This window comes from Rhizobium sp. NFR03 (assembly GCF_900111275.1).
GTDB lineage: Bacteria > Pseudomonadota > Alphaproteobacteria > Rhizobiales > Rhizobiaceae > Ferranicluibacter.
The window spans coordinates 288,358-398,411 of the sequence record NZ_FOGR01000005.1 but is presented as its reverse complement, the minus strand read 5'-3'; the positions used below and the strand labels follow the sequence as shown (position 1 = coordinate 398,411).

Sequence of the window (110,054 nt, the reverse complement as noted above, 5' to 3'; positions counted from 1 at the left end):
CGCCATCGAGCGCGAGCAACGGGTCGAAAAGCCGAACCTCCGGGTCCAGCGCGTCGATGATCTCTGACCGGATGTAAGGGGGGTTCGAGACGATGATATGGTAACGCCCGTCGATCTTTTCAAACCAGTCGCTCTGGACCGCGCGAAACCGGTCGGACAGACCATGCGCCTGCGCATTGGCGCTTGCGGTCGAAAGCGCATCCTTGGAAAGATCCACGCCGACGCCTTTGGCCTCCGCAACCGCACTGAGCAGGGCAAGACAGATCGCTCCGGTGCCTGTTCCCAGGTCGAGAATCCGGCACTGCCCGACCCGCGCAACCGTCGCCCGCACATGCGGCAACATCGCCTCGACAAGCGTCTCCGTGTCCGGGCGCGGCTCCAGCGTTTCAGGGGAAAGCGACAATGTCAGCCCATAGAAATCCCGTGCGCCGAGAATGCGGTGCAGCGGCTCGCGGGCCAGCCGCCGCGCGATCCCGGCGCGGATCAGGGCGACCTTGTCCGCAGCAACAACGTCCCCGCCCCGGCTCATCAGCTTCGTCGGCGTCAGACCGAGCAAACCTCCCACGAGAATACGCGCTTCCTGAGCCGGATCTTCGAAATCCGCCTGGCGAAGGGCCGTCCGCATCTCGGCGAGCAGGCTGTCGATCGTGTCGGCCACCGGTCAGCCCTGCTGTTCGCCGAGGCGGGCAAGCTGGTCGGCCTGATAGTCGGCAAGCAGCGCATCCACCACCTCGTCGATCTCGCCCATCATCATCCGGTCGATCTTATAGAGCGTCAGGTTGATACGGTGATCGGTGACGCGACCTTGCGGAAAATTATAGGTCCGAATGCGTTCGGACCGGTCGCCGGAACCGACCTGGCTCTTGCGGGATGCCGAGCGCTCGCTGTCGGCCTTCTGCCGCTCCATGTCGTAGAGACGCGAACGAAGAACCTGCATGGCTTTCGCCCGGTTCTGGTGTTGCGATTTCTCCGAACTCGTGACCACGATACCAGACGGCATATGCGTGATACGCACGGCGCTATCCGTCGTGTTGACGTGCTGGCCGCCTGCACCCGACGAGCGCATCGTGTCGATGCGGATGTCCTCGGCGCGGATGTCGATGTCGATATCCTCGGCCTCCGGCAGCACGGCGACGGTGGCGGCGGAGGTGTGAATGCGTCCCTGCGTTTCCGTATCCGGCACGCGCTGGACGCGATGGACACCGGATTCGAACTTCAGCTTGGAGAAAACCCCGCGGCCGGTCACCGTCGCAATGATTTCCTTGAACCCGCCGGCGTCACCGTCGCTGGCGCTGAGCACCTCGACCTTCCAGCCCTTGTCGGCAGCATAGCGCTCGTACATGCGGAAGAGATCGCCGGCGAAAAGCGCAGCCTCCGAGCCACCCGTTCCCGCACGGATTTCGAGGATCGCGCTCTTTTCGTCGGCGGCATCCTTCGGCAGAAGCAGGATCTGCATCTCGCTTGCGAGCTTTTCCAGCCGCTCTTCGATCTCCGGCTTTTCCATCTCGGCAAGGTCGCGCATATCGCGGTCGGTCGCCTTGTCGGAAAGCAACGTCTCGATATCGGAAAGCTCGGCCCGCGCCTTCTCGTACTGGCGGATCTTGGCGACGACGGGCTGCAACTCGGAATATTCCGATGCCAGCTTCACATAGACATCGGCCGCCGGCCCCGCCGACATGCGCGCCTCGATCTCCCCGAACCGCCGCTCCAGCTCTCGCATTTTCTCGACAGGTAATGTGGCCAATGCTTACTCCAGGCCGCTCTGCGGCGAATTATCGAATGTTAGATGCCGGAAACAGAAAATCCCTCTCTGCCCGGCAGGGCAAAGAGGGTCTTCTTCAACCGAGCCCCAGCCCTACAGCGGAATGTCATTCTCCGCCGCAAACGCCTTCAGCAGCTCCCGCGGCGTGCGGGTACCCTTGGTGTCGTCCAGCAGCGCGTTCAACTCCGGCGAAAGCGTTGACAGATCGGTCGCCATCAGCATCGCCTTGACCGGCCCGACGGCCGTCGGGGACATCGACAGGGAGCGGAAGCCGATCGCAAGCAGCGCCAGAGCCGAGAGCGGTTTCGAGGCCATCTCGCCGCAAAGCGTGACCGAGGTGGTGTTCCGCTCACCCGCACGCACGATGTCGCGCAGCATGCGCAGGAAAGGACGGCTCAACACGTCGAAGCGATCCGAAACACGCGAATTGCCACGATCCACCGCCATGGTGAACTGAAACAGATCGTTGGAGCCGACGGAAACGAAATCAACCTCGCTCATCAGCTCGTCCAGCTGGTAGAGCAGCGCGGGAACTTCGAGCATCGCGCCGAACTGCAGCTTGCGCGGCAGTTGCTCGCCCACCTTCGACTGGCGCTGAATTTCCTTCTGCAGCAGCTCGCGCACCGCCTTCAGCTCGAAAACCTCCGTCACCATCGGCAGCATGATGCGCAGTTCCTGGCCGGCAGACGCCCGCAGCATAGCGCGTAGCTGCGTGCGCAAGAGGCCTGGCCGGTCGAGCGACAGGCGGATCGCCCGCCAGCCGAGCGCCGGGTTTTCCTCTTCCGCAGCCCGGAAATAGGGCACGACCTTGTCGCCGCCGATGTCGAGCGTGCGGAAAGTCACCGGCTTGCCGGCTGCCTGTTTCAGAACGTTGCGGTAGAAGGCCTCCTGCTCCTCCATGCGCGGCATGGTCGAAGCGATCATGAACTGAAGTTCCGTACGGAAGAGCCCGATGCCCTCCGCACCCGATTCGTCCAGCTGCGGCAGGTCCACCATCAGGCCGGCATTCATCTGCAACTTGATCCGGCTGCCATCCCGGGTGATCGGCTCGACACCGCGAAGAGCACGGAACTGCTCCTGCCGCCGTGCGCGCAGACGGACTTTCTCCTCATAGGCCCGCTGCAGATCGGCCATCGGGCGCAGATGCACCTTGGCATCGTCGCCGTCGATGATCATCGCATCGCCGTTTTCGGCCAGCGCCACCGCCCCTGCGGCTTGACCGACGACCGGAATGCCCATGGCGCGGGCGACGATGACGACATGGCTCGTCACCGCGCCGTCTTCGAGCACCAGGCCGCGAATATTCTCGCGGGGATAGTCAAGCAGTTCAGCCGCGCCCATCGCACGGGCGACGACAACGGCATCGACCGGGAAATCCTTGTCGGAAACGCGCGCGCCATAGCCCGTCAGCTGTCGCAGCAGCCGGTTCGCCAGATCGTCGAAATCATGCATCCGCTCGCGCAGGTAGGGGTCCGTCAGGCGCATCATCCGCGCCTTGGTCTCGCTCTGCACACGCTCGACGGCCGCTTCCGCCGTCAGGCCGTTGCGAATGGCCTCCTCGAGCTTGCGCACCCACCCACGGTCATGCGCAAACATCCGGTAGGCTTCGAGCACCGCCCGGTGCTCGCCTTCCATGGAGACGTCGCGACGCGAGAGCATGTCGTCGATGGAGATCCGCAGCGAGCCCAGGGCTTCGCCCAGCCGCGAAAGCTCCTTGTCCGTATCGTCGTTCAGCAGATTGGTGACGACGATGCGCGGCTCGTGCAGCACGACATAGCCAAGGCCCACGCCCTCGTTGAAGCCGGAGCCCTCGATGGTCACCGGGCGGGACAGGTCGAGTTCGAGGCCCGGCCGGGTGATCTTCTTGAGTTCGCCCGTGGCGACCATTTCGGCCAGCACCATGGCGGTGGTCTCAAGCGCCTCCACCTCGTCGTCGCGATAGGTGCGGCTTGCCTTGTTCTGCACGACGAGAACGCCGAGCGACCGTCCCGTGCGCAGGATCGGCACACCGAGGAAGGAGTGATAGACCTCCTCCCCCGTTTCCGGGAGGTAGGTGAAGGCGGGATGGGACTGTGCGTCGGACAGATTGAGCGGACGCGCGCTGGCGGCAATCGTACCGACGAGGCCCTGCCCCATCTGAAGCTGGGCGAGATGGACGGCGTCCTTGTTCAGACCCTCCGTCGCGTAGAGTTCCAGCACACCGTCGGAGCGCAGCACATAGACCGAGCAGACTTCCGCGACCATGTTCTGCGCGATCTGGCGCACGATCCGGTCAAGCCGCTCCTGCGGCTCGAGCGGCTCCGCCATGAGTTCGCGCAGCCGCTTGAGAAGAACGCGTGGACCGGACAGGTCTCTCATCGCGCAACGTCTCCCCGATCAAAGAGTGGAGGTGCAGGCACCTCGGGCCGGCAGCACTTCGGCCGCTTCGCTTAATTCTTATCCAGCCCGTAGACGGAATGCAAAGTCCGAACCGCCAATTCAGCGTACGCACCGTCGATCAGGATGGAAATCTTGATTTCCGAGGTGGTGATCGCCTTGATGTTGATGCCCTTTTCGGCCAGCGCGCGGAAAGCGGACGCAGCAACGCCCGCATGGCTGCGCATGCCGATGCCGATGACCGATACCTTGGCGAGACCCGATTCGTTCTGGATCGCGTCGAAGCCGACCTTGTCCTTCTCCGCGTCGAGCACGCGCAGCGCCTTGTCCACGTCGCCGGAGGGCACGGTAAAGGTCATGTCGGTCTTCGATCCGTCCTCGGAAATGTTCTGGACGATCATGTCGACATTGATGTGCGCTTCGGCGAGAGGGCCGAAAATCGCGGCGGAGACACCCGGGCGATCGGCCAGACGCCGCAGCGAAATTTGCGCCTCATCCTTGGCATAGGCGATGCCGGTCACGACTTCCTGTTCCACGATCTCTTCCTCATCACAAATCAGCGTTCCCGGCGGGTTCAGAAAATCGCCCATGCCGGGCGCGTCCGGGTCTTCGAAACTGGAGCGCACGAAGGTGCGAACCTTGTGCACCATGGCAAGCTCGACGGAGCGTACCTGAAGCACCTTGGCGCCGAGCGATGCCATTTCGAGCATTTCCTCGAATGCGATCTTCTTCAGCCGGCGCGCCTTCGGCACGATGCGCGGGTCGGTCGTGTAGACGCCGTCCACGTCGGTATAGATGTCGCAGCGATCGGCCTTCACCGCAGCTGCGATGGCGACCGCGCTCGTGTCCGAGCCGCCACGGCCGAGCGTCGCGATCCGGTTGTCGGGCCCAAGGCCCTGGAAACCGGCGATGACGGCGACCTGCCCCTCGCCGAAGCGGCGGACGAGGTCGGAACCGTCGATATCCATGATTCGCGCCGCGCCATGGGCGTTATCGGTGCGGATCGGGATCTGCCAGCCCTGCCAGGAGCGGGCGTTGATGCCGATGTGCTGCAGTGCGATCGCGAGCAGCCCTGACGTTACCTGCTCACCCGAGGCGACGACGGCGTCATATTCGCGAGCATCGTGCATGGGCGAAGCGTCGCGCGTCCAGCCGACGAGCTCGTTGGTCTTGCCTGACATGGCGGAAACGACGACGGCCACCTCGTGTCCGGCATCCACCTCGCGTTTCACATGGCGGGCAACGACCCGGATGCGATCCATGTCCGCGACGGAGGTTCCGCCGAATTTCATCACGATGCGTGCCATCTGCCTCTACCGGTACCAGAGATTGCGCGCGTTGCGCGCCTGCCGAAGTTGGCGGCTTCCTTAGCGAAGTTGCCGGAAACGTGCAATGGCCAGCGCGGCATGTGGCCGGGCAATGCCTGAGCGACCGAGGGCGACCAGGAGCGAGGAAGTGTCGCAGCCCTTGACAAGAGCCGGGTGCCGGACGACTTCACGGATGACGCTTGAGTTTTCCGGAGACGACATCATGACAGACGCGGCCCGCACGACCATCGACCAGTCCGAAGTCGATCGCTTCTCGGCGCTGGCCGCGGAGTGGTGGAACCCGCATGGCAAGTTCAAGCCGCTGCACAAGTTCAACCCGGTTCGCCTCGGCTATATCCGGGATCGCGCTGCCGAAACCTTCGGCCGCGATCCGAAGGCGCCGCGTCCGCTGGAAGGTCTTCGCCTCCTCGATATCGGCTGCGGTGGCGGCCTCCTCTCCGAGCCGATGGCGCGCATGGGCGCGGATGTGGTCGGTGCCGATGCATCCGAGAAGAACATCCGCATTGCCGAGACGCACGCGGCCGGCAGCGGCATCTCCGTCGATTACCGCGCGGTCACAGCCGAAGCGCTGGCTGACGCCGGCGAAACGTTCGACATCGTGCTCAACATGGAAGTCGTCGAGCATGTCTCCGACGTCGATTTCTTCCTCTCCACATGCGCCTCGATGGTCCGCCCCGGTGGCATGATGGTGGTTGCCACGATCAACCGTACGATGAAGGCCGCAGCGCTCGCCATCTTCGCCGCCGAAAACGTTCTGCGCTGGCTGCCGCGCGGCACGCATCAATATGAAAAGCTGGTCCGTCCGGAAGAGATCGAAAAGCCGCTCTCGGCATCCGGGCTTGCGATTACGGAGCGCACCGGCGTCTTCTTCAGCCCTTTCACGAACCAGTGGAACCTGTCACGCGACATGGACGTCAATTACATGATGATTGCCAAACGCCCGCGCGACTGACGACGCGGAAAAGACGAGTCGTCAGTTGACCTCGTCGGGAAGGATCGGCAGTGGCGCGACGTCGATGCCTTCCTCGATCAGCGCCCGCGCCTCTTCCACCGTAGCGCGCCCGATCAATCCGCGAGCGTCGGCTTCGCCATAATGGATCTTGCGCGCTTCCTCAGGAAACTTTTCGCCGACATCCTCGGCATTGGCGCGAATGGTGGACACCATCTCGCGGATCTTGGAGATGGCCGCCTGCTGCGCCTGGTCCATCATCAGGCCACGCTGCTTGTCCTTGCGTCGCCCGGTCGAAAGCGCCGGCGCCATCAGCGCGCGACTGACCGCAGCGGTGCCGCAGACAGGACAGGTCACCAGACCGCTTTCGGACTGTGCATCGAAGTCCGAACTCGACCCGAACCAGCCCTCGAAGCCGTGGCCCTTGTCGCAGGTCAGCGCATAACGGATCACGCGGCGACGCCCCCGCTCGCAGGAGCGCCTTCTCCGGCTGGGACCACCGTGAAGTCGCGCGCATTCTTCAGGTTCGGGATCTTGCCGCGCGCGGCGGCAACCGCGGATACATCGATATCAGCCGTGATCACGGCTTCGCCGCTCGGGCCGGCTTCGGCAAGGACGCGACCCCAGGGATCGACGATCATCGAATGGCCGAACGTCTCGCGGCCATCCTCATGCACGCCGCCCTGTGCGGCCGCGATGAGGAAGAAGCCGTTTTCGATGGCGCGCGCCCGCAAAAGAATTTCCCAGTGCGCTTCGCCGGTCTGGCGTGTGAAGGCAGCGGGAACGGTCATGATCTGCGCGCCTGCCACCGCCTGCCGGCGGAAAAGCTCAGGGAACCGCACATCGTAGCAGATCGCAAAGCCCAGCTGACCGAACGCAAGATCGGCGACCTGCGCCGTCTCGCCCGGCGTGTAAGCAGAGCTTTCGCGCCAGCTTTCGCCATTATCGAGGTCGACATCGAACATATGGATCTTGTCGTAGTGGCAAATTTTCGAGCCATCCGGACCGAACAGAAATCCGCGATTGGCGATCTTCCCGTCGTCAAGGCCGATGGCCGTCGAGCCGATATGCAGGTGAATGCCGAGTTCGGCGGCGAGGTCGCGCGCCGTGCGCACGATCACGTCGTCGTCTTCGCCCCGCAGAGACGCCCGCAGCGCCGCACGGTCGCGCTGCAGCGCCCCGGTCATTTCCGGCGTCTGCACATAGGTGGCGCCTTTTGCCGCGGCATCACGGACGAGGTTCGCCATAGCGACGGCGTTTTTCTCGGGCGCTGTGCCGGAGCACATCTGTACGGCGGCGACGCGAAGGGTCATGGCGCTGATATCCTCAGGCCGCCAACATGGGGTCGAGCTTGCCGGCCTTGTCGAGCGCATGCAGCTCGTCACAGCCGCCGACATGGGTGCCGTTGATAAAGATCTGGGGGAACGTCGAGCCGCCATTCGATTTCGCGATCATTTCCTGGCGGAGATCGGGCGAATATGTCGCGTCATGTTCCTCGAAGGAGACGCCCTTGCTGGACAGAAGCTTCTTGGCCGCAGCGCAATAGCCGCAGGCCTGACGGGTATAGATTACGACGGAAGCCATGTGCGACACCTGTTTTCAGAGGCTGTTTCCGCATCGGCACGGCGCCGGTGCGCTCCTATGTCCGACATATCGGGCTGAGAACCAGACTGGCCCGCCGCAATGTCGTCCTCCGGTCATATAAGCACGGTCACGGCTCTTGCAAAGGTCAAAACCGTGACCTCGCTTGCCCCGGCTCGCTTCAGCGCCCGTGTGGCCGCAGCGACGGTCGCGCCCGTGGTATAGACATCGTCGACAAGCACGATGTGCCGGCCGAAAACGAGCGACTGGCCAGCCTCGGTCACCAGAAAGGCGCCGCGCACATTGTCCTGCCGCTGCGTCGCGCCCAGCCCCACCTGCCGCATCGTGCGTCTGCGCCGCACCAGCGCTGTCGCCAGCATCGGCCTGCCGGAGAGGTGCGCAAGCGCCCGTGCCAGCTCCGCCGACTGGTTGAACCGCCGCGACCAGAGGCGGTACTTATGGAGCGGCACCGGAACGATCGCGTCCGCCGCCTGGACAACCCCCTCCCCGGCCCTGAGCATCCACGCCGCCATCATCGGCGCAAGGTCTGTCCGGTCGGTATATTTCAGGGCATGGACCAGATCTCGTGCGATGCCCGTATGGATCGCCACGGAACGCAGGCGCGTGAACGGCGGTGGGTTGGCAATCGCATCGGCCGAAAGGATGCCACGTCCGAGATCGTGCGAGAAGGGTACGCCCAGCACCTCGCAGAAGGGTCGCTCGATCAGCCGAAGGCTCGCCCAACACGCCGGGCACACAGCGGCATGCCGCTGCACGAACCGGCCGCAGCCGCGACAGACAGGTGGATAGAGAAGATCGGCCGTGCCCCGGCCTGCGGCAAGGAGGCGAGCGACCAGCATCTGGCGAAACCGCTTGCCCCGGCCCGGCTGGGTATCGGCTGCATCGAGATCGGTGCCAACAGACGCCTTCCGGCTGTCGACCGTCTGGTTCGCCGTTTCGGCGGGTTGCCACGCGCCATCCATATGCCGATGCGTCCTTCCGCCCTCTCGACCGTTAGAAAGGGGTGCTCGCTCTTGCGCAGCCGCGCGCCGGCGATGATATAGGCCGAGATATAGGAGACTATCGTGGATATCGTATTTGACCAGCCTCTTGTGGAAGCCCGGCGCCTGCGGGCGCTGAAGGCCGGCGATGAAAAGGCGCAATTCCTGCTCGACATCGTGGCCGAGGATCTGGCCGAAAGGCTGGCAGTCGTGGAGCGCCGGTTCGAAACGGCCGTCGAGCTTCATGGCTATACCGGCGTGACGGCGCGCGCCCTGTTGGCCACCGGCAAGATCGGCACGCTCACGCGCGTCGAGACGGACACCGCCTTTGGCGGATCGGGCGAACTGACCGTTGCGCCGCTGGAAACTGTGCCGGTTCCCCCTGCCAGCGCCAACCTCGTGGTATCCCCGCTCTCCCTGCACCTGACGAACGACACGCCCGGCGTGTTCATACAGGTGCGGCGGGCACTGGCACCGGACGGCCTGTTTCTCGCTGCCATCCCCGGCAACGGCACGTTGCAGGAACTGCGGGAGGTGTTGCTGGCCGCCGAAAGCGAAATCACCGGCGGTGCCAGCCCACGCGTCATTCCCTTCGCGGACGTCCGCGACATCGGCGCCCTGCTGCAGCGCGCAGGCTTTGCGCTCCCTGTCACGGATACGGAATCCTACACGGTTCGCTATGCCTCGCTGTTTGCGCTGATGAAGGATCTGCGTGCGATGGGGATGACCAACACGCTGGTTGCCCGCAGCCGCAAGCCCGTGTCCCGTGCGGTCTTCTTGCGCGCCGCGGAGCTTTATGCCGAGCGTTTCGCGGACCCGGATGGCCGCATCCGCGCGACGTTCTCGGTCATCTACCTCTCCGGCTGGGCGCCGCACGAGAGCCAGCAGAAGCCGCTTGCGCCGGGTTCGGCGAAGATGCGTCTGGCAGATGCCTTGAAAGTGGAAGAGAAATCCGGTGTCGACAGGACAGAAGCCGACAGCTGAGCGGGCAGTACGCGCGGTGCCGCCTCACGGCGTCGTGAGCGCGTCCCTGGCCACGTTGAAGACATTCGTGAGCTGCTGCGTCAGCACACCGAAACCGGCGACAATGGCAATGGTGATGATGCCGGCGATCAGGCCGTATTCGATGGCAGTTGCGCCGCCGCGGTCGGAGAGAAATCGCTGAAACAGGGGGATCACGGGCGTCCTCTCCAGACCGGCTTTCATCAGCATCCGCTCTTGCCGCCATCGCCATTGACGATGCAGACGGCGCCCGGCATTTCCTGCAGGACGCTGCGACGCACGGTATAACGCTTCGTACCCTTGTCGTCGGGAATGGAGCCGGTCGAGATGTTGTCGTAGTCGATCGGCGCGTTTGCGAGAACCTTGGTCGTGTTCTTGCTGGCCATCATCGGGGTGAGGATCAGCGTCAGCGCGATGACGGCCGTCCCGAACAGCAGCGCAAGATTGAGCACACCGGTACGCCGGTACTCGCCCTTCGTCAGGTCCTTATCCTGAACCGTTCTCCAGAAATCATCGTCCACCATGGCCTGCCTCTTGCCTTTCCGACGCGGCGGAATGCTCCGTTTTCCATCCTCGATCGCCGCGCGCCGGTCCCGTCCTCCGCAAGGTCGGCGCGACTCGGCATCACGTGCTGTCCATTGTGCCGGTTGGAGATAAACGTTCCATTAACGCACAGTCAGAACTGCCCCGAAAATGCCTTTCCTTTTCCGCATTTAGGCAGACCTTGGAAAGGTTTTATGGATAGGGCGAACGGCGTCGCGAACGGCAGTCGGCTACAAAAGATCCATGAGATAGGGAATGAGCGGCTCGTCGGCCGGCGGCATCGGATAGTCGCGCAGGGCCTTCGCCCGCACCCATTTCAGCGCCTGCCCCTCGCGCCCCTGCGGCACGCCCTCGTAGCGGCGGCAGATGTAAAGCGGCATCAGCAGGTGAAAGTCGTCATAGGCATGGCTGGCGAAGGTCAGAGGCGCAAGGCAGGCCACCTTGGTGCGAATGCCGAGTTCCTCCTCCAGTTCGCGGATGAGTGTCTCTTCGGGTGTTTCCCCCGTCTCGACCTTGCCGCCCGGAAACTCCCACAGACCGGCCATGGATTTACCCTCCGGCCGTTGCGCAAGCAGAATGCGGCCATCACCGTCGATGAGCGCGCAGGCGGCAACGAGGAGCAGCCGGCGAGGCTGGGCGGTATCCATGATCATTCTTCCCCAGGCGTTCGATAGAGGTAACGATAGGCCTCGGTGAAGCCGAGCCCGCGATAGAGCGCCAGCGCCGGCACATTCTCGGCCTCGACGGCCAGCCACGCCTTGCGTGCACCCTTCAGTCGCGCCCAGCGCAGGCTGGCGCCGACGATATCGCGGCCGATACCTTCTCCGCGCCGGTCGGGCCGCACAGCGACCAGCAACAGCCCTACGAGATCGTAATCCTGCACCGCCAGGGAAACTGCCGTCGGGCCCTGCCCCACATCCTCGAACAGGAAGAGCCCGCATTCGGCCCGGATGGCCTCGATCACGGAGGTGAGCGCCGCCTTGCTCTCTGGCGGGTCACCGGCAATCGCCATCCGCGCCTCCACAAATCTGGAGAGGTCGCGCAGCGGCACATGGCCAAGCTCGTCGCTTGTCGCATGCTGCGGAATATCCGCCGTCATGACGATCGTTTCGGAAAATCGCGTCCAGCCTTCCCCATCGAGATGAGCAACGAGGCCGGGCGGCGTCAGCGGCGTCTGCCGCACCGTCGGCACGAGGTCGGCATCGCGAAACTGCCGGGCAGCCCGTTCGAGCCGGCCCGCCATGTCGCTGCCATCATGCGGGTCGAGCGGATTGATCGAGTTCAGCCGGCGCGAACCATGCCCGGGCGTCATGCGCACCAGCCAGCTGCCATCATACTGCGCGGTTGCGGCGGGCCAGGCCCGAAAACCGATCGCCTCAAGCCGCCGCACCAGCGGCAGCCTCAATCGTGTCGTCTCATCCAGCATAGGCATATCCGGTTGGCAATGTCGGGAACCCGATCTCGCAATCAGCTCCGGTAGTCGCCATTGATCTCGATATATTCCTTGGTCAGGTCGCAGGTGTAAACCGTCGCGGTTCCCGAACCGAGCCCGATTTCGACCTTGATGGCAATGTCCTGCTCCTTCATGACGGCGGACGCCGCTGCTTCGGAATAAGCCGGGTCGCGCTCGCCGTTGACGGCGACGCGGATGTCGCCGAACCAGATGGCGAGCAGGTCCCGGTCGGCCTTCTCGCCGGCCTTGCCGACGGCCATGACGACACGGCCCCAGTTCGCGTCCTCACCGGCCACAGCTGTCTTGACGAGCGGCGAGTTGGCGATCGACAGGCCGATGCGCTTGGCAGCCGCGTCGCTTTCAGCGCCTTCCACGGTGATGGCAACCATCTTGCGCGCGCCCTCGCCGTCCCGCACGACCTGCAGCGCGAGGTCGAACAGCACGGCATTCAGCGCCGAACGGAAATCGCCGAGCGCGGCATCGGAGGCATCCTCGATCCGAGCCTGCCCTTCGGCAGCGGCGGCACCCGTCGCAAACAGCATCAGCGTGTCCGACGTCGAGGTATCGCTGTCGACGGTGACGGAATTGAACGACGGCCCCACGCCCTCCGACAGGAGCGCCTGAAGCGCCTGCGGCGCGATATCGGCATCGGTGACAACGAAGGACAGCATCGTCGCCATGTCTGGCGCGATCATTCCGGCGCCCTTGGCGATCCCGTTGATGGTCACCTTGACGCCGCCAATGGTCGCCGAGCGGGTCGCGACCTTCGGATAGGTGTCCGTGGTCATGATCGCCTTGGCGGCCTCGAACCAGAAATCTTCGGTGCCCCGGCCGTTCATGTCGCCGAGAACGCCGGCAAATTTCGTCGCGTCCAGCGGCTCGCCGATGACGCCGGTCGAGGCGAGGAACACCTCACCCGTCGAGCAGCCGACCGCCTCGGCCGCAGACTGCGCGGTGAGCTCCGTGGCGGCACGGCCCTTGACGCCGGTAAACGCGTTGGCATTGCCGGAATTGACGACGACGGCGCGGGCGACGCCGCCGGAAAGGTTCTGCCGGCAGAAATCGACGGCAGCAGACGGGCAGAGCGAGCGGGTGAACACGCCGGCAACAGAGGCCGGGGCATCGAACACCATCATCAGCACGTCGGTCCGGTTCTTGTACTTGATGCCGGCTTCGGCCGTCGCCATGCGAACGCCGCGCACAGGCGGCATTTCGGCGAAAGTCTTGGGGGCGAGCGGGGAAACGGAACCGGACATGGAGGAACCTTCGCTGAAAGGGCTGGCGGGAACAAGGCGGCAGTGACGGCGCAGGGGCTGGGCCGGCAAACGAAAATCCCGAAGGGTGACCTTCGGGATTTTCACTCATGATGGACGGTTGTCACAGCAGCGTGACAGACCGGCGAACAGGAAGGGCGAGAGCAAAAAGCAGCTCCTGATTCTCAACGGGAGGACCGGAACGCTCCAAGCCTTTACCCCAGCTTAATTGGCGCCTTCGACGGCGTCGCCTTCGGTGGCGCCGGCTTCGTCGGCCTTGTTGGCCTCGTCATAGGCCTTCTTCAGCGCGGGATCGCTGATCTCGACGCCGGCATCCTTCTTGGCATCGGCCAGAAGCGCCAGGTACTTGTCGCGCATGACGAGCTGCTTGACCTGCGGCTCGACCTGATCGAGCGGCGGCGGCGGCTGAAGGCGCTTGTCCTCGAGCAGAATGACGTGGAAGCCGAACTGCGACTTGACCGGCGTCTTCGTGTAAGCGCCCTTCTCCAGCGCGAAGGCGGCTTCGGAGAATTCCGGCACCATGCGCTCCTTGGTGAAGTAGCCGAGATCGCCACCGTCGTCCTTGTTTGGATCGGTGGACTTTTCCTTGGCGAGCGTTGCGAAGTCCTTGCCCGCGTCGAGTTCCTTGATCACGGCCTTGGCTTCGTCCTCGGTCTTCACGAGGATATGGCGAGCCTTCACCTCTTCCTGCGGCTTGATCGCGCCGACTTCCTTCTCGTAGCGCGCCTTGACCTCGTCGGCCGTGACGGCATCGACGACGTGCTTCTTGAAGTAGGCGTTGTGCAGCTCGCGATCGGTCAGGTAGGCGAGACGCTTCTTGAAGTCTTCGCTGTTCTGCACGCCTTCGGCTTCGGCATCCTTGGCCAGAAGCTTTACGTCCACGAGGCCCGAAAGGGCAGCGGCGCGCTTCTGTTCGTCGGGAAGCTGGGCGAGCTGCGGATCGAGGGACGCGAGCGCCAGGTCAAGCTCCGACTGGTGAATCTCTGCGGTCCCGACCTTGGCGACGACCGGATCGGCGGCATCCTGGGCAAACACCGGCCCATGGATCGCGATCACGGCGCCAAGCGCCACGGCAGCGAGCAATCTGGATTTCAACATTCCGTAAACCTTTCCCGATGGGGTACCGGATCCGCCCTTCGCGGCCGGCTTGCCGACCTCACAAACACCAGAATGTGGCCGTTGTGTAGCCTTGCAAAACCGGCATTTTCAGCGAAAGGTCGGTCAGCAACTCCCGTTGACATCATTCGACCCCCCTCTTATCTGTCACGCAACCTCGCGTCCAGAACAAGATCCGGGCGTTTTGGCGCAGTTGACGGGTATTCAGACCCACGCGCGAAACGCCGACGTCACATGAAAGGACCATTTTCCATGGTCAGTCTCGGCGGCCTCGCCCGCAAACTCTTCGGGTCCTCCAACGATCGCCGCGTCAAGGGCTACAACACCCGCGTTGCCGCAATCACGGCGCTCGAGCCCGAAATGAAGGCGCTGAGCGACGAAGCCCTTGCGGCCAAGACCGTCGAGTTCCGCCAGCAGCTGGCCGCGGGCAAGACGCTGGACGACCTTCTGGTGCCGGCCTTTGCCGTCGCCCGGGAGGCTGCGCGCCGCGTGCTGGGCCTGCGTCCCTTCGACGTACAGCTGATCGGCGGCATGATTCTTCACGAGAAGTCCATTGCCGAAATGAAGACCGGCGAAGGCAAGACGCTCGTTGCGACGCTCCCCGTTTACCTGAACGCGCTCGCCGGCAAGGGCGTGCATGTCGTGACCGTCAACGACTACCTCGCCAGCCGCGACTCGGCCACCATGGCGCGCATCTACGGCTTCCTCGGTCTCTCCACCGGCGTCATCGTGCATGGCCTGACCGACGAGCAGCGCAAGGCTGCCTATGCCTGCGACATCACCTACGCGACCAACAACGAGCTCGGCTTCGATTATCTGCGCGACAACATGAAGTACGAGCGGGCCCAGATGGTCCAGCGCGGTCACTTCTTTGCCATCGTCGACGAAGTGGACTCGATCCTCGTCGATGAAGCCCGCACGCCGCTGATCATTTCCGGACCGCTGGACGATCGCTCCGAACTCTACACGACCATCGACGCCTTCATCCCGATGCTGGACGAGGCCGACTACGAAATCGACGAGAAGCAGCGATCGGCCAATTTCTCGGAAGACGGCACCGAGAAGCTCGAAAACCTGCTGCGCGAGGCTGGCTTGCTCAAGGGCGAGACGCTCTATGACGTCGAAAACGTCGCGATCGTCCACCACGTCAACAACGCGCTGAAGGCACACAAGCTCTTCCAGCGCGACAAGGACTACATCGTCCGCGGCGACGAAATCGTCATCATCGATGAGTTCACCGGCCGCATGATGCCCGGTCGCCGCTATTCCGAAGGCCAGCACCAGGCGCTGGAAGCCAAGGAAAAGGTGACGATCCAGCCCGAGAACCAGACGCTCGCCTCGATCACGTTCCAGAACTATTTCCGCATGTATGAGAAGCTGGGCGGCATGACCGGCACGGCCTCGACGGAGGCGGAGGAATTCGGCAACATCTACGGTCTCGAAGTCGTGGAAGTCCCGACCAACCTGCCGATCCAGCGTATCGACGACCATGACGAGGTCTACCGGACGACGGAGGAGAAGTTCAAGGCCATCGTCGAGGAGATCCGGCAGGCGCGCGAACGCAATCAGCCCGTCCTCGTCGGCACGACCTCGATCGAGAAGTCCGAACTTCTCGCCGCTCTCCTGAAGCGCGAAGGCTTTGCCAATTTCCAGGTGCTGAACGCCCGTTACCACGAGCAGGAAGCCTATATCGTCTCGCAGGCCGGCGTTCCCGGTGCCGTGACGATCGCCACCAACATGGCCGGCCGCGGTACCGACATCCAGCTCGGCGGCAACCTCGACATGCGCATCGAAGCCGAGCTGCACGACGTGGAGCCGGGCCCGGAGCGCGACCAGCGCGAAGCTGCCATCAAGGCCGAGGTGCAGGAACTGAAGCAGAAGGCGCTTGCCGCCGGCGGCCTCTATGTTCTCGCGACCGAACGCCACGAAAGCCGCCGCATCGACAACCAGCTTCGCGGCCGCTCCGGCCGTCAGGGCGACCCGGGCCGCTCCAAGTTCTACCTGTCGCTGCAGGACGACCTGATGCGCATCTTCGGCTCGGAGCGCATGGATTCCATGCTGCAGAAGCTTGGTCTGAAGGAAGGCGAGGCCATCGTCCATCCCTGGATCAACAAGGCGCTGGAACGCGCACAGAAGAAGGTCGAAGCCCGCAACTTCGACACGCGCAAGAACCTGCTGAAATATGACGACGTGCTGAACGACCAGCGCAAGGTCATCTTCGAGCAGCGCATCGAAATGATGGACAGCGAGGATGTTTCGGAGACCGTGGCTGACATGCGTCACGAGGTCATCGAGGACATCGTCGCCAAGCGCATTCCTGAAAAAGCCTATGCCGAACAATGGGATGTCGAGGGTCTGAACACCGACGTCCGCGAAACGCTGAACCTCGACCTGCCGATCTCCGCATGGGCGGCCGAAGAAGGCATCGACGAGAACGACATCCGCGAGCGCATTCTGGCGGCGGCCGATCAGGCCAATGCCGAGCGGGCGGAACGCTTCGGACCCGAGATCATGCGCTATGTCGAGCGCTCCGTCGTGCTGCAGACGCTTGATCATCTCTGGCGCGAGCATATCGTCAATCTCGACCACCTGCGCTCCGTCATCGGCTTCCGCGGCTATGCCCAGCGTGATCCGTTGCAGGAGTACAAGGGCGAGGCTTTCGAGCTGTTCCAGGCGCTCCTCACCAACCTGCGCCAGGGCGTGACCGCACAGCTGATGCGTGTTGAGCTCGTGCGCGACGCGGCGCAGGCGCCGCAGCCCGAGCCGCCGGAAATGTTCGGCCACCATATCGATGCACAGACGGGCGAGGACGAGTTCGCGGACGACCGCAATCTCGCTGTCGTCGCCCCGGAAAATCGCGATCCGACCAACCCCGCCACATGGGGCCGCGTTTCCCGCAACGAGGCCTGCCCCTGCGGTTCCGGCAAGAAGTACAAGCACTGCCACGGCGCTTTCGAAGCCACCGAGGCCTGACACCGGAAAACAGGCCACCGACGTCGCAGGGGTTCGCCGCATGAAGAACGAAGCCTTGCAAATCGGCCGCTACGACATTTTCGTCTTCAACGACGGTCTGTTCGAAGCGAAGGTAGAGTATCTCCACCATCTTGACGGCGCCGACGCCTGTGCGTCGGCCGTCGAGCGATGGGGCAAGACATCGGTAATGCTCGACGTCAACTGCTTCGCGATACGCGGCCCGGATGGCGACATGCTTGTCGATACGGGCGCCGGAACGGCCTGGGGGCCGTCCTTCGGCCACGCCCGCCCCGCGATGGAAGCCTGCGGATTTACGCCCGAGACCATCACCGGCGTCCTGCTGACACATCTTCATGGAGACCATGCCTACGGTCTCCTGAACGATGACGGCACCGCCTTCTTTCCAAACGCCGATATCCTTGTGCCGCACGCCGATCTCGCCTTTTTCGGCAATGCGGCCCTTCGCGAAACGGTGCCGGAAGCGCGCCGGGGCGGCTTTATCGTCGCTGACAAGATGCAACAGGCCTATGGATCACGAATCCACAGCCTCTCCGCCGGTCCGATCCTCGAGGGTATCGAGGCCGTCCCCCTCCCCGGCCACACGCCGGGCCAGATGGGCTACCGCCTGCACGGCGAAGAACACGACATGCTGATCCTGGCGGATGCGCTTCACATCGCCGCGTTGCAGCTTGCCGATCCGAAGCTCGGCCTGGTCTTCGATCTCGACCCGGTTCAGAGCGCAGCCACCCGCCTTGCAACGCTGGAGCAGGCCGCACAACACCGATGGATCGTCGGCGGCGGCCATCTTCACGGCTTCGGCCGGATCGAACGCGCGCAGACCGGCTTTCGGATGACGGGTCTCTAGACCGAACACGCGCGGTTCCGTTCAGCCCATCGACGGGACCACCTTGATGCATGTCTCCACCTGGGTCATGATCGTGCTTTTCAAGGGGGCGCATCATGACATCGCTGGATCTCTTCCTTCCTTTTCTCGTCACCGCAGGGCTGTTTGCCTTCCTGCCGGGCCCTGCCATGCTCTACGTCGCCGCCCGTACCGTCGCGGCCAATCGTCGCGCTGGCCTCATGGCGACGCTGGGCATTCATCTCGGCTGCTATGTCCACGTGATCGCCGCAGCGGCCGGCCTGTCCATGCTCTTTCAGGCCGTGCCCACCGCCTATCTGGCCGTGAAGCTCGCCGGCGCCGCCTATCTCGTCTATCTCGGCATCGCCATGTTCCGCACCCCGGCCCGCAGCGAAGGCGACATGAGCGCCGCGCCCGGCCATGCGCCGAAATCGGCCCGCCGGGCGTTCGTCGAGAGCATGATGGTTGAAGTCCTGAATCCGAAGACGGCCATCTTCTTCCTCGCCTTCCTGCCGCAGTTCGTCGATCCCTCGGCCTCGATCCCTGTCTGGGTGCAGTTCGCCGTGCTCGGCACCATCGTCAACATGATGTTTTCGCTGGCGGATATCGTCTGCGTCCTCCTCGCCGAAGCCGTTCTCGCGCGGCTGCGCACCTCCGGCCGGGCAGAACGTCTGATGCAGAAGATCGGCGGCACGATCCTCGTCGGGCTCGGCCTCAACGTGGCGTTGAGCCGCGCGTAACGGCTGCCATTCAGACGTCTGCCCCAACGGAATATTAACGCAGATACGGCATAATCCGGCCTCGTCGTACTGCAGACAGGTCGGGTAGCGTTTCGTGTTCATGGCAGCGTGTCAAACGGCAGAACGAATTCTGCCGCCGGGTCTGAAAGACCGGCTCCTGCCGCTGATGCGCCGGCTGGAGCCGCTGCTCACCAGCGACGACCCGAAATACCTCGCCCAGCGCATGGCCCTCGTCGCCTTTGCCATCCGCGTCGTCAGCGCCGGCATCGCCTTCGTCTCGCAGATCATCATGGCCCGCATGATGGGCGAGTTTGAATATGGCATCTTCGTTTTCGTCTGGGTGCTGGTCGTGCTCTTCGGAAACCTCTCCTGCCTCGGCTTCCACACCGCCATCATCCGCTTCGTGCCGCAATATCATGCCGTCAACGCGCTGGAAGAAATCCGCGGGATGACGGCGACGGTACGGATCTTCGCTCTCCTGTCGGCCACCGCGCTTGCCATCGTCGGCATCGGTGGCTTGGTCGCCTTCGGAGATCTGGTCAACGGCTACTATCTCGTGCCTCTCTATCTCGGCATCTTCGCCCTGCCCATGATCGCGCTCGGCGACGTCATGGACGGCACATCACGGGCGCACAGCTGGGCGGTCTCGGCGCTCAGCCCCACCTACATCGTCCGGCCGGTTCTCATCCTCGCCTTCATGGTTGGCGCCGTTTGGGCAGGTGCGCCGTCCACCGCGCAGACGGCGATGATCGCCGCCATGGTGGCCACCTATGTCGCGAGTGTCGGACAGTTCTTCATTCTGACTTGGCGCCTGCGCAAGCGATATCTCAAAGGCCCGATTCGCATTGAATTCCGCACTTGGCTGCGCGTCGCCCTGCCGATCTTCCTCATCGAGGGTTTCGGCTTCATGCTGACGAATTCGGATGTCGTGCTGGTCGGGATCGCGCTCGATCCGGAAAGCGTTGCCATCTACTTCGCAGCCGCCAAGACGATGGCGCTCGTCCATTTCGTGATGTTCGCCGTCAAGGCTGCCGCCGCGCCGCGTTTTTCCGCTGCCATAGGTCAAGAGGGCATGGGTCAGCCGGGCACGGGTCAGTCCAATCGGCAGAAACTGTCCGTCATCGCCATCGAAAGCGCCAGATGGTGCTTCTGGCCGTCGCTCGCCGTCGGCGGCTGCGTTCTCGCGTCGGGCAGCTTCCTCCTTTCGCTCTTCGGACCCGCCTTCGTCTCCGGCTACCCGCTGATGGCGATCCTCTTTGCGGGTATCATGGCCAAGGCCTTCATCGGCCCGGCAGAGGCGCTGCTCACCATGGGCGGCCAGCAGGCGCTCTGCGTCAAACTCTACGCCGCGGCTCTCGCCGCCAACCTTGCGCTGAACGTCACCCTCATTCCCGTCTTCGGACTGACGGGTGCCGCCATGGCAACGGCCGGCGCCATGATGGTCGAGGCGACATTGCTGCATCTTGCCGTGCGCCACACTTTCGGCATCAGGCTCTTCGCCTTTGCCGCCCCCCAGTCCGGACCCGTCGATACTGCCTATCAAGATGGGGACCAGATACAGACAAGACCGATGGATGCAGAGGCCAGCCGATCATGAGCGTCACGCCCCAGTTCCCCACAGACGCCAACAGCCGCCCCTCGCAACTGCCCCGCCGCGGGCAACTGGGCAATGACCAGATCCCCGTGGATACGCTGGTGCAGACCGGGCGGCAGGGACGTGAGTTCTGCGTCTATCCTGCCCGCGCCGGCTATGACCTGCAGGAAGAGCTCGATTTTCTGTCGAACCGCGCCATCGAGCCGAATGTCTTTTTTTCCGGCCGCTTCCTGGCCCCTGCAATGCCCCGGCTCGAGGATCGTGTGGTGCGGCTTGCCGTCATACGCGACCGCAGCGAGACACGCAGCCGCCTGCGCTTCCTGATGCCGTTCTCTGTGGAGAGGCCGGGCTTTGCCATCGGCTCGCCGATCATTCGCGCCTGGTCCAATCCCTTCGGTCCGCTCGGCACACCCCTGCTGGATACGGAAGAAGCCGCGGAAACGCTCGATAACCTGTTCGATGCGCTCGCCAATCCCGACGCAGGCCTGCCGCCGATCCTGGTCCTTCCCGATGTGCGCCTGAAGGGGCCGCTTGCCCGTCTCGCCCGCGCGGTCGCCATCAGCCGAAACCTGCCGCTCACCGTCACCGACACATTCAGCCGGCCCGTCCTCGACAGCCTGCTCGACGGCGACACCTATCTGCGCGGCGCCATCAGCCCCGCACATCTGCGCGAGTTGCGCCGCCAGTGGACCCTCCTGTCGCGCCTCGGCACCGTCACACACTCCGTCGCGCGCCAGCCGGAAGACGTCCGTTTGCGCATGGAAGAGTTCCTGGCTCTCGAAGCTTCCGGCTGGAAGGGCCGCCAGCGCACGGCGATCGTCATGGATCGCTACCGTGCGGCTTTTGCCCGGGAAGCGATCACCAATCTGGCCGAAGCCGACGCCGTGCGTATCCACACGATCGACCTTGATGGCGTCGCCATCGCGTCGATGGTCGTCTTCATGATGGGCGGCGAAGCCTACACCTGGAAAACCGGTTACGACGAGACCTACGCCCGTTACTCCCCCGGCAAGCTGCTGCTGAGGGAACTGACGGAATGGCACCTCGACGATCCCAACATCCTCAAGTCGGACAGCTGCGCCGTGCCCGATCACCCGATCATGAGCCGGTTCTGGGAAGAACGCGAAGACATGGGAACGCTTGTCATCGGCCTGCGCGCCAACCGCGACCGGGACGTGCGCCAGGTTGCCACCCAGCTCCACCTCTATCGCAACACCCGCAACATGGCCCGCCTCCTGCGCGAGAAGATGCGCGCTCTCGCACCAAAGAGCTTCCGGTAGCAGAACTGCGAACAAGCGCCGTGCTTAAGTGCCCGGCGCGCTCCGAGCCGCGCCTTCCTCACCGGTAGATGCCGCGAGAATCTCGGCGTCCCGCAGCAGCCGTCGAATGATCTTGCCCGAGGTCGTGAGCGGCAGCGCATCCACGAACGCGACTTCGCGGGGATATTCATGCATCGAAAGACGTGTCTTCACCCATTCGGAAAGCGTGGTGGCCAGCGCCTGCGAGGCTGCGTACCCATCTGAAAGCACCACATAGGCCTTCACGATTTCGGTGCGGACCGGATCCGGCTTGCCGATAACGGCGGCCATGCTGACGGCGGGATGGCCGACAAGGCAATCCTCGACCTCGCTCGGACCGATCCGAAACCCTGACGACGTGATGACATCGTCGTCGCGTCCGAAGAAGGTGATATAGCCCTCTTCGTCCATCACGGCCTGATCTCCGGTCGTCATCCACTCGCCTGTGAACTTCGCCTCCGTGGCCGCCGCATTTCCCCAGTAGCCGAGGAACATCACCGGATCGGGCCTTTGCACCGCCACCTGCCCCACCTGTCCCCGCGGGAGAATGCGTCCTTCATCGTCAATGATCTCCACCACATGGCCCGGCGCCGCTTTCCCCATCGATCCCGCCTTCCGCACGCCATAGGCGGCGCTGGAGGAGATCACGATGTTGCACTCCGTCTGCCCATAGAACTCGGCGATCTCGACGGCGAGCGCCTTAGACGCCTGCTCGAATGTCTCGCGCCCCAGCGCCTCGCCCGCCGCGCCCACCGTCCGCAGGTCGAAGGCATACTGGGCCTTGGGGTTCTCGACGGCCTTCATCAACCGCAAGGCCGTCGGCGGAATGAAAGCGTTGCGCACCTTCATCTCCGACAGAATGCGGAACGCCATATGCGGATCGAACTTCTGGGCTGGCGAGGACACGACGGGAACGCCGAGCATCAGCGACGGCAGAAGCGCATTGAGAAGCCCGCCCGCCCAGGCCCAGTCGGCAGGCGTCCACATGCGATCGCCTGCCTGCGGCAGGCCGGCATGATGAAACTGGAAGCCGGGGAGATGGCCGAGCAGGACCCGATGCCCATGCAGCGCTCCCTTGGGCGGTCCGGTCGTACCGGACGTGTAGATCATCAAAGCCGGATCGTCCGGCCCTGTATCTGCCGGGACGAATTTGCCTGCAGCACTTGCCAGCAAGGTTTCGAACGGCACCGTATCGTCCACCCCTGCGCCCCCGTCCGTGCAGACCACCAGCCGCAGATCCGGCAATTGGGCCTTGATGGCCTGAAGCCGCCTGGCACCAGAGCGATCGCTGATCACGACACGAGCGCCAGCATCCCTCAGCCGATATTCCAGCGCCTCCACCCCGAAAAGAAGCGCCAGAGGAAGGGCGATACCGCCAAGCTTGTAGATCGCCGCATGCGCGACAGCCGCCTCGAAGCCCTGCGGCAGCAGGATCGCAATGCGGTCACCCGGGCGCATCCCACGCGCAAGAAGCCCGGCTGCGAGCGACGAAGACCGCGCCGCGAAGGCCCCATAGGTCAGCGTCTGGTGATCGCCATCCGGGCTGAAATGCTGCAGGCAGATCCGGTCCGGCTCTCTTGCAGCCCAGGCATCGCTGATGGCCACGCCAATGTTGAACCTGTGTGGAATGTCCCAGGTAAAATCCCGGATCAGCGCTTCATAGGTTGGAGAGGTCGGGCGCATGAACTGCCTTGGGAACATGAGGCCGGCAGGGTGCCGCCTGCAACCCTACCACCGCCCTTGCCAGCAGATCAATCGACCGCCGCACCACCGGAAGCCTTCGGAAAGCACGCCTGCCATCGGCTACGCCTCAGCCGTAATGCGCCATCTCCGTGCCGCTGAGGCCATGCAGCGCATGAAAGAGCGCATCCGGCGTGCGGTAACCACGTTCGAAAAGCTCGATGGCGGTGCTGGCGGCACTGACGCCCGCCTGTGTCCGCAGACCGATCCGCCTCTCGGCGCACCAGGCGAAGACCGCACTCGTCAAGATATCCACGTCTTCCCCTCGATCCGGGCCTCTTCCGGTACCCCTTTCAGAGGAAACTGTAACAGATGCCTGCGCCAAGGAAGCGTCTCCCGATGTGTAAGTACTAGGTTCAGAATGACACGCCCTGTCCCCTTCCGCCAAACGACATGCATCAAGCCGGTTAAGGAGCTTCTATAAATGTCTCGACATGGGACGGTATGGCCGCCGCCATGAGCACAGAACCCGGTCGTTCCGTCGCCTTGGCAAAATATTATCGGCAAATCAGAGACATGAAAGAATCTCGATCCGAAATCGCAACTGGTTCGGCAATCTTTACCAAGCCTTCAGAATTGGCGTGCGATAGTCCGGGCATGCGCGGTTTGTAGAGCGTCCGCGCACCTCCTCCCCCAAGACGTCGATCCATCCGGCGATGCATGAGACAGCTGTTATCAGCGTGCGCAAAGCCATCGCGACGGATCGTGGCTGACGCTTTCTCAAGAAAACGAGCTGTCATCTGCCGTGAACGACGACCAGAGGATCGTCTTCGCTTACCGCGCGCCGTCCACCGCGAGGCTCTTTCCACCTCGCATCAAGGAACGTCCGACGCTTATTCCTCGGCCTCGAGATCCAGAAATTCGGGCGCCTTTACCTGGCGAACGACGACCTCGTAGTCGCCCATATCGACACCATCGATCACGACGTCCTCGACCGTGATCGTCATGATGCTGAACTCTCCGGTTTCCATGTGAACGCCGGCTACGTGTTCCGCAAGCCTGTTGGCGCTCTCCTCGATAGGATCCGGCAACAATTGGCGAGGTATGAAATCCGGCGTCTGCATCTTCCACTCCAGAGCCACGTGCTCATGTCTTCGCTCAAACGTACCGTATCCCGACGCACCGCGATATCCGACAGTTGCGGAACAGGCCACCTTCTCCAAAACGTGATCTCGAATCCACAGGTAAACTCAGCCGACGCCGAAGCGATGACGCTTCGCCTGTACATGCTCTAGACCAGCGAACTCCGCCGCTTTGATCGGTCGTCCCGATTGAGAACATCGGCAATATCCCGCGCATCCTCCCGATCAAGCCCCGTCAGATCGCGACCATCCGAAGCCGCCGGCAAGCCGGTCACATCGTCGATGACCGTCCAAAGCCCGTTTCGTTCCTGGCGCACCTCGTACCGCTTCTCGACCATCCGTCCCTCTCCGGTCCTGCTGGATGAAAATGAGGCTATGGGGCAGGAAGTTCAAGGGCACGGGAAGAGTGTAAGGACACCCGCTTGAGGACAGGGTCCGGATGGCAGCTGATATGCGTATTCTGGTGATATGGTGCCCCATGCCGGAGTCGAACCAGCACTCCTTTCGGAACTCGATTTTGAGTCGAGCGCGTCTACCAATTCCGCCAATGGGGCACGGAGAGGCAGGATCGGGATTTATACGGGTGGGATGGGCTTGGTCAACTGAGATTCCGCAGGATGAATGGCAATTGCGCAAAGAGTGGCGGTGAAACGATCCCTTACCGGGTGCGGGTTCCGGAAGCGATGGTGCGAAGCAGCATCGACGTGCCGTGGGTGATTTACAGAGGCTTCATTCCTGCATAGAAGCTCATGGACACCTCTTCCGGGCGTTGCCCGGGCTTCCCGTTGAACCCATTCTGCCACTTGAACCCCGTCCCGCTCATCGAACGAGGAATAGCCGATGCTCCGCAGCCTTTACGACTGGACCATGTCGCTTGCCGCGCGCAAGTCGGCCGAGGTCTGGCTTGCCGTCATCGCCTTCGTAGAGAGCTCCGTCTTTCTCGTGCCGGCCGACGTCCTGTTCCTGCCGATGGCGCTGGCACGGCCGGAGCGCGCCTGGCGCTACGCGGCGGTCGCCACTGTCGCGTCCGTGCTGGGCGGTATCGCCGGCTGGTATCTTGGACACTACGCTTTTGAGGCGCTGGCGCGGCCGGTACTCGAATTCTACGGCAAGCTCGAAGCGTTCGAAACGATGCGCGCGTCCTTCAGCAACGAAATGCTCGTGCTGCTGCTGATCACGTCCGGTCTTGCACATCTGCCGCCCATCAAGGTCGTGACGATCCTGTCCGGCGTCGCCGGCATTCATCTTGGCCTGTTCATCGTCTGCGCCATCATCGCGCGCGGGGCGCGGTTCTTCCTGCTCGCCTGGCTGCTGCGCCGATATGGCGAGGAGATCCGTCATTTCATCGAGAAGCGCCTCGGTCTGATCTCAGCTGTCGCTGCAGCCGCGCTGATCGTCCTTTTCGTCGCCTACCGCTTCTTCCTGCACAATCCCGAGATTGTCACGCCTTGACGCTTGCAAGGCAAAGCCGCCGCTGCGAAACAGATTTCGATCCTCGAAAATATACTGTAAGGGCTTCGTGATCAGCATAGCGAACCCGCCTTCCGGAGCCCCTAGACCGTGACAGCCATCCAACGCTCCCCTGCTTTGTCCGCCGCCGTCCTCGTCACCCTCGGCATGATTGTCACGGTGGGAACCGCGCTCGGTTTCGAGCATCTTGGCGGCTACATCCCCTGCGCGCTGTGCCTGATGCAGCGCGAGCCCTACTATTACGGCATTCCCGTCGGCGTGCTGGCCATCATCAGCGCCGCCTTCCCCATGCCGTCCTGGCTGCCGCGTCTTCTTCTGGCGGTCGTGGCGATCATGATGCTGGTCGGCGCGGGTATCGGCATCTATCATGCAGGCGTCGAGTGGCACTTCTGGGCAGGCCCCGCAAACTGCTCGACGACGGCGCAGGGCGTCTCGCCGAACGTCGGCGACCTCTTGGGAGACCTCGACAGCAAGCACGGCCCTTCCTGCACGGATGCGGCGCTCCGCGTGCTCGGGCTGTCCTTTGCCGGCTGGAACGTGCTGGCGAGCATCGTGCTTGCCGCGATTGCCGTTCGCGGCGCCGTAAAGGCGCGGTAACGCAAGACGGGCGCCACGTTCGGGCGCCCTCGAAGCCGCCCTGCGGCCCACCACAAGCAAGCGTTATGGCTGCAATTCGACATCCCAGTAGAGATAGTCCATCCAGCTTTCATGCAGGAAGTTGGGCGGAAAAAGCCGACCGTTATTATGCAGGTCCTGCACCGTCGGATGGTAGGGCTTCTGGTGCGGGAACATGCCGGCATTTCGCGGCATCTTGCCGCCCTTGCGCAGATTGCAGGGCGAGCATGCGGCGACCACGTTCTCCCATGTTGTCTGGCCACCATGGCATCGCGGAATCACGTGATCGAAGGTCAGGTCGTCGGGCGAGCCGCAATACTGGCATTCGAAACGGTCCCGCAGGAAGACGTTGAAGCGGGTGAACGCCGGATGGCGGGATGGCTGAACATAGCTCTTCAGGCACACGACGCTTGGAAGCTTCATCGAGAAGCTGGGCGAGGAAACCTGATGTTCGTATTCCGCGAGAATAACGACACGGTCAAGGAAGACCGCCTTGATCGCGTCCTGCCAGGACCAGAGCGACAAGGGGTAATAACTAAGAGGCCGGTAGTCCGCGTTCAACACGAGCGCAGGCAAGGCCTGAGGTGAGACTGCAATCGTCAAGTCCAGTGACTCCTGATCGATTCGGCATCTGCACTTCTATATTAGGCTCGTTACGTCAGGATTGTGAAGCCGAAAGAAAATCGGAACAAAAGATTCATTTCAGATGGTTACGCGCCGCGCGAACCGACGCGCATCAGGTCATGACAGGCGTCGCATCGCGACGCATGCAGCTTGCATAGTAAGCCCAGAACAACCGTGCCGCGACGCTGCGCCATGGGCTCCACGCAACACTGATCGCCTCCAATGTCCGCGCGGATGGACGCGCCGGCAAGTGAAGCGCATGCGCAACGGCGCTCTGCAGTGCGATGTCCCCGACCGGAAACACATCTCTGTGACCCGCGCAGAAGACGAGATAGACCTCCGCCGTCCAGCGACCGATGCCCGGCAGCGCACTTAAAGCTGAAATCGCAGCTCCCGGTTCCATATCGCAGATTGCCTCAAGGTCCAGCACGCCGGTCTCGGCCGCCACGGCCGAACCCCGCAGCGCCTTGATCTTCGCACCCGAAAGCCCGATGGCGCGACAATCCTCATCGCCAAGTGCCAGGAAGGCTTGCGCCTCGACCTTGCCGAGCCGCAGGAGCATCCGGTTCCAGATCGCAGCCGCGCTCGCCTTGGAGATCATCTGCGACACGATGATCGCGGCCAGCCCGGAAAAGCCAGGCTCGGACCGCCGCAGCGGCACCGGCCCCGCAATGGCGATAATGGACGCGAGCCGGGAATCGAGGGCGCCCAGCGCCGTCAGGCCGAAAGTGACATCGTCGTCGCTTGAAATCCGCATTGCGAGGGTCCTCCCATCGTCTTGGCTCGCCGGCGCATTGATGGCAGAACAGGAGCATGCCGAACAGCCCGTCAAAGCCCCCGGTGTATCGCTTCGCGCCCAGCCCGAACGGCGCGCTTCATCTCGGCCATGCCCTTTCGGCTCTGCTCAACGCGGATTTTGCGAGCGCGACAGGTGGCCGGCTTCTGCTGAGGCTGGAGGACATCGACCGCGCACGCTGCAGGCTGGAATTCGAACAGGCAATCTTCGAGGATCTCGACTGGCTCGGCATCTCGTTCGAGGCGCCTGTGCGGCGCCAGTCCGAACACTTTGCTGACTACGAGACCGCGCTCGACCGCCTCCGGTCCCGCGGCCTCGTCTACCCCGCTTTCCTGACCCGTGGCGAGATCCGCGCTCATGTCGCAGACATCGAGGCCGGCGGCAGCACCTGGCCGCGCGATCCCGACGGTGCGCCGCTCTATCCCGGCCCCGAGCGAACATGGGATATCCGGCAGAGAGAGGATGCGGTTGCCGCGGCAGCGGCGACCGGACGACCTTACGCCTGGCGTCTGGACATGCAGAAAGCCTGCAACACCATCGACAGGCTGCTCACATGGCGCGAGACCGGCACCCGTCCGCAGGGAGGAACAGACAATCCGGAAAGCACGGCAGGCACGGTCGAAGCGCGGCCCGAGGCGTGGGGGGACGTCATTCTGTCGCGGCCGGATGCGCCCTCCAGCTATCACCTTTCGGTGACGGTGGACGACGCGTTGCAGGGCGTGACACATGTCGTGCGCGGGCAGGATCTCTACCACGCGACAGCGGTGCACCGGCTGCTCCAGACCCTTCTCGACCTGCCGGAGCCCGTCTACCACCATCACCGCCTCATCCTCGGGCCGGATGGACGCAAGCTGTCGAAGAGCCATCGGGATACGGGCCTTGCCGCCCTGCGGGAACGCGGCCTTTCAGCGGCGGATGTCCGCGCGCTTGTCCTCTGAAGCCGACGCGGCCTCCTCGGGAAGGGAAATGTCACGCGTGCCCGTCGCTTCGACCGCCGGCATGCCGCGGAAGTGGCGGATGACCATGCGCTTGACCTTGTACTTCATGATCGCGGCATTGATCTCGGCGCCGATGATGAAGATCGCGCCGAGCATATACAGGAAGACGAGCACGATCATGATCGAGGCAAGGCCCGCATAGGTCGAGACGTAGTTCGCAAAATTCGAGAGGTATGACGCGAAACCGAAGGCGCCGATCGTCCAGGCGATGAGCGTGATGAGGATGCCGGGCAGAACATCCATGATCTTTCGCCGGCCATCGGGCAGCCAGAGATGCGAGACAATCAGCCCGCAGGTGAGGATCAGAAGCGCGAGCGCAAGCCCCCAATTGTCGACCATGGACAGTAGCTCGTCCAGCCAGGGCAGCCAGCGGTCGGCATAGCGAAGCGCCAGGGGAACGGCCACGAGCAGCAGGCTGACGAAGGCGAGGATGGCGACGCCTGCCAGCACGAAGCCGAGACTGGCGAGGCGCGTCACGTACCACGGCCGGCTCTCGGCGACCCGATAGGCGCGGTTCAGCGAGATGCGCAGTGCCTCGACGCCATTGGAGGCGAAATAGGCCGCAGCCAGCACCGAGACGGTGAGCAGCCCTCCGCGCGGCGTCGTCAGCACCTGCACGATCTCGTCGGCGATCGGCTTTGCGATCGATGGCGGCCATGTGTCGAAAATCAGGTGGACAGCCGTGGTCGCGAACTGGTCGGCGCCAAGGAAGCTTCCGAGCGCGGTGCCGAAGATCAGAAACGGGAAGATCGCCAGCAGCGACGACAAAGCGACATGGCTGGCCATCGCCCAGCCGTCGTCGTCGCTGAAGTGCCACAGCGCATCGAATGTGACCTTCCAGGCCATACGCAGGAACAACGGCATCCGGTCTCCGTTCTCAAGGGCGCAACGTCCCCTCCTCCGGGATACGAAACACGCCGCGGTTTGGTTTCATGCACGTTCACGCACCCGGGCGTTCACCCAGCCATTCTCGCAGGTGCCGCCACATTGTCACCTGCCTGCGAATATGGGAAACCAGCGCTCCAAGTCCACATGTCACGTGCACATGCCCGCGAGCAACGTTCAGATCGACAAGAGCCCCATGACAGACAGCCCTCGCCCGGATCGGCCGACCATCATCGTCACGGGATGCTCTTCCGGCATCGGCGCCTACGCGGCCAGAGCTCTTACCCGGGAAGGCTGGCGCGTCTTCGCCACCGTCCGCCGGGAGGAAGACCGGGAAAGCCTTGAAGCCGAAGGCATCGAGACGTTCCTTATGGACTACACCCGCACGGAGACGATCGCGTCGCTGGTCGAGGCAGTGCTCGCCCTCACCGGCGGGCGGCTGGATGCGCTGTTCAACAACGGCGCATACGGGCAGGCCGGTGCGGTGGAGGATCTTCCGACGGAAGCGCTTCGCCAGCAGCTCGAAACCAATGTCATCGGCTGGCACGACCTCACCCGCCGCGTCATTCCCGTCATGCGGGCGCAGGGCCGCGGTCGCATCGTGCAGTGCTCTTCTATCCTCGGCATCGTGCCCTACAGGTGGCGCGGCGCCTATAATGCCTCGAAGTTCGCCATCGAGGGCCTTTCTCTGACCCTGCGCATGGAGCTTGCCGGCACCGGCATCGAGGTCAGCCTCATCGAGCCCGGCCCCATCGAGTCGCGCTTTACCGCCACTGCGGTAACGCATATCCGCCGTCACATCGATCTCGAAGGCTCGGTTCATCGCGAGGAATATGCCCGGCAGATGCGCCGGCTGACCGGCGAAAGCGGTCCGTCCCGTGGCAAGCTCGGCCCGGAAGCGGTCTATGCCGTTCTTGTGAAGGCTTTGACGGCAAAACGCCCGCGACCGCACTATATTGTGACTCAACCGGCCAAACAGGGCGCGCGGTTGAAAAAACTGCTTCCGGCGGACCTGTTCTATCGCATTATCGGACGCCTCGGCTGAGCGGCCGGCTCCTCTCTGGTGGGACGGCAAGCGGCCGTCAGAAAGACTGCGCATGAGTTCCTTCCTTACCGGCCTGACCCTGCTCGTGATGGGCCTTGTCGTCATCGTGCTGATCCGTGGCCTGATCACCATGGCCAAGGGCGGCAGCGGCAATGCCTCCAACAAGCTGATGCAGGCCCGCGTCCTGCTGCAGGCCGTCGCCATCGGCCTGATCATGCTGACACTCTGGATCACCGGCGGAGGACGCTGACATGGTCAAGCTCAACAAGATCTACACCCGCACCGGCGACGACGGCACGACAGGCCTTGCCGCCGGCCCACGACGCCTCAAGAACGACCTGAGGATCGAGTGCTACGGCACGATCGACGAGGCGAATGCGGCTATCGGCATGGCGCGCCTGACGACGTCGAGCGAACCTGAGGTAGACGAGATGCTGAAGCGCATCCAGAACGATCTTTTCGATCTCGGCGCGGATCTCTCGACGCCGGATACGGGCGAGACCCTGCCCTACGAGCCGCTGCGCATCGTTGCCGGGCAGGTCGCGCGTCTGGAAAGCGAGATCGACCGTCTGAATGCCGATCTGGAGCCGTTGCGCTCCTTCGTGCTGAACGGCGGCACCCCGGCCGCAGCTCACCTGCACCTCGCCCGCACCATCGCGCGCCGAGCAGAGCGCTCCATGGTCGCCCTCTCCCACACCGATGGCGAAACGGTCAGCCCGGCGGCGCTCGAATATGTCAATCGGCTCTCAGACTTCCTCTTCGTTGCGGCCCGCTGGCTTAACGACCGGGGTCGCGGCGACGTGCTTTGGGTGCCCGGGCTCACACGGTGAGACCCGGCCTTACAAGGTAAGGCCCGGGCTCACACGGTAAGGCCCGGTATCAGCTTGAGGCCGTCGGTGCGGCAGGAGACACCATGTTCATACCGCTTCACGATCGCAACAAGCTGAAGCATATCCGCCTGCAGGTCGTGACGATCGGGCTGATCGTGGCGAACGTGCTGGTCTTCTTCCTCACAGGCCCGCTCTTCGTGGAAGCCTCGACTGTCAATGCCGATCTCCTGTCCTTCGGCTATATCCCGGCGCTGATCTTCGGGGATGCGACGCTTGCGCCCGGCATCTCGGTCGTGCCTGAAGCCGCGACCCATATAACCTATGCTTTCCTGCATGCCGACATCTACCACCTCGGCACCAACATGCTGTTCCTCTGGGTGTTTGGCGACAATGTCGAGGACGCACTGGGCCACGTGCGATTTCTGATCTTCTATCTTGCCTGCGCGGCAGCCGGTGCTCTGGTGCACGGCCTCGTGGTACCTTTTTCGCAGGCTCCGCTGATCGGCGCATCCGGCGCCGTTTCCGGCGTGGTCGCTGCCTATTTCCTGCTGCACCCGAAAGTCCGCGTCTGGGTGCTCGTCCTCTTCCGTATTCCCCTGCCATTGCCGGCCTTCATTCCGCTGGCACTGTGGATTGCCCAGCAGTTCTACATGCTGGCGGTCGATCCCTCGGCCGACGTCTCCTGGGGCGCGCATGTCGGCGGCATCATCGCCGGCCTTCTCCTGGTCCTTGTCATGCGCCGAAAGGGCGTTCCCCTGTTCGACCGGGTCGTCGTCGTGCCGAAGGCCGTGCGCCTCGTGGAGGACGCCCCAGGCGCGATCCCGCCGGTGCAAGATGGAACAGGTCCATGGGGCAAACGACCATGAGAGAAGGCAGGCAACATCTCTCCGAGAATCGTCGCGAGAACTATTGACGTGCACGTAAAGGTCAGTAATTTACGCATCGGGAGCGGGAGCACGTTCAGGCAAGATTGTAATTGTGGGAAAAACGCGTATCGATGTCGCCAATCGACTGACGGGGCGGCGCGGGAATATGCGATCCCATGATTCAGATGCCTGAAAAGCTTGCGGCTTCAGGATCGGTGTCGAGAGGCGCCACCCGGAAACCATACGTGCTGGTGCTGATCCACGTCGCCCGGTATCAGCGCGTCAGATTCTCGCCGGGACGTTTGGCCCGGCTTCACTGCTGAGATGAACTGCCGAGATTCGATGAAGGAAGGCTCCATGAAAATTCTTGTCACCGTGAAGCGCGTCGTTGACTACAACGTCAAGATCCGCGTCAAGCCGGACGGTTCCGGCGTCGAGCTTGCCAACGTGAAGATGTCGATGAACCCCTTCGACGAAATCTCCGTGGAAGAAGCGCTCCGGCTGAAGGAAGCGGGCAAGGCGAGCGAGGTGGTCGTGGTCTCGATCGGCCCGGCCAAGGCCGAGGAAACCTTGCGCACCGCCCTTGCCATGGGCGCGGACCGCGCCATCCTCGTCGAGACGGACGCTGCCGTCGAGCCGCTGGCCGTCGCCAAAATCCTCAAGGGCGTCGTCGAAGCCGAGCAGCCCTCGCTCGTCATCGTCGGCAAGCAGGCCATCGACGATGATTCGAACCAGACGGGCCAGATGCTGTCGGCATTGCTCGGCTGGAGCCAGGGCACCTTCGCATCCAAGGTCGAACTCGGCGCCGACAAGGCAACCGTGACCCGCGAAGTGGATGGCGGCCTGCAGACGATCGACATCAAGCTTCCCGCCGTCGTCACGACGGACCTGCGCCTCAACGAGCCGCGCTACGCCTCGCTGCCCAACATCATGAAGGCGAAGAAGAAGCCGCTCGACAAGAAGACGCCTGCCGATTTCGGCGTAGACACCGCTCCGCGCCTGACCGTGCTGAAGACCGAGGAGCCCGCCGGTCGCAAGGCCGGCATCAAGGTCGGCTCGGTCGCCGAGCTTGTCGACAAGCTGAAGAACGAAGCCGGCGTGCTCTAGGCGCCTCGGACGAAGCTCCACCGCCGGCCTCGGGGCCGCGCGGCCGCTCCACCCAGACGCCCTTGCACGTGACGTGCTGCCGGATGCCCGTCGAGACAGACAGGCAAGAGACCGCAGCCAAGACAGATTGAGACTTTGAGGAGAACATACGACATGGCCATTCTTCTTCTGGCGGATCATGACGGTCAGACCGTTTCCGATGCGACCGCCCGCACCATCAGTGCCGCAACCAGCATCGGCGGTGACATCCATATTCTGGTCGCCGGTGCCGGCGCAGATGCCGCCGCAGCAAGCGCTGCAGCTCTCGGCGGCGTATCCAAGGTCCTGCTCGCCAATGACGCGGGCCTTGCCAACAACCTTGCCGAACCGCTGGCCGCCCTGCTCGTGTCGCTTGCCGGCAGCTACGACGTGCTGATCTCGCCGGCCACTTCCGTCGGCAAGAACGTCATGCCCCGCGTCGCTGCATTGCTCGATGTCGCCCAGATCTCGGAAATCACCGAAGTCATCTCGGCCGACACGTTCAAACGGCCGATCTATGCCGGAAACGCCATCCAGACGGTGCAGTCGAGCGATGCCAAGAAGGTCATCACCGTGCGCACCTCAACGTTTGCGCCGGCCGCCGCCGGCGGTTCGGCACCGGTCGAGCCCGTATCCGCGGCAGCCGATCCGGGCCTGTCAACCTTCGTCAACGACGCTCTTTCCTCGTCTGACCGTCCGGAACTGACGTCGGCGAAGATCATCGTTTCCGGCGGCCGCGCGCTCGGCTCCTCGGAAAAGTTTCAGGAAGTCATTCTGCCGCTCGCCGACAAGCTGGGTGCCGCCGTCGGCGCATCGCGCGCCGCCGTCGATGCCGGATACGCGCCGAACGACTGGCAGGTCGGCCAGACCGGCAAGGTCGTCGCCCCGCAACTCTACATCGCCTGCGGTATTTCCGGCGCCATCCAGCACCTTGCCGGCATGAAGGACTCGAAGGTCATCGTCGCCATCAACAAGGACGAGGACGCCCCGATCTTCCAGGTTGCCGATTACGGCCTCGTCGGAGACATCTTCACGATATTGCCGGAACTCGAAAAGGCGCTGTGAGCCGCACACACTGAGAATTGAACGGCCGCATTCCCCGATGCGGCCGTTTTACATTCGAAGACATGCGGAGAACGACGGAAAGCACTGGCAAAAACCCCTGTCAGCCGGTATCACTTTCAGACAGGCCTCTACTGCATCATTCATCGATTTCAGGATGAAACGATGCAGCAGGTATAAAGCGCTGTAGCGGCCCTGAACGTCGGCTGCGATGGGGGAACAACGGCTTGATGATCAAGAATGTCGGAATTGTCGGTGCGGGACAGATGGGCTGCGGCATTGCGCAGGTCGCTGCGATGGCGGGCTACAAGGTGCACCTCTACGACATCGCGCCCGACCGCATCGAGGCTGGCCTTGCCACGATCAACGGCAACATGGCTCGCCAGGTTTCCTCCGGAAAGTTGACCGAGGATGAGCGCAAGAAGGCGCTGACGCTGATCAAGGGCTCCTCGGACCTGACCGATCTCTCGCCGGCCGATCTCGTGATCGAGGCTGCCACCGAAGACGAAAGCGTCAAGCGCAAGATCTACGTCGCCGTCTGTCCTGTCCTCAAGCCGGACGCCATTCTGGCCACGAACACATCGTCCCTCTCCATCACGCGTCTTGCCTCCGCAACCGACCGGCCGGAGCGCTTCATGGGAATCCACTTCATGAACCCGGTTCCGGTCATGAAGCTCGTGGAACTGGTGCGCGGCATTGCGACCGAGGAAGGCACGTTCGCCTCGGCCCGCCAGTTTGTCACCGCCCTCGACAAGACCATCACGGTTGCAGAGGATTTCCCCGCCTTCATCGTCAACCGCATCCTTCTTCCGATGATCAACGAGGCGATCTATACGCTGTACGAAGGCGTCGGCACTGTTGATGCCATCGACACCGCCATGAAGCTCGGCGCGAACCACCCCATGGGGCCGCTGCAACTCGCCGACTTCATCGGCCTCGACACTTGCCTGTCGATCATGCAGGTCCTGCATGACGGCCTTGCCGACAGCAAATACCGCCCCTGCCCGCTTCTGGTGAAATATGTCGAAGCCGGCTGGCTCGGCCGCAAGTCGGGCCGTGGGTTCTACGACTATCGCGGAGAAACCCCGGTTCCCACACGTTAGAAGGCTCCTCGCCGGTTTCTTGGCCAGCTGCCTCGGGCCGCTGCCTTAGGCCGGCTGTCTCAGGAGCCGGCGTTCCCCGTCGATGCGGCGCGCACCAGCGCGCGGCCTTCTTCGCCGTCCCAGGCCGCAGGCCCGTTCATGGCGGAGAGCAGGCAACCCTTGTCATCCAGCAGCACCGTCACCGGCAGACCGAAAGCCAGGCCTTCCTTCTTCAGGGCACTGAAGACGCTCATCGAGGCATCGCGATAGGGTTTCAGCGCTTTCACACCCGTTTCTGACAAAAATGCTCTCGGTTTCTCGTCGCTGCCGGTGTCGATATTGACGGCGACGACCTCGAAGCGGTCGTTCCCCTCGGCCGTCTCCAGCCTGTCGAGCGCCGGCATCTCCTCGCGGCAGGGCACGCACCACGTGGCCCAGAGGTTGAGCAGCACCGTGCGGCCCTTGAAATCGGCAAGCGTCAGATCCTTGCCCGCCCCGTCCTTGAAGGTCAGTCCCTCCAGAAGCCGCGGCCGGTCGGCGGGCGCCATGGCGGCGACCTGCCCCTTCATCAGCGGCGTCAGCCCCGCAATCTTGTCGGACGCCGCAGCACATTGCCCCGCATCCCCCAGCGAAGCCCGTTGCAGAGCATTGCCAGACCCGCTTTGCCTGACGTATACCGCAGCCGCACCGGCGATGAGGCCCAGAAGGGCCGCAAGCGCCACGAGCCGCAGGGCGGAGCGGGGTTTTCCCGGGTCTGTCATGTCGGTTTTCAAGACTTGTACCTTTTTAAGGAACGGATATCTGCGATGGCTGACGGCGCTTCCGAGACGAAAACCTCCAACCAGATGTGGGGCGGTCGTTTCGCGTCCGGGCCCGATGCCATCATGGAGGAGATAAACGCCTCCATCGGCTTCGACAAGAAGCTCTATGCACAGGATATTCGCGGCTCGAAGGTTCACGCCGAGATGCTGGCCCATCAGGGCATCATTTCCGTTGCCGATAAAGACGCCATTCTCGGTGGTCTCGATACGATCCTGTCGGAGATCGAAGCCGGCACTTTCGAATTTTCCCGCCGCCTCGAAGACATCCATATGAATGTCGAATCACGGCTGGCAACGCTGATCGGCTCTGCTGCCGGCCGGTTGCACACTGCACGCTCGCGCAACGATCAGGTTGCGCTCGACTTCCGCCTCTGGGTCAAGGAAGAGCTGCAAAAGGTCGAGACCGCGCTGTCACGCCTGATCGCCGCCTTCCTCGATCGCGCCGAAGAACATGCCGATACGGTCATGCCGGGCTTCACCCATCTGCAAACCGCCCAGCCGGTCACTTTCGGCCATCACTGCATGGCCTATGTCGAGATGTTCGGCCGCGACCGTGCCCGCGTGCGGCACGCCATCGAGCACATGGACGAAAGCCCGATCGGTGCGGCCGCACTCGCCGGCACCGGTTTTCCGATCGACCGGCACATGACGGCGAAGGCGCTCGGGTTCTCCGGCCCGACACGCAATTCCATCGACACCGTGTCCGACCGCGATTTCGCGCTGGAGTTCCTGTCGATCGCGGCGATTTCCGCAACGCACCTGTCGCGCCTTGCCGAAGAGATCGTGATCTGGTCGACGCCGCAATTCGGCTTTGTCCGCCTGTCGGATGCCTTTTCCACCGGCTCGTCCATCATGCCGCAGAAGAAGAACCCGGATGCCGCCGAGCTGGTGCGCGCCAAGACCGGCCGCATCAACGGCTCGCTGATCGCGCTTCTCACCATCATGAAGGGCCTGCCGCTCGCCTATTCCAAGGACATGCAGGAAGACAAGGAACAGGTCTTCGACAGCGCGGAGAGCCTCGAACTCGGCCTTGCCGCGATGACCGGCATGGTCCGCGACATGACCATCAACACCGACCGGATGAAAAAGGCAGCAGGCTCCGGCTTCTCCACCGCGACCGACCTTGCCGACTGGCTGGTCCGCGAAGCCGGCCTGCCCTTCCGCGATGCGCACCACGTCACCGGCCGTGCCGTGGCGCTGGCCGAAAGCAAGGGCTGCGACCTTGGCGAACTGAGCCTCGAAGACCTCAAGGCCATCCACGAGGCGATCACCGACAAGGTCTTTGACGTCCTCACCGTTGAGGCCTCCGTCGCCAGCCGCACCTCGTTTGGCGGCACGGCTCCTGCCGAAGTCCGCCGGCAGATCGCCTGGTGGCGCGCGCGCAACTGAGGCAACCCGTCTCAAGACGACATCGATCTCCGGGTAAACCCATCATTTTCCCCGGGCGATCCATCAGAATTTCGAACGTGCGCGGTCCTGGAAAAACAGTTAAGAGAAACCGCCCGCCTTCGCAAAGGACCCGCGACGATGACATTCCGGACTGCCGCCCTGACGGCGCTGCTTCTGACGGCAACGGTGCTGACGGCCTCCGGCTGCGGCCGCAAGGGAGACCTCGAGCGTCCGAGCGTCGCCCGCGCACAGGCTGCCAAAGAAGCAGGGAACACGACCCGCGCGCCATCCGCCGTCCAGTCCGGGCTCGTACGCCCGGCGAGCGGCGCAGCCCCGGCCAGTTCCGCCGTAACCGGCAATGCGTCTGCCCAGACAACGGCCGTCACGCAGATGAACGTCGTTCCCGGATCGGACAACGCGGCTGCCCGCAGTGGCCGCACCGGTAACGAGACCGACGTTCCCGAGCGCCCCTTCCTCCTCGATCCGCTGCTCTGACAGCTCCTCCAAGGCCCATCCCGTGAATCATTTCGAATATCGCGACGGCGTTCTGCATGCGGAAGACGTGCCGGTCACCGACATCGCCCGCGCTGTCGGCACGCCTTTCTATTGCTATTCCACTGCGACGCTGGAGCGGCACTACGCCGTCTTCGCGAAAGCATTCGAAGGTGTCGACGCACTCGTCTGCTATGCGATGAAGGCCAATTCCAACCAGGCCGTCCTGAAGACGCTCGGCCGCCTCGGCGCCGGTATCGACGTCGTCTCCGGCGGCGAACTCACCCGCGCGCTGGCGGCGGGCATTCCGGCCGAGCGCATCATGTTCTCCGGCGTCGGCAAGACCGCCGGCGAAATAGATCTGGCGCTCGCGGCCGGCATCTACTGCTTCAACGTCGAGTCCGAGCCGGAGCTTGAAGTTCTCAACGCCCGCGCCGTGCGTCTGAACCGTCAGGCGCACGTCTCCTTCCGCATCAATCCGGATGTGGATGCCAAGACCCACGCGAAGATCTCGACCGGCAAGAAGGAAAATAAGTTCGGCATCGGCTTCGAGCGCGCACGTGCCGTCTACGCCCATGCAGCGACGCTTCCCGGCATCAAGGTCACCGGCATCGACATGCATATCGGTAGCCAGATTACCGACCTTCAGCCGTTCGAGGACGCCTTCAAGGTGCTGCGCGATCTGGTGGAAACGCTGCGGGCCGATGGCCACGTCATCGACCATGTCGATGTCGGCGGCGGCCTCGGCGTGCCCTACAAGGAAGACAACAATCCTCCGCCCCTGCCGGATGCCTATGCGGCGATCGTCAAGGACCAGCTCGCCGGCCTCGGCTGCCGCATCGTCATGGAGCCCGGCCGCCTGATCGTCGGCAATGCCGGCATTCTGGTCACCGAAACGATCTATGTGAAGGATGGCGGGTCGAAGACCTTCGTCATCGTCGATGCCGCGATGAACGACCTTATTCGCCCGACGCTCTATGAGGCCTATCACGAGATCCGTCCGGTGCGCATCTCCGCCGCCAACGCCCCGCGCATCACAGCGGATGTGGTCGGCCCGGTCTGCGAAACCGGCGACTATCTGGCGCTCGACCGGGAGATGGCGATGCCGCGTCCGGGCGATCTTTTCGCCGTCAGCACGGCCGGCGCCTATGGCGCCGTGCAGGCGGGCACCTACAATTCACGGCTGCTGGTGCCGGAGGTTCTCGTCAAGGGCAACCGCTTCCACGTGGTGCGCCCCCGCACCACCATCGAAGACCTGATCGGCCTCGACAGCCTTCCCGATTGGCTTTCGGAAGACTGAGCGACACCCGCAAGCAAGGGGTGCACGTTCACGATTGCGTTCTCGCCCTCGTCTTCGCCACAAACAATGGTATCCTTGACCTGCAAACGGGCCCTCGCCGCGCGGGAATCGCGTGACGAGAGGCTCTGACCCATAAGCAGGACGGTACGGATGGCAGAATTCCGGCGGCAGACGAATTCGGGTGGCGAAGATCCCGTGTCGGGGATGGCGCGCGCACTGGCCCGCAAGCGCGGCTTTGCGCGGTTCGTCATTATCGCCGAGCGCTTGGCGCCTCGTGCCTTGCCGCCGCTGGCCGTTGCCTTCGTGTTCCTGTCTGCAGCCTGGTTCGGTCTCTTCCGCGCCGTACCGCCGCTGGTGCATGCCGCCCTGCTTCTGACCTTCGTGCTCGCCTTCATCGCGGCTCTGGTGCCGGTCTTCCGCGTCCGCCTGCCGGATACGCACGAGGCGGACCGGCTGCTCGAAGAACGCAACGACCTGCCGCATCAGGCCATCGGCGTTCAGGACGACAAGCCGGCAACCGGCGGCGCCTTCGGGCAGGCGCTCTGGCTCGAACACCAGAGCCGCATGGCCCGCATGATCGGCGCGCTCGAAACCGGCCTGCCCCGGCCCGATATCGCACGCCATGACGGACTGGGCCTGCGCGCTCTGCCTGTCCTCCTCGTCGCCGTCGCCTTCGCCTATTCCTATTCCAACCGCGCCGGGCTCGTTTCCGATGCCTTCCGCATTCCCGAAAACATCGTGGCGCCACCGGATGTGCGCATTGACGCCTGGGTCACGCCGCCAGCCTATACCGGCCGCGCGCCGGTCTTCCTCACCGGCCGGCAGGATCAGCCCGCGACAGGTGCAGAGCCTGAGAGCGCCGAGGCCAGCGTGTTCCGCATTCCGCAGTTCAGTGATGTCACCGTGCGCGTTACCAGCGCGGGAACGGCCACCGATACGGCCGTAACCTTCCTCGACAAGGGCGCAACCGCGGCAACGTCGATCCCGGCGCAACAGCCGGAGAAGGCGCCGGCAACGGGGCAGGAAACGGCGGACGGCAATGCGGAACCGGCCCCGCAAGAAGCCGCCAAAGCGCCGATCGACAACAGCACCCATCTCTACAAGATCACCCGCGACGGCACGCTGACGGTCGGCAGGGAGACCTGGCAGTTCGCCGTGATCCCCGATGCCGTGCCGGACATCGCCTTCGATGGCACACCACGGGCCACGGTCAACGCCGCGCTTGAGATCCCCTTCATCGCAAAGGACGACTACGGCCTCAGCGAAGCTTTTGCAGAAATCGTGCCGGCCGAAGCACAGCCGGCAGAAGCGACGCCGCTCTATCCTGCGCCAGAGTACCGGCTCGACCTTCCCCGCCGGAACGCCAAGGATGCCAAGGCCACGGCGAGCCGAAATCTGTCGGAGCATCCGCTGGCCGGCAAGCGCGTGCGCATCACGCTGGTGGCACGCGATGCCGCCGGACAGGAGGGCCGTAGCGCGTCGCAGGACATGATCCTGCCCGCCCGCCGCTTCACCCAGCCGCTCGCTGGCGCTGTGGCGGAAGAGCGCCAGGTGATGGCGCTGAACAGCAAGGACCTCCCCCGCGCGATCGAGCTTAACGACGCACTGAACATCCGCCCGGAAGACAACATTCCCAACCTCACCCACTTCCTCCTGCTCCAGTCCGCCAAGGGCCGCATGGAGCTTGCGCGGGACGAGGAGACGATGCGCGGCACTGCCGACTATCTGTGGGAAGTCGCGCTCGGCATCGAGGACGGCAATCTGTCGCTTGCCGAACGCAATCTGCGCGAAGCACAGCAGAAGCTGTCGGACGCGCTTGAGCGCAACGCCTCCGACGAGGAGATCGCCAAGGCGATGCAGGAACTGCGCGAGGCGATGAAGGAATTCATGCAGGCGCTTGCCGAGCAGGCGATGAAGAACCCGCAAATGGCGGCGCGCCCGAACATGGAGAACATGCTGAGCAGCAAGGATCTGGACAAGATGATGGACCAGATCGAGAACCTCGCCAAATCGGGCTCCAAGGACCAGGCTCGCCAGATGCTGTCGGAAATGCAGCGGATGATGAACAATCTCCAGGCTGGCCGCTCGCCGCAGGATATGCAGCAGGGCCAGGACAACAGCGAGATGCGCCAGCAGATGGACAAGCTCGGCCAGCTGATGCAGGAGCAGCAGCGGCTGATGGAACAGACGTTCAAGCACGATCAGGCCCTGCGCAACCGCATGCAGATGGGCGATCCGATGATGGACGAAAACCTTTTCGACCAGCAGCCGGGCGATCCGAGCCAGCAGCAAGAGGGCGAGCAGCAGGATCGGCAACAGCAGGGCGGCGACCCGACCGAACAGATGACCGAGGAACAGCTGCGTCAGGCCCTGAAGGATCTGCAAGGCCAGCAACAGGCTCTGGAGAAACAGCTCGGCGAACTGCAAAAGGGCCTTGAGGGCATGGGTATCAAGCCCGGCCAGGGTTTTGGACAGGCAGGTCGGGAGATGAAGGGCGCGGCGGGACAGCTGGGCGAAGGTCAGGGCGAACAGGCCGTGGGCAGTCAGGGCCGTGCGCTGCAGGCCCTGCGCGAGGGCGCGCAGGACATGATGAACCAGATGAGCCAGGGTCAGGGCCAGGGGCAAGGCCCCGGACAGGGCATCCCGCAATACGGCCAGAACGGCCGCGATCCTCTGGGTCGCCGTCAGCAGAACCCCGGCCCGGATTTCGGTGATCAGGTAAAGGTGCCCGACGAGATCGACACCCAGCGCGCGCGCGAAATCCTCGACGAAATCCGCCGTCGGCTCGGCAACAACGTCTCGCCGGACGTAGAACGGCAGTATCTGGAGCGATTGCTGGATATTCGGTGAGGCGTTTGGGGCTGGGTCAGCCCCTCATCCGGCTGCCGCCACCTTCTCCCCGCCAGCGGGGCGAAGGGCGATGCGGCACTCACGCGCTCTAAAAGCGGAACCTGGAGATGATCAGACGGTCACCACAAGTCCCTTCTCCCCGCGCGCGGGGAGAAGGTGGCGGCAGCCGGATGAGGGGCCGCCGCAACCTCAAATTCGAACAGCCTCAAGCCGCCAGAGCCCCCGCAACCGCCTTGCGAATATCCGGCAGGCTGAAGGGTTTCGCCACGACATCGATGATTTTGTCGGCAAGGTCGTCGGCACGTTCGCGCTGTTCGGCATAGCCGGTCATCAGCAGGATCTTCAGCCCGGGAAAGGCCGCAGCGGCTTCGTGTGCAAGGGCGATGCCGTCCATGACCGGCATTCGGATGTCGGAGAGCAGGAGGTCGAACGGGGCGCCGTGCAGAAACTCAAGGCCCTCGGCGCCATCGCCGGCCTGCACGACGTCATGCCCGTCCATCTGCAATGCGCGCGCAACGAAGCGGCGCAGCGAGTCCTCGTCCTCTGTGATCAGGATCTTTGCCATCATGGCCTCCTACGGTTCGGAACCCCACAAAGCGCAGAGTTTCCTTTGAAAACCGTAAAGAGGATACGCTTCGAAGCAGATAAGCTCTTTCAGATCTTGTCGGCGTCTCCGGTCACCACACCCACGAAGGGCAGCTCGCGGAAGGCGTAGGCGACGTCCATGCCGTATCCGACGACGAAATAGTCGGGGCATTCGAAACCGACGAAATCCGCCTCGAAATCGACTTCTCGCTTCACCTTCTTGTCGAGGAGAACAGCGATCGACACGGATTTCGCGCCGCGCTCCAGCATCAGGTCGCGGGCGAAGCGGAGCGTCCGGCCGGACTCCAGAATATCGTCGATCAGCAGCACATCCCGGCCACGCGGATCGCTGTCGATGTCCTTGATGATCTTGACGCCACGCGACACGGTGCCGGTGCCATAGCTCGACAGGGTGATGAACTCCACTTCGGGCGCAAGTCCCGCATGATGCATGGCGCGGATCAGGTCGGCTGCAAAAATGAACGAGCCCTTGAGCACCGAAATGACCAGCAGATCGTCATTCCGGCCCTTGACGATTTCGGCGGCCATCTGCGTGTTGCGCGTCGCAATCACCTCAGGCGAAAACAGCGTCTCGATCATCTTTCCGCGAACGACGGGCATGGCAATGGCTCCAGGCGACGGGACGCCGTCCGGCGTCCTTCAAGGCTTGGCGTTAGCACAGTCAGCGCGGCGAAGCACCCGCCGGGCCGAAGGAAATTTGCACGATGGGCGCCGAGCCACCTTCATGTGGCAGCCGTGCGGAGAAGGCGCGACGTTCGCCCGGCGCAAGGGTGCGACTGCCCGCGACCTGTCCCTCGGCCGTCATGCGTCGGCTCGCTGCTGCGACATCGACCCGGATAGCCGGAATCTCGCGCGATGCAGACGTCGGATTGACCACGGTGCCGTAGATGGCGACGACTTTCAGCCCGGAGGCATCCTGAAGCTCGGTCCGCACATCGCCGAAACCAAGCGCTGGAGCGGCCTGCGGCGCTGTCGGTGCAAGCGTGATGGCCAGCCCGAAGGCAGCAGCACACAGCCCGAGCGTCAGGCCCGCGAAGACGCGCGGCGAGATCCGATGCAACTGTCGCTCGACACGCTGAAGCAAGCCGGAACCGGCCCTTACAGGATAGACGGAGCTTTGTGAACGCGGCGCAGCGCGTGGCGCCGGAGCGCGGGGAAGCGGCACCACCTCGAACACGGCATCCACAGCATCGGCGCGCCGGAGCGCGCGTGGTGCGGGGCGCGACCGGCGCGTTGGTTCCGGTGGCAGAAGATCGACCTTACGCGAAGCGCTCGAAAAGCCGGCCATGCATCGTCCTCCACCCTATGCTCGCCCGAAGACGAGGGAATTCCTTTCCGAAAGGTAAAGGCGAAGGGTTAACAGAATGGAAACGAGCTCTCATCAACGCCCTTTCGCGAGGTCTTGATGCCTCCATGGCCCTCAAAGCGACGTTTTTGCATGTGACGTTAAAGGGAAAATTAACCAGTGTTTAACCATGCTGGCCGGAGCGCGCCCGCACCCTGGCGGTAGAGCGCCCATCTCAGAGGCTGGAAGTTGATTCATTTCGAAAACGTCGGATTGCGCTACGGCATGGGACCGGAAATTCTCCGCGACCTGACCTTCGACATTCCACGCAAGTCCTTCCAGTTCCTCACCGGCCCCTCTGGCGCCGGCAAGACGACGCTGTTGCGCCTTCTGTTCCTGTCGCTGCAGCCTACACGCGGCCTGATTCGCATGTTCGACCGCAACATCGCCTCCATACCGCGCGACGAACTGCCCATGCTGCGCCGCCGCGTCGGCATCGTCTTCCAGGATTTCCGCCTGCTCGATCACCTTACGACCTATGAGAACGTCGCGTTGCCGCTGCGCGTCCGGGGCAAGGACGAATCGTCCTATCGCTCCGACGTGCTGGAGCTTCTCGGATGGGTCGGCCTGGGCGAGCGCATCAACGTCCTGCCGCCGGTCCTTTCGGGCGGCGAAAAACAGCGCGCCGCCATCGCCCGCGCCCTGATCGACCGGCCCGAGATCCTGCTTGCCGACGAGCCCACCGGCAACGTCGATCCGCCGATGGCCCGCCGCCTGCTCAACCTCTTCATGGAGCTGAACCGCCTCGGCACCGCCGTCGTCATCGCAACGCACGATCTTTCGCTGATGGATCAGGTGGAAGCGCGCCGCATGATCCTGTCGCAAGGGCGGCTCGACATCTATGACTGACGCCTCCCCCCGCAAGACACCGGCCCGTGTGCCGAAGGGCACCGCCCAGGCGAAAGCGCCGGAAACGGAGGGCCGCAAGGCCGCCATGCGCGTTCGCCCGATGGCGCCCATCGTTCCCCCGGTCAATGTCTCGGGCAATGCGCTGATGCTGGTCATCGCCATCATGTCCTTCCTCGCCTGCCTCACGCTTGGCGCGGTCTCCATGGTCCGGTCGACGGCCGAGAGCTGGCAGAGCGAGATCTCCCGCGAGGTGACCATCCAGATCCGGCCCGAGGAAGGGCTCGACATGGAAAAGGCGCTGCGTGATGCGCGCGACATCGCGCTGACCTTCGACGGCACCGTCAATGGCAGTATCGTCGATCGCACCGCGACCGCGCGCCTTCTGGAACCCTGGCTCGGCGAAGGCCTCGATATCGACGAACTGCCCGTGCCCCGCCTCGTCATCATCACCATAGACGAGCGCAACCCTCCCGACTTCGCTGGAATGCGCACGCGCCTGACAGGGGAAATCCCGCAGGCAACGCTCGACGATCACCGCACATGGGTGGACCGGCTTGTGGCGATGGCGCACACGACGGCGCTCATCGGCACCGGCGTGCTGACCCTCGTCTTCTCCGCCATGGTCCTCACGGTCATCTTCGCGACGCGCGGCACGCTTTCTGGCAACCGGCATATTGTCGAGGTGCTGCACTTCGTCGGCGCGGAAGCCGGCTTCGTCGCATCCGAATTCCAGAAGCATTTTCTGAAGATCAGCTTCAAGGGCGCGGGTGCGGGCGGCCTGCTGGCAGCCCTGTCGTTTGCCGCAGCCGGCTGGTGGCAGTCGCGCTCGCTCGCCACGCCTCAGAGCGATCAGGCGACGGCTCTCTTCGGCACCTTCACGATCGGTTACACGGGTTATCTTGGTATTGCCGCCATCATGCTCGTCATCGCCCTGCTGACCACGCTCACGGCGCGCTTCACAGTCATGCGCACCATCTACGAAATCGACCGCATCCGCTCCGACCCCGCACGGGCCGATCTCATCCCGAATTCGTGAGATCCCGATGCCCGCGCCCTCCCCCCGTTCCGTTTTCGCTCCCTCATCCGTTCAAGCCATCGTTAAGGCGCAAAGCTGGTCCACCGGTCGCGCAGCATCGCAACACCCGTCCCGTCGAACCGCAGATATCCGGCGCGGCGGTGGAAGAACATCATGATGGCGGACGAAACCTCCGAGGCGGAGACTTCCGGCGAAACCGAGCGCAAGCGCCTTGCGCGGCGAACGCGCCGGCATGTCAGCTTCCGGCGGCAGCTCGTCCGCCTGACCTTTTATGTCATGCTGGTGGTTGCCGGCTGCGCAACCGCAAGCCTTCTCTATTTCGCCGATCAGGTCGCCTCGCTTCAGCCACCAGCCAATCCCAAGGCCGATGCCATCGTCGTGCTGACAGGCGGTTTCCAGCGCATCGACCAGGCGGTCGATCTCCTGAAGGCCGGCGCCGGCCAGCGACTGCTGATTTCCGGCGTGCACCCCACCACCACGAGCAGCCAGATCCGCCGCAACACGCAAAGCTCCGCCGATCTCTTCCGCTGCTGCGTCGATATCGGCCACGACGCCATCGACACGATCGGTAATGCGCATGAGACGGCGAACTGGATTCGCAACAATGGCTACAAAAGCATCCTCGTCGTCACCAATAATTACCACATGCCCCGCAGCCTGCTGGAGCTGCGCCGCGCCAATCCCGGCATCGCCTTCGTGCCCTACCCGGTCGTCAATTCCGACCTGAAAAGCACGAACTGGATGGCCAACCCCATGGTGCTGAAGTCGATCCTGACCGAATATGCCAAACTCACGGTCGCCTCGCTGCGCGAACTCCTCGGCGCACCGACGGACAGCGGCCTGCGCACCGAGCGCGCGCAGACCGGACAATAGGCGCGACAGCCTCCGCAAACGAGATCCCGGTTTTCGTCACGCCGTTATTCGTGTAGGCACCCGGGACCGCACGGTTCATCCGTGCTGCCGCTCGCTCTCCGAAAGCTCTCCATGATTCGCCTTCGCTCGGTTCTCTTCAACGTCATCTTCTATGCGAACCTCATCATGCGCATGATCGTGCTGACGCCGGTCTACTTTCTCGTATCGCGCAAGACCTCATGGTTCGTGCCGAAGAACTGGGCGCGCAGCAACCATTGGCTGATGCGGGTGATCGTCGGCACGACCTTCGAGATCGAAGGGCTCGACAATATCCCGAAGGACGGCGTCTACATCCTCGCGCCCAAACACCAGTCCTTCTGGGACGTATATGCCCTGCTGCCGTGGCTGTCGGATCCCTTCTTCATCCTCAAGCGGGAGCTGATGCGCATTCCGCTCTTCGGCTGGTACGTCGCCAAGCAACGTATGGTGCCGGTGGACCGCGCGGCCCGCGGCCGGGCCATGGCCGCGGTCATGCAGCGCGCCAAGGCTGAAATCGCCACCGGCCGACAATTGATCATCTACCCCGAGGGAACGCGTCGGGCACCCGGCGCCCCGCCAGACTACAAATACGGCATCGCGCGTCTCTATCGTGACCTTCAGGTGCCCGTCGTGCCGGTCGCGATGCATCCGGGTCTCTTTTGGCCCCGCAGCACGACGCTGCGTTTCCCCGGCCACTTCAAGGTCCGTATTCTCCCGCCCATCGGCGCGGGACTGGACAGCGATACTTTCCTGAAGACACTGATTTCGGTGACGGAAACGGCAAGCGACGAACTGCTCATCGAAACCGTCCGCAACAATCCGCATCTTCCCCTGCCGGAAACCGCGCGCACTCGGCTTGCCGAACTCGGCGTGACGGTGCCGGACAAGACCTAGCGCCGGGCGCGCAGAACCTGCACGCCGCGACCAACCTCTTCCAGCCAGTGATCGCAAATGCCCATCGCCCGCAGATGTTCGAGCGTGTTCATGACATAATCGACATTCTCGCCCGAGCGCCCGCGCGCATGCGCGACGATCAGCGCAGCCTCGTCGGCCTGGAGCGCGCCGGCATATTGCAGGTGGGCCCGGTCGATGACGTAAGCGACAGCCATGACCGTTCGCCCGTCGGCGAGACGCAGCGGCAGCAGGCGTTCCTTGTAGACATGGGTTACCAGTTCGCGCTCGCGCAGATAGGCGAGGACAGCCTCGCGGTCATCCGGCGCGATGCGGAACGCCATACCAAGGCAGGAACCGCCAAGATCGAGGCCGAGCACGAGGCCGGGGCTCTCGGCGGTGCCGCGATGCACATGGGAGTGAACGCAGAGCGCCCGGCGATAACCGAAGACCCGGGCTCGGGCCTGCTCGACGAAAGCGAAGCCCGGATTCCACATCAGCGAGCCATAGCCGAACACCCAGAGGTCGTCTGAATCCGTTGCCACAAGGTCCGTCACTGAAAGGTCCATCCCATCGTCACATGCCGGACATATCCGCCGGTCCTGCCCTCCTACTGCAAAACACGCAGAAGCGGAACGAGCAGAACCATCTTCGCCTTCGAATTGACGATTCCGACGGCGATATTCCGCGAGGATGCCTATTTTCCCGAATGCATTCCGGTTGGTGCGTTTATGCGTTAGAAGACCCGCACGACGCAGCCCTGCAGGAAGGGTGCCGGCAGCAAAAGCGCCGTCCGCCGCGCCGATCCCTCACTGCATCCATCGCCGACCGGAGACCCGCATGACACAGACAGCACCGCCGGCCGCAGGCACACGCATCAAGCGTCTCGGCATCGGCATCGTGATCTTCCTCGCGGTCTATAGCGGCATCTGGTTTCTGGCCGCGCACCAGATCGAAACACGGCTCGCAAGCTTCCTCACCAGCCGCTCCGGCAGCGTCAGCGCCCGGTGCGATGGCCTCACCGTTCGCGGCTTCCCCTTCCGCATCGGGCTCTTCTGCGATTCCGTGAAGGCGGACGATACCAAGCTCGGCGCTTCCGGCTCCGCGGGTGCACTCAGGTCTGCAGCACAGGTCTACTGGCCCGGCCATGCCGTCATCGAAATGGACGGTCCGGCCGAGTTACGCTTTTCGCCCGGCATCGCGACCTCGATGGATTGGCAGGCGATGAAGGCGAGCATACAGGCGACGTTATCGGGCCTCAGCCGCACATCGGTCGTTTCCGAACGCCTGACCGGCACGCTTGTGCCCACGCTCGGTGAAGATGCGCTCGGCTTTGCCACGAACCATACGGAACTGCATCTTCGCCAGAACGCGGCGGATCTCGATGCCGCCGTCTCCATCACCGGGCTTGACCTGAAGCCCCACAACGGCGAAAGCCTCCTGCCGCTGATGAACGCTGCCATCGATCTCACGGTCAAGGACCGCGCTACGGTGCTCGATCGTGGCGGCCTCTCGCGCCATGCCCTGCGCAACAGCACGGGCGAGGTGCGCAATCTCACGATCGATCTCGGCAACGGCATGGTGACGACGGCAAACGGCCCGTTCACGGTCGATGATCAGGGGCTGATTTCCGGCGCGTTCAAAGTGACGATGCAGGACGTGCAGGCATGGCGCACGGCGCTGGCGAAAGCCTTTCCCGAGAGCGAGAACATGCTCGACAACGCCGCCAACATGCTGACGGCGCTTGCCGCAGGCGGCAATGACACCACCGTCACGCTCAATGTGCGCGACGGCACTGCTTTCCTCGCCTTCATCCCCATCGGCGTTCTGCCGCAGCTTTGAAACCGACTGGTTTCAGGACTTCACGTCCAGCGCATGGCGGCCGAAGTCGACCATGTCCGTATCCTGGCCGGCCTGGATGATCGAGCGGCGAATAGTGCGGGTGCGGGTAAAAAGATCGAACAGCTTGTCCCCGTCGCCCCAGCGGATCGCCCGCTGCAAATAGGCGAGATCCTCGGAAAACCGCGACAGCATTTCGAGGATCGCGTCCTTGTTGTGCAGGCAGACATCGCGCCACATGGTCGGGTCGGACGCAGCGAGACGCGTGAAATCGCGAAAACCGGACGCCGAATACTTGATGACCTCGGACTCCGTCACCGTCTCCAGATCGTCCGCCGTACCCACGATATTGTAGGCGATGATATGCGGCAGGTGGGACACGATGGCCAGAACCTTGTCGTGATGGTCCGGGTCCATCTCCTCGACATCCGAACCGAGCGCTTCCCAGAAGGCACGCAGCTGCCTCTTGGCCGTCTCGTCGGTGCCGGCCGGCGGGGTCAGGATGCACCAGCGGCTCTTGAACAGGCCGACGAACCCTGCATCCGGGCCGGAATATTCCGTGCCCGCGATCGGGTGGCCGGGAATGAAGTGGACATTGTCAGGCATGTGCGGCGCCATCTGCGCGATGACGGAGCCCTTGGTGGAGCCGACATCCGTAACGATCGCGCCGGCCTTCAGATGCGGCGCGATGGCCTGCGCCACAGCGCCGGACGCCCCGACCGGCACGGAGACGATGATGAGATCCGCATCTTCCACCGCCTCGCCGGCCGACGGCACATAGCGGTCCCCGAGACCGAGCACTTCGGCACGGTCGAGCGTCTCGCGGCTGCGGGTCGAGATCGTCACGGAGGCTGCAAGCCCCTTGTCGCGGATTTCCCGCGCGATAGAGGAGCCGATGAGGCCGATGCCGATCAGCGCGACCTTTTCAAAGAGCTTGGCCATGTCGGTCTCAGTTCTTGCCGAGAAATTCGGTCAGGGCAGCAAGGACGCCTTCATTCGCCTCCTCCGTGCCGATCGACAGGCGCAGCGAATTGGGGAAACCGTAGCCGCGAACGGCCCGCAGAACGAAGCCTCGGCTGGTCAGGAACGTATCCGCATCCTCCGCCCGCTTGCCGGCAATGTCGGGAAAGTGCATCAGCACGAAATTCGCAACGGATGGCGTGACGTCAAGGCCGAGCGCCGTCAGCCTCTCGCTCACCTTCGCCACCCATTCCGCGTTGAAATCCACGGCTGCGGCCGTAAACCCCTGATCGCGGACGGCAGCGGCACCGGCAGCGATGGCCGGAGCATTCAGGTTGAACGGCCCGCGGCTGCGGTTCAGCGCATCGATGATCGCGGCAGGCGCATAGATCCAGCCGACGCGGAGAGCTGCCAGACCGTAGACCTTGGAGAAAGTGCGCGTCATCACGACGTTCTGGTTGGACGAAACCAGCTCTATGCCCGCCTCGTAATCGTTGCGCCGGACATATTCCGCATAGGCCGCATCCAGCACGAGCAGCACATGCTTTGGCAGGCCGGCCTGCAATCGGCGCACCTCTTCGACGGGCACGAAGGTGCCCGTGGGATTGCCGGGGTTGGCGATGAACACCAGTTTCGTCTTGTCGGTCACGGCGGCGAGGATCGCATCGACATCGACGCGGCAATCCCGCTCCTTCACGGTCACCGGCGTGCCGCCGGCCGCCATGATCTGGATCCTGTAGACGAGGAAGCCATGCTCGGTGATAACAGCCTCATCGCCCGGCGCGAGATAGGTGTGGGCGAGCAGGCCCAGAAGCTCGTCCGAGCCGTTGCCGCACATGAGGTTTGCCGGGTTGAGCGCATAGACCTCCGCAATCGCGTTGCGAAGCTCGATCGCCTGCCCGTCCGGATAGCGCTCCAGCTGGCCGGCCGCCTCGCGAAACGCTTCCAACGCCTTGGGGCTCGCGCCGAGCGGCGTCTCGTTGGAGGAGAGCTTGTAGACCTTGGCCACGCCCGGAGCGTGTTCCTTGCCCGGCACATAGGCGGCGATGTCGAGAATGCCGGGGCGCGGGGTCGGAGCGTTCGGGAGGGTGCTCATGGTCTGGCTTTCGCTGGTGTCACGGATGGCTCTGCCATTACCGCTCCACTGCCGCCTTGTCGAGGGTTTGTCGAAGGCAAGGCCGGGCCTGCGCGGCCCGACAGGCCTCATCGCGTCGGCGGCTGCCCGTCGCGCGTCGTCGGCACCCCCTGCGGCGCCAGCACGGGCACGAAGACACGACGCGATGCGCGGGCTGCCACCGGCAGCCCCTGATAAAGCCGCTTCTGAGCCTCCACGACGATCACGCCTGAGAACACCGGCCAGAGTTTACGCCCGATCTTCTCGAAGGCGCGTCCGAGCTTCAGCACGGTATTCGTGGTCGAAGGCGGGAAGAACAGAGCCTCGCAGGACGCCCCGGGCGTAAAATTCGTTTCCCGCAGCAGGGCCGTCAGCTGCCCGCGCGAATAGGGACGGCCGGAGCCGAAGGGCGTGTGGTCCATACGCGCCCAGACGCCCTGCCGGTTGGGAACCACGATGACGAGCCGCCCGCCGGGTGCCAGCACCCGCCAGATTTCCTTCATGGTCTCGCGCGGATTTTCGGCAAATTCCAGCGCGTGCACCATGAGAATACGATCGATCGAGCTGTCGGGCAGCGGCAGTTCCTCATCGAAGACCAGCGCCGTCGAAGACAGCTCGGCGACCGGCCAGTTCACGGCGCCCTGCCCCGCCGGCATGAAGGCGAAGGTCCGCTCCGTATCGGCACGGAAACGCTCCAGATAGGGCAGGACGTAGCCGAGCCCGACGAGCCGCTCCTCGGGCAACCGCGCCCAGATGGAGGCGAGCGCCATGGAGATCGCCTGCTCGGTGAAACGCCCGAGCCGCGAATGATAGAACTGGCGAAGATCGACGATATCGGCGTGCATGCGCAAAGGTTAGTGCGCGTCCCGAAGAAAGGGAACAAGGGCGACGACGATTTTCGCGCGCCGTTTTTTGCACTCGGCCTTCTCTTGGCCGGCTATCGCTGGACTTCCCATGCTCCGCCTTTACATTCCCTTGACGATTCCACCGTCTCAGCTCGCCCCGAGGATCTCATCATGCCAGCGCTCGAACTTGACCTGTTCCTCTGCCGGACCGACAATTTCGGTGTCCTCCTTCATGATCCCGAGAGCGGCGAGACGGCTTCGATCGATGCGCCCGAGGAACAGCCGATCCTCGACGCGCTGGAGCGGCGCGGCTGGACGCTGACGCACATCTTCACCACGCATCACCACAACGACCATGTGGAAGCGAACCTCGCTTTGAAGACCCGCTATGACGCCACCATCATCGGTCCGGATCGCGAGGCCTCGCGCATTCCCGGCATCGACATGACGATCGGTGACGGCGGGGATTTCACCTTCGCCGGACACAAGGTCCACGTGATCGGCACACCCGGCCACACCGCCGGCCATATCTGCTACCACCTGCCGGACGACCGCCTGCTCTTTGCCGCGGACACGCTGTTTGCGCTGGGTTGCGGTCGCCTGTTCGAAGGCTCGCCCGCCGATATGTGGTCCTCGCTCCAAAAGCTGATGGCGCTGCCCGACGACACGCAGGTCTATTTCGGCCACGAATATACCCTGTCGAATGCCCGTTTCGCCGTAACGGTCGATCCTGACAATCCCGAGCTTCAAGCCCGCGCCGCCGAGATCGAGGACCTGCGCGAGCGCGGCGGCTTCACCGCGCCGACGACGCTGGGCCTGGAAAAGCGCACCAACCCCTTCCTGCGCCCGGCCGATCCCGGCATCCGTGCCCATCTGGGCATGCCGTCCGCCAGCGATGGCGAGGTCTTTGCCGAAATCCGCAAACGCAAGGACAATTTTTAATGAGCGCGCAAGGAGAGACGCAGGACGCCCGGTCGATCGTCACCGCACTCGGCATGATCCGGCACCCTGAAGGCGGCTGGTATGCCGAGACGTTCCGAGACCAAACGGGCGGCTCGCGCGGGCACTCCACGGCGATCTACTATCTGCTGGAAGCGGGCGAGAGATCGCACTGGCACCGCGTTCTCGATGCTGCCGAGGTCTGGCACCACTACGCCGGCGCGGCCCTCACCCTCCGGCTTGCGGCACCGGGCGAACTCGCCACGACCATCGTTCTCGGCACGGATCTTGAAAAGGGCGAGCGCCCGCAAGGCGTGGTTCCCGCCGGCACATGGCAGTCGGCCGAATCACGCGGCCCCTGGACCCTCGTCGGCTGCACCGTGGCACCCGGCTTCGACTTCAGCGTCTTCGAGATGGCGCCGCCCGGATGGGAACCGCCTCACGCTGCCGGATGAATGCTGTCTTTGGGCTTGCCCGAACCTTTGCGTGACGAGAAGATCACGTCGCGTGCTGCCAGCACAGCGCCCCCCGTCACCAGCAGGCAGGCCAGCGCAATGCCAAGCGACGGCTCGGCGAATCCGAACAGCATGAGCGTCAGCGTGGAAAGCACCGGCGCCGAGTAGCTTGCGACACCCAAGAGCTGGATATTGCCGTTCTTCACGCCGTAATCCCAGGCATAGAAGGCAGCGCCTACCGGCAAGAGCCCGAGGCCCGCGACCGCCAGCCACTGCGTGCCCGTGTCCGGCCAGACCGTCGTCTCCAGCGCAAGATGGCAGAGAAGCGAGAGGACCGAGGTCACAAGGCAAAACCCGGTGACGACATCCGTGGACACCGCCTCGAACCGCCGCGTCAGCAGCGAATAGATGGCCCAGGTGAAGGCACAGCACAGCGCCGCGCCATAGCCGAGCGTATAGGCGCTGTCGAAAGCGACACCGTTGCGCGCAACGATCATCGCCGTACCGGCAAGGCCGCAGAGCGCGCCCGCGACATGATACCACCGCAGCCGCTCGCCCGGCAGCAGCGCCGAACCCACGACGATCAGCAGCGGCCAGAGATAGGCGATCAACCCCGCCTCCACGGCCGGCGCGTTGCGAAGTGCGGTGAAATACAGCGCGTGGTAACCGAAGAGCCCGACGATGCCCACCACCCAGACGCGGGCGGGTTGCCGCAGAAGCGCCAGCCGCTCCGGCTTGAGCCCCAGCACGACGAGCCCGGGAAGACTACCGATGGCAAAGCAGATTGCCGAAAGCTGGAATGGCGGCATCGTGCCGGATGCAGCCGTGAAGAGCGCCAGCAGCGCCCACATGAGAATGGCGGAAAATCCGATCAACGTCGCTCTGGTCTGCATCCGCCCACTCTCCGATAGTGCGGGCGGCGCCGGGATAAGACCCGAAACGGATCACCCCTTGAAGCGCGTGGCCCACACGGTCACCGGGCCGTACTTCGTCGGGATCCGGACATAGACCGGAGCATATACCTGCACGGTATCCGACTTGGCAAACCAGATCTCCATGCTGTCGAGCTTGCGAAGGTAATCCACATCCTCGCGGCCCTTGCGGTAGCCCGATTTTGGCACGAACTGGATGCCGCAGACGATGACGTCGCCACTGAAGCCTTCGGTCTTGAACGGCTTCGTGCCCTTGGCGCTCAGCTTCAGATCCATGCGCGATTCGCCATCGAACACCGGCAGCGTCTTCGGGCACACCTTGGCACCGGCCGGAAAGATCAGGCCCGACAGGGGGTCGACCACGCCGCGCATGTCTTCCTTCGTCACCGGAACCCAGTTCTTCGGCGGCTTCTTGCGCTGCGGCGTCAGGGTCGCCGAGGTCACGTTGCCATTGTCGAAGGCAACGTCGATCGCGCGCTTCTTCTTGCCGGTCTGGTAGCGCACGGAATAGTCGGTGGCGACGAGCTTGTCGCTCTCGATCATGCCGGAAACCTCCGTGCGCCCGCTCGTGCTCGACAGAATATCCGCGAGACCGGCCGAGCTCAGCGTCCCCGAGATGGTGTAGCGTCGATCATCGAGCTTGGTACGGAACGAGGCCTTGGCGATCGGAAGGCCGGCGAGCGAGATGGTGTAATCGGTGTCGTGCACGACATCCGCCGGCCGTGCCGCATTCGTGGGAACCGTTACCAGGGACATTGCGGCAAGAGCCGCAAGACCGACACGCAGGGCCATGCCGAGAACCTTTCCGAAAGAGATCGGGAGAAAGAAGGAGAGATAGGAAGCGTTTGCGGCATTTCTACGCCCGTGTTACCGAGCCTGCACCGACCGGCATACAGGCGTCTTTTCCACCGCCCTGCCCCGACTTTGCGGGAAATTCCGGTGTTTTGTCTTGACGTGCGCTGCGGCTCTGACTATAGAACCGCAACTTTCCAATCATGACCGGTGGGAATGCTGCTTGGGCTTGTGGCCCGCAAACGCATTGAACGCAGGCGAAAAGAAATAGGTGATTCCATGTCCCGTAGTTGCGAATTGACCGGCAAGGGCGTCCAGTCGGGCAACAATGTGAGCCACGCGAACAACAAGACCAAGCGCCGGTTCCTGCCGAACCTGTGCCAGGTCACGCTGATCTCGGACTCGCTGAACCAGCGCTTCCGCCTTCGCGTTTCGGCTGCAGCTCTCCGCACGGTCGAGCATCGTGGCGGTCTCGACGCTTTCCTGCTCAAGGCAAGCGAAGTAGACCTGTCGCAGCGCGCACGCCTGCTGCGCCGCCAGATCGTCAAGAAGACCGCAGAAGCCGTCGCTGCCTGATAAGCAACGAAGCCTGAGCATTCCGGATCTTGGCCTGCCGTCATCGGCGGGCCTTTTCCATGCGCATGTGATACGGTTTCGCATCTGACGTTTCATAGGGACCTGCCGCCATCCGGGCAGCAGATCCTCTCCTCCAACTGGTGGCATCACCCAGGATAAAAAAATGCTGAACACACGCCTGTTCGCAACCTACGTTGCCTTGATGACCCTCGTGGTCGTCGCCTCGAACTTTCTGGTCCAGTTCCCCCTGCCCGGCTCCATCGCCGGCATGCAGCTGGGTGATCTTCTCACCTGGGGCGCCTTCACCTACCCCGCCGCCTTTCTGGTGACCGACCTCACCAACCGCCAGTTCGGGCCGAAGATCGCCCGACGTGTCGTCATTTGCGGCTTTGCGGTCGCCGTCGTGATCTCCATCATGGTCGCCACGCCGCGCATCGCCATCGCCTCCGGCTCGGCCTTCCTCTTCGGGCAGCTTCTGGATATCTCGGTCTTCAACCGCCTGCGCCGTCAACGATGGTGGCGCGCGCCACTCGCCGGCTCGCTGTTCGGTTCGGCGCTCGACACGGCCATATTCTTTTCCCTCGCCTTCGCCCCGATCTTTGCCTTCATCGGCCCGAACGACCCCTTCGCTCTCGCGTCCTCTCCGATCCTCGGCCTTCTGACGACGGAAGCGCCCCGCTGGATCTCCTGGACGCTCGGCGATCTCGTCGTCAAAATCCTCGTCGGCCTGGTGCTGCTGCTGCCTTACGGCGCCTTGATGAACGTCCTGAAGCCGATGCCGGGAGCGCCGGGAGCGCGCGTCTGAGGTTGGTCGGAGGTCGCAGCCCCTCATCCGGCTGCCGCCACCTTCTCCCCGCTTGCGGGGAGAAGGGATATGCGGGAAGCGCTCGCTTCTTCGTGACGGTTGTGGGTGAGGGAACGAAGAAGGCGCCACGAGTCTCTTCTCCCCGCCAAGCGGGGAGAAGATGCCGGCAGGCAGATGAGGGGCAGCGCGCAGCGCCATAGCAGCGCCATACCCGACACCCCCGCCATCACGGCAGAAGCTTGAACTCCAGCATCAGCGATCGCTCGAGAATCGAGTGGTTGTCGTCGGAGACGAGGATGAGGTGGGTGTCGCCACTGGGTTGGACGACCACATCGAGGCCTTCCATATTGTCGATCTGGTAGCCGAGATCGGCGGAGATCAGCACCTCGCCATCGACAACGGCACCGGGGCGGATGTCGTCAGCCTTGATGCGCCGGATTTCCATGCCGAGACCTGCGGCGAAGCTGAAACGCCGCTCGAGCAGCAGAAGATCCCCATTCGGCAGGAAGGCACCGTCCGTCACAGCGAAGGGATCCTTCTGCACCACGCCGAACACGCCTTTGCGCGGCCCTTCGAGCACGGCAGCGAGGAGGTGGTCATTCTTGTCGAAGGAAAGCTCGGCGACGATAACGGGGGCGCCTGCAAGCGGGCTCTCCTTTGGCGATACTGCCACCATTTCGAGGCTGCGATTGCGCTTCAGCCTGTCGCGTGGAAGCAGAATCGGCAAGGTTCTGAGCGGCCGCGACTGCGTGAAGCCGGGATCGGGATAGATATCCACCCGCGCGTCGCCTTCGAAGCTGACGAGCACCTGCCCGTCACGCAATGCGACACCTTCGGAGTCCATGAGTGCCTTGGCGCTCTCTGTGCGACCCTGCCGGTCCTTCATAGACGTCACGGTAACGTCGCCAAGGCCCGACAGTCGGCCGCCGGGATCCCGCTCGATGCGGCCTTCGAGCCAGTGAGCCGTATCGAGCACGCCGACGAAATGTTCGCCATCGGCGCGAAAACGGATTGATGAAAAAGCGCCGAACAAGGCATTGCTCGAGGTGAGGTCGAGACCGCCGACGAACTCCAGCTTGCCGAACACGCGCTGGTCGGAACCGAACCGAAACGTCTCGATCTTCTTTGCAAAGATCGTCATCGCCTCGGTGACCGGCTGATCAGGCTCAGGGTTTGCCGCTTGCGCCGGCGCAAGCGAGGCGCACGCCCAGAAGCCCGCGAGGACCGCGAGCCGGCACCATGCACAGCTTACGGGCCTGCCCCGCCTGGGTGGCTCAGCCCGCACGCCGGGCTGCGCGTCGTCCGCGTCCGTTCTCGTCGTCAAACAGCGAGGCAAGCTGCTCGGTCATCGCGCCGGCCAGTTCGTCGGCATCCACGATGGTGACCGCGCGGCGATAATAGCGTGTCACGTCGTGGCCGATGCCGATGGCCAGCAATTCGACCGGCGACCGGGTCTCGATCTGCTCGATCACGGCCCGCAGGTGACGCTCAAGATAATTGCCCGGATTGACCGACAGGGTCGAGTCATCAACCGGCGCGCCGTCCGAGATCATCATCAGGATGCGCCGCTGTTCGGGCCGCGCCAGCAGGCGGTTGTGTGCCCAGATCAGCGCTTCCCCATCGATATTTTCCTTCAGCAGCCCCTCGCGCATCATCAGCCCGAGATTGCGCCGGGCCCGGCGCCAGGGCGCATCGGCCGACTTGTAGATGATGTGGCGCAGATCGTTCAGCCGGCCCGGCGCCTGCGGCTTACCGCTCGCCAGCCATTTTTCACGCGCCAAGCCACCCTTCCACGCCTTCGTGGTAAAGCCGAGGATTTCAACTTTCACGCCGCAGCGCTCCAGCGTCCGCGCCAGAATGTCGGCACAGGTCGCAGCGACCGTGATCGGCCGGCCGCGCATGGAGCCCGAATTGTCGATCAGCAGCGTCACCACTGTGTCGCGGAAATTCGTGTCCTTCTCCCGCTTGAAGGACAGCGGCTGCATCGGGTCGATGATGAGACGCGTCAGGCGCGCGGGATCGAGGTAGCCCTCTTCGAGGTCGAATTCCCAAGAGCGGTTCTGCTGCGCCATCAGGCGGCGCTGCAACCGGTTCGCCAGACGGCCGACGGCGCCTTGCAGATGCGAGAGTTGCTTGTCGAGGAAGGCGCGCAGCCGGTCGAGCTCCGCCTCGTCGCATAGCTCTTCGGAGGTGATGGTCTCGTCGAATTCCTCGGTGAAGACGGAGTAATCGACCTTCTCGTTGAAGTCGTCGAAGGGGCTGTTCGGCCGCTTGACCTCGCCGGGCGTCTCGCTGTCCTCGTCACCGTCGTCCGACATTTCCTCGTCGGAAATCTCGGCGCCGTCCATCTCGCCGTCTTCCATCTGCTCTTCGGCAGATTCGTTCTCTTCGGACGGCGCGGCATCCGAGCCGGCATCCTCTTCGGACGTGGATTCGTCCTGCTCCTGGCTGCGCGGCTGGTCCTCGTCCGTCTGCGTTTCCTGGTCGTCCGGTTCGGCTTCCTCGTCGGTGTACTTCTCAGCCACATCCATGGAGGCGAGCATGTTGCGCACCACGCGGGCGAAGGCCTGCTGGTCGTTGACGGCGCCGGAGAGGTTCTCCATCTCGCGGCCGGCCTTCTCCTCGATGAAGGACCGCCAGAGATCGAGCACCTTGCCAGCCGATTCCGGCGGCTTGCGGCCGGTCAGCCGCTCGCGCACGATCAGCGCCACGGCCTCCTCGATCGGCGCATCGGCCTGCCGCTCGATGGCGCCGAAATTCGCGCGGGCATATTTTTCGTCCAGCATGGAGGAGATGTTCTCCGCCACGCCATCCATACGCATCGAGCCGATGGCCTCGCAACGCGCCTGCTCCACGGCGTCGAAGATGACGCGGGCATCCGCACCCTGCGGCGACATGGTCGCGTGGATGCGGTCGTCGTGGCACGCCTTGCGCAGCGCCATGCTGTCGCCGATGCCGCGCGTCACCGACAGTTCCTGCCGCGTGGGGCGGCGGGAAATGTCGGGCAGGCGCATACGGTCGCCGGTGAGGCCGGGGCGCTCGTTGGCGAACACGACCTCGATCTCCGAATCACCGGCGATCGAGCGGATGCAGCCGGTCAGCGCGCGGCGGAACGGTTCGACATCCACCTGGACGCCGGGTTTCGGTCTCGTATTGTCGCCGCGCCCTGCCATGCGATCAGGCCGTCGCTTCGAGAACGATGTTGGCGGCGCTTTCCTTCAGCTCGACGCCGAAGGCCCGCTGGTAATGTTCGGCCACCAGTGCCCGCTCCAGTTCGTCGCACTTGTTGAGGAACGTCACGCGGAACGCAAAGGCGATATCGCCGAAGATATGCGCGTTCTCGGCCCAGGTGATGACGGTTCGCGGGCTCATGACGGTCGACAGGTCGCCGTTGATGAAGGCAGCACGGGTCAGATCGGCAACGCGCACCATCTTCGACACTGTGTCGCGGCCGCGCTTCTCGGTGAAGCCCTTCACCTTGGCAGCGACGATATCGACTTCGTTGTCGTGCGGCAGGTAGTTGAGCGTGGTCACGATCGACCAGCGGTCCATCTGCGCCTGGTTGATCTGCTGCGTGCCGTGATAAAGGCCGGTGGTATCGCCGAGGCCGACCGTGTTGGCCGTCGCAAACAGACGGAAAGCGGGGTGCGGCCTGATGACGCGGCTCTGGTCGAGCAGCGTCAGGCGACCGGACGACTCGAGCACGCGCTGGATGACGAACATCACGTCCGGGCGGCCGGCATCATACTCGTCGAAGACCAGCGCGACATTGTGCTGGTATGCCCAGGGCAGAATGCCGTCCTTGAATTCGGTAATCTGCATGCCGTCCTTGACGACGATCGCATCCTTGCCGACGAGATCGATACGGCTGACATGGCTGTCGAGGTTGACACGCACGCAGGGCCAGTTCAGCCGAGCGGCGACCTGTTCGATATGCGTTGATTTGCCCGTGCCGTGATAACCCGACACCATGACGCGGCGGTTGTGGGCAAAGCCGGCGAGAATGGCCAGCGTGGTCTCGCGGTCGAAGAGATAATCGGGATCGCTGTCCGGCACGTAGGCATCGGCCTTGGAATAGGCTGGCACGCGCAGGTCGCTGTCGATTCCGAAGACCTCGCGGACGGATACGGTCGTATCGGGAAGATTGGAAATATCGAGGTCTACCTTGCTCATCATGTCTCCGGCGGCCGCGCTTCGCGCTGGGCCTCATATCGCATTGCAGTGTGACGGGGTACTTCCTAGCAGAAGCCTGCCTGTTTTAACAATTGGTAGGCCTGAATGACCTCGCGAAAACGGTCTTCCGATCCGCGATCTCCGCCATTGGCGTCGGGATGGTGCTTTTTCACGAGATCCTTGTAAGCGGCCTTGATATCCGTGGCGGTCGCCGTGGCCGGCAGGCCGAGCGTATCGAAGGCTTTCGTCTCCAGCGTCTTCAGCTTGCGCTGGCGCGGCTCCGGCTGCGCCCGGCGCGCCCTGGCCTCGTGCAGGAAGCCGAACGGGTCGCTCATCCGCGCCTTGGAGCCCGCCGAACCGGACCGTGTCTGGCCCTGCTCCGGCGCGTTCTTCGCGCTGCGGTTCACACCCAGCGTCCAGGTCGGTCGATGCCCCGTCAGCGCTTCCTTCTGGTAGCGCGCGATCTCGTTGTCCGACAGGCCGGAGAAGTAGTTGTAGCCCTTGTTGTATTCCTTCACGTGCTCGAAGCAGAACATGAAATACTGGTTTTCGGCATTGCGCCCGACCGGAGCGCGATGCCCGCCATTTTCCTCGCAGCCGTCCCACTGGCACGTCGGGGCCACGGGCTCCGGTTTCCGGGTGGTCCCGCGTCGCTTCGTCCGGATGGTATCGAAGTATTTTGAGTCGAGCTTCATGGCACACATTATGGTGTGATGGAGGGGTCACAACAAGAATTGACAAACGCGAATGTTGCAGGCTTTTTGAGGGTGATTTGCCAGGAGCACGGCATGTTGAGCGACAGAGGTCCGACCGCCGCGTCCACCTCTTATCGCAAGCCAGAAAAACGAGGCAAAACCATGTCGTTAGAGCAGCGGATCACCACAAGGCTCACCGAGGCCTTCGCGCCCTCCCGGCTTGCCGTGATCAACGAAAGTCATCTTCATGCCGGCCATCACGCCGATTTCAACGGCACCGGCGAGACCCACATGCGCGTACGCATCGTCGCGGATGCCTTTACCGGCATGTCCCGCATCGCCCGACACCGCGCGATCAACGATCTCCTGAAGCCGGAACTCGACGCCGGCCTCCACGCCCTTGCCGTCGAGCCCGCGGCTCCCGGCGAAGAGACACGCTGGTAGCTGACGCAGACGTTCAGGTAGGGGCGGTATTCTCGGCCGGGCGGATGCGCAGTTTGGTGATGCGGTTCTTGACGCGCTTCATGACGATGAAGCGCTTGCCGTAGAAGGTAAACGCCTGCCGTTCGTCCGGTATCGTTCGGGACTCATGGATCACGAGACCGGCAATGGTCGTCGCCTCGCCGTCCGGCAGCGACCAGTCGAGCGCCCGGTTCAGGTCGCGGATCGGCACCCCGCCATCCACCACGAGCGACCCATCCGCCTGAGGATAGACGCCGCGGACATCGGGATCGTGCTCGTCGGCGATATCCCCGACGATCTCCTCCAGAATATCTTCCAGCGTCACCAGCCCGCGCACCTCGCCATATTCGTCGACGACGATGGCGAAATGGCTCTTGCGGCGCAGGAAGGCGCTGAGCTGGTTTGCAAGGTTCGTCGCATCCGGCACGTACCAGGGTTTCTGCGCGATTCTGACGATATCGACCGTGTCCGGCTGGACATCCGGCTCCGCCAGAGCCCGCAGAAGATCCTTCGCGTGGAGCACACCGATGATGTTGTCGGCCGAGCCACGCCACACCGGCATGCGCGTATAGGGGCTGTCCAGCACGGCCTTCACGTTGACGGCCGGCGGATCATCGGCATTCAGCGCCCGCATCGCCATCCGGTGCACCATGATGTCGGACACTTCAAGCTCGTCGAGATCGAGCACGCCGCTGACGCGGTCGCGGTCCGCCTTGACGACCGCGCCTTCCCGATGAAGAAAATCGACCGCCCCGCGCAACTCCTCATGCGCCGTCAGCATCGGCGCCTCACGCGAGAGGTTGAAGCCGAAAGCCTTCATGATCGCCCGCACCATGGCATTCACGAGGCTCGACAGCGGCCCGACGACCGCGACGACCACCCGCACCGGTCGCGCGACACCGATCGCGAACCGCTCCGGCGCCGCATTCGCCCAGCTGCGCGGCAGCACGTCGGCCAACACCACGAGCAGGATCGTCATCGCGATGGTCGCATAGGCAACGCCCGGCGCGCCAAAGACCGAGAGAAACAGGCCGGTGGCAACCGAGGTCGCGAGAACGCGCGCCAGATTGCTGCCGAGCAACAGCGCGCCGATCACCCGGTCGCGCCGGTCGATCAGCCGGTCCACCACGCCTGCACGCTCCTCGCCCTGAACGTCGAGCGTGTGCAGGCGCGTGCGTGATACCGCCGTGAGCGCCGTTTCCGAGCCCGAAAGGAACGCCGCAAGCACGATCATCAGGAGGATCGCCAGAACCGCCGGCCCGTGCGCCAGAAGGAGGGCCACCAGCGCCTCCATGGTCATGCCGCGCGATCGGGATGGTTTTCGGCGAGAAACGACAGCACGGCCGAGGTCGGCACGTCGTCGGCGACGAAGGCCTCGCCAAGGCCGCGGGTGAGGATGAAGGTGAGCTTGCCGCCCTTCACCTTCTTGTCCTGCGCGATCGCGTCCATCAGCACCTCCGCCGGCGGCAGTTGCCCGGGGATCTCGCTCATCCGCGTCGGCAGGCCGACGGTGCGCAGATGCGCCTCCACCCGTGCCGTCACGTCGGGGCTGGCAAGGTTCATCCGGGCGGAAAACGCGTGCGCGAGCACCATGCCGATCGCCACACCCTCGCCATGTACGAGACGGGTACCGTCATAGGCGGTGGCGGCCTCCAGCGCGTGGCCGAAGGTATGGCCGAGATTGAGCAGCGCCCGGCGGCCGTTCTCGCGTTCGTCGGCCACGACCACATCGGCCTTCGCCTGGCAACTCAGTGCAATCGCCTCGATGCGCGCCGCACCGCCGGCAAAGACCGCCTGCCAGTTGGCCTCCAGCCAGGCGAAGAAGTCCGGCTTGTCGATCAGGCCGTATTTCGCGACTTCGGCATAGCCGGCGCGAAATTCGCGCGGCGACAGCGTGTCGAGCACGTCGGTGTCGGCGAGCACCAGATCCGGCTGGTGAAAGACGCCGATCAGGTTCTTGCCATGCGGCGAGTTGATGCCGGTCTTGCCGCCGACGGAACTGTCGACCTGCGCCAGCAGCGAGGTCGGGATCTGGATGAAGCGGGAGCCCCGCCGGGCGATGCCGGCGGCAAAGCCCGTGAGGTCGCCGATAACGCCGCCACCGAGCGCGATGACCGCATCGTTACGCTCGATGCGCGCGCCGAGGATCGTCTCGCAGACGGGAATGAGGTGCTCGAAGCTCTTTGTCTTCTCTCCCGCCGGAAGAATGGCCGACACCGCCTCGATCCCCGCCTGCGCCAGGCTATCCATCAACGGCTTGAGATAGAGCGGCGCGACGTTCTCGTCCGTCACCACCGCCATCCGCCGCCCGGTCAGCCGCGCGGCGATCTCCTGCGCGGCCGAGCCGATCAGGCCGGGGCCGATCAGGATGTCATAGGCACGGTCGCCGAGCGGAACATGGATCTTGCGCACGGTCGGGGTTTCGCTCATCGCTCGGCTCACTTTAGTTTCTGGTGTCTGACGACGTTTGTTCTTCGGCAGCGCTACGTCTCAGGAGGGCCTACTTTTTCGAAGGCATGGCGGCGATGGCTTCCAGCACCTCTTCCACGATGCGTTCCTTCTTGACGTCGCGCGAGAGCACGCTGACATCCGCCTCTGCATAGATCGGATACCGCTCGATCATCAGCTTCTCGAGCGTGCCCTTGGGGTTTTCGGTCTTCAGCAGCGGCCGCGTGTCGCGCTTGTTGACCCGCTCCCACAACACGTCGAGGTCCGCGTTCAGCCAGATGGAAACGCCGCTCTTCTGGATATGCCGGCGCGTCTGCGGGTTGATATAGGCGCCGCCGCCGGTGGAGACGATGCGGGCGCCCGACTGCAGTAGCCGCTTGATCACTCGGGTTTCCAGTGCCCGGAACTCCGTTTCGCCGTAGGCAGCGAAGAGCTCCGTGACGGTCATGCGCGAAACGCGCTCGATCTCGTGATCCGAATCCACGAAAGGCAGCGACAGCGCCTGCGCCGTCAGCCGGCCGATGGCCGACTTGCCGGCTCCCATCAGCCCCACGAAGACGAGGTTGCGCCGGCCGAGCACAGCTCTCGCCCGCTTGACCAGCGTTTCCGAAACCGGCTCGACCACGTCGCTCATCACCGCAAGACTTTCCCCATTTCCCTGTTCTATCGACAAAACCGGGGGGAGCGTCAAGTCGCGCAAGGAGCCTCGCGTCTTTCATAACCGCACCCAAACCTGCTTGCGCTTGCGATCCGGCGGGCATGGCTCCATATAGTTCGTTGCCTCGGAGACGATCATGCCTACCCTTGTCCGGTTTCTCTTCATCTGCCTCGTCATCGCCGGCGCCGTCTATGGAACCATGCTCGCTCTCGTCACCTTCGTCGATCCGGCTGAGCGCGACGTGACGATCCGCATACCGCCCGAGCGGCTGAACTCCGAACAGGTGTCGCCGAAATAATGGATCTGTCGTCCGCCCATCTCGAATCCTTTCTGGAAATGATGAGCGTCGAGCGCGGCGCGGCCGTCAACACGCTCTCCTCCTATCAGCGCGATCTGGAGGACATCCTGGCTTTTCTCAAAGCGCGCGGCGTGAAGGCGACCGAAGCGGGGCCGGACGATTTTCGTGCCTATTTCGCCGACTTCGCCGCGCAGGGCTTCAAGGCATCATCGCAGGCCCGCCGCCTGTCGGCGCTCCGCCAGTTCTACAAGTTCCTCTATGCCGAAGGCATCCGCACCGACGACCCGACCGGCGTGCTGGATGCGCCGAAGAAGGGTCGCCCGCTACCCAAGACCATGAGTGTCGACGATGTGACGCGTCTTATCGGCCAGGCCGAAGCAGAGGCGACGGCCGAGCCGGGTCTCGACAAGCTGCGCATGGCCGCCCTGATCGAGCTTCTCTACGCGACCGGCATGCGCGTCAGCGAACTCGTCTCTCTTCCCGCGTCGGTGCTCGCCCGCGATGGCCGCTTCCTCATCGTGCGCGGCAAGGGCAACAAGGAGCGCATGGTGCCCTTGTCGCGCAGCGCGATCGCGAGCCTCCAGCGCTACGGTGCGCGGATGCAGGCGGAAACGGGCGGCGAGGACAGCCCGTGGCTTTTCCCGTCCAGCTCGGAATCCGGCTATCTCCCCCGTCAGGTCTTTGCACGCGACCTGAAGGGCCTTGCCGGACGGGCCGGCGTTCGCGTCGCCTCGATTTCGCCGCATGTGCTGCGTCATGCCTTCGCCAGCCACCTTCTGGCCAACGGCGCAGATCTTCGCGCCGTGCAGGAACTGCTCGGTCATTCGGACATTTCGACCACACAAATCTACACGCATGTGCTGGAGGAAAGGCTGCACGACCTTGTGCAAAACCATCACCCTCTTGCCAAACAGGCCAAAAAACAGGATTAGGACGCTCGCCTCCCGTTCTGGAATGCCACGGGAGACCCGCGTCGAAACGATCGGAACCGCATCTCATGCATCACTATCTCGATTTCGAAAAGCCGATCTCGGACCTCGAAGGCAAGATTCACGAGCTGAAGAAGATCGCCGGCGAGGACGAGAGCATCGATACGAGCGACGAAGTCGAACGGCTCGAAGTCCGCGCGAAAGAGGCGACCGTCGAGATCTACTCCAAGCTGACACCCTGGCAGAAGACGCAGGTCGCGCGCCATCCGCAGCGCCCGCACTTCCAGGAATATGCCGCCGGCCTCTTCACCGATTTCACGCCGCTCGCCGGTGACCGGAAGTTTGCCGAGGACGCCGCCATTCAGGCGGGGCTTGCCCGCTTCCGCGGCATGCCTGTCGCCGTCATCGGCCAGGAAAAGGGCAACGACACCAAGTCGCGCATCAAGCATAATTTCGGCAGCGCCCGGCCGGAAGGCTACCGCAAGGCCATCCGCGTCATGGAAATGGCCGACCGCTTCGGCCTGCCGCTGATCACGCTGATCGACACAGCAGGCGCCTATCCCGGTATCGGTGCCGAGGAACGCGGACAGGCGGAAGCCATCGCCCGCTCCACCGAGATGTGTCTGAACCTCAAGGTTCCGATCATCTCCGTCGTGCTGGGCGAAGGCGGATCCGGCGGCGCGATCGCGATTGCCACCGGCAACCGCGTCTACATGCTGGAGCACGCCATCTATTCGGTCATTTCGCCGGAAGGCGCCGCCTCGATCCTCTGGCGCGATTCGACGCGCGCCAAGGAAGCTGCAACCAACATGAAGATCACAGCGGAAGACCTGAAGGCCTTCGGCATCATCGACGGGATCATCGAGGAGCCGGTCGGCGGCGCGCATCGCGATGCCGATCTCGTCATCGACCGGACAGGCGGCATCATCGCCGACGCGCTGAAGGATCTCTCCAGCCGCAAGGGCGAAGACCTGCGCAAGGAGCGCCGCGAGAAGTATCTGAGCATCGGCCGTTCGCTCTGAAAACGGCCGGGCTCTCCCGAAGTATGAAGGCGGGATGCAGAACGATGGCGCCCTGCCCCATCCCCGCCATGATTGTCAGGCCTTGATCGTGCCACCTGCGCGCGATCTTCGGCGACCGATGCGGTTAACATTTTGTGAAGCATAAAACCGTATTGATTCTGGCAGACTCCGCCGCTAGGGAAGAGTCGCGTCCGACTTTCCTATCGATGGGCTCTTGCCGATGCGTCTGACACATATCCTTGCCGCCGCCGTCATGGGCTTGTTTCTTGCGGGTTGCACCACGGAAGAAGTGGTCGATAGCGTCGATGTGGATCTGAAGAAGGTCACCAGCAAGACCGGCTACGAACTCTCCGGCAAGATCGTGCAGAAGATGCAGGCGATGAGCATGGCGAAGACCTCGCCGATCATGCTGCGCATCTTCAAGGAAGAAGGCGCACTCGAGGTCTGGAAGGCCAATACCGCCAACCGCTTCGAAAAGCTGCGCGAGTACAAGATCTGCGCTTGGTCCGGCAAGCTCGGGCCGAAGGTGAAGGAAGGCGACCGGCAGGCGCCGGAGGGCTATTATCCCCTCGCCCCCGGCCAGCTGAACCCGAATTCCAGCTATTACCTTGCCATCAATACCGGCTTTCCCAACCAGTTCGACCGGGCCAATGGCCGATTCGGCACCAACCTGATGATCCATGGCGCCTGCTCGTCCTCGGGTTGCTACTCGATGACGGACGAGCAGATGCAGGAAATCTTCGCGCTCGCCCGCGACGCCTTCAAGGGCGGCCAGTCGACGATCCAGCTGCAGGCGCTGCCTTTCCGCATGACCGCGGAAAACATGGCGCGCCACCGCAACAGCCCGCATTACGATTTCTGGAAGAACCTGAAGGAAGGGTACGACCAGTTCGAAATTACCAAGCGCCCGCCGGAATTTGCGATCTGCGACCGGAAATACGTGTTCAACAAGAGCGTTGCCGGCAAGATGAACCCGACGGGCCAGTGCCCGGCGCTCTCCACGCCACCCTCCATGGAAATGGCGCTGGCGACCTACAACAAGAAATACGATGCCGACTACGCGAAGGCGCTGAAGAAGCTGGATGGCCTCGTCTGGTACGAACCGAGCGAAGCCGAGCGCAAGGCGGTGGTCGCCAAACAGCGCGCCGGCCGCGAACTGGCCTATGCCCCGACGGGCACCTCGCTCGATGCCGGCAAGCTGATGAAGGTCGCCGACCTCGAAAAGCAGGAGGCGCACCGCGCCGAGCTCGAAGAGGCGAAGAAAGCCATCGAGATCCAGACGGCAGCGCTTGAACAGAGCACCCGCAACGGGAAGAGCGTGCCCATCCCGCAGGAAAACCCGCTGCCCCGCCCGGTCGCCCAGATCGCATCCGCATCGCCGGCTCCCGGCCAGGGCGGCTTCTGGGGCAACCTGTTCAAGAAGCCCGCACCCATTACGGCCACCGATCCGGCCGCCGGCCCTCTCCTTGGCGAACCGCAGACCGCCAGCGCGGACACGACGGGCCAGAGCCAGACAGCAAGCCAGACCGCATCCGTCAAGACGAGCCGCGACATCACGGCTGGTGTTCCCGTCCATGTGGAAACGCGCAAGGTGACCGTAAAGCCGGGCCACAAGGGCGCGGAGCCGGCGGCCGTGACGCAGGCAGCACCCGCCGATCAAACGACCGGCGCACCGGCTTCGGGTGAAATGCAGATCCCGCAGGCGGTTGCCGAGCAGCAGCCCGAGGGCAAGAAGAAGCCGTTCTGGAAGCTCTGGTAGGGCGGACCGCGCCGATGGCCTCGGATGCGAGCCCGACACCGCCATGTGACGATCCTGAAGAACGGGCGCTTCCCCTCGACCTCAAGGGCCTGAAGTGCCCGCTGCCCGTCATCCGCACCCGAAAGCGATTGGCGGCTCTTGGGCCCGGCGCATTGGTGCTGGTGGAAACCACCGACCCCCTCGCCGTCATCGACATCCCGCATTTCTGCGGCGAGGACGGACACCGCCTCCTGCGTCAAACCGCAACGGAACGCGGGCACAGCTTTCTGATCCGCAAGGCTGAAGACTGACGGTCACATACAGTCGCCGGTCGATTGACGCTTGACGGCCTTGTTCTGACCTTGAGCGACAACACCCCCGGTCGTCATGCTCGGCCTTGTGCCGCGCATCCGCTTCGCTGCCCGCGATCTGAAGAACCGTGGTCTTGCGTCTGCGGGAACGGCAGAAGATGCCCGGCACAAGGCCGAGCATGACGGAGGACGGAGCGAGCGGTTGCTCGAAACGAAGGCCTTGCGTCGATCAACCGGCGATCGTATTCGTCCCGGTCCGCGACCGGGACCGGGACCCCAGCTCACATGCGGAAACCGGGCACGGCCAGCGGGTTGTCCGAAAGCGCCTGCCGATCCGGCCGGTCGATGGCGGGCTTGCCGGTGAAGGCGTCGAACAGGTCGCGCACGAAACTTTCCTCCAGTCCCTTGGTGATCAGCACCATGCGCGTGCGCCGATCGTCAGGGTCCGGCCAGGCGGCCAGCCGCTCCGGCGGGTGAAAGATCTGCTGGACGCCGTGCAGCACCAGCGGCCGCTCCGGCCGCTCCGCGGTGCAGACGATCGCCTTCATGCGCAGCAGCTTCTCACCATGCGCCGAGCGGATGAGATCCACGAACATATCGAGCGCCATCGTGGAGATCGGCTTGTCATGCACGATGCTGAACGAGCGGATATCATCCCCGTGCCGGTTGGTATCGTGATGATGGTGATGCCCGTGATGATCATGGGCGTGGTGGCCGTGACCATGGTGCCCCTCATGATGCCCATGCCCCTCATGAGCATCATGCGCATCGTGATCGTGCTTTGCCTCGTCCTGCAGCCATCGGCCGACGTCGGCGATCTTGGTCGCGGGATCGTAAAGTCCGCAGGCAAAGAGCGAAGACCGGCCCGTTTCCTCAAGATCGCCATCGAGGACCGGCGCGCGCGGATTGAGTTCGGCAAGCCGTGCCTTGAGCGTCGCCAAGGTCTCCGGAGAGGCAAGCGTCGCCTTGGTCAGCACCAGCCGGTCGGCCACAGCCACCTGCTTCACCGCCTCGACGTGATGGTCGAGCGTCGAAAGACCGTTGACGGCATCCACTACGGTCACCAAGCCATCGAGCCTGTAGCTCTGTTGCAGCGTCGGGTGCCCCATGACGGACTGCATGACGGGTGCCGGATCGGCAAGGCCTGTGGTTTCGATGACGACGCGCTTCAGCGGTCGTATCTTGCCCGTCTGCATCCGGTCCATCAGATCCGCCAGCGTATCGACAAGCTCACCCCGCACCGTGCAGCAGAGGCACCCGTCCGCAAGCTCGATCACGCCGTCGCCGGAGGATTCGACCAGCAGATGATCGAGCGAAACGTCGCCGAACTCGTTGATGATGACCGCCGTATCTGAAAGATCGGGATCCTTGAGAAGCCGGTTGAGAAGCGTCGTCTTGCCGGCACCGAGAAAGCCGGTGAGGATCGAGACCGGCACCGGATCGAAACGGGTGATCATATGGTTCGCTTTCGAGGGCTCGCCCGCAAAACAGGCTGCATGAGGGAATTGGACGTCCTAGGGCATTACCGGTGAACACGGGTTCACCGGTAATGCCCTAACCTCTTGTTTTCTTCGCATTGTCCGACGCCGAAGCGATCCCGCTTCGGCTGGAAATGCTCTAGAAAACCGGCCGCGGCACGGGTACCGGCACATTGGCGACATCGCCCTGCGCGCTGGCCGGCTGCCCGTCGACATCCGCAGCCTTCGCGCCCTGCCCCGGGATCAGCTGTGCCGACACGAAATTGAGCGGCCGGTTGATCTCGTGGATGAAGGGCGACAGCAGCTTCTGGCGTCCTGCCTCGTCGCGGCCCTCGCTGCGGATCTTGGAGGCCTGCGCCGAGCAGATCTGCTTGGAGATATCGGCCGTCACGTCCCGCGTTTCGCCGTAGGGCGCGATCTGCCCGAGGCCCGGCTTGCCGGCCGGGCTCGCCGTCAGCGCCATCTGCATCAGCCGCGCGGACTCGTCCGCCCGGCCCCCGAGACTGTCGGCACCGAGAACCACGGAGACGACGCTACGGCCGTTGCGCGTGGCGGACGACACCTGGTTGAACCCCGACGCACAGATGAAGCCCGTCTTCATGCCATCGGCACCATCGAAGCGGCCGATCAGCATATTGTAGTTCGGATAGCTCTTCTTGCCGGTCGTGAAGCCCTCATAGGCGAAATAGGCCGCATATTCGGGAAACTCGCGCTTGATCGTGATGGCGAGCACGGCGAGGTCCCGTGCCGTCGTGTATTGTCCGGGCTCGGGAAGGCCGTTGGGATTGACGAAGTTCGAGTTGGTCATGCCGATCCGCTTCGCCTCGGCATTCATCATGGCGACGAAGCCCGGCTCGGAGCCGCCGACTGCCTCGCCGATGGCAACCGCAATGTCGTTTGCCGACTTGATCAGCATCATCTTCAGCGCGCTGTCGAGCGTCATCGACGCGCCCGGCTTCAGGTACATCTTGCTCGGCTGCTCGGAGGCCGCATGCTTGGACATGACGATCGGCGTTTCCAGCGTCATGCGCCCGGCTTTCATGGCGCGAAACGTGGTATAGGCCGTCATCAGCTTGGTCAGCGACGCCGGATACCAGCGCTGGAAGATATCCTCCTGCTCGTAGACCTTCAGCGTCGCGACATCCACCACCAGCTTGGGATTGGCGAGCGCGGGTGCCGCGGCCGTGAGCGCCAGTGCGCCAGCGATGGCTCCGGCAACCAGCCGGTAACCGGACATGCGAATCTTCATAGTCACCACAGTTCAACCTCGAAATTTTCGGGCATTGCCTCGTGTCGAGGCGCTATTTAACCTATATGGCAGGGGCAAGGCAAAGACCTTTGCCATGAGATCGCCCGGCGACCGCGTGCCGCCACCACGACCGACAGGATAGATCATGCCGATTCTCAACCGTGCAGCCGAACTCCAGGACGAAGTCACAGCATGGCGCCGCCATATTCATAGCCGGCCCGAACTTCTGTTCGCCGTGGAAAATACGGCATCCTTCGTGGAAAACAAACTCCGGGAATTCGGCGTTGACGAGATCGTGACCGGCATCGGCCGCACCGGCGTCGTCGGTCTCATCCGCGGTAATCTCGGCGATGGCACCACCATCGGTCTGCGCGCCGACATGGATGCCCTGCCCATGACGGAGTCGACCGGCAAGCCCTATGCCTCCACCACCCCCGGCAAAATGCACGCCTGCGGCCATGACGGGCACACCGCCATGCTGCTCGGCGCTGCCAAGTATCTGGCCGAAACCCGCAACTTCAAGGGCGCGGTCGCCGTCATCTTCCAGCCGGCCGAAGAGGGCGGCGGCGGCGGCAACGAGATGGTCAAGGACGGCATGATGGAGCGCTTCGGCATCTCCGAGGTCTACGGCCTGCACAATATGCCCGGCATGCCGGTCGGTCATTTCGCCTCCCGCGTCGGCCCCATCATGGCCTCGACCGATGAATTCTCGATCACCCTCGAAGGGCGCGGCGGCCATGCGGCCCAGCCGCACAAGACCATCGATCCGATCGTGCTCGGCGCACAGATCGTCACCGCATTGCAGACCATCGCCTCGCGCACCGCCGATCCGCTGTCGGCCGTCGTTGTCTCGGTCACCAAGTTCAATGCGGGCTTTGCCCACAACGTCATTCCGGAACAGGCTCTGCTGGCCGGCACCGTTCGCACGCTGATGGCCGAGAACCGCGATATGGCCGAGCGCCGCATCAACGAGATCTGCACGCATCTCGCTGCGGCCTATGGCGCGACGGCCCGCGTCCGGTACGCCCGCAACTATCCCGTCACCGTCAACCACGCCACGGAAACCGGCCATGTACTGGAAGCCGCGACGGACGTCGCCGGCGCCTCGCAGGTGGTGGCCAATGTCGATCCGATGATGGGTGGCGAGGACTTCTCCTACATGCTGCTCGCCCGGCCCGGCGCCTTCGTCTTCATGGGCAATGGCGACACCGCCGGCCTGCACAATCCCGGCTACGACTTCAACGACGAGGCGATCCCCCACGGCATTTCCTACTGGGTCCGCCTCGCGGAAAGCCGTTTGAGCGCCTGATGAGCGGCATCGACAGGATCGACCGGAAGATCCTCAGCATTCTCCAGGCGGACGGGCGGATCACCAATCTCGAACTGTCCGAGCGCGTCGGCCTGTCGCCGACCGCAACCGGCGAACGCATGCGGCGACTGCTGAAGGAGGGCTACGTCTCGGGCTTCGGCGCGCGGCTCGATCCCCAGAGGCTCGGCTTTGGTCTCCTCGTCTTCATCGAGGTCATGCTGGACAAAACGACACCTGAGGTCTTCGACACTTTCGCAGACGCGATCCGCAAGGCGCCGTCCGTCATCGAGTGTCACATGGTCGCTGGCGGCTTCGATTATCTCGTGAAGACCCGTTTCGAGGACATGAGCGCCTACCGCAATTTCCTCGGGCAGTTCCTCTGGACGCTGCAGGGCGTCAAGGAAACCCGCACCTACGCCGTGATGGAGGAAATCAAGAACGACGGGCCTTTGCCGCTGCTGTAACAGCACTTTCTAAGGGTTCAAAGCATCCGCACAACACCCGCACAAGTTTCAGATTCATAAATATGAGGATCGACTAATTGTGCGGGGCCGCGAGCGGTTCCAGGTGGAAGGCCCGAGGGGATGATTGAACCGGAAAGGACCGGCGCGAGCGAAATGCGCGCCACGCCGCGGGCCATGCGGGCCGTTACCGAGCGCATCGGCGGGGATCTGGAAACCTTTCGGCGCGAGAACGACGATATCGTCCGCCACATCCGGCTGCTCGGTATCAACGCCGCCATCGAGGCGGCGCGCGCCGGAGATATCGGCAAGGGGTTCGCCGTCGTCGCACACGAAGTCCAGCGGCTGGCCAGTGCCTCAGCCACCATCGCCGCGAAGTTCCAGCAGGAAGTGCTGGAACGGGTCACGCTCGGACGGACCCTTTCCGACGCGCTGGTACACGAGATGGAAGGCGTACGCCTCGTCGATCTCGCGCAAACCCTCGTTCAGCTGATCGTTCGGAACCTCTTCGAGCGCACGGCCGACGTGCGCTGGTGGGCGACGGATACCGCCCTCTGGGAGGCGCTCGAAAACCCGGAGCGGGAGCGGCAGGCCTTCGCGGCAAAACGTCTGGGTGTCATAAACCGGTTCTACACGGTCTATCTCGATCTCGTCATGGTGGACACGACCGGCCGGGCGATCGGGTCGGCCAATCCAAGTTTCCAGAAAACGATTCTCGGCCGGGACCTTTCAGGCGAACCCTGGGTCAAGGCGGCGATGAGGACGATGTCGGGCGACGACTACATCGTCGACGTGGTCAAGCCGAGCCCCTTGCACGGCAACGCGGACGCTCTGGTCTACGCAACCGGCATCCGCCAGGGTGGCGTGTCCACGGCGCCGCTGGTTGGCGCGCTGGGCGTTTACTTCGACTGGGCAAACCAGGGCCAGTCGATCGTGCACAAGGAGGCCAACATCGCCCCAGCCGACGTGGATCGCACGACCGTGCTTCTGCTCGACGGTCAGGGCATGGTCATCGCCGCCTCCCGCCAGGCGCTCGTCTATACCAACTTCGTCCTGACCCCGCCCGACGGCATGACGCGCGGCAGCTACTACATGAGCGACGGAACACTGGTCGCCTTCGCACCCACGCTCGGCTACGAGGATTATGACGGCCTCGGCTGGTGCGGCGTGGTCATCCAGCGACCCGAGCGCGAGGACGACATCCGCCGCCGCCTGTCGCTGTAAATCCGGAATGAAAAAGGGGCAGCCGTTCCCGGCCACCCCTTTCCTGCACGTGTGAGCGCCGATCAGATCGTCGCGGCGTCGATCAGATCGTCGCGGCGTCGATGACGAAGCGGTAGCGCACGTCGCTCTTCAGCACGCGTTCATAGGCTTCGTTGACCTGATCCATGCGGATCAACTCGATTTCCGAGACGATGTTGTGCTTGCCGCAGAAGTCGAGCATTTCCTGCGTTTCCTTGATCGAGCCGATCATGGAGCCGGCAACGCTGCGGCGGGCGGGCACCAGCGAGAAAGCGTGCACCGGCACTGCATTTTCCGGAATGCCGAGAAGCACGAAAGCGCCATCCACCTTCAGAAGGCCAAGATAGGCGTTCCAGTCGATCTCGGCCGAAACCGTGCAGAGGATGAGGTCGAACGTGCCCGCGAGGGTCTTGAACGTCTCCGCATCGCTCGTCGCATAGTAGTGCGTCGCACCCAGCTTCAGCCCGTCTTCCTTCTTGGAAAGCGACTGGCTGAGCACGGTGATCTCGGCACCGAGCGCGGCACCGAGCTTGACGCCCATATGACCGAGACCGCCCAGACCGACGACTGCGACCTTCTTGCCGGGGCCGGCCTTCCAGTGCATCAGCGGCGAATAGAGCGTGATGCCGGCGCAGAGCAGCGGCGCAGTGGCGGCGAAATCCAGATTGTCCGGAATGGAAAGCGCATAGCCTTCCTTGACGACGATGCTGTCGGAATAGCCGCCATAGGTCGGCGTCGTGCCGTCGGCCTCGAAATCATTATAGGTCTGCACGAGACCCGGCATGTAGTGCTCGAGGTCGAGGTCACGCGTGGCGCAGGTCGTGCAGGAATTGACGAAGCAGCCGACGCCGGCCTTGTCGCCCACCTTGAACTTGGTCACGCCGGAGCCGACGGCGGAAACGATGCCGACGATCTCGTGGCCGGGAACCATGGGATACTTGGCGTTGCCCCACTCGTTGCGAACCTGATGGATGTCGGAATGGCAGATGCCGGAATACTTGATGTCGATGACGATATCGTCTTCGTTGGGCGCACGACGCTCGAAGGTGAAAGGTTCGAGCGGCTTCGACGCGTCGGTCGCCGCATATCCTTTTGCGAAAGCCATGGGTGGTTCCTTCTGTCTGCAATCTGAACCGGTCGAAACATCGCCGGCTCGCCTACTATGCAAGCTGGAGCCGACATAGGCACGTGCCATTCCTGCAAAATTCTTGCACGATCCTGCAAATGACCTGCGGAAGCTTTGGGGCTGCTGCCAATCCCGCTTATGTCGCATCGGTGAAAACAACACAGTAAGGATACACAAACGCGTCGGAACCCGAATGCTGCCACACAAGGCGTTTTCAGCCGTTGTCGCCCTTTGCATTTTCGCGTTAGAACCGTGTCATCCTGCCGACCCGTTTCAGGAAAGTCCCGCCTCATGTTCGATCCATCCGCCGCCCGCCGTCAGCCCTTCGTCGAAATCATTGCCCGTTTCGCCAGCGAGGATGGCGATCACACGACATCGGTGCCGGGGCTGACGGTGCATCGACGCTCCGAACAGGCGGTTCCCTCCTGCGGCGCCTATCGGCCGAGCTTCGCGCTCATCGCGCAGGGCGCGAAGAAGGTCACACTCGGCCACGAGACCTATGTCTATGGCGGCTCGGACTATCTCCTGACCTCCTTCGACCTCCCGGTCACAAGCCAGATCGTGCAGGCATCGCCGGAGAGCCCCTATCTCGGCATGGTCTTTGAAATCGACGTCGCCAAGATACCGCCGCTCCTCGCTCTGCTCGAGCGGCATGGCGCGACCGGGGAATCGCGCGACGACCCGGCGCGCGTTTCTTTCGAGGCCTCGGCAAGCGAGCAGCGCGGCATGACGGTCGCGGCGCTGACACCGGAACTGGAAGACGCCGCACTGCGCCTCCTGCGCCTCCTCGACCGCCCCGGCGACATTCCCGCTCTGCTGCCGCTGATCGAGCAGGAGCTGATCTTCCGTCTGCTCACGGGCCCGCATGCGGCACGTCTCCGCCAGATGGCGATGGTCGAGAGCCAATCGCACCAGATCGGCCGCGCCTGCGCCTGGCTGAAGGAGCACTACGCCCTGCCGCTGCGCATCGAGGATCTCGCCCGCCGCGTCAGCATGAGCGTGTCGTCGCTGCACCACCACTTCAAGGCCATCACCGCCATGAGCCCCATGCAGTACCAGAAGCAGCTTCGTCTGCAGGAAGCGCGCCGGCTGATGGTGGAGGACAAGCTGGATGCCGGCAGTGCCGGGCATCAGGTCGGCTATGAGAGCCCTTCGCAATTCAGCCGCGAATATGCCCGCCAGTTCGGTGCGCCACCCTTGCGCGACGCCGGCCGTACCCGCCGGTCCCTTCTCGGCAGACTGGCCGGAGAACCGGAAATGCTGAGCGAGGGTTGAACCATCCACTTTCGCCGGCGAGACCCGGCTCTTCATGACCGATAGCCCCTCCCAGACACCCTAGCAAGACATACTGCCCAGAACCGGAGTTCCCATGACCGAAACCGTCCGATTGCCCCTCGACGAAGCCCGCGCCCTGGCCGTGCAGGCCCTTTCCCATGCGGGCCTTTCAGCCGAGCATTGCGAGGCGCTGGCCGATACGATCATGGCGGGCCAGATCGACGAGTGTCATTCCCACGGACTTTATCGCGTGCTCAGCTGCGTCGATGCTCTGCGCAAGGGGCAGGTGAACGTGGCGGCTGTGCCCGAGGTCATGGATCAGGCGCCGGGCATCGTGCGGGTCGATGCGAAAAATGGTTTCTCGCCCCTCGCCTTCCGGCTCGGCCTGCCGCTCCTGCAGGAAAAGGCGCGGACGCAAGGTATCGCGGCTCTCGCCATCAACAACTGCTATCACTTCTCCGCTCTCTGGCCGGAGGTCGAGCGGATCGCCGCTGCCGGGCTTGCAGCGCTTGCCATGACGCCGAGCCACAGCTGGGTCGCCCCTGCCGGCGGCACGAAACCTGTCTTCGGCACCAACCCCATCGCCTTCTCCTGGCCGCGCCCCGGCCCGTTTCCGTTCGTGTTCGACTTTGCGACCAGTGCCTCCGCGCGCGGCGAGATCGAACTCCATCGTCGTGCCGGAAAAGCCATTCCGGAGGGCTGGGCGATTGACAGCGACGGCGCCCCGACGACCGATGCCGAGGCTGCCATGGCCGGCGCCATGCTCACATTCGGCGGTCACAAGGGCTCGGCGCTGTCAGCAATGGTGGAACTGATGGCCGGACCGCTGATCGGCGACCTCACAAGCCGGGAATCGCAGATCTACGACGCCGGCGCCGGCGTCACGCCCTGCCACGGTGAATTGCTGCTCGCCTTCGACCCGAACCTTCTCTCGGGCGGACGTGTCGCGGAGAATGCCGAGCGGGCCGAGGCCCTGTTCGACGCCATCATCGGCCAAGGCGCGCGCCTCCCCTCACAGCGGCGATATGAAGCGCGCCAACGCAGCGAGGCGGCAGGCAGCATCGAGATACCGAAGCGCCTGCACGACGATCTGCTGGCACTGCTCGCCTGAGGGCATGGCCTCCATTGACGTCGTCCGGCATGGCGCGCATAGCGGAGGCGGCATTCCGGAGGAGACGAGCGTGCGAACATGGACACTGGCGGCACTGGCGATGCTCGGCGCCGCACCAAGCTCTGCAAACGATACGACAGCCGCCCTGAAGACGGGCGGTCTGCAGTTCATGAAGAGCTGGGACATTTCGATGGAAGAGGAGAAGCTGTTCATCTCCCCGACCGAGATCCGCGTCGATTACATCTATCGCAACACCGGGCAGAAGCCGGTCACCTCCTACGTCGCCTTCCCCATGCCGGAGATCGGCGGCTCTCCCTATGACATCTCGGCCGGCGGCGATCCGGCGAAGGACAATTTCCTCGACTTCAGCGTGACGCAGGATGGCGCCGCACTGAAACCCGAGCTTCAGCAACGCGCCTATTCCGGCGCCATCGACATGACCGACGTCATCGTCTCCGCCGGAATTCCACTCAATCCCCGCAACGACCACGTCCAGACATTGCTGAAAGCATTGCCGGCGGCAACGCTCGATGACTGGACGGCACGCGGGCTCATCCAGCGCGAAGAATTCGATTCAGGCAGCGGGCCGGAGATCGGCTACGAGGCTCTTTGGACACTGAAGTCCGTCTATTACTGGCAGACCACATTCCCGGTCGGCAAGGACATCCACGTCGCCCATCGTTATATCCCGAGCGTTGGCGGAACGGTTGCCGTCACCTACCTCGAAGATGGCGAGCCCAGCGGCGCGACGTACGACGATTACAGGAAGCGTTATTGTCTGGACGATGCTTTCGTGCGGACAACGCAGAAGCTGCTGAAGCAAGCCACGGAGAGCCGCTATTACTACGAGAACTGGATCTCCTACATCCTGACGACCGGCAACAACTGGGCCGGCCCCATCAAGTCCTTCACATTGACCGTGGATAAGGGCGACCCCGCCAATTATGTCAGCTTCTGCGGCACGAATGTCCGCAAAACCGGACCAACGACCTTCGAGATGAAAGCGACCGATTTCAGCCCCGAACGCGATCTCGATATTCTCCTGCTCAAGCCCAACACCGGGCCATAAGATCGCACATGTGCCGCGCCAGGAACGAATAGCGCTGAGGCCGCGCGCCGAAAATGCGTGCAGCGAATTGCGAGAACGGCGGAAAACGAACGCCGGCAGCGTAAGGAGCGGATCTGCAAGATCACGACACGCTTCAAGCGCGGTGGTCAGCCGAAGCGCGCCACTCCCGGCGACCGATAACGACCATCGCACCGATCAGCATGGCGGCAAGCGCGAACCATGTCAGTGCATAAACGAGGTGGTTGTTTGGAAAGACGACACGCGTGAGGCCACCGATGGGAAAGCCGCCAGGATTTTCCGTACCGTCGGCGTCGATGAAGTAGGGCGCCTCCCGATCGAGACCGCGGGCCGTGGCGATGGCAGCAACATCCCGGGAATACCAGCGATCTCCCGACGGATCGTTTTTGCGGAGGAAGCCGCCGCCCGGCTCGGATAGCCGCAGCAGACCGACGACACGAATTGGGCTTTGACCATTACCGGCACTGCGGCTGGCGGGAACACGCCGATCCGGCGGCACGAAACCGCGATTGATGAGAACCGTGGTGCCATCGTCTCGCACGAGCGGTGTAACGACCCAGAAACCGGGGCCTCGCTCGGTCGTCGCCTGCACCAGCGTTTCCGCGTCATGACGGAACGTGCCGCTCACGCTGATATGCCGATATTCATCGCTGGTGGGCGTTATGGAAGACCACTGGTCGGCGCGAGGCGCTTCGACCGGTGCGGCATGGACCCGCGCATCGACACGTTCGATCAGGTCGAGCTTCCAGAACAGGCGCTGCACCTGCCAGATGCCCAGCGCCAGAAGCACGACCGTCACGAAGGTCGCAACCGCGCCAAGCACGACGAGGCTTCTACGGGAACCGCGCACCGCCGGAGCGGAGCTTTCGGCTGCAGAAGCCTTGGCAGGGGAACCGGCGGCCGTATCCGACCGCCGGGGTTTATCAGGGGACATTGCGCATCATGTCCGGCGTCATGGTCATCATATTGGTGTTCAGATGATGCATGACCCACAGCGAACCGGAGAGCGCGATGACGATCAGCACGAGCGTGAAGATCAGCGCCATCATGGTCCAGCCGCCTTCGGACTTGGTGTTCATGTGCAGGAAGTAGATCATGTGCACGACGATCTGAACGACCGCGAAGAGCATGACGAGACCGGCGGTGACCGCCTTGTTCTCGAAGACCTCGCCCATGACCAGCCAGAACGGGATGGCCGTGAGGATGATCGACAGCACGAAGCCGGTCATATAGCTCTTGAAGGACCCGTGGGCGGCCTCATGACCGTGGCTGTGGCCATGATGGGCTTCGTGCGCGTCCTCGTGTGCGGGTGCGTGGGTGCTCATCCGAGAACTCCGATCAGGTAGACAATCGAGAAGACGCCGATCCAGACGACGTCGAGGAAGTGCCAGAACATCGAGAGGCACATCAGGCGGCGACGGTTTTCCGGGATCAGCCCCTTCATCGACACCTGCACCATCAGCGTGATCAGCCAGATGATACCGAAGGTGACGTGCAGACCGTGCGTGCCGACCAGCACGAAGAAGGCCGACAGGAACGCGCTGCGGCCGGGCCCCGCGCCTTCATGGATCAGGTGCACGAACTCGTAGATTTCAAGCCCGATGAAGATGGCCCCGAAGATGCCGGTGATGCCGAGCCAGAACAGTGTTTCCGTCTTGGCGTTCCGCTCCATCTGAAGCATCGCGAAGCCGTAGGTGATCGACGACAGCAGCAGCATGGAGGTGTTGATGGCCACCAGCGGCAGGTCGAACAGATCCGCCGGTGACGGGCCGGCCGCATAGGAGCGGCCGAGCACGGCGTAGGTCGCAAACAGGATCGCGAAGATCAGGCAGTCGCTCATCAGGTACAGCCAGAAGCCGAGGCCCGTGCTGTTCTCCGGATGATGGTCTTCCGTCATGTAGAAGACCGGCTTTTCGCCATCTTCGAGAGAGGTATGTGTCGGTGCGCTCATGATCAGGCCTGCCCGGAGAGCTGACGTGTGCGCTCCCCTTCCGTTGTGACGACGTCATCCGCCGGAATGTAGAAATCGCGGTTGTAGTTGAAGGTATGTCCGATGGACACCGCGATGATACCGACGAAGGATACGATGGCGAGCCACCAGATGTACCAGATGACGGCGAAGGCGAAGGCGACGCTCAGCCCGCTGAGAATGACGCCCGTGCCGGTGTTCTTCGGCATGTGGATCGGCTTGAAGCCGCCGAGCGGACGCTCGTAGCCGCGGTTCTTCATGTCGTACCACGAGTCGTGATCGTGGATGACGGGCGTGAAGGCGAAATTGTAGTCCGGCGGCGGTGAGGACGTGGACCACTCCAGCGTCCGGCCGTTCCACGGATCGCCCGTGACGTCGCGATTCTGCTCGCGCTGGAGGAAGCTGACCACCAGCTGGATGATGAACGAGCCGATGCCGAGCGCGATCAGGAAGGCGCCGAAGGCCGCGATGATGAACCAGATCTGCAGCGAGGGATCCTCGAACTGGCTGAGGCGACGTGTAACGCCCATCAGGCCGAGCACGTAGAGCGGCATGAAGGCGAAGTAGAAGCCGACGAGCCAGAACCAGAAGCTCATCTTGCCCCAGAAGTCGTTCAAGCGGTAGCCGAAAGCCTTCGGGAACCAGTAGGTGACGCCGGCCATGACGCCGAAGACCACGCCGCCAATGATGACGTTATGGAAGTGGGCGATGAGGAACAGCGAGTTGTGCAGCACGAAGTCGGCCGGGGGTACGGCGAGCAGGACGCCCGTCATGCCGCCGATGACGAAGGTCACCATGAAGCCGATCGTCCAGAGCATGGGAACTTCGAACCGGATGCGCCCGCGATACATCGTGAACAGCCAGTTGAAGATCTTGGCGCCCGTCGGGATCGAGATGATCATGGTCGTGATGCCGAAGAAGGCATTGACGCTGGCGCCGGAGCCCATGGTGAAGAAGTGGTGGAGCCAAACGAGGTAGGAGAGAATGGTGATGACCACCGTCGCGTAGACCATCGACGCATAGCCGAACAGGCGCTTGCCGCTGAAGGTGGCGACGATTTCCGAGAAAATGCCGAAGGCCGGCAGGATCAGGATGTAGACTTCCGGGTGACCCCAGATCCAGATGAGGTTCACATACATCATCGGGTTGCCGCCGAGATCGTTCGTGAAGAAGTGCGTGCCCACATAGCGGTCGAGCGACAGCAGCGCGAGCGTCGCGGTCAGGATCGGGAAGGAAGCGACGATCAGCACGTTGGTGCAGAGCGAGGTCCAGGTGAAGATCGGCATCTTCATCATGGTCATGCCGGGCGCACGCATCTTCACGATCGTCGCGATCAGGTTGATACCCGACAGCGTCGTGCCGACACCCGCCACCTGCAGGCCCCAGATGTAATAATCGACCCCCACGCCCGGGCTGTAGTCAGCGCCGGAGAGCGGCGGATAGGCCAGCCAGCCGGTCCGCGCGAATTCGCCGACGAACAGCGAGATCATGATGATCGCAGCACCGGCCGCCGTCATCCAGAACGAGAAATTGTTCAGGAACGGGAAGGACACATCGCGCGCGCCGATCTGAAGCGGAACGACGAAGTTCATCAGGCCCGTCACGAAGGGCATCGCCATGAAGAAGATCATGATGACGCCATGCGCAGTGAACACCTGGTCGTAATGGTGCGGCGGCAGGAAGCCTTCATTGCCGTTGAAGGCGATGGCCTGCTGGGTGCGCATCATCAAGGCGTCGGCGAAACCGCGCAGAAGCATGATCAATGCCAGGATCACATACATGATCCCGATCTTCTTGTGATCGACGCTCGTCAGCCACTCGTTCCAGAGATAACCCCAGAGCTTGAAGTAGGTGAGAGCACCGACCACGGCGAGGCCGCCGATGACGACGCCGATGAAGGTGAGCACGAGGATCGGCTCGTGGTACGGAAAGGCTTCCAAGGTCAATCGTCCGAAGACGAGGCTGGAAATGTCCTGATTAAACATGGTGACCCCAGTTCTTGCAGTCGCAAGCGGTGCGGAAAAGCGCCGCGATCATTTCGAGTTGTTCAGCTGTTCGGGCGCAATGGAGCCCTTGTCAGGCGTCGCGGAACCACTGTCAGAGGCCGGAGCCTCCGGGTTCTGGCCGCCCATCTGGTGCCCGTTCATGTCGTGCCCGTTCATGTTCTGCATGTCATGCTGCATCGGCTGCGCGCCATTGCCCGGCTGGTTCTGGTTGGCTGGCTCGCCTTCATTAGCGGGCTGACCCTCGGCCGGTGCGGCATTGGGCTGCCCCTTGTCGTCATGACCTTCCGGTGCGCCCTGCGAGCGGGCCGGCTGACCTGTAGCGGGGAATGTCGCGGAATTCGTGCCTTCGCCTGTACCGGCATGACGATTGTCATATTCGAGGCGCTCGCGGTTGCTTTCGCTGCTCTCGCCGCCGCCGCCCATCATGTCGACATGCATCATCTCGTTCATGCACATCTTGCCGGGCTGGGCGCACATGTTGAGCACCGCCTCGTAGAGACCGTTCTCGACACCGCCATAATACCGCACCGGCTCGCGCTCGCTCGGCTTTTCGAGCTTGAGATAGGCGTCACGATTGAGCATCGTGCCCTGCTGCTTGACCTTGGCAACCCAGCCATCGAAGCCGGCCTGGTCGAGACCATGGAACTTGAAGCGCATGTGCGAGAAGCCGTCGCCGCTGTAGTTCGCGGAGAACCCGTCGAAAACGCCCGGCGCATTGATGACGGCGTGCAGGCGCGTCTGCATCCCCGGCATGGCGTAGATCTGGCCGGCAAGTGCCGGGATGTAGAAGGAGTTCATGACCGAGGAGGAGGTGATCTTGAAATTGATCGGCACATCGACCGGCGCGGCCAGTTCGTTCACCGTGGCAATGCCGTATTCCGGATAGAAAAAGAGCCACTTCCAGTCGAGCGCCACGACCTCAACGGTCAGCGGCTTGACGTCTGCCGGAATGGCGCGTTCCGCATCCAGGCGGTCGATCGGGCGATAGGGATCGAGCTTGTGGGTGCTGATCCAGGTCACGGCGCCGAGGGCGACGATGATGGCGAGCGGCGCCGACCAGATGACGACCTCGAGGCGCGTGGAGTGGTGCCATTCGGGATCATACACCGCTTCCGTGTTCGCGCGGCGATAATGCCATGCGAAATAGAAGGTCAGCGCGATCACCGGAATGATGATCAGGAGCATGAGGAAGGTGGAGACCAGGATAAGGTCGCGCTGCTGCGTTGCGATGTCGCCGGAAGGAGACATCACCACCATGTTGCAGCCGGCAAGCCCCGCCAGGAGCGGCAGCATGAGGATGCGACAAGCGTGTCGATAGAGGTTCGCCATGGTCCAATGCTCTTTTCGTTATCTTTGCCCTGCGAGTAATACTCCGCGACCATAAACGATATGAGGTGTTTGGTCGCACCGCAGCAAAAATGATGCCCTGCGGCAAAATTCCCTGCCGCATCGATAGACCGCCCCATATCGCGCAACCAGGCTTGGTCCGCCATTCGCAACAGCAGTTCGTCCACAGGCTTCCACTTTGGAGGCCTGCTTCCATGCGAAATATGTGTCCCGTTGAAAAAGTCGAGCCTCGCTCTTGAAATGACCGCTTCCGTACACGGGTCATATCGTCGCTGGATATAAATTATAATGCCTGCCACTTGATAACGGGCACGGTTTGATCAACATCGTTCAAAAGACGGCACGCGTTGAACCGCGCGGCCCTGTGACGGCATGGAGGCATTCCGATGACAACGATAGCAGAGACGTCCGGCGGACCCTCATCCTCAGCTCTGGAGCGTGACGCGCGGCAGATCCACGGCGACGCACCCGTATCTCCCGGCTCGATCGCGCTCGGCGTAATCATCGGCCGCATGTCGGAGTTCTTCGACTTCTTCGTGTTCGGTCTCGCTTCGGTTCTCGTTTTCCCCAAGCTCGTCTTCTCGTTCGAGCCCGACCCGCTGACGGCGACGCTCTACTCCTTCTGCATCTTCTCGCTGGCCTTCGTCGCGCGCCCCATCGGCTCCGTCGTCTTCATGGCGATCGACCGGACCTACGGACGCGGTACGAAGCTCACCATCGCCCTGTTTCTCCTCGGCATTTCCACGGTCTGCATGGGCTTTCTGCCCAGTTATCAGGAAGCCGGCGTCTGGTCGATCTACCTGCTGGCCATCTTCCGCATCGGTCAGGGCCTCGCGCTCGGCGGCGCGTGGGACGGCCTTGCGTCCCTGCTCGCGCTTAACGCGCCGGAGAAGCATCGTGGCTGGTACGCGATGATCCCGCAGCTTGGCGCGCCGATCGGCTTTGCGCTCGCCAGCATTCTGTTCGGCTTCTTCGTTGCCAACACGTCGGAAGCCGACTTCCTCTCCTGGGGCTGGCGCTACCCGTTCTTCGTCGCTTTCGCCATCAACGTCGTGGCCCTCTTCGCCCGCCTTCGTCTCGTCATGACGAAGGATTTCGGCGACCTCCTGGAGCGTCACGAGCTGGAAGCCGTGGCTTTTACCGACCTGATCCGCACCCATGGCCGCGATATCCTGATCGGTGCCTTCGCACCGCTGGCAAGCTTTGCCATGTTCCACGTCGTCACGATCTTTCCGCTGGCCTGGACGAACCTGAACAGCGACCAGTCGATCGGTTCGTTCATGCTGGTTCAGGTCGCGGGCGCCGGCCTCGGCATTCTCACGGTCATCGCTTCGGGCCTTCTCGCCGACCGCATCGGGCGCCGCAGCCAGCTCGTCGTCGGCGCCATCATCATCGCCATCTTCAGCTTCATCGGCCCGATCCTGCTCGGTTCCGGCCAGACCGGCATCTCGTCCTTCGTCATCGCCGGCTTCGGCGTGCTCGGCCTTTCCTTCGGGCAGGCCGCGGGATCGGTCTCATCGCGCTTTACGCAGGGCTATCGTTATTCGGGCGCGGCCTTCACGTCGGACCTTGCATGGTTCCTCGGCGCCGGTTTCGCACCGCTGATCACGCTCGGCCTGTCGAGCAAGTTCGGCCTGCCCTTCGTAGGGTACTACCTGCTGTCGGGCGCGATCTGCACCATGCTGGCACTGTTCCTCAACAAGCGCCTGCTCGCGCGGGAATAGTCGCCGAAACGGCTTTGCCGACACTATTTGGACGGATGAAACACCCCGGCGAACTGGTAACGGTCGCCGGGGTGCGTTATTTCAACGAAGGTCACCGTCCGACCGTTCTGCCAGGTCTGGCGGGTCAGAAGCAGGCAGGCGGCGTGTCTCTCGATGGTCAGCAGCTTCGCCGTCGCCGCATCGGCCGCAACGGCACGGATGATGTGCTTGGCCTCAGACCAGGGCACCTGGTCCAGAAGCCAGCTTCCCGGCGGGCTTGTCTCGAAGGTCTCGTCGCGTGCCTGAGGCACTGCGTCGAGCAGGATCAGCCGTTTTTCCAGCGCGTTCGGCTTCGCATCCACGATATGCAGGCATTCCACCCGCAACACCTCGCCCCCGGCCGCTTCCTCGATCACGGCGGCATCCGCCGTGGATAACCGCTCTATCCGCCGCGACAGGATGCGGTGACTGTAAGTGTGGCCTGCCACTTTCGCCTCCGTCCCGATGTCGGAAATGTCCATGACGGTCCGGTCGATCTGCGGCGAAGCGACAAAGGATCCGGCCCTTCGGCGGCGCACGATCATGCCCCGTGTCGCCAGAGCCGAGAGCGCCTTGCTCACCGTCATGCGGGAGCATCCATAGGTTACCTCAAGCTCATGCTCGGCCGGAATGCGCTGCCCCGGCGGCCACGTGCCGCTCATGATCTTCTGCTCGATATCTTCGAATATGCGCTGGTGAAGCGAGGTCAAGGCACGGCCCTCAGAAAGGCGGACGGGAAGCGCTGACACGGCACGAGGCTTGCATGTTACAGGCAGCGGATGCCGCACACCGCGGGCAGTTTGTCGTTGACACCTTATGCAAGGACCTGTCTATTTGTATAGTCAAAATGCAGGACGCAGAAGCCTGCAGATCCAATTCTGAAGACGGGAACGCTGCGTCGGATACGCGGCACGATACTGGAGAGACGACCATGAAATCCCATTTCCTGCTGAAGGGCCTCGCTGCCGCAGCCTTCCTGCTCGGCGCTACCTTCTCGGCCCAGGCAGAAGACGCGCTTGCCCGCGTCAAGGCCGCCGGCACCATGAAGGTCGGCACCGAAACCGCCTTCGCGCCCTTCGACTTCATCGATGCCGGCGAGCATGCCGGCCTGAACGTCGATGTCTTCGCTGAACTCGGCAAGGAACTCGGCGTCGAAATCGAGTGGATCGCCCTCCCGTGGGAAGGCGTTCTCCCCGGCCTCGAAGCCGGCAAGTTCGACATGGTCGCAGGCCCCGCCACGATCACCAAGGCCCGCATGGAGCGTTACCGCTTCACGCCTCCGGTGGCCGAGGCCACGGTCGCTATTCTGAAGAAGGCCGGCGATACCAGCATCACCAAGCCCGAAGACATCGCCGGCAAGAAGATCGGCGTCGGCAAGGCGACGGCGCAGCTTGCCCAGTTGCAGGGCTATTCCGAAAAGCTTCCCGAGAAGGTCGATATCCGCGAATATCCCGCCTTCACTGAATCCTATGCCGACCTTGCGGCCGGGCGTATCGCCGGTGTCGCAAACTCCCTGCCAAACATTGCCTTCGTCGCCAGCCAGCGCAAGGACACGTTCGAGGTCGTGCAGCCGCCCTTCGGCCAGAAGGCCTATTTCGGCTTCATTGGCACCAAAGACGCAGACCACGCCCCGCTGATGGACGCGATCGATGCCGCGCTGCTCAAGATGAAGGGCGACGGACGCCTCGCAAAGCTTCAGGAAAAGTGGTTCGGCGCCAGCTTCGATACGCCGGACGCGGTCACGGACCCCTCGTTCTGATCAAGACGACCATTTAAATGTAAAGCGGGGCTGAGCCGGCACGGAGCACGTGTCCTCACTCAGCCCCGTTCTCCCGCTCGCCTTTGCGCATCCGACAGCCCACCCGACGAATTGGCCGGCAATGTCCTTCAAGCTGTTCGAACTCCTCCTCAAAGCCTCGCTCTACACGATCGGCATCAGCCTCGTGTCGATCCTCATCGGCTTTGCGATCGCCATTCTTCTCTCCGGCATGCTCCTGTCCGGTCGCCGTGCGCTGGCGGTTCCTGCCCGTATTTTCATCAGCTTCTTTCGCGGCGTGCCTCTCCTCGTGCAGTTGCTGCTGATCTACAATCTGCTGCCTGTCATCGGCCTCAACGTGCCCAGCATCGTCGCCGCCATCATCGGTCTCTCGCTCTGCACCGCAGCCTATCAGGCGGAGAACCTGCGCGGCGGCTTTGCCAGCGTTCCCCGCGGACTGATCGAATCCGCCGAGATGGTCGGTCTTACGCCGTCCCAGGCCTTCCGGCGCATCAAGGTGCCGATCGCGCTGCGGCTCACCTTTCCCGCGCTCGTCAACGAGGCGATCCTCATCCTCAAGGCGTCCTCGCTCGTCTCCGTCGTCGGCATCGTCGAACTGACGCGCATGGCGCAGGATCTGGCCGGCAGCACCTTCCTGCCGCTGCAACTCTTCGCCTGCGCCGGCCTCATCTATCTCGTCATCAACGGGGTGGTCGCGCGCACCGGTGGCCTCATAGAGCGGTCCTTGCCCGGAGTGCCGCGATGACCTTCGATATCGACGTCATTCTCGCGCAGCTCCCGGCCATCCTTTCCGGCGCGGGCGTCACGCTGCTTCTCTGGATTGCCGGAACCATCGGCGGTGCCGCGGTCGGCTTTCTCGTCGCCGTCGGCCGGCGCTATGGCGGCCGCATCCTCGACTGGCCGCTTGGCCTCGCCGTCGAGGTCCTGCGCGGCACGCCCTTTTTGATCCAGATCTTCCTGCTCTATTATGGCGGCCCCTTCATCGGTCTCGCGCTCGATCCCATTCCCGCCGGGCTCCTTGGCCTGACGATCTATGGAGCCGCCTATTTCAGCGAAATCTTCCGTGCCGGCTTTGCCGCCATCCCGAAAGGCCATATCGAGGCGGCGGAATGCGTCGGCCTCAGCCAGGGCCAGATCGTGCGGCGCATCCTTCTTCCTGAGATGACCATGCTGGTGCTGCCGCCCGCCATCAACATGGCCGTCATCCTGATGAAGGAAACCGCCATCCTCTCCATCATCACCGTGCCGGAACTGACGCTGACCGTCAGCGCCATCGGCTCGCAGCAATATGCCTTCGTCGAATCGCTCTTCCTGCTCGCCGTCTTCTACTGGGTGCTGGTGGAAGTCACCGACAAGCTCGGTCGCTATGCCGAGCATCGCTTGTCCCGCTACAGGTTTTCCCCGACATGACCCTTCCCGCCATCGCCGTCCGAAACCTCGTCAAGCGCTACGGCGACACTGCCGTCCTGCATGGCATCGATCTGGACATCCCGCCCGGTCAGGTCTCCTGCCTCATCGGCCCCTCGGGCTCCGGCAAGAGCACGCTTCTGCGCTGCATGGCCTTTCTGGAGGAGGCGACGAGCGGCACCATTACAGTAGATGGCGAGGTGCTCGGCTTTTCGGAAAGCCCGACCGGTGTGCGTGAGCGCATCCCCGCCGTCACGAACCGCGCCATCCGCTCGAAGATCGGCATGGTCTTCCAGCAGTTCAATCTCTGGCCGCACATGACGGCGCTCGGCAATGTCAGCGAGGCCCTGCGCACCGTGCACAAGATGAGCCGGAGGGATGCCGAGGCGCGTGCCATGGAGCAACTGGTGAAAGTCGGACTGGAAGCCCGCGCCGGGCACTATCCCTCGCAACTCTCGGGCGGCCAGCAGCAGCGCGTGGCGATTGCGCGGGCGTTGGCGCTGAAGCCGAAGATCATGCTGTTCGATGAACCCACCTCCTCGCTCGATCCGGAACTGACCGGCGAGGTGCTGAACGTCATGCGGGATCTGGCGGCAGACGGCATGACCATGGTGGTCGTCAGCCATGAGATCGGCTTTGCCGCAACCGTCGGCAGCCGGATCAGCTTTCTCGATCAGGGCCGCCTGCTGTTCTCCGGCCCGCCTTCGGAGGTCTTCGGCAAACCGCGCCACCCGCGCCTCGAACAGTTCCTCGACACCTATCTCGACCGCGGCGCCTCGATGCTGGTGTGATACGGCTTGATCGATGCCAGGTTCTGGTGTCAAGCAACCGTTCGCCCTCTCCTCCGTCATCCTCGGCCTTGTGCCGAGGATCTGGTGAGGTCCCCGCAAACACCATGGTCCTTCAGATCGCGGACAGTGCAGCAGATGCTCGGCACAAGACCGAGCATGACGGCAGGGAGGATGGCATCACTCAACAACAAAACAATGCCCAATCAATCAGCCGGAGCCGTGTGATAGGCGGCCTTACGCCACGGGCAGCACTTTGCCCGGATTTAAAAGCCCCTTCGGGTCGAGCGCCTGCTTGATCGCCCGCATGGTTGCAAGCTTCACCGGGTCGGCCGTCGCTAGCAGCGCGTGAATGCGCTTCGAGCCGACGCCATGCTCGGCGGAAAACGAGCCGCCCATCGCGCCGATCCCGTCATAAAGCACGCGCTCGACAGCATCGCGGCGCTCGTCCGTCATCCAGCTTCCCGGCCGGTCGAGGACGATGTGCAGGTTCCCGTCGGCGACATGGCCGAAGATGAACGGAGAGAGGCCGTCAATGGTGTCCAGCGCCGGAGCGATCCGTGCGAGGTAGGCGCCGAGCCGGTCGATCGGCACGGAAATGTCGTAGGAAGGCGCGCCGGGAAAGGAGCGATACATCAACCCCGTCTCCTCCCTCAGCCGCCAGATTTCATGGGCCTGTTGCACGGAAGCGGCAACCACGGCCGTCGTTTCCGGATAGGTCTGCGCGATCACCTCGTAGAGCCCGGCAAGCACGCCGAAAAGCGCCTCGTCCGTTTCACCGCCAAGGCCGACCGCAAGATGTACAGGCGTGGCATCGCCCGTTTGCGCCCAACCGAAATGCTGCGCCGTCAAACCGAAATAGCGAGACCACATCGCTTCGCAGGCCCGCAACCGGCCCGTGGCCCGGGCGAGACCCATTAGCGCCAGTGCGGCATCCGTGGATGGAAGGCCGAACAGCGCCGTGGCGCTGGCCGCCGGCACCGGGTCCAGCTTCACCACCAGCCCGGTGATGACGCCGAGCGTTCCCTCCGCTCCGATCAGAAGATGCTTCAGGTCGTAGCCCGCGGAATTTTTCACCACACGCACCATGTCGCGATAGATGCTGCCATCCGGCAACACAGCCTCCAGCCCCAGGACACGATGGCGCATCACACCGTTGCGGAACGCCATGACGCCGCCGGCATTGGTGGAGGCCATGCCGCCGAGCGTGGCGGATCCCCGCGCCGCGAGATCGATACCCGGCTCCAGACCGTCCACGGCCGCTGCCTGCTGCAATGCCTCAAGGGTCACCCCGGCTTCCACCACCGCCACGCCGCCGATCGGGTCGATCTCGATGATGCGGTCGAGATGGCGGAGCGAGATGACGATCTCGCCCGCAGCCGAGATGCCGCCGCCGACAAGGCCCGTCCGCCCGCCATGGGTAACGATCGGAATTTCGGCGCCGGCACAGATCCCGACAATTCTTGAGAGCGAAGCGACATCGCGCGGCGCAACGACGGCAAAGCCGCCGAGATTGTCGGGATGTTCGCCGGGATGGAGGGCTGCGATATCGGCACCTGTCCGAATGTCCACACCGGGAACGGCCGCGGTAATGGCGGCGATGACGGCATCGATATCGGGCATGCAGGTCGTCCTATTCGGGAAGCAGCGTGCGGAAGCCGCCATTGAAGTAGAGAAGCGGCGCCACGCCCTGACGGACCTGCACGCTGCGCACACGGCCGATGAGGATGGCGTGCGTGTGGCGATGCAGCGCCTCGTCGAGGCCGCAATCGATCACGGTCAGCGCATCGGCGAGCGCCCACCCGCCGCTGTCGAGTTTCGTCCATTCGGCGCCGGCATAGCGCTCGGCGCCGCGACGTCCGTCCGCCCCGGCGAAGGCTTTCGCGACACCCTCCTGACCTTCCGCCAGAACGTTGACGCAGAAATGGCCGCTTCGCTCCAGCACCGGCCAGGAAGAGGATGTCCGGTTGAGACTGACGATGACCGAGGGCACCTCGGCCGAAAGGGAGGTAACCGATGTCGCGGTAAATCCGGTCCGCCCCTCCCCGTTGCCCACCGTGATGACGCAGACGGCGCCTGCGAGATGGCGCATCGAGAGTTTGAAAGCGGCGGCATCGGGCGCGGGCGCCTCTACGGGCGACGGATAAACGGCAGCAGTCATGTCTCGGCACCTCGTATCTGGACCAGCCCGCACGACGGTTCCTCGGCCGGGGCCTCCTGTCTATCCGAATGCACTGAACATCTTCCTTCTACCAAAATTGGGACCGCAAAAGACGGGCTGCGATCTTCGCTTATGCTTTACCGAGCCTGAACGTGAGGCGAGCCGGAAAGTTGCCGCGCGGCGGTATGACGGTTGACCGGCATGGATAGCCCGAGGTTCTCACGCAGCGTCGCGCCCTCGTATTCCTCCCGGAACAGGCCGCGGCGGCGCAATTCCGGCAGCACCAGCGCCGTGAAATCCTCAAGACTTGCCGGCAGCGTCGGGAACATCAGGATGAAGCCGTCCGCCGCCCGTGTTTCGAACCATTCTTCCATGAAATCCGCGATCTGAACCGGCGTGCCGGTGATGCCGTTTCCGGTATGCTTTTCGGCATAGAGCCGAATGAGCTCACCCACCGTATGGCCCTTCCTCACGAAGTCGGTCAGCTCCTCGAACAACGCCTTGGAACCCTTCGGCTGCTCGGGAAGCCGGTCCATCGGAAAGGGTTGGTCCAGCGGCACGCCGCGCAGGTCCGCCTCCAGAAATTCCGACAGCATCAACCGCCCCACATCGGGGTGAAGCTTGTCGATCAGGAAATCGACCTTGGCGCGCGCCTCGGCCTCCGTCTCGCCGACATTCAGCACCACGCCGGGCATGATCTTGAGGTCGTCGGGATGACGACCGAGCGCCGGCATTCGTTCCTTGACGTTCGTGTAGAAGGCGCGGTTCCGCTCGATATTGGACGCGAGGCTGAAGACGATCTCGGCAGTGCGTGCCGCAAGATCCATGCCGGCTTCCGACCCGCCCGCCTGCGCGATCACGGGCCGGCCCTGCGCGGATGGCGCGATATTCAGCGGACCACGCACCTGATAGTGCTTCCCGACATGGTTCAGCATGTGGTGCCGGGCCTTGTCGTAGTAGAGCCCGCTGTCGCGGTTAAGCAGCAGAGCATCCTTCTCGAAGCTGTCCCAAAGCCCGAAGACGACATCCACGAACTCCCGGCAGCGCTCGTAGCGCAGCGCATGCGGATCCAGACCGGTGCGGTTGAAATTATATCCCGTCTCGTCATGATCCGATGTGACGACGTTCCAGCAGGCGCGCCCGTTCGACAGCTGGTCGATGGAGGCGAAAATACGGGCGAGGTTGAAAGGCTCGTAATAGCTGGTCGATGCCGTGGCCACGAGGCCCAGCCGCTCCGTCACCATGGACAGCGCCGAGAGAAGCGTCAGCGGCTCGAAGCGGTTCATCTTGGTGGGGCTGCGGGCCAGCGCATCGGGATCGCCGATGCCGGCTGCCGGCGAATCCGCCATGAACAGGAAATCGAACTTGGCCGCCTCCGACATCTGCGCGACCTTTTTGAGATGCGCGATGTCGTTTGCCCCGTTCACATCGCTGGAAGGGTGCAGCCAGCTCGCCGGGTGAAATCCGAACGTATAGACGAATGTCCCTAGCTTGAGCTTGTCCTGCCGTGCCATGCGAGATCCCCTTGTGTCGTCGACAGAAGGAGTATGGCGGGAACCGACCGGCGAACAAGCCTTGGAAACGACGTTCTATGTGCGTTTTTCTAAACAATCATGTCGGCGGTTGCGCATTGAACCCGCCCGTGGGAAGCGCGCCTGTGCTGTCGGCCGCATTGCGTTCGCTCTGCCCGAGGCGAGGCGCCGGGAGGTCGTGGCTCACGAAGCCGACGCCTCGACAGGCGCATAGCGCCACGGTTCCAGCGTGCCGGGCCTGCCGGCAAGCGAGAGTGTAGCGGTGCGTGGCGGCGTCTGCGCGATGATCTTGCCGCGGCGCAGCACCATCAGACGGTTCGCCCGCATGCGTACCGCCTCCGCGGCATCACGCGCTTCGAGAAGCACGAGGTCGGCATGACACCCCGGCGCGATGCCATAGCCATCGAGCCCGAAGGTGCGGGCCGCGTTTTCGGTCACAGCCTGAAAAGAGGCTCTGACCGCCGCCGGGCTCGTCATGTGCCCCGTATGAACGGCCATGTGCGCGACATCCAGCATGTCGGCATTGCCGAACGAGTACCATGGGTCCATGCAACTGTCCTGCCCGTAGGCGACGTTCACGCCGAGCGCCATCAGCTCGGGGACGCGCATCATGCCGCGCCGCTTGGGGTATGTGTCGTGGCGCCCTTGCAGAACGATGTTGGCCAGTGGATTGGGCACGCAATGGATTTCCGCCTCGGCGATCAGCGGCAGCAGCTTGGAAACGTAGTAGTTGTCCATCGAATGCATGGAGGTGAGGTGCGAGCCGGCGACGCGTCCCTGAAGTCCGAGGCGCTGCGTCTCATAGGCAAGCGTCTCGATATGGCGCGACAGCGGGTCGTCCGTCTCGTCGCAATGCAGGTCGACCAGCAATCCCCGCTCCGCCGCGATCTCGCAGAGCACGGTGACGGAGCGGCGCCCATCCTCCATCGTCCGTTCGAAATGCGGAATGCCGCCGACGACATCGACGCCCATGTCGAGCGAGCGTTCGAGATTGCGGGCCGCGGAGGCCGAGCGGAAATACCCGTCCTGTGGAAAGGCCACCAGTTGCAGATCGAGATAGTCCCGGACGAGATCCTTTACCTCCAGCAACGCCTCCACCCCTGTCAGGCGCTCGTCGCAGACATCGACATGGCTGCGCACGGCGAGCAGCCCTTGCGAGACCGCGAGATCGCAGTACCGCAAAGCGCGCTCGATGACCGCCTCCTTGGTCAGCAGCGGCTTTAGCTCGCCCCACAGCTGGATGCCTTCGAGCAGCGTACCCGAGCGATTGAGCCGGGGCGTGCCGAGCGACAGCGTCGCATCCATGTGAAAGTGAATGTCGATGAACGGCGCGCTGACGAGCCGGCCACCCGCATCGATGACCTCGCCTGCCTCCGCCGTGATGCCAGGCTCCACCGCAACGATACGGCCCTTCGAAATCGCGATGTCGATATCCACGCGGTCATCGGCAAGATTGGCATGGCGAATGATGGTGTCGAACGTCATCAACGGCTCCGTACGTGAAAGGCTACCCGTAGGCATCTTAAACGGTCAGGTCGGACCGGCAAGCGCACAAAGCCGGCAAAGAAGCACTTTCCGCGGTATGCGCCCCTCCAGCCGCTCGACGGAACTTTCCAGGAAAGCGTGAGTTGTGCCGCAAACCAGGAGAGATGCCATGTCGAAACGATTTGCAGCCCTGCCAGCCTATATCGCGCTTATCGCCATCTTCCTGACGGCGACCGTTCTTTCGCAGCGGGATGCGCCGGCTGTTTCCATGAGTTCCATGTCGCTGGAGAAGACCAACCGGCTGATATCAGGCTCGCCCGACAGCTTCGTCATGGAACGCTTTGCCGGCTGATTTTGCTGCACTGCAAAAAGTCAGCGACAACGCACCATACTATCTGGTAGTTTGCAGACTGTTGGGAACATTCGAGGTCGTCTATGTCGGAACTCGCATTCGCAGCACGTCACATTGCAACGACCCCTGAAGGCCTGAACACGGTCTTCCACTTCCGCGACGAAAACGGAAAAACGCTTGCGCTCTTGCTGGATGGCGAGGTTGATCGCGATTTTGTCGATCATTGCCGGATTTATTACGAACCGGAGCCGGTCTCAGCGGTCGAACAGCAAATCGACCTCGCGGTTATCGAGTTGTTCGATATCGATGCAGCCGCGCGGGATGAGTACGACCCGCGGCAGATCGCCGACGCGCTGAATTGCGAACTGCGCATCCTCATCGAAGCGACAGACACCGCCGCATAGCGCTTAAGCTACAGGATCAGACGAACCAGAGCGTATCCAGCCACCCATAATCCGGCAGATAGCGCGAGGGCACCGGCGAGCGCCAGTATCCTCAGCGTCGGCCACGTTGCGCGGTTTTTCTGCCTGCGAGCAGGCCGGGGCCGCAGTGTCGGCATGGCGAAGCACTCCATTGTATTCTGCATGACCTGCCCCTTTCCTATGACTTTAACCGCAATCCGCGCCGCAGCACCTGTGGCAATGCCGGATCGATATCCGTCTTGTAGCCTCCGCTCGGAACCAACCCGCTAAAAAGATCGGTCGCATTTTCAGCAACTCCTCCATAAGCGAAAAAAAACAAAAAGCCCGACTGCGAGAGCAGCCGGGCTTTTAAATCTGACAATCCCGTTTGGGTTACGCGTCCTCGACGACCCGCAAAGCCTGCAACTTCGCCAGAGCCGCCTTCTGTACGGCGTCCTGAACCTTTTCGAACGCGCGAACCTCGATCTGACGGACACGTTCGCGGCTGATCTCGAACTCGGTCGAGAGTTCTTCCAGCGTGACCGGATCTTCCGTCAGGCGACGGGCCTGGAAGATGCGGCGCTCGCGATCGTTGAGCACGTTCATCGCACCCGACAAAAGCGAACGGCGATTTTCCAGTTCGTCCTGCTCGATGAGGATGTCTTCCTGGCTCTCGCTGTCGTCTACCAGCCAATCCTGCCACTGACCGGATTCGCCTTCGCCCGCCTTGATCGGAGCGTTGAGCGAAGCGTCGCCGGAAAGGCGCTGGTTCATCGAAATGACCTCGGCCTCCGAAACGTTCAGCGTCGTCGCGATCTGCTTCACCTGATCCGGCTTCAGGTCGCCTTCATCAAGCGCCTGAATCTTGCCCTTGAGGCGCCGAAGATTGAAGAACAGCCGCTTCTGGTTCGCGGTCGTCCCCATCTTCACGAGCGACCATGAGCGCAGGATATATTCCTGGATCGAAGCTTTGATCCACCACATGGCGTAGGTCGCCAGGCGGAAGCCGCGCTCGGGATCGAACTTCTTCACGGCCTGCATCAGGCCGACATTGCCTTCGGAAACGACTTCGCCGATCGGCAGGCCGTAGCCGCGATAGCCCATCGCAATCTTCGCCACGAGGCGCAGATGGCTGGTTACGAGCTGGTGGGCGGCCTTGCGATCGTCATGCTCCTGATAGCGCTTGGCGAGCATATACTCGACCTGCGGCTCCAGCATGGGAAATTTGCGGATTTCATCGAGATATCGATTGAGACCACCTTCGCCGGCGGTCAGTGTCGGCATCGTACTACGGGCCATGTTTGCACCCCTTTCTCGTTCCGGCCTCCATCTGGCAAGCCGGGCATGTGGGTCCTTCGACCCCACAGGTCACCAAGATAAGTACGGGCCGGGCATGATTCAAGGATGCAGCCGCACGATTGCGGCCCCATCCTTGGGCTTCGGGATATCTCGGTAAGATTGGCATGATGAGGCCGAGTTCAACCCCTCACGCCCATTTATCGGACGGAGGCGAACCCTACTGGATCGAGTCTCCGTCTTCCTCCTGCTCGGATAGAAACGCTTCGTCGCTCTTGGCGCTCAGCCGTACACGGTTGTCATCGACACTATCGACCAGCGAAAGGTCGATGAAATGGTGATGATCCTGATGGCCGACGGGATTGTCCTTCTTCGTCAGCTTGATACGGCTGCCTTCGACACCGTCGACGGTTCCCACATGCACGCCATCGGCACTGATGACTTCGGCATGTTCCTTGATCTCTATGGCATCGATCATGACGTTTCTCTCCTTGGCTGTCGATACTGGGGCTGTCGATACGGGAAAAACGCCGACATCGGCAAAAGGATGCATGCAGAACCCAAGATTTCGCGACCGCGCGAAGGGGCGACGACAGGCCTCAGGCCTTCAGGGCGGCAGCCAGCTCCAGCATGTCGTCCGGCAGTGGCGAGGTAAAGCGCATCGTTTCCCCGGTTGCCGGATGCTCGAACGCCAGCATGAAGGCATGCAGCGCCTGACGCGGGAACCGGTCGACCACCGCCTTGGCAGGCTCCGGGAGAAGATTCGATTTCGTTCGGAACGCTGCGCCGTAATCGACGTCGCCGACGAGAGGATGCCCGATATAGGCCATGTGGACGCGGATCTGGTGCGTGCGCCCCGTTTCCAGCCGGCATTCGACCATGGCGGCGAGCGCCGTCGCGTCGGGCTTTTCGTGGTAACGCTCGGTCACTTCATAGTGCGTGATCGCCTCGCGCGCATCGTCCGCATCGTGCTTCTTCACCGCCCGCTTGATCCGGTCTCCGGCGCGCCCGAGCGGTGCGTCGATCGTGCCGCGAAGGCCGCGCGGCCGGCCCCAGACGATGGCGGCATAGGCGCGCTCCAGCGGTCCGGTGCGGCCGTGGTCGGCAAACTGGTCGGAAAGGTGCCGGTGAGCGAGATCGTTCTTCGCCACGACCATGACGCCACTGGTGTCCTTGTCCAGACGGTGGACGATGCCCGGCCGCTTGACGCCGCCGATACCCGAAAGACTGTCGCCGCAATGATGAATGAGCGCATTGACCAGCGTGCCCGTCCAGTTGCCGGCACCGGGATGCACCACGAGCCCCGGCGGCTTGATGAGCACGATCACGTCGTCGTCTTCATACAGCACGTCGAGCGGGATGTTCTCGCCCTTGGGCTCCGGGTCTTCAGGCTCCGGCATGCCGATCTCGAACACGTCCCCCGGCTGCACCTTGCGCTTGGGCTCCAGCACCGGCTTGCCGTTGACGCGCACGGCGCCCTGCTCGATCAGCGCCTTGAGCCGATTGCGCGAGAAAAGCCCGTCCATCTGCTCGGTCAGCCACGCATCCATGCGCCCGGATGCATCCTCTTGCGCCGTCAGGACTTTCCTTGCGGCGTCCGCTTCTTTAAAGGGGTCGTTCATTCTTGCTCAATCCGTGAGGTCAAACCGCCCATGTCGCTCCAGGAACCAGACGATCAGGACGAAAAGCCGCTCGATCCGGTCATGGAAAACGTTCGCCGCAAGATGATCCGCCTGCAGCTGGTCTCGGCGGGTGTGATGTTGGTCATGCTTATGGCCGTGCTGGGCGCGATTGTCTACAAGGTCACGCGTCCGAGCGCGGCGCCGTCCCTGGCAAACGCGACAGCCGGCGTGCCGAGCGATGCGCCGCTGGCAGCGACAGCCGTCCTGCCGCAGGGCTTCGAGATCACCGACACGTCGCTCTCCGGCGGGCAGATCCTGTTCTTCGGCACGCTCGCCGGTGTCCGCAAGGCGCTCGTCTACGACATCGCCGCCAACCGCATCGTCGCCGACATCTCCGTACCCGCGAACTGACCGTGCGCGTCACCGAGCGCATCACGGACCCGGCCGATCCGCGCATCGCCGCCTTCGTCTCGATTCGTGAGCGCGACCTCACAGGCCGCCACAACCGCTTCATCGCGGAAGGCACCGTGGTGCTGCGCATGCTGGCGGCCTCGGCTGGCGGCGGCGGTGCGTTTACGGCCGAGGCGATTCTGCTTCTTGAAAACCGGGTCGCCGGTGTTGCCGATATTCTTGCGCAGTTCGACAGCACGGTGCCGGTCTTCGTTGCGGACGCCGCTGTCTTCAACGCCATCGCCGGCTTCGACATGCATCGCGGCGTGCTTGCCATCGGCATGCGGCAGAGACGGCAGACCCTCGATGATATCCTCTCGACCCTGCCAGCCGAGGGTCTGATCCTCGCCGCCTGTGGTCTTTCCAATCACGACAATGTCGGCTCGATCTTCCGCAACGCCGCGGCCTTCGGCGCGAGCGCCGTGCTTCTGGACGAGACCTGCTGCGATCCGCTCTATCGCAAGGCGATCCGCGTCTCCGTCGGCGCGGTGCTCACCGTACCTTTCGTGCGCCAGGGCACGGCGGGCGACCTGCTGGCGGCGATCGAGAATCGCGGCTTTGCGCTCTGGGGCCTGTCGCCCCGTGGCGAGACCGATCTGGATGATATTCCGCCGGCCCGGCGTACGGCGCTGGTGGTGGGTGCCGAGGGCGAGGGCCTGCCGCCCGCCATCATGACCGCGATCCGCACGGCCCGCATTCGGCAGAAGCCGGGTCTCGACAGCCTCAATGTCGCCACCGCGACGGGAATAGCCCTTCATCGCATCGCCAGCCTGAATGGCCTTGTCTAGATATCAGGACGTCGATGACAGGAGCGACCGGGTCCGCGCGGCAAGCGTCGTGGTAGTGCCTTCGGTTTCCCGCGCCAGCAGAGCGGGGATGGGCGATGTCTCCCCCTCGGTCTTCGCCGTCAGCGCCGTCATCGCCGCCGCAATCTGCAGCAGGTCTTCGCGCAAGGCCGCGTCCTCTGCCGGATCTGCGGCAACAAGGCGCTCGATGAAGTCGCCTGCGTCGGTCCGCAAGCTTTCCGGCGTCGGAATGGCGGGCGGCGAGAGCAGTCTTGGCTCGTCCGGTGCCGGAAGCGCGATCGCGTTCTCCTGTCCGACGCTCTGCGAACCGACGTCATGCCCGGCGCGCGACGCCTGCATGGCTGCCGCCAGTTCCGCCGTCATCTCGCGAACACGCGCAGACAGGCGGTCTATTTCCGCACTGCCGCGTTCCAGGTGGGTTTCCCGGTCGGCCAGCAGCGCATTGGCTGTCGCCAACCGGGCTTCAAGCTGCTTTGCCCGGATCTCCTGCTGCGCCAGCTTCAGTTCCAGCGCCTTCGCCCTCTCGCTTTCCCGCCGCCGCTCGTCGCGCAGGGTTTCGCGCTCATCGCGCAGGCCACCGGCACGGGCATGGAGCTCATCGACCTGCAACGCTTCCGCAGCCGAGACGGCCCGGACTTCATCGAGTTCTGCGGAAACCCTGTCGAGCTGGCGTGCCAGCAAAGCTGCCTGCTCGGTCTTGGAAGCGTAATCCGTCTCCAGCGTGCCCAACGCATCTTTCAGCCGCTCGATATGCTGCTCCAGAAGCCGGATGCCGGAGCGCAGGTCTCCCGCCTCCGCGTTCATTTCGTCCAGCTGCGCGCGCAGCTCCTCATTCTCGGCGCGGACCGTGCGCATGTCCTGCTCGGCCTTCTCGCGCGCCAGCATGAGAGAAATCGCCTTGTCGCGCTCGCGCTTCAGCGTCTGACTGGTTCGCACATTTTCCGCGGCATAGATCGCGCGTGCCGCATCCTTCTGCGCACGAACTTCCTGTTGGGTCAGTGGCGTCGTCGCCTTCAACCGATCTTCCGCAAACCGCACGATGCGCCGATGGATGACAGGTGCGACCAGCGCACCGAGAAAGATCGCGGTGAGGAAGCCCAAGGCGAACAGCAGTGCAAATTGTATCACGCGGAGGTCACTTCACAGGCGGTTGGACAAGGGCATCATCCCCTTGCGCATCATTATTCGCGGTCAGCCCCGGATTGGCAAGGGATCGGCGACACGCGCAGACCACCAAAGCATAACGCTGACGACACCGGGAAACAGGGTCAGAAGGGGTTCCATGTCGGCTGCTGCGTCAGCTTGAGGTAGCCCACATTAATGCCGAGGCGGGCGCCGACGCCGGTTCGAATAGGGACGAGCACGATATGCTCGTCCGTCAGCACCGTCATGCCGACGCCGGCCACGACATAGGCCGAACCGGAGACGCCACCGAACCGCTTGTAAAGGCCGGGCACGCTCGGGAGGTTATAGACCAGCATCATGATGCGGCTGCCCTGACCGCCTGCATCGAGACCGAGCGAGGGACCTTGCCAGTAGACACTGTGCTGACCGGCATTCTTGGTGTTCAGGCTTCCCTCACCATAGGTCAGCCCGGCAACGAAGGCGCCAGAGCCTTCCTGTCCGAGAATATAGCCGTTCGGAAGCCCGTAACTCTGGAAGGCCCGCTCCACCACTTTCGCAAGACCGCCGGACGTGGACCCGAAGAACCCATGTCCCGCATCCACGATTTCCTGGATGGAATATTGAGACGTATTGCCGGCGGCTTGCGCGGCGGCGGTCGAAACCCCGACACAGAGCGCCAGCATGCCGAACATGACGGCTTTCATAGAAGACCACAGGGCGGCCAGCGGAAGGCACATGGCAACGTCCCTCGAGGGCGCAAAATTCGATTTCTGCAGCATCGCATCCTCCGTTATCCCAAGGCCGATAGAGTACCGGCAGGAGCAGGCCGTGCCTGTCTGCGGCCCCGGCCCGGGATTCCGCCACTCTGAACCCATCATCTTAACAATTGGTTTACCAAACATGGTGTCATTATGGCCGGACTGGACACGCCACGTCCGCGCAATCTTCACCCTCTAAACCACACCCGAATACGGCCCCGCGCGACGGCTTTGCGCACCGGGATGATCGGCAAGAGCGACCTTTAAGGACACGACGATGGAAAAGAATCCGAACCTGACCCTGACCGGCCCCGATCTCGCCGCGCTGCTTTGCAGCCGCGTCTGCCACGACATCATCTCGCCCGTCGGCGCCATCAATAACGGCCTTGAGCTTCTCGACGAAGGGGGCGCCGACGCTGATGCCATGGACCTCATCCGCACCAGCGCGCTGAACGCAGCCGTCCGCCTGAAGTTCGCCCGTCTCGCCTTCGGTGCCTCCGGCTCCGTCGGAGCGTCCATCGACACCGGCGAAGCGGAGAAAGCAGCACGCGATTTCGCAGTCGTGGAGAAGAAAACCGAGATCTCCTGGACGGGCCCGCGCGTTATCATTCCAAAGAACCGCGTGAAGCTGCTGTTGAATCTCTTCCTCATCGCCTACGGCGCCATTCCACGCGGCGGTTCGCTGGATGTGACACTGGAAAACCCGGAATACGATGCGGTCTTCAAGCTTGTCGTGCGCGGCAAGATGATGCGCGTACCACCCAAGCTTGTCGAACTCCTCTCCGGCACGCTGGAAGAAGCCGTCGACGCGCACACGATCCAGCCATATTACACGGTGCTTCTGGCCGACGAGGCCAGCATGAAGATCGAGATCCTGCCGACACCGGAAGAGATCGTCTTCGTGGCGTCCTCCATCTAGGAGCGTCGTCGCCGCCATTCTTCGTCGCTCCGGTAACGGTTTGTTTGCCAAAGGCGCCTTATACTCCCGAGACGAGCATACACCTGCGACCTGGCGTGCCAGATCGCAGGGGTGCGCAACTGGACGTTGATGCAGCGCCGGGGCGGATATCCGCCAGCGGCCTGGCATCGAGGTCTTCTGTTCACGGGAATGAAAGGGCTAGGAGCTCCATGCAGCGCTTGATGATCGCCGACGACTCCGACGTGGTGCGCAAGGTCGGAAAGCGCATCCTCTCCGGCATGGGCTTTCTCGTCTCGGAAGCCGCCAATGGCCTTGAGGCGCTGGCGCGCTGCGAAGCCGAGCTTCCCAACATCATCATCGTCGATGCGGGCCTGGATGGCGCGCTGGAGCTGATCGCGAACATTCGCGTGATGTCCGAAGGCAAATCCGTTCGTATCTATTACTGCGTCATCGAGGCGGATCTGCGCAAGATGATGGCGGGCAAGCGTGCCGGTGCCGACGACTTCCTGCTGAAGCCATTCGACCGGAAAATCCTCACCAGCGTCTTCGCCGCCTACGCCGCAGCTGCCTGACCACGAGGGTTCTTCGGCTTTCCTTGCCTACCCCCTGCCCCCGCAAAGGCCGCCCGCAAGGCGGCCTTTTTCGTCTCCACGAGAGGCGATCCTTCTCCAGACAGCGAAAAACGAAAAACCCGCCACGAAGGGCGGGTCGGTCGGCGCCGATAACGGCGATCCTGCACTGCGGGATGCATGATCGCCGATGGCTCTCAAAACATCCGGAAGATCAGGCGCTTTCGGCGAGATCGCCTTCCGGTTCGCGCAGCACGTAGCCACGGCCCCAGACGGTCTCGATGTAGTTTGCGCCGCCGGCAGCGTTTGCGAGCTTCTTGCGCAGCTTGCAGATGAAGACGTCGATAATCTTCAGTTCCGGCTCGTCCATACCGCCGTAAAGGTGGTTCAGGAACATTTCCTTGGTCAGGGTCGTACCCTTGCGGAGCGAAAGCAGCTCCAGCATCTGGTATTCCTTGCCCGTCAGGTGAACGCGCTGTCCGCCGACTTCGACGGTCTTTGCATCCAGGTTGACGATCAGCTCGCCGGTCGAAATAACGGACTGGGCATGACCCTTGGAGCGGCGAACGATCGCATGGATGCGCGCCACAAGCTCGTCCTTGTGGAACGGCTTGGTCATGTAGTCGTCCGCACCGAAGCCCAAGCCGCGAACCTTGTCCTCGATGCCGGCCATGCCGGAGAGGATGAGGATCGGGGTCTTCACCTTGGAGAGGCGAAGGGTCCGGAGCACCTCATAGCCCGACATGTCGGGCAGGTTGAGGTCCAGCAGAATGATGTCGTAGTCGTAGAGTTTGCCGAGATCGACGCCCTCTTCACCGAGATCGGTGGTGTACACATTGAAACTCTCGGACTTGAGCATCAATTCGATGCTCTGCGCTGTCGCGCTGTCGTCCTCGATAAGCAGAACCCGCATGTTTTTGTCCCCTTTTCCGCCGCCGAAAGGTAGTGCAAGGCTGCCTGACGCTAAACGGATCCAGTCGTTGCCTGATTTGGAGCTTGCCACCAAATGGTTAACAAATTCTGATTCCCTCTGGCAAGGTGCACAGCATTTGTTAAATATTTTTCTCAGCCCCTTGATTTCGTTTGCTTTTGATAAACCCGCTTTCTCACCTTTGAAGTGAGCGAACAGCTCTATCGGATTCCAGAGACTCGCCAAAAGACCAAAGCGTCGTATTTCGCGTTGGCCATTTACCGGGCCTTAAATGATCGTCCCTAGGATTAACTATGCCCGTAAACGAAACGTTACCAGCGGTAGGCATTTGTTAATATCACTGGGGTTTTTTCGCGGAGCCGAAGGCATGAGCCATCGGTAAGGGTTGCAAGTGAGATGCCGGGTCTCGCACCGCGGGAGTATTGCGTATGAAGTCACGTGAGAGCCTTGTCCGCCTGAAGGAATTTCAGGTGAAGGACAAACAGCGTCAACTGAAGCAGCTTCAGATGATGATGACCGAATTCGAAAGGATGACCAAGGATTTGGAGCATCAGATCGCATTCGAGGAGAAAAAGTCTGGCATTTCGGATCCGTCCCATTTTGCCTATCCGACATTTGCCAAGGCGGCCCGCCAGCGGGCCGACAATCTGCAGGTGTCGGTTCGGGAACTGAAAGTCCAGCAGGACGCCGCCGAACTCGCTCTGGAAGAAGTCCAGGCCGAATTCGCCAAAGCCTCCGCACTCGAAGAACGCGACGGTCTCGTGCGGTTGCGCGCCTGATCCTGATCTGCCGGCAGTCTAACCTGACCGGCAGTCCAGCCTGACCTACGCCGCCGCGCCTCGCTCCGACGCGCGGCCGTTGTCGTTGTGCTTTCAATTTCCCCGTCTTTCACCGCCGATCGCGCCCTCTCGTGCGCGACAGACGGACACATGCGACGAACGGTAAGCCAAGGAGCTTGCGCGAAGCCTTCCCGCGACCGAGCCTATGGGGTGTCAGGCATCGCCGGAGTGGCTCATGAACGCAGCCTTATCCGGAAGCGCCGCCACACGGATACGCTGAAGCTGATCTCATCCCGATCGAGACGGTGTGACAACAGGCATCCGGAACGCAAACGAGCGGCCGCGACGAAAGTCGCGACCGCTCAAGCCGATCGTTGATGCCCTGATGATCTCAGTGGCGATATTGCTGGATACGCGTCGTGCGCAGTCCTGCAAGACCATGATCGTTGATCGAAGCCTGCCAGGACAGAAATTCCTCGACCGTCAGCGTATACCGCTCACAGGCCTCTTCAAGGCTCAGCAGCCCGCCGCGAACGGCTGCAACCACTTCTGCCTTCCGTCTAATCACCCAGCGCCGCGTGTTCGCCGGGGGAAGATCGGCAATCGTCAGTGGGCTGCCATCCGGGCCGATGACATACTTCACGCGGGGTCGTACCATTTCGGTCATTGGACTCTCTACACATACTCAAGACCATATTCGGAGAGCCTAGCTTGCCACATTTAAGATTTGCCTAAGCTCGACAACACAATTTATCCATCATTCGAATGACTTGCCGCAAAGGCCTCCTGCAACGCGGAAAGAAGAGCCGTTTCCGCCTGCAAACACGACATCAAGCGGCGATTGCATCAGGCCCTTGCACACCGCAAAGCCGCGGGAATCCTGCATTCTACGGGTTCCCTGCCGCATAGCTGCCATGCGCAGGGAGCGGGTAGGAATTTTTGTAAGATTTTCATACAAGTCGGCGCGATGCAGGGGCATGCGGCGTGTCTGCAGCTGGCGTCGGGCTCATTTTTTGGCGTGACAAGGCCTCGGAAGAGGCTGAAACACCGTCCCGGGGGCCGGTAACGTCAAAAAAACTGCAGGATATGAGCCTCCGGCCCGGCACGGGCTGAGAGATTTACAGCATGCGCATCCCCAGGGTGCCATCATATCGTTTTTCCGGTAGACTGTACGTCCCGATGCCGCCCGGCATGCCCGCCCGATGAGGACGAGACGCCGGACGTGCAGCGAGACCGTTTCATTTGCAGGCGGAAGGACGCGGAAACAAGGAGCCGGCCGAGCCGGCAGTGGTGAAAACGCTATGCCTGATGTCGATGAAACGGTGAGAAGCAGCAAATCGAACCTGCTTTTCCCGACCGCGGATACGTCCTCCGTCCAGACGGAATACGAGGTCCTGCGCCTCATGCGGCAATGCGCTGCCGAATTCGGCTTCGACAATTTCATGATCGTTCGCGTTCCCGCCGGTGACCAGCAGAACTTCTCCGAACGCCTCGTCGTCAGCAGCTGGCCCGCCGATCTGGTGCGGGGCTACGATGCGCTGGACATCTTCCGGCTAAGCCGCCTGGTGGAGGAACTGCGCCACACCAAGCTCCCTGTCTTCAAAGAGACGGCCACCCTTCTTGGCCTTCGCGGCAAACCCGTGACCGCCGTCGAAATCGCGCCGTCCATGGCCTTCACTCTCGCGGTCCTGTTGCACACGACCTATGCGGATCCGTTCATCGTCACGCTGTCCGGCAGCCGCGATGCGCCGGAAGGCATCGAGGCGGCGGAGCTCTATTACGTCCTGCTCCAGCTGTTCGAGCGGTTGGAGCGCGCCATGGACGCTGGCGTCTCCACACGCGAAAAACTCTCTGCCCGCGAGATCGAATGCCTCCGCTGGGCCGCTGCCGGCAAGAGCAGCGATGAGATCGCGATCATCCTCGGCATCTCCGCCTATACTGTCAGCAGCTATTTCAAGACCGCCGCCCGCAAGCTCGATGCCGTCAACCGCATGCAGGCTATCGCCCGGGCGATGCGGCTGAAAATCATCTGAGGGTTTTACGCGCGGTCGCAGCCGTCGACATGGGGTGAGAGTCACCCGTCACGTCGAGCAGCGCTTGTAGACCCGGCTTCGACCTTTTATATTGGCGTCAAGCAAGGTGCAGGCGCGAACGCCGCGCCGGTCATCCGACAGAATCGGACCATCTCTCGTGAACAGCCTCGATTTCGACCGCAAGCCTGAAGATACCCGCGTCGTCGTCGCCATGTCCGGCGGCGTCGATAGTTCCGTCGTCGCGGGCATTCTGAAGCGGGAGGGCTATGATGTCTTCGGCATCACGCTGCAGCTCTACGATCATGGCGCGGCCGTTCACCGTGCCGGCTCCTGCTGCGCGGGTCAGGATATCGATGACGCCCGCCGCGTCTGCGAGGTCCTGGGCATCCCCCATTATGTGCTCGATTACGAGCAGCGGTTCCGCGAGACGGTCATCAATCCGTTTGCCGAAAGCTATATTGCCGGGGAAACCCCCATTCCCTGCGTCGCCTGCAACCAGACCGTCAAGTTTGCCGACCTGCTGGCGACCGCCCGCGATCTGGGTGCCGATGCGCTGGCCACGGGCCACTACATCCGCTCGCGTGCCAATCCGCAGCCGGGCTTCCCCGGCCGCCGCTCGCTCTATCGCCCGGCTGATGCCGACCGCGATCAGAGCTACTTCCTGTTTGCGACCACGCAGGAGCAGATCGACTACCTGCGCTTCCCGCTCGGCCACCTGACCAAGGCCGAAACCCGGGCGCTGGCCGAGGATATGGGCCTCGTCGTTGCCAAGAAGGCAGACAGCCAGGACATCTGTTTCGTGCCGCAGGGCAAGTATAGCGACATCGTCTCCAAGCTGCGCCCGAATGCGGCGCTGGCCGGCGATATCGTTCACCTCGACGGCCGCGTTCTTGGGCGCCACGAGGGCATCCTGCATTATACCATCGGC

Annotated in this window: 116 protein-coding genes and 1 tRNA gene (2 of these 117 only partly in view); 57 read left to right on the top strand and 60 right to left on the bottom strand. The window is 63.2% G+C overall.

Annotated features, from left to right (window positions below; genetic code table 11):
- From prmC to BSG19_RS18235, 4 genes are all read right to left on the bottom strand, one after another.
- Positions 1 to 658: the 5' portion of a peptide chain release factor N(5)-glutamine methyltransferase gene (gene prmC / locus BSG19_RS18250; protein ID WP_092989429.1), read on the bottom strand. Its footprint begins 242 nt before the window's first position; 658 of the gene's 900 nt are visible here — the first part of the coding sequence; it begins with the start codon at positions 656 to 658; its stop codon lies beyond the left edge, outside the window.
- Between the two features lie 3 nt (positions 659 to 661).
- The gene (gene prfA, locus BSG19_RS18245; RefSeq protein WP_092989428.1) at positions 662 to 1,744 is read right to left on the bottom strand and encodes a peptide chain release factor 1; all 1,083 of its coding nucleotides are present in this window, start codon (positions 1,742 to 1,744) and stop codon (positions 662 to 664) included.
- A gap of 111 nt (positions 1,745 to 1,855) precedes the next feature.
- The gene (ptsP, locus tag BSG19_RS18240) at positions 1,856 to 4,120 is read right to left on the bottom strand and encodes a phosphoenolpyruvate--protein phosphotransferase (RefSeq protein WP_092989427.1); all 2,265 of its coding nucleotides are present in this window, start codon (positions 4,118 to 4,120) and stop codon (positions 1,856 to 1,858) included.
- Between the two features lie 71 nt (positions 4,121 to 4,191).
- Complete coding sequence (locus BSG19_RS18235; protein ID WP_092989426.1) at positions 4,192 to 5,445, bottom strand: aspartate kinase; 1,254 nt, start codon at positions 5,443 to 5,445, stop codon at positions 4,192 to 4,194.
- Between the two features lie 223 nt (positions 5,446 to 5,668).
- On the opposite strand from BSG19_RS18235, the gene ubiG reads away from it, so the two are divergent.
- Positions 5,669 to 6,418: a bifunctional 2-polyprenyl-6-hydroxyphenol methylase/3-demethylubiquinol 3-O-methyltransferase UbiG gene (gene ubiG, locus BSG19_RS18230; RefSeq protein ID WP_092989479.1), complete on the top strand. Its 750-nt coding sequence runs from the start codon at positions 5,669 to 5,671 to the stop codon at positions 6,416 to 6,418.
- A 21-nt stretch (positions 6,419 to 6,439) separates the two neighbouring features.
- Here the strand turns inward: ubiG and BSG19_RS18225 are convergent, their stop codons facing one another.
- The 4 genes from BSG19_RS18225 to BSG19_RS18210 all read right to left on the bottom strand — a co-directional run bounded on the left by BSG19_RS18225 (position 6,440) and on the right by BSG19_RS18210 (position 8,856).
- A complete protein-coding gene (locus BSG19_RS18225; RefSeq protein ID WP_092989425.1) occupies positions 6,440 to 6,868 on the bottom strand; it encodes a DUF1178 family protein in 429 nt (142 codons plus the stop codon).
- On the bottom strand, positions 6,865 to 7,728 hold the full coding sequence (locus BSG19_RS18220; protein ID WP_092989424.1) for a carbon-nitrogen hydrolase family protein: 864 nt from the start codon (positions 7,726 to 7,728) through the stop codon (positions 6,865 to 6,867). The genes BSG19_RS18225 and BSG19_RS18220 overlap by 4 nt, the downstream gene beginning before the upstream one ends.
- A gap of 13 nt (positions 7,729 to 7,741) precedes the next feature.
- Positions 7,742 to 7,999, bottom strand: a complete 258-nt coding sequence (gene grxC / locus BSG19_RS18215) for a glutaredoxin 3 (RefSeq protein WP_092989423.1) — start codon at positions 7,997 to 7,999, stop codon at positions 7,742 to 7,744.
- 113 nt (positions 8,000 to 8,112) lie between these two features.
- Entirely contained in the window at positions 8,113 to 8,856 is a 744-nt protein-coding gene (locus BSG19_RS18210; protein ID WP_092989478.1) for a ComF family protein, read from the bottom strand.
- A gap of 225 nt (positions 8,857 to 9,081) precedes the next feature.
- On the opposite strand from BSG19_RS18210, the gene BSG19_RS18205 reads away from it, so the two are divergent.
- A complete protein-coding gene (locus BSG19_RS18205; protein WP_092989422.1) occupies positions 9,082 to 9,981 on the top strand; it encodes a methyltransferase domain-containing protein in 900 nt (299 codons plus the stop codon).
- A 24-nt stretch (positions 9,982 to 10,005) separates the two neighbouring features.
- Here the strand turns inward: BSG19_RS18205 and BSG19_RS18200 are convergent, their stop codons facing one another.
- The 6 genes from BSG19_RS18200 to BSG19_RS18175 all read right to left on the bottom strand — a co-directional run bounded on the left by BSG19_RS18200 (position 10,006) and on the right by BSG19_RS18175 (position 14,367).
- The gene (locus tag BSG19_RS18200; RefSeq protein ID WP_244529305.1) at positions 10,006 to 10,209 is read right to left on the bottom strand and encodes a Flp family type IVb pilin; all 204 of its coding nucleotides are present in this window, start codon (positions 10,207 to 10,209) and stop codon (positions 10,006 to 10,008) included.
- Positions 10,203 to 10,523: a hypothetical protein gene (locus tag BSG19_RS18195; protein ID WP_092989421.1), complete on the bottom strand. Its 321-nt coding sequence runs from the start codon at positions 10,521 to 10,523 to the stop codon at positions 10,203 to 10,205. The genes BSG19_RS18200 and BSG19_RS18195 overlap by 7 nt, the downstream gene beginning before the upstream one ends.
- Positions 10,524 to 10,772: 249 nt before the next feature.
- Positions 10,773 to 11,189, bottom strand: a complete 417-nt coding sequence (gene mutT, locus BSG19_RS18190) for an 8-oxo-dGTP diphosphatase MutT (RefSeq protein WP_092989420.1) — start codon at positions 11,187 to 11,189, stop codon at positions 10,773 to 10,775.
- A 2-nt stretch (positions 11,190 to 11,191) separates the two neighbouring features.
- Positions 11,192 to 11,968, bottom strand: a complete 777-nt coding sequence (locus BSG19_RS18185; protein WP_244529304.1) for a GNAT family N-acetyltransferase — start codon at positions 11,966 to 11,968, stop codon at positions 11,192 to 11,194.
- A gap of 41 nt (positions 11,969 to 12,009) precedes the next feature.
- A complete protein-coding gene (gene argJ, locus BSG19_RS18180) occupies positions 12,010 to 13,251 on the bottom strand; it encodes a bifunctional glutamate N-acetyltransferase/amino-acid acetyltransferase ArgJ (RefSeq protein WP_092989418.1) in 1,242 nt (413 codons plus the stop codon).
- Positions 13,252 to 13,473: 222 nt separating this feature from the next.
- Entirely contained in the window at positions 13,474 to 14,367 is an 894-nt protein-coding gene (locus tag BSG19_RS18175) for a peptidylprolyl isomerase (protein ID WP_092989417.1), read from the bottom strand.
- 270 nt (positions 14,368 to 14,637) lie between these two features.
- On the opposite strand from BSG19_RS18175, the gene secA reads away from it, so the two are divergent.
- From secA to BSG19_RS18150, 5 genes are all read left to right on the top strand, one after another.
- On the top strand, positions 14,638 to 17,358 hold the full coding sequence (gene secA, locus BSG19_RS18170) for a preprotein translocase subunit SecA (RefSeq protein WP_092989416.1): 2,721 nt from the start codon (positions 14,638 to 14,640) through the stop codon (positions 17,356 to 17,358).
- Positions 17,359 to 17,398: 40 nt separating this feature from the next.
- The gene (locus BSG19_RS18165; RefSeq protein WP_092989415.1) at positions 17,399 to 18,223 is read left to right on the top strand and encodes an AidB family quorum-quenching N-acyl homoserine lactonase; all 825 of its coding nucleotides are present in this window, start codon (positions 17,399 to 17,401) and stop codon (positions 18,221 to 18,223) included.
- Positions 18,224 to 18,318: 95 nt separating this feature from the next.
- Positions 18,319 to 18,960, top strand: coding sequence for a LysE family translocator (locus tag BSG19_RS18160; protein ID WP_092989414.1), 642 nt, complete (start codon positions 18,319 to 18,321; stop codon positions 18,958 to 18,960).
- A 100-nt stretch (positions 18,961 to 19,060) separates the two neighbouring features.
- Positions 19,061 to 20,557, top strand: coding sequence for a lipopolysaccharide biosynthesis protein (locus BSG19_RS18155; RefSeq protein WP_092989413.1), 1,497 nt, complete (start codon positions 19,061 to 19,063; stop codon positions 20,555 to 20,557).
- Positions 20,554 to 21,834: a GNAT family N-acetyltransferase gene (locus BSG19_RS18150; RefSeq protein ID WP_092989412.1), complete on the top strand. Its 1,281-nt coding sequence runs from the start codon at positions 20,554 to 20,556 to the stop codon at positions 21,832 to 21,834. The genes BSG19_RS18155 and BSG19_RS18150 overlap by 4 nt, the downstream gene beginning before the upstream one ends.
- 24 nt (positions 21,835 to 21,858) lie before the next feature.
- On the opposite strand, the gene BSG19_RS18145 is transcribed toward BSG19_RS18150, so the two are convergent.
- The 5 genes from BSG19_RS18145 to BSG19_RS18125 all read right to left on the bottom strand — a co-directional run bounded on the left by BSG19_RS18145 (position 21,859) and on the right by BSG19_RS18125 (position 25,228).
- Positions 21,859 to 23,535, bottom strand: coding sequence for an AMP-binding protein (locus BSG19_RS18145; RefSeq protein ID WP_092989411.1), 1,677 nt, complete (start codon positions 23,533 to 23,535; stop codon positions 21,859 to 21,861).
- A gap of 127 nt (positions 23,536 to 23,662) precedes the next feature.
- Positions 23,663 to 23,848, bottom strand: a complete 186-nt coding sequence (locus tag BSG19_RS18140; RefSeq protein WP_092989410.1) for a hypothetical protein — start codon at positions 23,846 to 23,848, stop codon at positions 23,663 to 23,665.
- Between the two features lie 577 nt (positions 23,849 to 24,425).
- Positions 24,426 to 24,656, bottom strand: coding sequence for a hypothetical protein (locus tag BSG19_RS18135; protein WP_092989409.1), 231 nt, complete (start codon positions 24,654 to 24,656; stop codon positions 24,426 to 24,428).
- Between the two features lie 167 nt (positions 24,657 to 24,823).
- Positions 24,824 to 25,012: a hypothetical protein gene (locus BSG19_RS18130; protein ID WP_092989408.1), complete on the bottom strand. Its 189-nt coding sequence runs from the start codon at positions 25,010 to 25,012 to the stop codon at positions 24,824 to 24,826.
- A gap of 131 nt (positions 25,013 to 25,143) precedes the next feature.
- Positions 25,144 to 25,228: transfer RNA gene (locus tag BSG19_RS18125), tRNA-Leu, on the bottom strand.
- A 286-nt stretch (positions 25,229 to 25,514) separates the two neighbouring features.
- Here BSG19_RS18125 and BSG19_RS18120 point away from each other — a divergent pair.
- Both BSG19_RS18120 and BSG19_RS18115 read left to right on the top strand, forming a co-directional pair.
- On the top strand, positions 25,515 to 26,126 hold the full coding sequence (locus BSG19_RS18120) for a YqaA family protein (RefSeq protein ID WP_092989407.1): 612 nt from the start codon (positions 25,515 to 25,517) through the stop codon (positions 26,124 to 26,126).
- A gap of 108 nt (positions 26,127 to 26,234) precedes the next feature.
- Positions 26,235 to 26,741: a disulfide bond formation protein B gene (locus BSG19_RS18115; RefSeq protein WP_280142416.1), complete on the top strand. Its 507-nt coding sequence runs from the start codon at positions 26,235 to 26,237 to the stop codon at positions 26,739 to 26,741.
- A 63-nt stretch (positions 26,742 to 26,804) separates the two neighbouring features.
- Here the strand turns inward: BSG19_RS18115 and BSG19_RS18110 are convergent, their stop codons facing one another.
- The gene (locus BSG19_RS18110; protein ID WP_062474798.1) at positions 26,805 to 27,362 is read right to left on the bottom strand and encodes an HNH endonuclease; all 558 of its coding nucleotides are present in this window, start codon (positions 27,360 to 27,362) and stop codon (positions 26,805 to 26,807) included.
- 133 nt (positions 27,363 to 27,495) lie between these two features.
- Positions 27,496 to 28,140: a DNA-3-methyladenine glycosylase family protein gene (locus tag BSG19_RS18105; RefSeq protein ID WP_092989406.1), complete on the bottom strand. Its 645-nt coding sequence runs from the start codon at positions 28,138 to 28,140 to the stop codon at positions 27,496 to 27,498.
- A gap of 56 nt (positions 28,141 to 28,196) precedes the next feature.
- Between BSG19_RS18105 and gluQRS the strand changes: the two genes are divergently transcribed.
- The gene (gluQRS, locus tag BSG19_RS18100) at positions 28,197 to 29,117 is read left to right on the top strand and encodes a tRNA glutamyl-Q(34) synthetase GluQRS (protein ID WP_092989405.1); all 921 of its coding nucleotides are present in this window, start codon (positions 28,197 to 28,199) and stop codon (positions 29,115 to 29,117) included.
- Here gluQRS and BSG19_RS18095 read toward each other — a convergent pair.
- Positions 29,085 to 30,041: a YihY/virulence factor BrkB family protein gene (locus BSG19_RS18095; protein ID WP_092989404.1), complete on the bottom strand. Its 957-nt coding sequence runs from the start codon at positions 30,039 to 30,041 to the stop codon at positions 29,085 to 29,087. The two genes, gluQRS and BSG19_RS18095, sit on opposite strands and share 33 nt — an antisense overlap.
- Before the next feature lie 217 nt (positions 30,042 to 30,258).
- Between BSG19_RS18095 and BSG19_RS18090 the strand changes: the two genes are divergently transcribed.
- The 7 genes from BSG19_RS18090 to BSG19_RS18060 all read left to right on the top strand — a co-directional run bounded on the left by BSG19_RS18090 (position 30,259) and on the right by BSG19_RS18060 (position 36,093).
- Positions 30,259 to 31,107 (top strand): SDR family oxidoreductase, encoded by an 849-nt coding sequence (locus BSG19_RS18090; RefSeq protein ID WP_092989475.1) that lies wholly within the window; start codon positions 30,259 to 30,261, stop codon positions 31,105 to 31,107.
- Positions 31,108 to 31,159: 52 nt separating this feature from the next.
- Positions 31,160 to 31,357, top strand: a complete 198-nt coding sequence (locus BSG19_RS18085; protein WP_092935449.1) for a twin transmembrane helix small protein — start codon at positions 31,160 to 31,162, stop codon at positions 31,355 to 31,357.
- Between the two features lies 1 nt (position 31,358).
- Positions 31,359 to 31,937: a cob(I)yrinic acid a,c-diamide adenosyltransferase gene (locus tag BSG19_RS18080; RefSeq protein WP_092989403.1), complete on the top strand. Its 579-nt coding sequence runs from the start codon at positions 31,359 to 31,361 to the stop codon at positions 31,935 to 31,937.
- Positions 31,938 to 32,020: 83 nt separating this feature from the next.
- Positions 32,021 to 32,803, top strand: coding sequence for a rhomboid family intramembrane serine protease (locus BSG19_RS18075; RefSeq protein ID WP_092989402.1), 783 nt, complete (start codon positions 32,021 to 32,023; stop codon positions 32,801 to 32,803).
- A 357-nt stretch (positions 32,804 to 33,160) separates the two neighbouring features.
- Positions 33,161 to 33,910, top strand: a complete 750-nt coding sequence (locus tag BSG19_RS18070; RefSeq protein ID WP_092989474.1) for an electron transfer flavoprotein subunit beta/FixA family protein — start codon at positions 33,161 to 33,163, stop codon at positions 33,908 to 33,910.
- A gap of 153 nt (positions 33,911 to 34,063) precedes the next feature.
- A complete protein-coding gene (locus tag BSG19_RS18065; protein ID WP_092989401.1) occupies positions 34,064 to 34,993 on the top strand; it encodes an electron transfer flavoprotein subunit alpha/FixB family protein in 930 nt (309 codons plus the stop codon).
- A gap of 227 nt (positions 34,994 to 35,220) precedes the next feature.
- Positions 35,221 to 36,093 (top strand): 3-hydroxybutyryl-CoA dehydrogenase, encoded by an 873-nt coding sequence (locus tag BSG19_RS18060; RefSeq protein ID WP_092989400.1) that lies wholly within the window; start codon positions 35,221 to 35,223, stop codon positions 36,091 to 36,093.
- Positions 36,094 to 36,152: 59 nt separating this feature from the next.
- Here the strand turns inward: BSG19_RS18060 and BSG19_RS18055 are convergent, their stop codons facing one another.
- A complete protein-coding gene (locus BSG19_RS18055; protein ID WP_092989399.1) occupies positions 36,153 to 36,833 on the bottom strand; it encodes a thiol:disulfide interchange protein TlpA in 681 nt (226 codons plus the stop codon).
- Between the two features lie 45 nt (positions 36,834 to 36,878).
- On the opposite strand from BSG19_RS18055, the gene argH reads away from it, so the two are divergent.
- From argH to BSG19_RS18035, 4 genes are all read left to right on the top strand, one after another.
- Complete coding sequence (gene argH, locus BSG19_RS18050; RefSeq protein ID WP_092989398.1) at positions 36,879 to 38,282, top strand: argininosuccinate lyase; 1,404 nt, start codon at positions 36,879 to 36,881, stop codon at positions 38,280 to 38,282.
- A gap of 138 nt (positions 38,283 to 38,420) precedes the next feature.
- Positions 38,421 to 38,777 (top strand): LPS translocon maturation chaperone LptM, encoded by a 357-nt coding sequence (locus BSG19_RS18045; RefSeq protein ID WP_092989397.1) that lies wholly within the window; start codon positions 38,421 to 38,423, stop codon positions 38,775 to 38,777.
- Between the two features lie 22 nt (positions 38,778 to 38,799).
- Positions 38,800 to 40,074, top strand: coding sequence for a diaminopimelate decarboxylase (lysA, locus tag BSG19_RS18040; protein WP_092989396.1), 1,275 nt, complete (start codon positions 38,800 to 38,802; stop codon positions 40,072 to 40,074).
- Positions 40,075 to 40,224: 150 nt separating this feature from the next.
- On the top strand, positions 40,225 to 42,924 hold the full coding sequence (locus BSG19_RS18035) for a TIGR02302 family protein (protein ID WP_092989395.1): 2,700 nt from the start codon (positions 40,225 to 40,227) through the stop codon (positions 42,922 to 42,924).
- Positions 42,925 to 43,129: 205 nt separating this feature from the next.
- Here the strand turns inward: BSG19_RS18035 and BSG19_RS18030 are convergent, their stop codons facing one another.
- From BSG19_RS18030 to BSG19_RS18020, 3 genes are all read right to left on the bottom strand, one after another.
- Positions 43,130 to 43,489, bottom strand: a complete 360-nt coding sequence (locus BSG19_RS18030) for a response regulator (protein WP_092989394.1) — start codon at positions 43,487 to 43,489, stop codon at positions 43,130 to 43,132.
- Between the two features lie 89 nt (positions 43,490 to 43,578).
- Positions 43,579 to 44,130 carry a hypoxanthine phosphoribosyltransferase gene (gene hpt / locus BSG19_RS18025; protein ID WP_092989393.1) on the bottom strand — a complete coding sequence of 184 codons (552 nt, stop codon included), beginning with the start codon at positions 44,128 to 44,130 and terminating at the stop codon, positions 43,579 to 43,581.
- 61 nt (positions 44,131 to 44,191) lie between these two features.
- Positions 44,192 to 44,818 (bottom strand): hypothetical protein, encoded by a 627-nt coding sequence (locus BSG19_RS18020; RefSeq protein ID WP_092989392.1) that lies wholly within the window; start codon positions 44,816 to 44,818, stop codon positions 44,192 to 44,194.
- A gap of 246 nt (positions 44,819 to 45,064) precedes the next feature.
- Here BSG19_RS18020 and ftsE point away from each other — a divergent pair, with 246 nt between their 5' ends.
- The 4 genes from ftsE to BSG19_RS18000 all read left to right on the top strand — a co-directional run bounded on the left by ftsE (position 45,065) and on the right by BSG19_RS18000 (position 48,545).
- Positions 45,065 to 45,724 (top strand): cell division ATP-binding protein FtsE, encoded by a 660-nt coding sequence (gene ftsE, locus BSG19_RS18015; protein ID WP_062595674.1) that lies wholly within the window; start codon positions 45,065 to 45,067, stop codon positions 45,722 to 45,724.
- 85 nt (positions 45,725 to 45,809) lie between these two features.
- Entirely contained in the window at positions 45,810 to 46,760 is a 951-nt protein-coding gene (locus tag BSG19_RS18010; RefSeq protein ID WP_092989473.1) for a cell division protein FtsX, read from the top strand.
- 153 nt (positions 46,761 to 46,913) lie between these two features.
- Complete coding sequence (locus tag BSG19_RS18005) at positions 46,914 to 47,633, top strand: YdcF family protein (RefSeq protein ID WP_092989391.1); 720 nt, start codon at positions 46,914 to 46,916, stop codon at positions 47,631 to 47,633.
- Between the two features lie 111 nt (positions 47,634 to 47,744).
- Entirely contained in the window at positions 47,745 to 48,545 is an 801-nt protein-coding gene (locus BSG19_RS18000) for a lysophospholipid acyltransferase family protein (RefSeq protein ID WP_092989390.1), read from the top strand.
- Here the strand turns inward: BSG19_RS18000 and BSG19_RS17995 are convergent.
- Positions 48,542 to 49,087, bottom strand: a complete 546-nt coding sequence (locus BSG19_RS17995) for a gamma-glutamylcyclotransferase (RefSeq protein ID WP_092989472.1) — start codon at positions 49,085 to 49,087, stop codon at positions 48,542 to 48,544. The two genes, BSG19_RS18000 and BSG19_RS17995, sit on opposite strands and share 4 nt — an antisense overlap.
- A 295-nt stretch (positions 49,088 to 49,382) precedes the next feature.
- On the opposite strand from BSG19_RS17995, the gene BSG19_RS17990 reads away from it, so the two are divergent.
- Positions 49,383 to 50,384 carry a DUF2125 domain-containing protein gene (locus BSG19_RS17990; RefSeq protein WP_092989389.1) on the top strand — a complete coding sequence of 334 codons (1,002 nt, stop codon included), beginning with the start codon at positions 49,383 to 49,385 and terminating at the stop codon, positions 50,382 to 50,384.
- A 12-nt stretch (positions 50,385 to 50,396) separates the two neighbouring features.
- Here the strand turns inward: BSG19_RS17990 and BSG19_RS17985 are convergent, their stop codons facing one another.
- From BSG19_RS17985 to BSG19_RS17975, 3 genes are all read right to left on the bottom strand, one after another.
- The gene (locus tag BSG19_RS17985; protein ID WP_092989388.1) at positions 50,397 to 51,323 is read right to left on the bottom strand and encodes a prephenate/arogenate dehydrogenase family protein; all 927 of its coding nucleotides are present in this window, start codon (positions 51,321 to 51,323) and stop codon (positions 50,397 to 50,399) included.
- A gap of 7 nt (positions 51,324 to 51,330) precedes the next feature.
- Positions 51,331 to 52,437 (bottom strand): histidinol-phosphate transaminase, encoded by a 1,107-nt coding sequence (hisC, locus tag BSG19_RS17980; RefSeq protein ID WP_092989387.1) that lies wholly within the window; start codon positions 52,435 to 52,437, stop codon positions 51,331 to 51,333.
- Positions 52,438 to 52,544: 107 nt separating this feature from the next.
- Positions 52,545 to 53,300 (bottom strand): class I SAM-dependent methyltransferase, encoded by a 756-nt coding sequence (locus BSG19_RS17975; RefSeq protein ID WP_092989386.1) that lies wholly within the window; start codon positions 53,298 to 53,300, stop codon positions 52,545 to 52,547.
- A 171-nt stretch (positions 53,301 to 53,471) separates the two neighbouring features.
- Here BSG19_RS17975 and gloB point away from each other — a divergent pair, with 171 nt between their 5' ends.
- Together gloB and BSG19_RS17965 are read left to right on the top strand one after the other, a co-directional pair.
- The gene (gloB, locus tag BSG19_RS17970; protein WP_092989471.1) at positions 53,472 to 54,242 is read left to right on the top strand and encodes a hydroxyacylglutathione hydrolase; all 771 of its coding nucleotides are present in this window, start codon (positions 53,472 to 53,474) and stop codon (positions 54,240 to 54,242) included.
- Complete coding sequence (locus BSG19_RS17965) at positions 54,242 to 54,694, top strand: cupin domain-containing protein (RefSeq protein ID WP_092989385.1); 453 nt, start codon at positions 54,242 to 54,244, stop codon at positions 54,692 to 54,694. The genes gloB and BSG19_RS17965 overlap by 1 nt, the downstream gene beginning before the upstream one ends.
- Here the strand turns inward: BSG19_RS17965 and BSG19_RS17960 are convergent.
- Both BSG19_RS17960 and BSG19_RS17955 read right to left on the bottom strand, forming a co-directional pair.
- Positions 54,679 to 55,587: an aromatic amino acid exporter YddG gene (locus BSG19_RS17960; RefSeq protein ID WP_092989384.1), complete on the bottom strand. Its 909-nt coding sequence runs from the start codon at positions 55,585 to 55,587 to the stop codon at positions 54,679 to 54,681. The genes BSG19_RS17965 and BSG19_RS17960 overlap by 16 nt on opposite strands.
- A 51-nt stretch (positions 55,588 to 55,638) precedes the next feature.
- Positions 55,639 to 56,382, bottom strand: coding sequence for a DUF3108 domain-containing protein (locus BSG19_RS17955; protein ID WP_244529318.1), 744 nt, complete (start codon positions 56,380 to 56,382; stop codon positions 55,639 to 55,641).
- Between the two features lie 315 nt (positions 56,383 to 56,697).
- On the opposite strand from BSG19_RS17955, the gene rpmB reads away from it, so the two are divergent.
- Positions 56,698 to 56,994, top strand: a complete 297-nt coding sequence (rpmB, locus tag BSG19_RS17950) for a 50S ribosomal protein L28 (RefSeq protein WP_092935489.1) — start codon at positions 56,698 to 56,700, stop codon at positions 56,992 to 56,994.
- A 163-nt stretch (positions 56,995 to 57,157) separates the two neighbouring features.
- Positions 57,158 to 57,799: a queuosine precursor transporter gene (locus tag BSG19_RS17945; protein ID WP_092935490.1), complete on the top strand. Its 642-nt coding sequence runs from the start codon at positions 57,158 to 57,160 to the stop codon at positions 57,797 to 57,799.
- Between the two features lie 226 nt (positions 57,800 to 58,025).
- On the opposite strand, the gene BSG19_RS17940 is transcribed toward BSG19_RS17945, so the two are convergent.
- The 4 genes from BSG19_RS17940 to BSG19_RS17925 all read right to left on the bottom strand — a co-directional run bounded on the left by BSG19_RS17940 (position 58,026) and on the right by BSG19_RS17925 (position 62,676).
- Positions 58,026 to 58,940, bottom strand: coding sequence for an esterase-like activity of phytase family protein (locus BSG19_RS17940; RefSeq protein ID WP_092989382.1), 915 nt, complete (start codon positions 58,938 to 58,940; stop codon positions 58,026 to 58,028).
- A gap of 133 nt (positions 58,941 to 59,073) precedes the next feature.
- A complete protein-coding gene (gene cobT / locus BSG19_RS17935; RefSeq protein WP_092989381.1) occupies positions 59,074 to 60,972 on the bottom strand; it encodes a cobaltochelatase subunit CobT in 1,899 nt (632 codons plus the stop codon).
- A 4-nt stretch (positions 60,973 to 60,976) separates the two neighbouring features.
- Positions 60,977 to 61,972: a cobaltochelatase subunit CobS gene (cobS, locus tag BSG19_RS17930; RefSeq protein ID WP_062474891.1), complete on the bottom strand. Its 996-nt coding sequence runs from the start codon at positions 61,970 to 61,972 to the stop codon at positions 60,977 to 60,979.
- A 65-nt stretch (positions 61,973 to 62,037) separates the two neighbouring features.
- Positions 62,038 to 62,676 carry a J domain-containing protein gene (locus BSG19_RS17925; protein ID WP_092935493.1) on the bottom strand — a complete coding sequence of 213 codons (639 nt, stop codon included), beginning with the start codon at positions 62,674 to 62,676 and terminating at the stop codon, positions 62,038 to 62,040.
- Between the two features lie 153 nt (positions 62,677 to 62,829).
- Here BSG19_RS17925 and BSG19_RS17920 point away from each other — a divergent pair, with 153 nt between their 5' ends.
- Positions 62,830 to 63,111, top strand: coding sequence for a BolA family protein (locus BSG19_RS17920; RefSeq protein ID WP_092989380.1), 282 nt, complete (start codon positions 62,830 to 62,832; stop codon positions 63,109 to 63,111).
- A gap of 13 nt (positions 63,112 to 63,124) precedes the next feature.
- Here BSG19_RS17920 and BSG19_RS17915 read toward each other — a convergent pair whose 3' ends face one another.
- The 3 genes from BSG19_RS17915 to BSG19_RS17905 form a co-directional block, all read right to left on the bottom strand.
- Complete coding sequence (locus BSG19_RS17915) at positions 63,125 to 64,429, bottom strand: HlyC/CorC family transporter (protein ID WP_092989379.1); 1,305 nt, start codon at positions 64,427 to 64,429, stop codon at positions 63,125 to 63,127.
- Complete coding sequence (aroB, locus tag BSG19_RS17910) at positions 64,426 to 65,559, bottom strand: 3-dehydroquinate synthase (RefSeq protein ID WP_092989378.1); 1,134 nt, start codon at positions 65,557 to 65,559, stop codon at positions 64,426 to 64,428. Before aroB ends, BSG19_RS17915 begins: the two co-directional genes overlap by 4 nt.
- A gap of 70 nt (positions 65,560 to 65,629) precedes the next feature.
- Positions 65,630 to 66,211, bottom strand: coding sequence for a shikimate kinase (locus BSG19_RS17905; RefSeq protein WP_092989377.1), 582 nt, complete (start codon positions 66,209 to 66,211; stop codon positions 65,630 to 65,632).
- A gap of 160 nt (positions 66,212 to 66,371) precedes the next feature.
- Between BSG19_RS17905 and BSG19_RS17900 the strand changes: the two genes are divergently transcribed.
- From BSG19_RS17900 to BSG19_RS17880, 5 genes are all read left to right on the top strand, one after another.
- Positions 66,372 to 66,533, top strand: coding sequence for a hypothetical protein (locus BSG19_RS17900; RefSeq protein WP_092989376.1), 162 nt, complete (start codon positions 66,372 to 66,374; stop codon positions 66,531 to 66,533).
- The gene (gene xerD, locus BSG19_RS17895) at positions 66,530 to 67,465 is read left to right on the top strand and encodes a site-specific tyrosine recombinase XerD (protein ID WP_092989375.1); all 936 of its coding nucleotides are present in this window, start codon (positions 66,530 to 66,532) and stop codon (positions 67,463 to 67,465) included. The genes BSG19_RS17900 and xerD overlap by 4 nt, the downstream gene beginning before the upstream one ends.
- 65 nt (positions 67,466 to 67,530) lie before the next feature.
- A complete protein-coding gene (locus tag BSG19_RS17890; protein WP_092989374.1) occupies positions 67,531 to 68,484 on the top strand; it encodes an acetyl-CoA carboxylase carboxyltransferase subunit alpha in 954 nt (317 codons plus the stop codon).
- 220 nt (positions 68,485 to 68,704) lie between these two features.
- The gene (locus tag BSG19_RS17885; protein ID WP_092989373.1) at positions 68,705 to 70,243 is read left to right on the top strand and encodes a L,D-transpeptidase family protein; all 1,539 of its coding nucleotides are present in this window, start codon (positions 68,705 to 68,707) and stop codon (positions 70,241 to 70,243) included.
- 14 nt (positions 70,244 to 70,257) lie between these two features.
- Positions 70,258 to 70,533: a sulfurtransferase TusA family protein gene (locus tag BSG19_RS17880; protein ID WP_092989372.1), complete on the top strand. Its 276-nt coding sequence runs from the start codon at positions 70,258 to 70,260 to the stop codon at positions 70,531 to 70,533.
- A 281-nt stretch (positions 70,534 to 70,814) separates the two neighbouring features.
- On the opposite strand, the gene BSG19_RS17875 is transcribed toward BSG19_RS17880, so the two are convergent.
- Positions 70,815 to 71,990, bottom strand: coding sequence for a CobW family GTP-binding protein (locus BSG19_RS17875; RefSeq protein WP_092989371.1), 1,176 nt, complete (start codon positions 71,988 to 71,990; stop codon positions 70,815 to 70,817).
- 160 nt (positions 71,991 to 72,150) lie between these two features.
- On the bottom strand, positions 72,151 to 73,233 hold the full coding sequence (locus BSG19_RS17870; RefSeq protein ID WP_170866027.1) for a D-alanyl-D-alanine carboxypeptidase family protein: 1,083 nt from the start codon (positions 73,231 to 73,233) through the stop codon (positions 72,151 to 72,153).
- A gap of 172 nt (positions 73,234 to 73,405) precedes the next feature.
- Between BSG19_RS17870 and BSG19_RS17865 the strand changes: the two genes are divergently transcribed.
- From BSG19_RS17865 to BSG19_RS17855, 3 genes are all read left to right on the top strand, one after another.
- Entirely contained in the window at positions 73,406 to 74,569 is a 1,164-nt protein-coding gene (locus BSG19_RS17865; protein ID WP_092989370.1) for a M20 aminoacylase family protein, read from the top strand.
- The gene (locus BSG19_RS17860) at positions 74,569 to 75,033 is read left to right on the top strand and encodes an Lrp/AsnC ligand binding domain-containing protein (protein WP_092989369.1); all 465 of its coding nucleotides are present in this window, start codon (positions 74,569 to 74,571) and stop codon (positions 75,031 to 75,033) included. Before BSG19_RS17865 ends, BSG19_RS17860 begins: the two co-directional genes overlap by 1 nt.
- A gap of 120 nt (positions 75,034 to 75,153) precedes the next feature.
- Entirely contained in the window at positions 75,154 to 76,254 is a 1,101-nt protein-coding gene (locus BSG19_RS17855; RefSeq protein ID WP_092989368.1) for a methyl-accepting chemotaxis protein, read from the top strand.
- Positions 76,255 to 76,336: 82 nt separating this feature from the next.
- Here the strand turns inward: BSG19_RS17855 and BSG19_RS17850 are convergent, their stop codons facing one another.
- Positions 76,337 to 77,377, bottom strand: coding sequence for an NAD(P)-dependent alcohol dehydrogenase (locus BSG19_RS17850; RefSeq protein ID WP_092989367.1), 1,041 nt, complete (start codon positions 77,375 to 77,377; stop codon positions 76,337 to 76,339).
- A 312-nt stretch (positions 77,378 to 77,689) separates the two neighbouring features.
- Here BSG19_RS17850 and BSG19_RS17845 point away from each other — a divergent pair, with 312 nt between their 5' ends.
- From BSG19_RS17845 to BSG19_RS17835, 3 genes are all read left to right on the top strand, one after another.
- Entirely contained in the window at positions 77,690 to 78,673 is a 984-nt protein-coding gene (locus BSG19_RS17845; RefSeq protein WP_092989366.1) for an AraC family transcriptional regulator, read from the top strand.
- Positions 78,674 to 78,767: 94 nt separating this feature from the next.
- Positions 78,768 to 79,784 (top strand): Ldh family oxidoreductase, encoded by a 1,017-nt coding sequence (locus BSG19_RS17840; RefSeq protein WP_092989365.1) that lies wholly within the window; start codon positions 78,768 to 78,770, stop codon positions 79,782 to 79,784.
- A 70-nt stretch (positions 79,785 to 79,854) separates the two neighbouring features.
- Positions 79,855 to 80,853: a DUF4424 domain-containing protein gene (locus tag BSG19_RS17835; RefSeq protein ID WP_348272146.1), complete on the top strand. Its 999-nt coding sequence runs from the start codon at positions 79,855 to 79,857 to the stop codon at positions 80,851 to 80,853.
- Between the two features lie 133 nt (positions 80,854 to 80,986).
- On the opposite strand, the gene BSG19_RS17830 is transcribed toward BSG19_RS17835, so the two are convergent.
- The 5 genes from BSG19_RS17830 to cyoA are packed head-to-tail and all read right to left on the bottom strand — an operon-like array spanning position 80,987 to position 86,175.
- On the bottom strand, positions 80,987 to 81,805 hold the full coding sequence (locus BSG19_RS17830) for an SURF1 family protein (protein WP_092989363.1): 819 nt from the start codon (positions 81,803 to 81,805) through the stop codon (positions 80,987 to 80,989).
- On the bottom strand, positions 81,795 to 82,196 hold the full coding sequence (gene cyoD, locus BSG19_RS17825; RefSeq protein WP_092935511.1) for a cytochrome o ubiquinol oxidase subunit IV: 402 nt from the start codon (positions 82,194 to 82,196) through the stop codon (positions 81,795 to 81,797). Before cyoD ends, BSG19_RS17830 begins: the two co-directional genes overlap by 11 nt.
- Positions 82,193 to 82,822, bottom strand: a complete 630-nt coding sequence (gene cyoC / locus BSG19_RS17820) for a cytochrome o ubiquinol oxidase subunit III (protein ID WP_092989362.1) — start codon at positions 82,820 to 82,822, stop codon at positions 82,193 to 82,195. The genes cyoD and cyoC overlap by 4 nt, the downstream gene beginning before the upstream one ends.
- A 2-nt stretch (positions 82,823 to 82,824) precedes the next feature.
- Positions 82,825 to 84,825 (bottom strand): cytochrome o ubiquinol oxidase subunit I, encoded by a 2,001-nt coding sequence (cyoB, locus tag BSG19_RS17815; RefSeq protein WP_092989361.1) that lies wholly within the window; start codon positions 84,823 to 84,825, stop codon positions 82,825 to 82,827.
- 48 nt (positions 84,826 to 84,873) lie between these two features.
- A complete protein-coding gene (gene cyoA / locus BSG19_RS17810; protein ID WP_092989360.1) occupies positions 84,874 to 86,175 on the bottom strand; it encodes a ubiquinol oxidase subunit II in 1,302 nt (433 codons plus the stop codon).
- A 413-nt stretch (positions 86,176 to 86,588) separates the two neighbouring features.
- On the opposite strand from cyoA, the gene BSG19_RS17805 reads away from it, so the two are divergent.
- Entirely contained in the window at positions 86,589 to 87,917 is a 1,329-nt protein-coding gene (locus tag BSG19_RS17805) for an MFS transporter (protein ID WP_092989469.1), read from the top strand.
- A 23-nt stretch (positions 87,918 to 87,940) separates the two neighbouring features.
- On the opposite strand, the gene hutC is transcribed toward BSG19_RS17805, so the two are convergent.
- Positions 87,941 to 88,645: a histidine utilization repressor gene (gene hutC, locus BSG19_RS17800; protein ID WP_092989359.1), complete on the bottom strand. Its 705-nt coding sequence runs from the start codon at positions 88,643 to 88,645 to the stop codon at positions 87,941 to 87,943.
- 221 nt (positions 88,646 to 88,866) lie between these two features.
- On the opposite strand from hutC, the gene BSG19_RS17795 reads away from it, so the two are divergent.
- The 4 genes from BSG19_RS17795 (at position 88,867) to BSG19_RS17780 (ending at position 91,910) form a co-directional block, all read left to right on the top strand.
- Complete coding sequence (locus BSG19_RS17795; RefSeq protein WP_092989358.1) at positions 88,867 to 89,694, top strand: transporter substrate-binding domain-containing protein; 828 nt, start codon at positions 88,867 to 88,869, stop codon at positions 89,692 to 89,694.
- Positions 89,695 to 89,815: 121 nt separating this feature from the next.
- A complete protein-coding gene (locus tag BSG19_RS17790; RefSeq protein ID WP_092989357.1) occupies positions 89,816 to 90,457 on the top strand; it encodes an amino acid ABC transporter permease in 642 nt (213 codons plus the stop codon).
- Positions 90,454 to 91,122: an amino acid ABC transporter permease gene (locus BSG19_RS17785; RefSeq protein ID WP_092989356.1), complete on the top strand. Its 669-nt coding sequence runs from the start codon at positions 90,454 to 90,456 to the stop codon at positions 91,120 to 91,122. The genes BSG19_RS17790 and BSG19_RS17785 overlap by 4 nt, the downstream gene beginning before the upstream one ends.
- Positions 91,119 to 91,910 carry an amino acid ABC transporter ATP-binding protein gene (locus BSG19_RS17780; protein WP_092989355.1) on the top strand — a complete coding sequence of 264 codons (792 nt, stop codon included), beginning with the start codon at positions 91,119 to 91,121 and terminating at the stop codon, positions 91,908 to 91,910. The genes BSG19_RS17785 and BSG19_RS17780 overlap by 4 nt, the downstream gene beginning before the upstream one ends.
- Positions 91,911 to 92,144: 234 nt before the next feature.
- Here BSG19_RS17780 and BSG19_RS17775 read toward each other — a convergent pair whose 3' ends face one another.
- The 4 genes from BSG19_RS17775 to BSG19_RS17760 form a co-directional block, all read right to left on the bottom strand.
- Positions 92,145 to 93,530 (bottom strand): FAD-binding oxidoreductase, encoded by a 1,386-nt coding sequence (locus BSG19_RS17775; RefSeq protein ID WP_092989354.1) that lies wholly within the window; start codon positions 93,528 to 93,530, stop codon positions 92,145 to 92,147.
- 10 nt (positions 93,531 to 93,540) lie between these two features.
- A complete protein-coding gene (locus BSG19_RS17770; protein ID WP_092989353.1) occupies positions 93,541 to 94,068 on the bottom strand; it encodes a flavin reductase family protein in 528 nt (175 codons plus the stop codon).
- A gap of 137 nt (positions 94,069 to 94,205) precedes the next feature.
- Positions 94,206 to 95,582, bottom strand: coding sequence for an LLM class flavin-dependent oxidoreductase (locus BSG19_RS17765; RefSeq protein ID WP_092989352.1), 1,377 nt, complete (start codon positions 95,580 to 95,582; stop codon positions 94,206 to 94,208).
- 201 nt (positions 95,583 to 95,783) lie between these two features.
- A complete protein-coding gene (locus BSG19_RS17760) occupies positions 95,784 to 97,085 on the bottom strand; it encodes an amidohydrolase family protein (protein WP_092989351.1) in 1,302 nt (433 codons plus the stop codon).
- A gap of 169 nt (positions 97,086 to 97,254) precedes the next feature.
- Here BSG19_RS17760 and BSG19_RS17755 point away from each other — a divergent pair, with 169 nt between their 5' ends.
- Positions 97,255 to 97,437 carry a hypothetical protein gene (locus BSG19_RS17755; RefSeq protein ID WP_092989350.1) on the top strand — a complete coding sequence of 61 codons (183 nt, stop codon included), beginning with the start codon at positions 97,255 to 97,257 and terminating at the stop codon, positions 97,435 to 97,437.
- Between the two features lie 83 nt (positions 97,438 to 97,520).
- Entirely contained in the window at positions 97,521 to 97,841 is a 321-nt protein-coding gene (locus BSG19_RS17750) for a hypothetical protein (protein ID WP_092989349.1), read from the top strand.
- Between the two features lie 390 nt (positions 97,842 to 98,231).
- Here the strand turns inward: BSG19_RS17750 and rpoH are convergent, their stop codons facing one another.
- From rpoH to BSG19_RS17735, 3 genes are all read right to left on the bottom strand, one after another.
- Positions 98,232 to 99,137 carry an RNA polymerase sigma factor RpoH gene (gene rpoH / locus BSG19_RS17745; protein ID WP_092989348.1) on the bottom strand — a complete coding sequence of 302 codons (906 nt, stop codon included), beginning with the start codon at positions 99,135 to 99,137 and terminating at the stop codon, positions 98,232 to 98,234.
- Positions 99,138 to 99,354: 217 nt separating this feature from the next.
- Positions 99,355 to 99,612, bottom strand: a complete 258-nt coding sequence (locus BSG19_RS17740; RefSeq protein WP_092989347.1) for a DUF2171 domain-containing protein — start codon at positions 99,610 to 99,612, stop codon at positions 99,355 to 99,357.
- Positions 99,613 to 99,733: 121 nt separating this feature from the next.
- Positions 99,734 to 100,756 carry an RluA family pseudouridine synthase gene (locus BSG19_RS17735; protein WP_092989346.1) on the bottom strand — a complete coding sequence of 341 codons (1,023 nt, stop codon included), beginning with the start codon at positions 100,754 to 100,756 and terminating at the stop codon, positions 99,734 to 99,736.
- Positions 100,757 to 100,786: 30 nt separating this feature from the next.
- Between BSG19_RS17735 and BSG19_RS17730 the strand changes: the two genes are divergently transcribed.
- The gene (locus BSG19_RS17730) at positions 100,787 to 101,167 is read left to right on the top strand and encodes a hypothetical protein (protein WP_092989345.1); all 381 of its coding nucleotides are present in this window, start codon (positions 100,787 to 100,789) and stop codon (positions 101,165 to 101,167) included.
- 2 nt (positions 101,168 to 101,169) lie between these two features.
- Positions 101,170 to 101,994, top strand: a complete 825-nt coding sequence (locus tag BSG19_RS17725; RefSeq protein WP_092989344.1) for a TrmH family RNA methyltransferase — start codon at positions 101,170 to 101,172, stop codon at positions 101,992 to 101,994.
- A gap of 3 nt (positions 101,995 to 101,997) precedes the next feature.
- Here BSG19_RS17725 and BSG19_RS17720 read toward each other — a convergent pair whose 3' ends face one another.
- Both BSG19_RS17720 and BSG19_RS17715 read right to left on the bottom strand, forming a co-directional pair.
- Positions 101,998 to 103,140, bottom strand: a complete 1,143-nt coding sequence (locus BSG19_RS17720) for a hypothetical protein (RefSeq protein ID WP_092989343.1) — start codon at positions 103,138 to 103,140, stop codon at positions 101,998 to 102,000.
- Positions 103,141 to 103,280: 140 nt separating this feature from the next.
- A complete protein-coding gene (locus BSG19_RS17715) occupies positions 103,281 to 103,820 on the bottom strand; it encodes a DUF1134 domain-containing protein (protein WP_244529315.1) in 540 nt (179 codons plus the stop codon).
- Between the two features lie 352 nt (positions 103,821 to 104,172).
- Here BSG19_RS17715 and BSG19_RS17710 point away from each other — a divergent pair, with 352 nt between their 5' ends.
- A complete protein-coding gene (locus BSG19_RS17710) occupies positions 104,173 to 104,814 on the top strand; it encodes a histidine phosphotransferase ChpT (protein ID WP_092989342.1) in 642 nt (213 codons plus the stop codon).
- A 209-nt stretch (positions 104,815 to 105,023) separates the two neighbouring features.
- Positions 105,024 to 105,386, top strand: coding sequence for a response regulator (locus BSG19_RS17705; RefSeq protein WP_092989341.1), 363 nt, complete (start codon positions 105,024 to 105,026; stop codon positions 105,384 to 105,386).
- A 211-nt stretch (positions 105,387 to 105,597) separates the two neighbouring features.
- On the opposite strand, the gene ctrA is transcribed toward BSG19_RS17705, so the two are convergent.
- Entirely contained in the window at positions 105,598 to 106,296 is a 699-nt protein-coding gene (gene ctrA, locus BSG19_RS17700) for a response regulator transcription factor CtrA (RefSeq protein WP_056339603.1), read from the bottom strand.
- Between ctrA and BSG19_RS25780 the strand changes: the two genes are divergently transcribed.
- Positions 106,295 to 106,504: a hypothetical protein gene (locus BSG19_RS25780; RefSeq protein ID WP_139274792.1), complete on the top strand. Its 210-nt coding sequence runs from the start codon at positions 106,295 to 106,297 to the stop codon at positions 106,502 to 106,504. The two genes, ctrA and BSG19_RS25780, sit on opposite strands and share 2 nt — an antisense overlap.
- A 238-nt stretch (positions 106,505 to 106,742) precedes the next feature.
- Positions 106,743 to 107,093: a flagellar export protein FliJ gene (locus tag BSG19_RS17695; RefSeq protein ID WP_092989340.1), complete on the top strand. Its 351-nt coding sequence runs from the start codon at positions 106,743 to 106,745 to the stop codon at positions 107,091 to 107,093.
- A gap of 391 nt (positions 107,094 to 107,484) precedes the next feature.
- Here the strand turns inward: BSG19_RS17695 and BSG19_RS17690 are convergent, their stop codons facing one another.
- Complete coding sequence (locus BSG19_RS17690) at positions 107,485 to 107,760, bottom strand: CtrA inhibitor SciP (protein WP_062474978.1); 276 nt, start codon at positions 107,758 to 107,760, stop codon at positions 107,485 to 107,487.
- 90 nt (positions 107,761 to 107,850) lie between these two features.
- The gene (locus tag BSG19_RS25775; protein ID WP_139274791.1) at positions 107,851 to 108,072 is read right to left on the bottom strand and encodes a hypothetical protein; all 222 of its coding nucleotides are present in this window, start codon (positions 108,070 to 108,072) and stop codon (positions 107,851 to 107,853) included.
- Positions 108,073 to 108,394: 322 nt separating this feature from the next.
- Here BSG19_RS25775 and BSG19_RS17685 point away from each other — a divergent pair, with 322 nt between their 5' ends.
- Both BSG19_RS17685 and mnmA read left to right on the top strand, forming a co-directional pair.
- Positions 108,395 to 109,126: a helix-turn-helix transcriptional regulator gene (locus BSG19_RS17685; RefSeq protein ID WP_092989339.1), complete on the top strand. Its 732-nt coding sequence runs from the start codon at positions 108,395 to 108,397 to the stop codon at positions 109,124 to 109,126.
- A 157-nt stretch (positions 109,127 to 109,283) separates the two neighbouring features.
- Positions 109,284 to 110,054 carry the 5' portion of a tRNA 2-thiouridine(34) synthase MnmA gene (mnmA, locus tag BSG19_RS17680; protein ID WP_092989338.1) on the top strand. 426 nt of this gene lie beyond the right edge of the window, so the window shows 771 of its 1,197 coding nt (coding positions 1-771); its start codon is at positions 109,284 to 109,286; the stop codon falls past the right edge of the window.

What these genes read in the sequence shown, in the direction of transcription:
- BSG19_RS17690 (WP_062474978.1), bottom strand. Translation starts at nt 107,760, where the DNA reads ATGACCGAAATGGTACGACCCCGCGTGAAGTATGTCATCGGCCCGGAT.
- BSG19_RS18000 (WP_092989390.1), top strand. Translation starts at nt 47,745, where the DNA reads ATGATTCGCCTTCGCTCGGTTCTCTTCAACGTCATCTTCTATGCGAAC.
- BSG19_RS17850 (WP_092989367.1), bottom strand. Translation starts at nt 77,377, where the DNA reads ATGGCTTTCGCAAAAGGATATGCGGCGACCGACGCGTCGAAGCCGCTC.
- BSG19_RS18010 (WP_092989473.1), top strand. Translation starts at nt 45,810, where the DNA reads ATGCGCGTTCGCCCGATGGCGCCCATCGTTCCCCCGGTCAATGTCTCG.
- gloB (WP_092989471.1), top strand. Translation starts at nt 53,472, where the DNA reads ATGCCAGCGCTCGAACTTGACCTGTTCCTCTGCCGGACCGACAATTTC.
- rpmB (WP_092935489.1), top strand. Translation starts at nt 56,698, where the DNA reads ATGTCCCGTAGTTGCGAATTGACCGGCAAGGGCGTCCAGTCGGGCAAC.
- BSG19_RS17965 (WP_092989385.1), top strand. Translation starts at nt 54,242, where the DNA reads ATGAGCGCGCAAGGAGAGACGCAGGACGCCCGGTCGATCGTCACCGCA.
- BSG19_RS17940 (WP_092989382.1), bottom strand. Translation starts at nt 58,940, where the DNA reads ATGACGATCTTTGCAAAGAAGATCGAGACGTTTCGGTTCGGTTCCGAC.
- BSG19_RS17775 (WP_092989354.1), bottom strand. Translation starts at nt 93,530, where the DNA reads ATGCCCGATATCGATGCCGTCATCGCCGCCATTACCGCGGCCGTTCCC.
- gluQRS (WP_092989405.1), top strand. Translation starts at nt 28,197, where the DNA reads ATGCCGAACAGCCCGTCAAAGCCCCCGGTGTATCGCTTCGCGCCCAGC.
- BSG19_RS17915 (WP_092989379.1), bottom strand. Translation starts at nt 64,429, where the DNA reads ATGACCATGGAGGCGCTGGTGGCCCTCCTTCTGGCGCACGGGCCGGCG.
- BSG19_RS17685 (WP_092989339.1), top strand. Translation starts at nt 108,395, where the DNA reads ATGCCTGATGTCGATGAAACGGTGAGAAGCAGCAAATCGAACCTGCTT.
- BSG19_RS17955 (WP_244529318.1), bottom strand. Translation starts at nt 56,382, where the DNA reads ATGTCCCTGGTAACGGTTCCCACGAATGCGGCACGGCCGGCGGATGTC.
- BSG19_RS17855 (WP_092989368.1), top strand. Translation starts at nt 75,154, where the DNA reads ATGATTGAACCGGAAAGGACCGGCGCGAGCGAAATGCGCGCCACGCCG.
- mutT (WP_092989420.1), bottom strand. Translation starts at nt 11,189, where the DNA reads ATGGATACCGCCCAGCCTCGCCGGCTGCTCCTCGTTGCCGCCTGCGCG.
- BSG19_RS18090 (WP_092989475.1), top strand. Translation starts at nt 30,259, where the DNA reads ATGACAGACAGCCCTCGCCCGGATCGGCCGACCATCATCGTCACGGGA.
- ubiG (WP_092989479.1), top strand. Translation starts at nt 5,669, where the DNA reads ATGACAGACGCGGCCCGCACGACCATCGACCAGTCCGAAGTCGATCGC.
- BSG19_RS18160 (WP_092989414.1), top strand. Translation starts at nt 18,319, where the DNA reads ATGACATCGCTGGATCTCTTCCTTCCTTTTCTCGTCACCGCAGGGCTG.
- BSG19_RS17880 (WP_092989372.1), top strand. Translation starts at nt 70,258, where the DNA reads ATGGCCTCGGATGCGAGCCCGACACCGCCATGTGACGATCCTGAAGAA.
- argJ (WP_092989418.1), bottom strand. Translation starts at nt 13,251, where the DNA reads ATGTCCGGTTCCGTTTCCCCGCTCGCCCCCAAGACTTTCGCCGAAATG.
- BSG19_RS17865 (WP_092989370.1), top strand. Translation starts at nt 73,406, where the DNA reads ATGCCGATTCTCAACCGTGCAGCCGAACTCCAGGACGAAGTCACAGCA.
- BSG19_RS17900 (WP_092989376.1), top strand. Translation starts at nt 66,372, where the DNA reads ATGCCTACCCTTGTCCGGTTTCTCTTCATCTGCCTCGTCATCGCCGGC.
- BSG19_RS18105 (WP_092989406.1), bottom strand. Translation starts at nt 28,140, where the DNA reads ATGCGGATTTCAAGCGACGACGATGTCACTTTCGGCCTGACGGCGCTG.
- BSG19_RS18235 (WP_092989426.1), bottom strand. Translation starts at nt 5,445, where the DNA reads ATGGCACGCATCGTGATGAAATTCGGCGGAACCTCCGTCGCGGACATG.
- BSG19_RS17780 (WP_092989355.1), top strand. Translation starts at nt 91,119, where the DNA reads ATGACCCTTCCCGCCATCGCCGTCCGAAACCTCGTCAAGCGCTACGGC.
- BSG19_RS17890 (WP_092989374.1), top strand. Translation starts at nt 67,531, where the DNA reads ATGCATCACTATCTCGATTTCGAAAAGCCGATCTCGGACCTCGAAGGC.
- BSG19_RS18065 (WP_092989401.1), top strand. Translation starts at nt 34,064, where the DNA reads ATGGCCATTCTTCTTCTGGCGGATCATGACGGTCAGACCGTTTCCGAT.
- BSG19_RS18020 (WP_092989392.1), bottom strand. Translation starts at nt 44,818, where the DNA reads ATGGCCGGCTTTTCGAGCGCTTCGCGTAAGGTCGATCTTCTGCCACCG.
- BSG19_RS18030 (WP_092989394.1), bottom strand. Translation starts at nt 43,489, where the DNA reads ATGGCAAAGATCCTGATCACAGAGGACGAGGACTCGCTGCGCCGCTTC.
- BSG19_RS17795 (WP_092989358.1), top strand. Translation starts at nt 88,867, where the DNA reads ATGAAATCCCATTTCCTGCTGAAGGGCCTCGCTGCCGCAGCCTTCCTG.
- BSG19_RS18200 (WP_244529305.1), bottom strand. Translation starts at nt 10,209, where the DNA reads ATGCTGATGAAAGCCGGTCTGGAGAGGACGCCCGTGATCCCCCTGTTT.
- aroB (WP_092989378.1), bottom strand. Translation starts at nt 65,559, where the DNA reads ATGAGCGAAACCCCGACCGTGCGCAAGATCCATGTTCCGCTCGGCGAC.
- BSG19_RS17740 (WP_092989347.1), bottom strand. Translation starts at nt 99,612, where the DNA reads ATGATCGATGCCATAGAGATCAAGGAACATGCCGAAGTCATCAGTGCC.
- BSG19_RS17975 (WP_092989386.1), bottom strand. Translation starts at nt 53,300, where the DNA reads ATGCACGCCGATATCGTCGATCTTCGCCAGTTCTATCATTCGCGGCTC.
- BSG19_RS18220 (WP_092989424.1), bottom strand. Translation starts at nt 7,728, where the DNA reads ATGACCCTTCGCGTCGCCGCCGTACAGATGTGCTCCGGCACAGCGCCC.
- BSG19_RS18045 (WP_092989397.1), top strand. Translation starts at nt 38,421, where the DNA reads ATGACATTCCGGACTGCCGCCCTGACGGCGCTGCTTCTGACGGCAACG.
- BSG19_RS18130 (WP_092989408.1), bottom strand. Translation starts at nt 25,012, where the DNA reads ATGGTCGAGAAGCGGTACGAGGTGCGCCAGGAACGAAACGGGCTTTGG.
- cyoB (WP_092989361.1), bottom strand. Translation starts at nt 84,825, where the DNA reads ATGTTTAATCAGGACATTTCCAGCCTCGTCTTCGGACGATTGACCTTG.
- BSG19_RS18075 (WP_092989402.1), top strand. Translation starts at nt 32,021, where the DNA reads ATGTTCATACCGCTTCACGATCGCAACAAGCTGAAGCATATCCGCCTG.
- BSG19_RS17960 (WP_092989384.1), bottom strand. Translation starts at nt 55,587, where the DNA reads ATGCAGACCAGAGCGACGTTGATCGGATTTTCCGCCATTCTCATGTGG.
- BSG19_RS25780 (WP_139274792.1), top strand. Translation starts at nt 106,295, where the DNA reads ATGTTTTTGTCCCCTTTTCCGCCGCCGAAAGGTAGTGCAAGGCTGCCT.
- BSG19_RS17735 (WP_092989346.1), bottom strand. Translation starts at nt 100,756, where the DNA reads ATGAACGACCCCTTTAAAGAAGCGGACGCCGCAAGGAAAGTCCTGACG.
- cobS (WP_062474891.1), bottom strand. Translation starts at nt 61,972, where the DNA reads ATGAGCAAGGTAGACCTCGATATTTCCAATCTTCCCGATACGACCGTA.
- BSG19_RS17760 (WP_092989351.1), bottom strand. Translation starts at nt 97,085, where the DNA reads ATGACGTTCGACACCATCATTCGCCATGCCAATCTTGCCGATGACCGC.
- BSG19_RS17765 (WP_092989352.1), bottom strand. Translation starts at nt 95,582, where the DNA reads ATGGCACGGCAGGACAAGCTCAAGCTAGGGACATTCGTCTATACGTTC.
- BSG19_RS17875 (WP_092989371.1), bottom strand. Translation starts at nt 71,990, where the DNA reads ATGATCACCCGTTTCGATCCGGTGCCGGTCTCGATCCTCACCGGCTTT.
- BSG19_RS18185 (WP_244529304.1), bottom strand. Translation starts at nt 11,968, where the DNA reads ATGCTGGATGAGACGACACGATTGAGGCTGCCGCTGGTGCGGCGGCTT.
- BSG19_RS18060 (WP_092989400.1), top strand. Translation starts at nt 35,221, where the DNA reads ATGATCAAGAATGTCGGAATTGTCGGTGCGGGACAGATGGGCTGCGGC.
- BSG19_RS18195 (WP_092989421.1), bottom strand. Translation starts at nt 10,523, where the DNA reads ATGGTGGACGATGATTTCTGGAGAACGGTTCAGGATAAGGACCTGACG.
- argH (WP_092989398.1), top strand. Translation starts at nt 36,879, where the DNA reads ATGGCTGACGGCGCTTCCGAGACGAAAACCTCCAACCAGATGTGGGGC.
- BSG19_RS17715 (WP_244529315.1), bottom strand. Translation starts at nt 103,820, where the DNA reads ATGCTGGCGCTCTGTGTCGGGGTTTCGACCGCCGCCGCGCAAGCCGCC.
- secA (WP_092989416.1), top strand. Translation starts at nt 14,638, where the DNA reads ATGGTCAGTCTCGGCGGCCTCGCCCGCAAACTCTTCGGGTCCTCCAAC.
- BSG19_RS18175 (WP_092989417.1), bottom strand. Translation starts at nt 14,367, where the DNA reads ATGTTGAAATCCAGATTGCTCGCTGCCGTGGCGCTTGGCGCCGTGATC.
- BSG19_RS17925 (WP_092935493.1), bottom strand. Translation starts at nt 62,676, where the DNA reads ATGTGTGCCATGAAGCTCGACTCAAAATACTTCGATACCATCCGGACG.
- BSG19_RS17755 (WP_092989350.1), top strand. Translation starts at nt 97,255, where the DNA reads ATGTCGAAACGATTTGCAGCCCTGCCAGCCTATATCGCGCTTATCGCC.
- BSG19_RS18080 (WP_092989403.1), top strand. Translation starts at nt 31,359, where the DNA reads ATGGTCAAGCTCAACAAGATCTACACCCGCACCGGCGACGACGGCACG.
- cobT (WP_092989381.1), bottom strand. Translation starts at nt 60,972, where the DNA reads ATGGCAGGGCGCGGCGACAATACGAGACCGAAACCCGGCGTCCAGGTG.
- rpoH (WP_092989348.1), bottom strand. Translation starts at nt 99,137, where the DNA reads ATGGCCCGTAGTACGATGCCGACACTGACCGCCGGCGAAGGTGGTCTC.
- BSG19_RS18005 (WP_092989391.1), top strand. Translation starts at nt 46,914, where the DNA reads ATGATGGCGGACGAAACCTCCGAGGCGGAGACTTCCGGCGAAACCGAG.
- BSG19_RS17860 (WP_092989369.1), top strand. Translation starts at nt 74,569, where the DNA reads ATGAGCGGCATCGACAGGATCGACCGGAAGATCCTCAGCATTCTCCAG.
- BSG19_RS17945 (WP_092935490.1), top strand. Translation starts at nt 57,158, where the DNA reads ATGCTGAACACACGCCTGTTCGCAACCTACGTTGCCTTGATGACCCTC.
- BSG19_RS17985 (WP_092989388.1), bottom strand. Translation starts at nt 51,323, where the DNA reads ATGGCCAAGCTCTTTGAAAAGGTCGCGCTGATCGGCATCGGCCTCATC.
- BSG19_RS17730 (WP_092989345.1), top strand. Translation starts at nt 100,787, where the DNA reads ATGTCGCTCCAGGAACCAGACGATCAGGACGAAAAGCCGCTCGATCCG.
- BSG19_RS17990 (WP_092989389.1), top strand. Translation starts at nt 49,383, where the DNA reads ATGACACAGACAGCACCGCCGGCCGCAGGCACACGCATCAAGCGTCTC.
- BSG19_RS17830 (WP_092989363.1), bottom strand. Translation starts at nt 81,805, where the DNA reads ATGTCCCCTGATAAACCCCGGCGGTCGGATACGGCCGCCGGTTCCCCT.
- BSG19_RS18035 (WP_092989395.1), top strand. Translation starts at nt 40,225, where the DNA reads ATGGCAGAATTCCGGCGGCAGACGAATTCGGGTGGCGAAGATCCCGTG.
- BSG19_RS18120 (WP_092989407.1), top strand. Translation starts at nt 25,515, where the DNA reads ATGCTCCGCAGCCTTTACGACTGGACCATGTCGCTTGCCGCGCGCAAG.
- cyoD (WP_092935511.1), bottom strand. Translation starts at nt 82,196, where the DNA reads ATGAGCACCCACGCACCCGCACACGAGGACGCGCACGAAGCCCATCAT.
- BSG19_RS17785 (WP_092989356.1), top strand. Translation starts at nt 90,454, where the DNA reads ATGACCTTCGATATCGACGTCATTCTCGCGCAGCTCCCGGCCATCCTT.
- BSG19_RS18155 (WP_092989413.1), top strand. Translation starts at nt 19,061, where the DNA reads ATGGCAGCGTGTCAAACGGCAGAACGAATTCTGCCGCCGGGTCTGAAA.
- cyoC (WP_092989362.1), bottom strand. Translation starts at nt 82,822, where the DNA reads ATGAGCGCACCGACACATACCTCTCTCGAAGATGGCGAAAAGCCGGTC.
- BSG19_RS17790 (WP_092989357.1), top strand. Translation starts at nt 89,816, where the DNA reads ATGTCCTTCAAGCTGTTCGAACTCCTCCTCAAAGCCTCGCTCTACACG.
- BSG19_RS17705 (WP_092989341.1), top strand. Translation starts at nt 105,024, where the DNA reads ATGCAGCGCTTGATGATCGCCGACGACTCCGACGTGGTGCGCAAGGTC.
- BSG19_RS18165 (WP_092989415.1), top strand. Translation starts at nt 17,399, where the DNA reads ATGAAGAACGAAGCCTTGCAAATCGGCCGCTACGACATTTTCGTCTTC.
- cyoA (WP_092989360.1), bottom strand. Translation starts at nt 86,175, where the DNA reads ATGGCGAACCTCTATCGACACGCTTGTCGCATCCTCATGCTGCCGCTC.
- BSG19_RS18210 (WP_092989478.1), bottom strand. Translation starts at nt 8,856, where the DNA reads ATGCTGGTCGCTCGCCTCCTTGCCGCAGGCCGGGGCACGGCCGATCTT.
- BSG19_RS17710 (WP_092989342.1), top strand. Translation starts at nt 104,173, where the DNA reads ATGGAAAAGAATCCGAACCTGACCCTGACCGGCCCCGATCTCGCCGCG.
- BSG19_RS18145 (WP_092989411.1), bottom strand. Translation starts at nt 23,535, where the DNA reads ATGCGCCCGACCTCTCCAACCTATGAAGCGCTGATCCGGGATTTTACC.
- hpt (WP_092989393.1), bottom strand. Translation starts at nt 44,130, where the DNA reads ATGCCCGTCGTTCGCGGAAAGATGATCGAGACGCTGTTTTCGCCTGAG.
- grxC (WP_092989423.1), bottom strand. Translation starts at nt 7,999, where the DNA reads ATGGCTTCCGTCGTAATCTATACCCGTCAGGCCTGCGGCTATTGCGCT.
- BSG19_RS17750 (WP_092989349.1), top strand. Translation starts at nt 97,521, where the DNA reads ATGTCGGAACTCGCATTCGCAGCACGTCACATTGCAACGACCCCTGAA.
- BSG19_RS18150 (WP_092989412.1), top strand. Translation starts at nt 20,554, where the DNA reads ATGAGCGTCACGCCCCAGTTCCCCACAGACGCCAACAGCCGCCCCTCG.
- BSG19_RS18070 (WP_092989474.1), top strand. Translation starts at nt 33,161, where the DNA reads ATGAAAATTCTTGTCACCGTGAAGCGCGTCGTTGACTACAACGTCAAG.
- BSG19_RS17905 (WP_092989377.1), bottom strand. Translation starts at nt 66,211, where the DNA reads ATGAGCGACGTGGTCGAGCCGGTTTCGGAAACGCTGGTCAAGCGGGCG.
- BSG19_RS18135 (WP_092989409.1), bottom strand. Translation starts at nt 24,656, where the DNA reads ATGCAGACGCCGGATTTCATACCTCGCCAATTGTTGCCGGATCCTATC.
- BSG19_RS18085 (WP_092935449.1), top strand. Translation starts at nt 31,160, where the DNA reads ATGAGTTCCTTCCTTACCGGCCTGACCCTGCTCGTGATGGGCCTTGTC.
- BSG19_RS18095 (WP_092989404.1), bottom strand. Translation starts at nt 30,041, where the DNA reads ATGCCGTTGTTCCTGCGTATGGCCTGGAAGGTCACATTCGATGCGCTG.
- BSG19_RS17885 (WP_092989373.1), top strand. Translation starts at nt 68,705, where the DNA reads ATGCGTCTGACACATATCCTTGCCGCCGCCGTCATGGGCTTGTTTCTT.
- BSG19_RS17840 (WP_092989365.1), top strand. Translation starts at nt 78,768, where the DNA reads ATGACCGAAACCGTCCGATTGCCCCTCGACGAAGCCCGCGCCCTGGCC.
- BSG19_RS17695 (WP_092989340.1), top strand. Translation starts at nt 106,743, where the DNA reads ATGAAGTCACGTGAGAGCCTTGTCCGCCTGAAGGAATTTCAGGTGAAG.
- ptsP (WP_092989427.1), bottom strand. Translation starts at nt 4,120, where the DNA reads ATGAGAGACCTGTCCGGTCCACGCGTTCTTCTCAAGCGGCTGCGCGAA.
- BSG19_RS17920 (WP_092989380.1), top strand. Translation starts at nt 62,830, where the DNA reads ATGTCGTTAGAGCAGCGGATCACCACAAGGCTCACCGAGGCCTTCGCG.
- hisC (WP_092989387.1), bottom strand. Translation starts at nt 52,437, where the DNA reads ATGAGCACCCTCCCGAACGCTCCGACCCCGCGCCCCGGCATTCTCGAC.
- BSG19_RS17770 (WP_092989353.1), bottom strand. Translation starts at nt 94,068, where the DNA reads ATGACTGCTGCCGTTTATCCGTCGCCCGTAGAGGCGCCCGCGCCCGAT.
- BSG19_RS17845 (WP_092989366.1), top strand. Translation starts at nt 77,690, where the DNA reads ATGTTCGATCCATCCGCCGCCCGCCGTCAGCCCTTCGTCGAAATCATT.
- ctrA (WP_056339603.1), bottom strand. Translation starts at nt 106,296, where the DNA reads ATGCGGGTTCTGCTTATCGAGGACGACAGCGCGACAGCGCAGAGCATC.
- BSG19_RS25775 (WP_139274791.1), bottom strand. Translation starts at nt 108,072, where the DNA reads ATGCCCCTGCATCGCGCCGACTTGTATGAAAATCTTACAAAAATTCCT.
- BSG19_RS18055 (WP_092989399.1), bottom strand. Translation starts at nt 36,833, where the DNA reads ATGACAGACCCGGGAAAACCCCGCTCCGCCCTGCGGCTCGTGGCGCTT.